The following is a 115343-nucleotide window of genomic DNA, read 5'->3' as shown; positions in this document are numbered from 1 at the left end:
TGCTATTGTTTTTATTAATTTTTTATTTACAGGTTAAACTATGAAGGTTGTACTTTAATGGAACTTTCAGGGGAATATGCGTCTAATATATACTCCGATCTAGAAAATGACTGCATTGAATTGTTGTTTGTATGTCTTCATTTTTATTGGTTCTTATTCGCATTATAAAAAATTTATTTATAATGAGGATATTATTTTAAGATCCAAGCATTTTCAATGCTTTATAATTTTTTAGGTGAGATATGAAGTGTATTTTTATTGGTGGGGCAGATCGAAGTGGTACAACCATGTTGGCTTCTTTATTAGCCAACATCAAAGATAGCGTGGTTGCACCAGAATCCTTATTTAAAACAGACATCCCATTTGAATCCCCTATCTCAATTGAAAATTATAGCCAGCAGCTTAATAAAGATAAACGCTTCAAACGCTGGGGCGTAGATACAAGCCGACTCAATAACACTGATTATCAAACCTACGATGATATCTACCAAGACATCTTAAGTTTGTACTCTTCAAACCCTGCACCACAATATTGGATCGATCACTCACCAAATAACTTAATGTATGCAAAGTTACTTAACTCAACATTTAAAGAGAGTTATTTTATACATATTGTTAGAGATGGACGGGCCGTTGCAAATTCACAAATACCACTAGAATGGGGGGAAAATACTTTCTTACAATCATCAAGAGCGTGGTTAAACAAGATTTTATATGGCTTCATGGCGCAAAGCTTATTCCCCGAAAAGACGATTTTAATTAAATATGAAGATTTACTTTTAGACAGCGAAAAAGAGATTGCAAAAATATTAACGCTTCTAGGTAAACCACAGCTGAATGGCGCTTCAATAAACAATGACTTTGTGCCTGACTTTTCAAAAAAACAGCACGCGTTGGTAGGGAAAGCGCCTGAAACAAGCCGTTCACAGGCTTGGAAAGCAAAACTAACTCAACAGAATATTGCAGATTTTCAATACTATGCTGGCGATGCATTAAACATTTTAGGCTACGAGTTAATTGATACGGGCACTCTCAAAGTAACGAAAATACATATCATAAAAGAATTTATAAAAGAGCTGTGGTTTAAAAAAGTAATTAACCCACGGAAATATAAGTTGAAACGAAAATAACCTGTGCTCTCTCCCTCCTTTCTTTCCGTCCTGCTTAATATTTTATATTTTTAACATCTGGTATCAATTAAAGCGTCAGGACAACATAGTGCATTGTTTTTAAATTAAAAGTTTGATTTAGCCTTTCTCTTGTAACAAGTAGAGATTTCTATTTACTTGTAGGTATTTGATTTTTTTAGTTAACTAGCTAAAAGGTGGTAGTTACTAGTGTTTTTGTTCGAAATTAAAACGATATCTTTTTTTATGGAACTAAAGCTGTTATTAATTAACGAAAGTAAGTGACAAAAGAGATCTAAATCACTAAAATTTATTCATTAGTTGTTTTTTTTTGACAAAATTAATTGTAACAAATGGCTTTAAATTGTTGTGAATATCAAAGTTAAGCTGAATTGATAGCTAATATAGTCTTTTATTTAGCAATCGAGTTAGTCATTTTAAAAATAACGAGAACTAGTGGCTTGGAATAAGCGACTAGCTGTGTAATATAAGTTTTAGATAAACGTTTAAACGATCAGCTTTTAACTTTAGAACAAGTACAACGGATTGTATTTTTAGCTTTGTGCAAAACGGCTCAATACGCTAACTCAGATAAACGGAATGTCTAATCAGTAAGTCTTTCCTTTTTGTTTTATCTTTTGATATCCACTTGTTTTATTCGGCGATTGCCATTTTTACATAAAATGTATTTGCTCTTTTTTCTTTTGTAATAAAGTACTTAATTTCTATTATCTAAAAAAGCATAAAGCAATATAAGTAGGGCTTGTTTTACTATTTATATAAAACTTAATTTTTAAAGGCAGTAAAAATATGAAATATTTAGTAACAGGTGCAGCTGGTTTTATTGGAAATTTTGTGTCAGAGCGTTTATGTGATGCTGGGCATGATGTTGTTGGGTTAGATAACTTAAATGATTACTATGATCCTAATCTTAAACTAGCTCGTTTAAAACGCCTTGATAAATTTAATAACTTTACCTTTGTAAAACTTGACTTAGCCGATAGAGAAGGCATGCAAAGTTTATTTGCTGAAGAGAAGTTTGATCGCGTTATTCACCTCGCAGCACAAGCTGGTGTCCGTTATTCTATTGAAAATCCAATGGCTTATATCGATTCTAATTTAGTGGGCATGGCTACTATTTTAGAAGGGTGCCGTCATAATAAAGTGAAACACCTAGTCTACGCTTCATCAAGTTCTGTATACGGTATGAATGAGAAAATGCCATTCTCAACTGAAGATGAAGTCAACCATCCTGTTTCTTTATATGCTGCTACTAAAAAGTCAAATGAGCTAATGGCTCATAGCTATAGCCATTTATACGACTTACCTACTACAGGGTTACGTTTCTTTACAGTATACGGCCCATGGGGACGTCCTGATATGGCACCGTTCTTATTCACTGATGCTATTTTAAATGACCGCGAAATTAAAGTGTTTAACAACGGCAAGATGAAGCGTGATTTTACTTATATTGATGACATTGTTGAGGGCATTATTCGTATTCAAGATGTCGTACCCGTGCGTAACGCCGATAACCCAAACACTTCCCCTTCATCAGGTAAAGCGCCTTATAAAGTATTTAATATCGGTAATAACGAACCAATTGCATTAATGACGTTTATCGAATCAATCGAAAAGGCTGCCGGTAAAGAAGCAAAGAAAAATTTTATGCCAATGCAAGCAGGTGATGTACCTGCGACTTTTGCAGATATTGATAGTTTAAAAGAAGAAGTAGGGTTTAAGCCTGATACAAACATTGAATTTGGGATGCAGCAGTTTGTTGACTGGTTTAAAGATTATTACAAAGTGGACAAGTAAAAATGATTAATGACGTCTGCTCTCCAACCGTATCGATTATTACGCCTGTCTATAACGGAAACGCATACATTGATAAATGTTTTTCCTGTATTCAAAGCCAGTCATATCAAAATATAGAGTGGGTTGTTATTAATGATGGATCTCAAGATGCTAGTTTAAGTAAATTACAAAAAATAGCTTCTGATTATTCAAACCTTACTATTATCGATCAGAAAAATGCTGGTGCTGCTGAAGCTCGTCGTGTAGGTGCTCAACGCGCACGAGGTGATTATATTGCTTATTTAGATATCGACGATGCAATTTCTGAAGATGCTATTCAATTAGCCATGGCTAAATTTAATGAAGAAGTAGATCTTGTTTTATTTAAGCAAATTAAAGTAGGTGGCGATGAGCCAATTCATTTTAATATGTTTACTGATAAATGGCCTCAAAAGGGGATTGATGTTTTTAAATCTTGCATCGATGGTTGGGGGGCTCATAGCTTTGGAGTATATCGCAAAGAAGTGTTTAGTAATGCTTATGTTGACTTAGATAAATTTGAATCACTTTCTAAAACTTATAAAGACGAATTATTGTCTCGAATTATTTTTGCCGAAGCAAATATGGTGGAGTATTGTGAGGGCACGTATTTCTACGATTTAAACGATGACTCGGTTAGTAAAAAGTTTAATGCAGAGTATTTTAAAATCGCTCATAACGCTTTTGCTTTAGAACAGCATATGAAGAGCCAAAATAAAGATATAAGCATAGAACGTATGTATAGCCGTTTATATTTTGATCTGTTAGGCCGCTATCTAAAGTGGCGAAAAGAATTGGTTAACAAAGATGAGTGGCGATTAACACTATCGAATTTAGCAAAACATATATCGATAAAACAAGACATAAATAATTGCATTACGAAATCTCAATATATAAAAATAGTACCTCGTTTATTATGTTTAACTTTTTTTAAAGTGCGTTTTTTTACGAGGGTAATATAAAATGAATCAGCAAAAGTCTGTGATGTCAGGTATAGGTACAATGGCAGCATTGACTATCTCTTCTAAATTAGTACGTTTACTAATTTTAATGATAACTGCACGTTTTCTTACTCCTGAAGATTTTGGGGTGGTTGCTGCTTTTACCATGGTATTTGCTTTTGCTTATTTACTTTCTGAAATGGGTATAGTTAGAACTATTATTCAAAGACCAGAAATCAATATAAAACATATCGGTAGTGCACTCGTTTTATCAGTCTTTTTGAGTTTAATTGTTGCCTCTTCGCTTATATTATTTAATGACTATATTTCTAAAATTTTAACTATTGATGACATAAGCTTACCTTTAGGAATATCTAGTATGATGTTCTTGTTGCTTGGAGTCAGTAATGTTTGTTCCGCTTTATTACAAAGAGACGGAGAAGTTGTTTTTATTGGGAAAGTTCAAGCCTTCGGGACAATTTTTGGTAATGTTTTTGTTACTATTCCGTTGCTTTATTTTGATATTGGATATTGGGCAATTATAATTGGCTTATGGGCTTCTGAGCTTATTTCTGTTGTGTTTATTTTATGTAAGAATTTTAAAAAACTTCATTTTAAGGTTTATAGGAAAGAGGCAATTGAAATTGCACAATATTCTTCTGCGTTCTTCTTAAATAATACATTAACTTTGTTAAGCCAACAAATTGATGTAGCTATTGTTAGCCGATTTATGGGGAGCGTAGCGTTAGGTAATTACTCAAGAGCAATGCAGTTAGTTGAGTTTCCTAATCAAGTGTATTGGTTAGTTGTTGATAGAGTTGTTTTTCCAGTAATGTCTACTATGAAATCAGAAAAAGAAAAGCTAACTTTATTTTTTTTAGAATCTATATCTTTACTATCCCTAGGCTTAACTATAGGAACTGTTGTATTAATTTTCGGGTCCCATGAAATAGTCTCACTAATGATGGGGGAGCAATGGGGAGTTGTAGGAGATATATTGCAGGTATTGGCAGCTTGTATCATCTTTAGAGCTCTTACTGCATTTATGGATTCTTTTTTGGCTGCTTACGGCTTAGTTAAAATATTAACAATAAAGCAAATTTTCTCTTTATTTCTTTTAGTTATTTCTATTTGGTCGGCTCTAGACTATGGAGTAATAGGAATTGCTTACTCTGTTGTTATAGCTAGTGCTCTACGTTTTTTTTTAACATTACTTTTAATCGTTTTAAATACTTATGTTAAAACTAGTTTGTTGATTAAAGCATTTATTCCTTCGCTATTTTCATCATTAATAATTATTTTTATTTACTTCTTACTTTCTCAGTTACCAATATTTATTGGATTGTTTGGGGTCATTGTCGCGGTTATTTTCTTATTGTCGACATATATTCTTTTTCCTATGAAAGTATTAATGTCGGAAAGTGGAGTTAATTTCCTCAGTATTATAAAAAAACGTTACTTTAAATCTTAATTAAAATTTAAGGTCTAAATGATAGTGTTTGATAACTTAATATTATATGAATGTTGTTTGCCATTTATAGCCTTTTAGTAACTAGTATTATTTTTAAGGGGGGGCTGGAAAAAGATATTTAATTTTTTAGATTTTATGTTTTTTGTGATATTTATTCCTCAGTTTTGTTTGATTTAATACTGCTAATTTAGAGGAGGAAGCATTACAACTGACCATTATAATCTTCTTAGTGAATATGTAATGTGCAGTATTAGATTTTTTCTAATATTTATTGGTTAGAGTTTGGTTATTTGGATTTTATTACTCATGAAAAATGGCTATAACATATTTGGTTATTATCTGTTGAATGGCAATTTTATATTTTTTATTCGGTACTTTTGATATTTTAAAATGAAGTACTTTTCTTTATAAACGTTAAAATTTTTTAAAGAAACTTGAAAAAGCAAACATCATAATTCTTAAATGATCGTGTTGGTTTCATCAACATAATTTAAAGCGGCATATATGACTTTAACAAAACAAATTTTAAATGGCTCAATCTGGAGCTTGATAGGTAATTCATCTTATCAAGCTTCAGGTCTGATCATATTTGTAATTTTGTCTCATATTCTAACACCTATTGATTTTGGGACTGCTGCTCTCGCTATTGTTTTTGTTGAGTTAAGTAACGTCATCGTACGATATGGGTTAGTTGAAGTCGTAGTGCGAAATACAAAAACTAATGATGACATAATTGAAAATAGTACTTTTATAGCGACATTATTACTTGGTCTTATTACTTGTTTTTTATTCGTTATTTTATCGTCTTATTTAGAGTTGGTTTTTGATGCTCCTGGCTTGGCTATCTCATTACAAATACTTTCTGTTGTACCTTTAATGCAGGCATTATCCTCAACGCCTGAAGGTATATTAAGAAGAGAGTTTAAGTTCAAAGCTCTGGCTATTCGTTTATTATGCTCAGCAGTTTTTTCGGGAGCCGTAGCCATCTATCTTGCTTATCATGATTTTGGTTTTTATAGTTTAATTATCCAAAAGGTTATCTCAACTGCGATTCTATTATTTTTAGTCTGGAGAAGTGTCAAATGGCGTCCTAGCTTTAATGCTTCTTATTTAAATCTGATTGATATATTAAAGCAAGGGCAGCCAATTCTTTTAAGTTCGTTAATAGGTAAAAGTATTTTTAGGTTTATCGAATTAATTGTTGGCTACTTTCTAGGTGTGGCTGTATTGGGGCATTTAAAGATCGCAAGTAAGTTGTTGGATGCTATTGTGCAATTTACCATTAAACCCATTGTTGATGTCTCCTTTTCAGCTTTTGCTAATTTAAAAGATTCGCCAATCAAACTTGAAGAATGCTATTTAAACTTCATTAATACAGCCGCTCTATTTTCTTTTCCTGCTTTTATCGGGGCACTGGTTATTGGCTCTGATATAGTAAATTTAATTTTCGGAAAGCAATGGGAAATCAGCGGGGTCATATTTTCTATTTTATGTCTAGGTGGAGTGAGTGCATCACTAAACTATTTTTTCTCTCAACTTTGCCACGCTTCACACAACTCACATATCCCATTTAGAATTCGTATTATTGAATTTATTGTGATTATTACGTTAGTTAGTATCTCTTCTCAATTCTCTATTTACTATGTAGCGTATGCAAATGTTGTAGTCGCAACATTAATAAGTTTCATTATGTTATTAATTTTAAATAGAAAATTTTCGTTTTCAGTAGCTCGTATCATTAAGAGTATTACCCCTTCGTTTGTATCAGCTTTGTTTATGGGGGGAGTGGTATATATTTGTTTACAAACATCTTTAAATACTTTTGAACCGCTTATAAAAGTTATTGTGAGTGTTGGAGTTGGGTGTGGTGTATACGCATTGTTTTATCGTTTTGTTTTTCCTAAAAAAACATCAGAAATTATTTTAAATATAAAAAAATTACGAAAATGATTGTTAAGTTTGACAAATTTAGGAATGTATTTTGAAAGACAAATGGATGTAAGGGAACTATGAAACTATTAACATTGCAATTTTTGAGAGGGATAGCTGCAGTTGTTGTAGTAGCTTATCATGTTCATGGTTTAATTATTAAGCGTGCATCAGAGTTAGGCGCTGATCATCCATTTTGGTTAGCTGAAAACCAGTTTGTAAAAATTGGTGCGATAGGTGTAGATGTTTTTTTTGTGTTGTCTGGGTTTATTATTTTTTATACCTCTCGTCATTCAAGTGATTTATGGCTCTATATAAAAAAACGAGCCGTTAGAATTTATCCTATTTGGTTTGTTGCTATTTTCTTTATGGGTGTCATTGCGATTTTACCAGGTACTTCAGCAGTTTTTGAGTGGAAACACGTCTTATACTCTTTGTTATTAATACCCCACTATACAGATGGAAGCCTGGCACCTTTCTTGAAGATAGGGTGGACTTTAAATTACGAAATTCTATTTTATAGCTTATTTGGGATTTGTCTCATCATAACAAAAAATAAAAGGCTAGAGCTAATCACAGGTATTATTGCTTTATTATGGATTATTTCGGGTATTGTAAATTCTAATTTAGCTTTGTTTGCTTTATTGCAAAACCCTATCTTATTCGAATTTGTAGTAGGTGGTTGGTTAGCTAGGTTTTATTTAGCTGGTTTTACTATCACTAAAATGCAGGTGTATGCTTTGCTACTAATCGCATTGATCTGGCTATCATTATTTTTCTATTCTACTTGGTTATGGCATTACACCTCTCTTATTTCACGAGCTCCTATTGCTATCTCTATTTTTGTTATTGCTGTTTTTTACTGCCCAATACGTGATTGTAAAGTTCCTAATTTATTTATTTATTTAGGTGATGCATCTTATTCAATCTACTTGTTCCATATGTTTCCAATCATGGTGTTAAGTGGGGTGTTTAAGAAAATACCTATCGTTGAGTTTATCAATATCCCTATCGTTATTGTTTGGGGAGTTATTACGCTTATTTCAATACTTTTTGGGTGCATTGTGTATTCGTTAGTAGAAAGAAATTTAAATCTATATATGAAAAGGTTTGTGATTAAATGAAAATATTAATGCTTACTTGCCAGTATATGCCTGATGTTTTTGGTGGGGCGGAGAAACAATGTGGTCGTATATCTAAAGGTTTGAGAAATAAAGGCTTAGAGATACAAATCCTAACTTCACGCCAGCAGCACAAAGGCAAGGCAAAAGAGGTGTTAAATGGAGTGCCTGTAAGGCGTTTGTATTCACCTATAGCGCCTGACTTATTGGGGCGTTGGTTGCCTTTCTCTGCTTATTGGTTGTTGAGAGTTCTCGTATGGGGAGTTTTTAACCATAAACAATTTGATGTTATTCATTGTCACCAGGGGAAATTTGGGGCTTTTGTTGGTTGTTGTTTTGCTCGTTTATTTAAGAAAAAAATTTCTATTAAAGTGGGCAACTCCAATCAGTTTATGGATTTTAATGCATTAAAAGCTAAAAAATTTGTTGGACCAATCATGGCTGACTTTGTGTTGAAAACTAACCCTACTGTGGTGGCTATCACCGATGTTATTGCTCAGAACTGTAAAGATTTTGGGTTTAATAACATTATTAATATACCAAATAGCATTGATACTAACTTGATCGATATGCAGCAGTACACTGAACAGCCAATACAAAAAGCTAATGATGTGATTAACCTGTTTTATCATGGACGATTGGAAAACATTAAAAAAGTTGATGTATTAATGGAATCATTTGCATTGTTAGTAGCCGAACATACAAATATACATTTTCATTTGATTGGCAGTGGTAGTGTTTTAGCCTCTGCTAAAGATTATATTAAACAGCAAGGTTTAGGCAGCAAGGTGACGTTCCATGGTGAAGTGAACGACCCCGTTGTATTCATACAGCAATTTGATGTGTTTGTTAATGCTTCTGAGGCTGAAGGGTTTTCAAATTCATTATTAGAGGCTTTATTAGCGGGTAAGGTACTTGTTTCTACGCCAGTGAGTGGGGCCAGTGATGCGATATACCCTGGGAAAAACGGTTATATATCAGATTCTTTTAAAGCAGAAGATATTAAAAATAGCACAATAAAAGGGATTCAATTACATAAGCAAAATACTGAGTCTGTTAAGCATTTTTCTGCTCAGTTAATAGCAGACAACTTTACCGTCGAGGTCATCGCAGAACAATATTTAGCACTTTATAAAAAATTAACAGGGACAAATAAATGAAAGTTTTAATTGGCATGACACGTTCGGATACTATTGTATCTGGTTCATTTAAACATATTTGCCAAATTGGTGAAAAATTTCGCAAGGAAGGTGCAGAGGTCGTTTATGCCATTGGTGGTAACGGTGAAGCAATAGACAAGTTACGTGACTCTGGTTTTAAAGTGCATGCATTGACTGATTTAAAAAGAGAAGTGAGTCCGTTAAGTGATCTTTTTTCTTTATTGAAGTTGGTGCGGTTAATTTTATGTGAAAAGCCACAGGTTTGTTCATGGCACACTGCCAAAATTGGTGCATTAGGGCGTATGGCGGCGATGTTAACCTTTAAACGTTCTTATTATGTGCCGCACGGTGTACCTTTTGTTAACACCCCAGAAAACAAAGGGTATAAAAAGTATCAGCTAATTGAAAAAATGTTGTCTATTTTGCCTTCCAAAATTATTGGTGTGTGTGAATTCGATAAAAATGAATATTTACGTATCGGCGTGCCAGATAAAAAATTATTAGTGATCCGTAACGGGATGTTAGGCAAAGAGAATAATACGTGGCAATTAACCGATAAACCGGTGCATTTTATTACAGCCGCTCGTTTTGAAGATCAAAAAGACTATGTGACTTTATCTGCTGCTTGTCATCAGCTGTTAGCTGCGAATAAAGCTTTTACACTGAGTATTTATGGTGATGGTCAATATGAATCAGAAGTAAAAGCACGCTTTGCTGACTTTCCTGAAGGTATGATCCATTTTTGTGGTGTGGTGGATAACTTTGCTGACAAGTTAGCGGAAGCAGATGTATTTATTTTATCTAGTTTTTGGGAAGGACTGCCACGCAGTATTATTGAAGCAATGGCTTGTAAAAAAGCCGTAGTAACTTCTGATGTTGGAGGGTGTTCTGAATTAATTATCGAACAAAAATCTGGATACTTAGTGCCAATAAGAGATGCTAAAATCATGGCTCAATCAATGATTGAATATGTCGATGATAAACAAAAGGTTGTTGATCATGGATTAGCTGCTTATACGCTATATAAACAAAAGTATTCATTACCTGTCATGCTAACCAGCTATGCTGAAGAATATGGTGTATTAAAGCCAAAGCAGGGTGTTTAAAATGACAGTTAGCGTATCACTGATTTGTCCCGTTTATAAAGTGGCTGCTTATTTGCCTGAGCTAATGAAGAGTCTATTAGACGGTGTTAATAGTGAGCAAGTAGAAGTTGTTTTTGTTGATGATTGTTGCCCTGAACAATCTATCCTGGTTTGTGAGCAGTTCCTCAGCGAACACGCTGAACTGATTAAATTTCAATATAAAATTATTAAGCAGTCTGTTAACCAAGGCCAAGCAGCCGCTCGAAATGTCGCATTAGCTATTGCTCAAGGCGAATATATTGGTTTTATTGATTCTGACGATGCTATTTCTCCCTATTACTGGGAAGCTTTACGCCCTTATGCGCTTGCTGCACAATATGACATTATTGAATTTACCTTTGAAGAGTTTAAGGAAACGTTACCTGAAGTTAGTAAAACTGATATTACCGAGTTACCTTCTTCAAACTTAAATCCTTTTCATTATGGTTTTTTTGTTTGGACAAGGTTATACAAAAAATCCATTGTTGAGGAGTTACGCTTTCCTGAAGGGGTGATTTTTGAAGACATATTTTATAACGTACATGCATTTTCAGAAGCAAAAAGCACCTTACGCTTATCGAGTTGTTTAGTATTTTATAGAAAACGTGAAGGTTCAACAACCAGCGGCAGAACGTCGAGTTACTCTAACCTTTTACTTAACTTAGTTAATTCAACAAATTCTACAATTGAGTGTTTTCAAGATAAAGCTGAAGTAGTTAGTCAGGTTGTTAGATATTCGTTTTTGGTTAGCCTTAAAGGTTTTACAATTAAAGATCGTAGTGATCGTCGCCATTTCTTTAAACAGTGCAAGAAAATCAATTTATCTTTTACTCCGTTATTAAAGCAATTTAATCATTCATTAATGGTTAAATTTAAATTTAAATTTTCACAATTTATTTGCTCGATAGGGAAATTTTTATAATGAAAAACCATAGTCCGATTGCATTTATCCGGAGTGATTTATTTCGCTATGAAGGGGAATGCGATTTAAAAATATTTGTTAAGTTATTAATGAAAAATCCTTATTTTCGCTTTCAAGTTTACTTGAGAATGACACAGGCTAATAATTACTTTATATCGTGTTTTTTTAAATTATTAAAAGCAGGTTTGGGTAGAAAAGTGAATGTTCAACTAAGCCCTAAAGTGTCGATCGGATATGGCTTATACATCCCGCATGGAAATATTGTTGTAAATGCGAAGACAACAATTGGTAATAATTGCAGTTTACTCCAGTTTGTGTCTATTGGAGCTATGAATAACAGCATTGCTGCGACGATTGGCGATAATGTCTACATTGGCCCAAATACAAATATTGTCGGTGATATTGTCATTGGTAACAATGTTGTGTTAGGTGCTGGAACTGTCGCAGTTAAAGATATTGAAGAAAGTGCTGTTGTTGTCGGTTCACCTGCGAAGGTGATCAAGAAGGTCGATGATATTCACCAATATTCAATTCATTTATGCAGTGATGAGTTTATTAATAAGGCTCCAAAATGAAAAAAATAGTACATATCACCAATGACCTTCAACGCCTGGGCGGTGTCCAGCGCTTGTTAGTTGACCTAATGACTTTACAAAAAGACGATTTCCAGTTTGAAGTGATTCTTACTCGAGGTGAGAATGAGTATGTTGACGAGTTAAAGCAATTAGGGATAAGTGTTTACCATAAGCGTGATATCGGTTTACGTGGTGTTATTAAACGTATGAATGCAGCAGATTTAGTGCATGCACATCTTTTTCCGTCATTGTATATCGCATTACTAACGTCGACACCTACAGTTATTACTGAGCATAATCCACATTACCGACGTCGTGATATTCTTTTTATTAAAACGCTGGAAAGTCTACTCTTTCGTAAATTTAAAAAAACTGCTTGTATTTCTAACGGCGTTCAAAATGCTCTATTAAGGGATTTAAATTGGTCTTCTAATAAGACTGAGGTTATATGCAATGGGATAGATTTAAGTCGATTTTCATTAAAACGCAAAGAGCTACCCCTTGAAAACAAGCAATTTAAAATAGGTATGGTCGGTCGTCTTCATCCTCAAAAAGACATTAAAACACTAATAGATTGTATTAAATTGTTAGACAGTCATTGCGAACTCCATTTAGCTGGAGATGGCGAGTTACGTTCACAGCTTGAATCTTACGCTAATGAAATTGGTGTCTCGGATAAGGTTTATTTTTATGGGCAAGTTAATAATATTCCTGAGTTTTTAGAATCCTTAGATCTTTATGTGCAATCATCAAATTGGGAAGGGTTTGGGCTGGCTGCAGTTGAAGCTATGGCCGCAGGTCTTCCATGTTTAGCGACAAATGTTGAAGGACTTAATGATATCGTATCAAAAGAGGCTTTGTTTAATGTTGCTGATGTTGAAAAGCTACTAGCATTAATTACAGATATTAAAGGATCGGGAGAGCTGTACGTTAAAATGTCTTTAGCTTCATTGCAGAAAGCGCAATATTTTTCTGCTGAAAATACTGCATTAATGTATCAGCGTTTTTATAATGGAAATATGAAATGATACCTGAAGTAGCTTTACACAAAATATATTTAGAAACACCAACTATGCTCAAATATAAACGCATGTTAACTATTTTAGCTGCGTCTATCTTGCCTTTATATTTCTCTATGTTTCGTTACCATGTCTTTGGTGCAACGCTAAGAATTGCTGACTTAGTTTGTGCAGTTACTCTTTTTCTGACATTGCTTATTTTTCCTAAATTTTATTTAAAGTTCTTTCAAGTCAAGTTCTTACCAATGTGGTTGTTAGTTGGCTATATTATTGTTCAGGGAATGCTTTTAGAGAACACTGCTAGTTCAGTTAAAGAGTCCATTCAGTTCTTATGGGTATGTTTTTACTTGGGAATTGCTTCAATTTATACTCAGTGGGATAGTAAAGCCTTCTTCAAATGGATGTTAATATTTCTTGCTCTATCCGCTTTATATACCATTTTTTATCACTTTTCTTTAGGGCATTTTACACGTTATAAACTTGCTTCTGATGGTAAGTATGCCTTTGGCTTATTAACAGTACTGTTATTATTAAAAGCTAATAGCTCTAGTGAACGTAGATATTGGATCTATTTTGCGATGAGCTTAATACCACTTAGTTTGTCAATGGAGCGGAAGGGGGTATTGGGAGTTATTTTAGTGATTATATTAGTCGCTTCAATAAGAGTGGTGATTGCTAAACCAAAACTTAAAGGAGCTGTGATATTTTTAACTGGATTTACTATGTTATTTATCCCTTATCTTTTGACTCAAGCGAGTGATTTTATTGATGGTAAGATTTATGAAAGTTACTTTTTAGATGAAAAATTGGCTCTTTTTACATCTAATATGCATAGAGAGAGCTTATTAATTAATGCCTATCAAATCATTAGAGACAATTTCTTTTTTGGTATTGGTGCCGATAGGATAACTGAGTTTATGGGTCAGTTTTATGCTGACCAACGCCTTAATAATGGTGCGCACAATTTTTATATGGACATGTCTGTAAAATATGGAGTTATTGGCCTTTTCTTACACTTATTATGGGCTGCCGTGCTATCTTTTTTTAGTTATTCAAGTAAAAGGTTTTCAATAAATCTCCTACTGTTTAATCTGTATTGTTTGTTTGTAATTACTTTTATGGCTGATGGACAAGCGGTGTTAATAGTTTTTCTGTTTTCTTTTCTAAATCCTTACTTATTTGAGCATCATGATTAATTCTATTCAATATTTACGTGGAATTGCCGCCATTTTAGTTGTTTATTATCATTCAACCATTAAGGCTGTACAAAATAATATAACTGACGCATCAATTTTTAATGTTGGGGAGTCAGGTGTTGATCTGTTTTTTATTATATCTGGGTTTATTATTTGTTTTGTAACGGATAATAAAAATTTCAAGGTTTTGAATTTTTTAAAATCTAGAGTGCTTAGGATTATTCCTTTATATTGGTTTTTTACTTTAATTGCTTTAATTGCCTATTTTTTAGTGCCTACGATGGTTAATAGCAGTGGCGGTAAAACACTTATTTTGGAATCATTTTTTTTAATTCCTACTGAAAGTAAATATTTGATTCAAAATGGTTGGACGTTATCTTATGAGTTTTATTTTTATTTAATCTGTTCTTTTATTCTTGTTTGTAGGTTAAATAAAATATGGCTATTAACTTTATTGTGCTTATTGCCATTGATAAGTTATTTACACCCATCATCTATATACTTCTTTTTTGACCAATTCTTACTAGAGTTTGCGATGGGGACTCTGTCATACATCGCTTATCATAAAAAAGTTAACAGCTACTTACAAATTAGCTGCTTATTAGCTGTTTTAGTACTGTTCCTATTGTTAGTTAATGTCGCAGGGTTGTCTAATCGGTTTATTATCTATGGTTTACCAATGTGGTTGATTTTCCATATAGGTTTATTAATTAATAATAAATTAAATGTTTTTGAGCTAAGTATTTTAGGTAAACTTTTACATAATTTAGGTAATTCCTCATATTCGCTTTATTTATCCCATACTTTTACCTTGGTTGTTTTCAATAAAATATACCTTTACTTTTTTGGGGCGGGAGAGCTTTTTAGTTATCTATTATATCTGGTAGTTAGTTCATTAATAGTTGGGCACTTGGTTTTTATATATATTGAAACTAATTTAAATAAGTATGCTAAAAGCTTATTTAAATAAGCTATAAAGTGACATATTATTTTTAATTTTCATCTAAAGTTTTTGTTTTATTTGATTTTTATTGCTCAATATATTCTTTTGATTTTTTAGTTGTGAGTTTTTATTGAGCACTTGTCTAACACATATGGGGTACTTATTTGTTTTGTTTTTTACTTGTTGTTTTTTAATAAGTTTTTATAAATTTATATGTGATAAAATTAAGTATTTTAATTCTCATTTTTTATTTGAGAATACTTTTTTTCGACGTTTTAAATATTGTTAAACACCGTTTGTTTTGTTATTGTGATCACATTTTTGTGATCCAATGAAGCGATCTATATAGAGTGATGTAAAGGGACTTATGACTGAACAAGATTTCGTCAAGAATAATATAAATCAATTGTCTGCGGTATATCGGATTGTTGATTTTTCCATTGTTCAATTTTTGTTGTTTTTCTGTATTGGCGCTCATTCTATTGAAGTGAGTGATCCTTATATTATTGTAGGTCTTATTGGGTCACTCTCTTTCATTATTTTTGCTGAAAATATTCGTTTATATCGTTCGTGGCGAACCGGATCGTCTTCCCGTCTATCCCTTTATACTTTCCTAAGTTGGTTCTTTGCTGTTTTTATGGTCGTTGTTTATCTGTTTTTCAGTAAAATGAGTGACGATCTTTCTCGATTGGTTATTGGTTCTTGGTTTATTAGTAGTGCGTTGTTGTTAATTGGCTGGCGTATGTCCTTTCGTTTATATCTATACAAACGTCGTCGTAAAGGTTTGAACACTAGACGAGTTGCCATTATCGGCTTAACTAGCTCTGGTTTTCGTTTGGCCACTGAATTTGCTAATCACCCCGAAATCGGCTTTACATTAAGTGCTTTCTTTGATGACAGAACCAATGACCGGTTATCAGCTAACTCTAAGTTTTTCTCAAAGTTACAGGGCGATATAGCAACAGGCATTGAGTTGGCTAAACAGGGGAAATATGATCTTGTTTATATTGCTTTACCCTTAGCCGCACAAAAGCGCATTGAATCTATTTTACGTGAATTAGGTGATACCACGGTTGATGTGCATTTAGTGCCTGACTTCTTTACTTTTAACTTATTAAATGGCCACCTTTCTCATGTTGGCTCTATTCAAACGATCAGCGTATATGAATCACCATTAAGTGGGCTTTCTTCTTTCGCTAAGCGTTTGGAAGATCTTATTGGTGCAACGCTTATATTGTCGATGATTGCGATTCCTATGTTGATTATTTCTATTTTAATTAAGTTGGATTCACGTGGTCCAGTTTTCTTCAAACAGAAACGTTACGGTTTGGATGGAAAAGCGATTAATGTTTGGAAGTTCCGATCTATGACGGTTGCTGATAACGGTAGCGTAGTGAAGCAAGCCACCAAAGGTGATGCCCGTATTACTAAGTTAGGCGCTGTATTAAGACGTACATCTCTTGACGAACTTCCGCAGTTTATTAATGTCTTGCAAGGGCACATGTCAATTGTTGGGCCTCGTCCTCATGCTGTTGCACACAATGAAGAATATAGAAAGTTAGTCGATTTTTATATGTTACGCCATAAAATGAAACCAGGCATTACAGGCTGGGCTCAAATAAATGGTTGGCGTGGCGAAACGGATACCCTTGAAAAAATGGAAAAGCGTATTGAGTTTGATTTGGAGTATATCCGTCAATGGTCGTTGTTGCTCGATATCAGAATCGTATTTTTAACTGTTTTTAAAGGATTCATTAATAAGAACGCTTACTAATTATAGTAAATAGTTGTTGAATGCCTCGGTGTTGAAGAAACAAATTGTTTATTTTAAAAACGCTGTCGTTGAGCGCTTTATTTAAGGATGAAAAAAGTGAAATATTTTACCCTTTTAGCACTTTCTCCTGGACTTGTTGTTAACGCTTTTGCAACAGAGTTTGATCCTGCTCCTATTAAAGTTACAGATGGTTTTTTAGTTGTGCCACAGTTAACAAGCAGCGTGGAGTTCGACGATAATATTTATGAGCAGGAAGATGATACAACTTCTTCTGCTATTTATATTGTTTCTCCCTCTATTCGTTTTGGTGTTGATGACGGGATTAACCGTTATGGCGGTTCTTATCGTTTAACTGCTGCAACTTATGAAAACGGTAGTGAAGATGATTATGTGGATCACCGCTTAAGTTTATTAGCACACTCTGAATTTACAGATAGACACCGTACAGACCTTACTTTTTCATTTGCCAATTTACATGAAGACAGGGGTAGTGGCCTCAGTGAAGGTAATGCCTCTTTTTATAATGAACCTATTAAATACAATGAACTAACTGCTAGAGGTTACTATCAATTTGGTAGCCTCAATGCGTTAATGCGAATTGGTGGTGGGGTTAATTTTATTGATAAAGATTATAGGAATTTTAGAGTCACGACTCAGTTTGATGACGTGAGTAAGCTTACCTTTTTTGCTGATGCAGATTATCAAGCGGGTAATGTAACTTATTTAACTTTTGATATATCAACAACTGATGTTAAGTATGAAGAATTAGAAGCTGGTGAAGATAGCAGTGATAACAAGGACTCTAGTGCCTTGCTTGGTTTTAGATGGCTAGGATTAGGTAAAACAACGGTCACTGCTAAAGCCGGTTATCAATATAAAACTTTTGAGTCAGATAGTCGTGTTAATTTCTCTGGTAACACAGTGGAGCTTGGCGCAACTTGGCAGCCGCAAGAATATTCTACTTTTAATGTGAGTTTTAGTCGCGCAGCGAAAGACTCAAGCACAGTTGGAGATTACATCCTTGAAATTGATAGTGCATTAGCTTGGAAGCAGTCTTGGACTGAAGATTTTGACTCTACTTTTAAATTCACTTATACCGATGAAGATTATGTTGGTTTTGCTCGTAACGATAAAACCAAAAACTTGGCATTAAATTTAAATTACACTGTAACTCGCTGGATAAAATTGAACGCGGGATACCAATTTACTGATAAAAACTCAACAGAAACCGACATTAGTTACGATAAAAACTCGGTTAATATAGGGATTGTGGTTGCTTTATGATGAATTACTTTTTTGTTTTACTAATGTTTTTCTCCTCTTTTAATTTGTTTGCTGCAGAGCTAACAAACTATCGCTTAGATGCAGGGGATGAAATTAAAATTTTGGTATATGACGAGCCAGACTTAACCATTGAAACCGTCATCAATGATGACGGAAATATTAACTTCCCATTTATTGGGCTTGTTTCTGTGACGGGTAAGACCTTACCTGAAGTACAAAAAGTGATACATGATGGGTTACTGGGGGATTATCTATTAAACCCTTCTGTACAAGTCGATATTATCACTTATCGCTCTTTTTATATCCATGGAGAAGTCAACCAACCCGGTGGTTATCCATATAAACCAGGGTTAAATATTGACCAAGCTATTGCATTAGCAGGTGGGTTAACCGCTCGTGCTTCAGTTTCAAAGATATACCTTAAAAAGTCACAAACACAAGGGGAGCAGAAGGTTGAGTTAACCTATGCGGTTTCACCTGGTGATATTATTACTATTAAACAGAGCTTTTTCTAACAAGCAATTGGATCATAAATATTATGCAATCAGTTAATAAACCTTTAAATTCACAAGAACAAGTCATTGATCTGAAAGCTTATTGGTCTGTGATGATGAATGCAAAATGGAAAATTTTAGGTTTTTCGTTGTTCATTACTATTTTAGTTGCGGTCTTTGTCACGAGTTTAACGCCTATTTACCGTGCAACGGGCTCGTTATTGATAAAAACCAGTACCGATAATACGATTTCAATTGACTCAGTGTTACCTTTGGACACTAGCCGTCAAGATTACTTTTTGACTCAGTTTGAAATTTTAAAATCACGTTCTGTATCTGAGCAAGTGATTGATAAGCTTGATTTAGGCGCAAATAAAGAGTTTATGCCTGATGATGAAGTGAGCTTAAAAAAAGAACTAACTGATTACATTAAGTCTTTATTACCTGCGGAGTTAGATAGTAAGGAAGAGAAAACATCACTGAGCCCACGTAGTGAAAAAGTAATGTTAATTGATGCTTTTCAATCAAAATTAACGATTACTCCTGTTCGTAATACTCAACTTGTTAATATCTCTTTTGATGCCAAAGATCCTGAATTAGCGGCACTTGTAGCAAATACGGTTGCGCGTGTTTATATAAATCAAGAAGTATTAGGTCAATCTACTTCAACGCAAAAAGCCGCTGATTGGTTGGAGATAAGATTAGAAGAGTTACGTGTTAATCTTGAAGAGTCAATTAATGCATTAGAAGCGTACCGTATTAAAGAAAACCTAATTGATTTAAACGCAACAGGTGTACGTAGTATCGCCAGTGATGAGCTAGAGAGCTTAACGGACAGTTATTTAAAAGCAAAACAAACTCGCTTTGAAGCAGAAACGCTTTATTTGTTTGTTAGTAATGCCAGCGGTAATGATATAAATTATTTGATGAGTTTGCCTGAAATTAGCCAACATCCACTGATCACTAATATTAAAAATATTGAAAACCAAACACAGCAAAAGGTGTCTGAGTTAAGTTTTCGTTATGGTGATAAGCATCCTAAATTGGTCGCAGCGAAAGCACAATTAGCATCGATTCAAGAGGAATTGAAACAGCAAGCTAATAAGTTAGTAAGAGGCTTTGCTAAAGAGTTACAAGCAGCGAAAAATAATGAACAACGTCTGATTAATGAATTAGAACAAGAAAAGCGTAAATATCAAGATATCACTAGTACTGAACAAGGTTATTTAAAACTGCAGCGTGAAGTTGAAGCGAACCAAAGTCTTTATGATACATTTTTAACACGTTATAAAGAAACTGAAGTCACTACTGACCTTGATGTGCAACAAGCTAAAATCTTAGATAAAGCAGAAGTGCCGCTATCACCTATTAAACCCAATAAAAAATTACTGGTTATTTTAGCCTTTATTGCTTCGTTTGCTTTTGCGGTTGTCTATGCATTTGTGATTGATGCGTTAAATGACACTTTCAGAACGGCTGCCGAGATTGAATCTAAACTTGGTTTACGTTTGCTAGGCTTATTACCGTTAATTAAATTAAAGCGTAATCAATCTTTATCGCCTCATGTATTTTTTGATGATAAGAATAAAGCATTTTCTGAAGCGGTTAGAACCTTGCGCACAGGCTTTGTTTTGTCACATATTGATGATCAACATAAAGTCGTACTCGTTACCTCATCTATTCCTGGTGAAGGTAAGACGACTACCTCAATTAATATTGCGTTTGCGATATCTCAAGTTGAAAAAACGTTATTGATTGAGGCGGATATGCGCCGTCCAAGTTTCCTTGGTGTATTTAAATTAGGGGCTGAACAAGCTGGTCTATCTAACTTAATTTCAGGATCTGAAAAACTTGAGAATGTAATTGTGCATGATGAAGCATCTGGACTTGATATTTTACCTTCTGGTTTTATACCGAGTAATCCGCTTGAATTATTATCAAGCGCGAAATTTGATGCGGCGATGGTGATTCTAAAACAGAAATACGATCGTATCGTAATTGACTCTCCACCTGCTTTAGCTGTGAGTGATGCGTTAGTGTTATCTAAACGTGCAGACTCTGTTATTTATGTCGTTCAATCTGATTCTACGAAGCAAGCTGCTGTTAAAAAAGGTGTGTCTCGTTTAATGCAAGTTAACGCTCACATAGATGGTATTGTCTTAAATAGAGTAGATATCAAAAAAGCAGATAAAGAAGATTACGAAGGCTATTATGGCTACGGTCAATAATATTCCTGAGGGCATACAAGTGGAACAATGATTGATCTACACAGTCATATATTAGCAGGAATTGATGATGGGGCTCGCTCCTTAGTTGATTCTCTGCAATTAATTGAAGGTTCTACAAACAGCGGTGTGCAAAAGATATTAGCGACACCGCATATTCATTTAGGCACCTTTGATAATGATTTAACTACGATCAAGCACGCTTTTAACAAGCTTGTTTCTTCTGTTAGTGAAAGTTCCTCCTCTCAAAAACTCTCTCTTGCTTATGCCGCGGAAGTACGAATTTGTCCTGAAATTATGATGTTGGCTAGCACTCAACAATTACCTTTTATGGGGAAATGGCAAGGTTACAGCTTATTATTATTAGAGTTCCCGCACAGCCATATCCCACCCGGTAGTGAAAAGTTAGTTGATTGGTTATTGGCACATAACATTATGCCGATGATTGCACACCCTGAGCGTAACAGAGGCGTTTGGGAGTCTCCTGAATTGTTAGCTCCGTTTAAAGAGCGTGGTTGTTTATTTCAAGTCACTGCAGCTTCGATAGTGGGGGATTTTGGTGAAAGATCTAAGGAACTAGTTTGGGATTTACTACAAAAAGACGAAGTTACTATAGTTGCCTCAGATATGCATAATGTTAATCGTCGGCCTTCTAAAATGAAAGAAGCTTTTTCAGCCGTGGCGAATCAACTTGGCGATGAATGTGCTAAACAATTATTTGTAAAAACACCGAATTTGATATTTGAATCTAATCCAACTATTTGGACCAATCAATAGAGAGTTTGAGGTTTCTGAACTAATAGCTTTGGGTTATTTGTCTTTTGGTTTCTCTCTTTACTTTTATCTCTCCGCAGAAAATGTGATCTTAAGCATTTTTCTTGTATTTTTTAAAATCCTTATTATGATGAGCAATGACTTAATCACTGTTATTGATATAACAAGTTAAGTCATTCGACTTCAGGGCGGGGTGTAATTCCCCACCGGTGGTATTTTTACGATATGTATACCAATCACGCTAATTAATTGATTTGTTTTGCTTGTTAAAAATAATTTATTGCTTCGTTGTAAGTCTGGTAAAGGGAATAACCATTTACCTCAACTTATCTCTTGGACTAAATCATTTATTCTACACAAAATTTAGATCTCTCATTTAATATAATTGGTATTAGGTATCAGTAAAAGAGCCCACGAGCGCCTAATTATTACTAGTAATAGCTTTATTAGGGTCAGCAGATTTGGTGAGAGGCCAAATCCGACGGTTATAGTCCGGATGGAAGAAGATCGAGAGTAAATAGCGTGCAAAATATCAACTATTCGACCCTATCGTTTTAATACGATAATTGGGGACATGAACTTGATCCCTTACAGAAATTGTTGATCTTCATTATTCCAATGAGGGCAGGTTATACTGCAAAATTGTCAGTTATTTATTCAGTTCTTTAGTGTTACAACTATTGAATAATACCGTTAGCCTTAATGAAACTATTCCAGAAAATAAATGGAATGGTTAATGATGTGGGCGGTATAACGTTCTTTCCAAGCTCTGTCTTTCTCTCCTTTTTAGTTTAGGAATTGTAATGACAGGTATTACCTTTATATTTTTTGCGTGCTTATTATGGGCCGCAGATACATTGATACGTTATCCTCTTTTATTTGGCGGCTCCAGCGCACAACAAATTGTGTTGTTTGAGCATTTAATATTAGTTGCTGTATTAGCTGGCATCTTTTTATTTAAACGTCGTAAATTTAACTTCATCTCTCGACAAACCTTCATCCCTTTTTTAGTGATTGGTTTTTTTGGCTCTGCTTTAGGTACCTTAGCGTTTACCGAAGCATTCTATTTGTCTAACCCTACTGTGGTTATTTTGCTACAAAAGTTACAGCCACTCGTTGCGGTAACACTCGCCTGTGTTTTATTGAAGGAAAAAATAGATTCTCGGTTTTTCCTTTGGTTAGGATTAGCTATTTTAGGCAGTTTGTTATTGATTTGGCCTGACTTCCAAGTGTTATTAGCCGATTTTAAAGAGGGGGATTTACAGCATGGACAAAAAGCATTATGGGGTTATGGCCTCGCTTTATTTGCTGTTGTGAGCTGGGGAAGTGCAACGGTATTTGGTAAAAAACTGAGTACCCAAGGACTTAGTAGCTTAGATTTAATGGCCGGGCGTTTTAGTTTTGGCCTACTTGGTATGTTGCCTTTTGCTTTTATTACACCGAGTTTGATAACTAGTATTGAGTTAACCGTGCTACAAAAAATTGCCATGTTAGCTGTGCTGTCTGGTGTCTTGGGGATGTATTGTTATTACCAAGGGTTAAAGCGTATACCTGCGCATTGGGCTACCTTAGCTGAAATGTTTTTCCCGGTGGCGGCAATCTTAATAAATTGGCTATTTTTAAATGTGGAAATGACTCAAATTCAACTACTCGGTGCAGTTACGTTAGTTGCAGCGAGTACGATGGTGCAACGAAAGCCTTCATTAACAACCTAGTTTTATTTGATTACGATTAATAAGTGCACTCATCGTTTAAAGAGTGCACTTTAATGTCTTCAATCCCTCTCTGAAAGTTATCCTTCTATCTATTTGTTAAAGTGCACAGTCTTTGCACAATTAATGGTTATGCTATTATTTATTAGTAACTTGGAGGATATAAGCAGAATGTTTGCTTATAAATTTTTTAAAATTTTATTGGTTAGTATGTTGTTAACATTATTAAACGCTTGCTCTGATAAGCATGAATCAGTTTTATTAAAGGTTGAGCCACATCAATCAACGGCTGATGTTTTATGTAACTATCAATATAACCAATACAACAGTTCAAAATCAGTAGAAGCAAACAGTGTTGCTTACTGGTCATGTGATAGCAATTCGAGAGATCTCGATGCTAATGGTATCCCTGACCATCAAGTAGGGAAGTTTCCGAACGCGCATAACCCTTATACTATTTTTCAACAGTCTGTTATCGAAAGCTTTCCTTTGCACCCAGTTGAAACCAAAGTGGCTACTAGGCTTAGTGGGGAGCATGCAATGATTGGCGTGACGCTGAATGGCGTGAAAATTTCAGGCGGTATAGGCGGTAGCTGTGATGATTTAGGTAAAAAGTGTAGTGCGACGGATTACAGAGGCAATTGGAGTATCGAAACTATAGGGCAAAGTGCTTTTAATTTTGGTATTGATAAAAATAATGCGCATGTGCAGCCTAATGGCACTTATCATTACCATGGCATGCCTGAAGGCTTTATCGCTAGCCGAGGCGGTGATAGTGATCGAATGACTCTGATTGGTTGGGCTGCTGATGGCTTTCCTATTTATGCGCGCTATGGGTATTCAAATCCTGCTGATTCCAGTTCTGCAATCAAGTTGATGAGAGGCAGTTATCAATTGGTCAGTGATATTAGTGACAAACGACCGCCGTTGGACATTTACCCTCTAGGGACTTTTAAGCAAGACTGGGAATATGTGCCAGGATCTGGAGATCTAGATGAATGTAATGGTCAAATTGGTGTCACACCTGAGTTCCCTGAAGGAATTTATCATTATTACGCAACGGATAGTTACCCCTACTTTCAACGTTGTGTGAAAGGGAGAATTTAAATTGATGTGCAACAGGTAATTAAATAATGAAAAAGAATATGAAATTAATGAAAAAAGGACTGTTAAGTTTAACTTGTGCGTTATGTTTAACAACACCAAATACCAGCTTTGCTCACTTAATGGCTGCACAGCATGGTACGTTGAGCTTTATTGGTAGTAATGTTTATATCGCGTTATCTTTGCCTATGTCTGCCTTTAAAGGTGTTGATGATAATGGTGATAAACACGTTACTATCCAAGAATTTAATAATCATCGTGATTTGATAAGCGAAAAAATAAAAGAAAATATCTATTTAACGGAAGATAAACGTAAGTTTGTTGTTGATGGCTTGTTATTGGAGCCGACTACTGGCCATGAAGAAGCTGGTAATTATAGGCATACTGCAGGTGAAAGCATTAAGCATGTTACTATTATGGGGCGCTATGCATTAACATCAAGCAATGCTAAAGTTGCTTTAAATGTTGCTCTTTTTAGTGATGATATGACCACTCAACAGTATGATTTTGTGGCTACAGATAAAAACAAAAAATTGACTCACGAATTTGAAGTGATCCCTAGTCAACCTTCGATTTCAGTATTTAATTAAGCAGTCTATTTGCTTAGCTAGCGCTAGGGTTAATTAGCTCATTCTAATAACACTTGTATGAGAATGAGCTTTATATAAAAATGAATATTTACCAATTAATAATGATCTTAATAACTTGAGCAACGTAATAACCTACTTACTCGCCAACAAATGAGTGTCCCATTGAAGAAACTATTACTCCTTATCGCACTGATTCCTATCGCTATTCTCATTTTCTCATTCTTAAAAGACAGTGCTGCCACTGAGCTAAAAATACTTAATACTGCGATATCCTTATCATCAAACTTGAAAGTGCAAAAAGATATTGTTTTTGATGCCAATAAAGACCTAAAGCTTGATATATACAGTAAAAAGGGCTGGAAAGCTGACACTAAGCGCCCAGTGCTTGTATTTTTTTATGGAGGTGGTTGGCGTTGGGGAGATAAGGATTATTTTACCTTTGTTGCAGATAGTTTTGTAGACAAAGGTTATCTCGTTGTTATTCCTAATTACACGCTTTATCCAACAGCTAAATACCCTGAGTTTGTAAAAGATGGCGCTAAAGCCGTAGCCTGGGTCAACCAACATATCGCTAAATACGGTGGTGATACTGAACAGCTGTTTATCGCTGGGCACTCTGCTGGCGCTTACATTGCGGCGATGGTTGCTTTTAATGATCAATATTTAGCTGCTGAACACCAACCTACATCTATTATTAAAGCGGTGGCGGGTATTGCTGGCCCCTATAACTTCACTCCTAAAGAACAGCAGTATATTGATATTTTTGGTGAAGAAAATTTCAATGATATGAGAATAGAAAATCACCTTAATGGTAATGAACCACCTGCACTGCTTATTCATTCTGAAGGTGATACAACGGTAGGTTTATTCAATCAACAGATAATGGCAGAGGCATTAACAAACAATGCAGATAAGGTTGAGACTTTAATTTATGGGCAGAAAGTTACGCATGTAAAAATCTTAATGAAATTACATCCTTGGTTTGCAAAAGAGGTAAACGTTGCAGAAGACATTGATAACTTTTTTAAGCGAATGAGTGAATGATAAATAGCGGAGATGCTATTAGCTTACATTAGTTGTTAAAATTAGCCTCTCATTAACCTGTATTAGCTGGGTGTTTATTGAATCTGCAAACCTGCAAGTCAGCTTCATGATGCATAAATATATAGTTGTTTTCTTCACTTTTTTAAAAAACAACATTAAAAAAATCAATTTCCCTCTTGAAATCCAATCAACTGTCTCCATCTATTAATTAACTTATTAGTAGTAACCCTTAATTAAGAGAGAAATAGAAATATGGAAAAGCAACAAAACCATGCTTTCAGTGCTGACACTGGTAAACTTCTTAAATTAATGATTCACTCTTTATACTCAAATAAAGAGATTTTCCTACGCGAGCTTGTTTCAAATGCTGCAGATGCTGCAGACAAATTACGCTTCAAAGCATTATCTGATGGTAGTCTTTTTGAAGACGATGCAGACTTACGCGTGCGTTTAAGCTTTGATGAAGAAGCAAAAACAATCACTATTAGCGATAACGGTATCGGTATGACTCAAGACGAAGTCATTGAGCACTTAGGTACTATTGCTAAATCTGGTACAAGCGATTTCTTCGAACAATTATCTGGTGATCAAGTTAAAGATTCACAGTTAATCGGTCAGTTTGGTGTTGGTTTTTATTCTGCATTTATTGTTGCCGATAAAGTGACGGTTAATACACGTAAAGCAGGTGATGACGCTAGCCAAGGTACTATGTGGGAATCAACGGGTGAAGCTGACTACACTGTAGCGAACATCGAAAAAGCGGATCGCGGTACTGAAATCATTCTTCATTTACGTGACGATGAAACTGAATTCCTAAACGATTACAAATTACGTAGCGTTGTTTCTAAATACTCAGATCACATCAGTATCCCTGTACAAATGTTTAAAGACGCGGTACCTGAGTCTGAAGGTCCTGATGGCGAGAAAGTACCTGCTGTTGAAGCAACTTGGGAATCGATCAACAAAGCAACAGCTCTATGGAACTGTGCTAAGAGTGATTTAAAAGACGAAGAATACAAAGAGTTCTACAAGCACATCGCAAATGACTTTGAAGATCCACTAACTTGGTCTCATAACAAAGTAGAAGGTGAGCAAGAGTACACTAGCTTATTATACATTCCAAAACGCGCGCCATATGATCTATGGAACCGTGAAAAAGCACATGGTCTAAAACTATACGTTCAACGTGTATTTATCATGGACGATGCTGAACAGTTTATGCCAACTTACCTACGTTTTGTTAAAGGTGTGTTGGATTCAAATGACTTACCACTAAACGTATCACGCGAAATCCTACAAGATACACGTGTAACCACTAAGCTACGTAGTGCTTGTACGAAACGTGCATTAACCATGTTAACTAAGTTTGCTAAGAAAAATGAAACTGAGTACAACGCTTTCTGGAAAGAGTTTGGCCAAGTATTAAAAGAAGGTCCTGCTGAAGATCCAAGCAACAAAGAGCAGATTGCTAAATTATTCCGTTTCGCTTCAACTGAAACTGATAAAGCAGACCAAACTGTTTCTTTAGACGCTTACATCTCTCGTATGAACGAAGAGCAGGATAAAATTTACTACATCACTGCAGATAGCTTTAATGCGGCTAAAAATAGCCCTCACTTAGAGATCCTACGTAAAAAGGGTATCGAAGTATTATTACTATCAGACCGAGTTGATGAATGGTTATTAAGCCATTTACCAGAGTATGACGGTAAAGCCTTCATCAGTGTGACACAGGGCGATTTAGACCTAGGTAAATTAGATACTGAAGAAGAGAAGAAAGAGCAAGAAAAACAAGAAACTGAATTTGCTAGCTTCATCGAACGTACTAAGAAAGTGCTAGGTGATAAAGTAAAAGATGTACGTTTAACGCAACGTCTAACGTCAACGCCTTCATGTATTGTTGCTGATAGCGATGATATGAGCACTCAAATGGCTAAATTGATGGCGCAAATGGGGCAACCAGTACCAGATAGCAAGCCTATCTTTGAACTTAACCCTGAGCACGAAATGATTACTAAATTAGCAGATATGGCTGATGAAGAGTTATTTGCAGAATGGACAGAGTTATTATTAGCACAAGCAATCCTATCTGAAAAAGGTAGCTTGGATGATCCATCTGAATTTGTTGCTCGCATTAACAAGTTATTAATCGCTTAATGAAGCGCTTTATCTACTCATAAATGTGTTAAAGGCCTGCTTATGCAGGCCTTTTTAGTGGATAATCTTGTGAATTCACTCACAACGGTGTAAATTTCGCTGTAGAATTTATTAATTATATAGGAAGCTAGAATGCGCATTATCTTATTAGGTGCCCCAGGTGCCGGTAAAGGGACACAAGCTCAATTCATGATGGATAAATATGGAATCCCACAAATCTCTACGGGTGACATGTTACGTGCCGCTGCTAAAGCAGGTACAGAGCTTGGATTAAAAGCAAAAGAATTAATGGATGCAGGCCAATTAGTCTCTGATGACTTAATTATTGGTTTGGTTAAAGAACGTATCGCACAAGAAGACTGTGCAAAAGGTTTCTTACTAGATGGTTTCCCTCGTACTATTCCACAAGCTGATGCGATGAAAGCCGCTGGCGTGATTGTTGATTTTGTATTGGAATTTGATGTGCCTGACGAAGAGATTGTTAAGCGTATGGCGGGTCGTCGTGTTCACTCTGGATCAGGTCGTACTTACCACATCGTTTACAACCCACCAAAAGTGGAAGGTAAAGACGATGTAACAGGTGAAGACCTTTCTATTCGTCCTGATGACGAAGAAGCAACAGTACGCAAACGTTTAGATATTTATCATACACAAACAGCACCTTTAATCGCTTACTACAAAAATGAAGCGGCGCAAGGTAACGGCGCTCATCATAAATTTGATGGTACACAAGCTGTTGATGTTATTAGTAAAGAGTTAGCCACTATTTTAGGCTAAGCTTTATTACATAAATCATTAATATTAGGGGCGTTAGCCCCTTTTTTACAGGGATAAGGAGAGCAAATGCAGTTGAGACTATGGAAAAGTTATTCACGACATTTTAGTTTATTATCCCTGCTCTATTTTATCGCCGCTTGTAGTTCTACTCCTGATAAGCAAACAGATCAGCAAAGTCTGTCTGGTCAACCAGCAAGTATTAAAGTACCCACTCAATCTTCTTCAAAACAACAATCTAATATGCAGCCTGATGATTTACTGTATGCCATTCTCCGCAGCGAATATACGTATTGGGCAGGTAGCCCTTATCGACTAGGCGGCAATACTTTACGTGGCATTGATTGTTCTAGTCTAGTGCAACAGGTGTTTAAGAATAGCTTCAATATCCCTTTACCTCGCACTACCGAATACCAAGTTAAGAAAGGTTTTGCTATTAAGAAGAGCGAGTTAAAAGTCGGTGATTTAGTCTTCTTTAAAACCAGCCGAACAACTCGCCATGTTGGCATCTATATGGGAAACAATGAGTTTTTTCATGTTTCTACCAGCAAGGGCACAAAAATATCTTCGCTTTCTAACCCTTACTGGCGTAAACATTACTGGCAGTCACGCCGTATAATCTAACTATTTTAAATCTGAACGTCAGTTAATCTGGTCTATTGAGTTTAAATGGTGCTGTGATTGATGCGTATTCACCGCCGCCTAAACGTGCTAGTGGATTGACTTTCTCTGCTGCAATATCAATACGTTCAGTCTGTTCTTTATTAATCACACTATCGCTAACGTAAAGGTGTTTAACTTCTACAAAGATCAATGTTTGCGGTACATCGCCAATCTCTTTTATCTCATATAGTTCACAAGCATAAGCTATATCACACTGGCTAATACGTGGCAGTGAAAAGTCTGCAAATTCTGTTGTGCTTAAAGAGGTGTTGGTTAGCTCTGATTCACCATGTGCTAGCGTTGCGGCAGTTTGAGTAACCAGGTCTGCTTGTTGTTCGGAAGCAATATGAATGACCATCTTTTTGTTTTTCAAAACATTAACTAGCGTATCTTTATCATCGCCATTAGGCTTTTTACCTACTGAAAGCATCAATAAAGCAGGGGCGCTTGATACGGCTGTAAAGTAAGAGAATGGCGCTAGATTGAAGCTGCTTGGTGTGCCTTCTGATTCCGTCAATACCCAAGCGATTGGACGAGGGATAACAGTTTGAGTCATTAAATGATAACGCTCTGAAGCACTGTATTTTGAAAAATTAAGCTGCATATAATCCTCTGATGATAATGTCTAATTGAGTGTTTTTTTGATGGTTTAATTATATAAAGTGTTAATATAACGCTATGTTCGATTTCTATAATTTACATATAGCATATTTATAAGGTGAGGCGTTGGCTAATTTAAAAAAGAATATTAAAGATGAGCAAACGATTGTTAACTTATTAAGTAAAATGCCTAAGCCTGTTGCTGACAGTTTTAATGAAGAGCAACTGACTCATTTATTTACTATTTTAAGCTCGCGCAGCTGGGCTAAACATAGTATTGATTTGCGCGGCACTTTTAAGATCCCCCTTTATCGCCGACGTTTTTATTATGTATTTTTGGCGGGTAAAAACTTTCGAAAGCTATCAAGGCAAGAGCAGAATTTATCATTAATTAGTAAAGCGATTATGCTAACGATACTATTGATATTTTGCACTTTAGTGGGGTTGTTAGTGGTTTATTTAATCAAGTCTGCGTTAGGTATTAACCTGATTCCAAACTTCTCATTTGGTATCTGGGGATGGTTTAAAGGGTTGTGGGTTTAGCGCTGATTGGTGGGTATTTTAAACACCTCTCAAGGTTATACCAATCACAATAATTAATTGATCTATTTTACTTGTTAAAATAACTTATTCCTTCGTTGTAATTTTCGCAAATAGAATAACTATTAAAGAATTAACTTCTTTTGGTTAATTCTCCGATAGACTTTTAACGAAGTTAATCTTCGAAAGGCTCAAATTACGCCTTGAACTCAGTCATTTTTCCTGCGCAAAATTTAGATCACTTATTTAATGTAATTGGTATTAGAGGTGTTTAGCATTTACGCTATTTTTTACTCGGCATACCAATAACCTAGATTCACTAATTTAGTGAACAAAGTGAGTGCCGCCTCTTCATCTTTAAAGATTGTAAGTAACTCGCTCGCGGCTTCATCTTGATCACATAAGCAATGTGCTAATTCTGTAAACCCTGAGAAGTCGTATTCTTCACCATTGATAAACACTAACTTTGGCGTTTGTTGAAAATAAACGGCACGTAATCCGCCTAGGCGAGTAAATTGAGCGCCGTCTTCTAAAAACTCTAGGATCTCTTTATTTTCTAGCGGGTACTCTGGTGCTGCGATGTCTAAGTCATGTTTTGCTTCGCTGATCATTCGCCCGAACCAAGGAATAAGTTGTTCTGGTGTTTTACAGTTAGCAAGCATTACGTGATGTAGCTTATTTAATTCAGAGTCTTCAATACACCCCGGTTTTTCGCGTACTTGCATTGGAATGTCAGTGTAACGCAAAGCGTTGTCATGGTTGTCGATGTTGTAATCTGTAAAGCTACTCAGTAAATCATTTTGGTCTGGTGCTCGGAAGCCAACACTGTAATTTAAAGATGGTTCAATCGCATAACCTTCATGCGGACAGCCACTTGGGATGTATAGGATGTCACCTGGTTCCATTTCTACATCAATAGCGGCATTAAATTCACCACAGTGTTTTAGTGCACCATGTGCAGCAAATTCAGGTAATGTTTGACGAGCACCAACACGCCAGTGACGCTTACCTTCACCTTGAATTATAAATACATCATAGTTATCAATATGTGGGCCAACACCACCTTTAGGTGTTGAGTAACTGATCATCAGATCATCGATGCGCCAGTTAGGTAGAAAGCGAAAAGGGCGTACTAGTTGTTGTGCATCTGGATGCCAATGGTCCACGGCTTGAACCAGTAAAGTCGCGCCATCTTTTTCTAAACGTTCAAAGCTTTTAAATGGGCCACACTCTGCATGCCATTGGTCATCTTGTTGATAAACTAATCGGCTTTCCAAGTCTTCTTCCATGGCCAGTCCTGCAAGTTCATCGGGTGCAATTGGATCTTGAAAGTCGATAAAACCTTGTTTGAGTAAAGCGGGTTTCTTTTGCCAGTAAGTATCTAAAAACTGGTTAATTTCAAAATTAAGTTCAAACATGTTGTCGCGCCTTTCTGTATAAAATAATTTGGAGTGTAACAGGTCGTTTATAAGCAGGGTAGCGATACCGCTATGCCACTAGATATTCATCATTAAAAGCCGATTTTTGTGATAATGTTGATGAAGTTATCCTCATATTAGTTCATTTTCAAGGAAGTATAATGGAAAGGTCGATCAAGTTTGATAAGGTCACGGGTTTACTCGCCGGGTTAGTGGTGGTGATGATTTGGTCAGGTTGGATCATTATTTCTAAATGGGGGTTATCACGTTCTTTAACGGTGTGGGATGTAACTGGCGTGCGATTTTTAACAGCGGCAGCGATCATTGCCCTGTATGCTTTATTAAGTAAAACTTCACTTAAGTCTATTTTCACCTTACCTATTATTATTTGTAGTCTATGTTGCGGTGCTTTATATGTCTGCGCTAGTTTGATTGGTTTATTAATTTCAGATGCTGCGAATACTGGCGTGATCATTAATGGGACTATGCCGATTATGTGTGCGCTGATTTTGTATGTGTGGAAAAAAGGGCGTTTAGGCCGTACTCAATATTTGGGTATTACTCTGATTTTGGTGGCTAATAGTTTACTGTTTACGAGTAGTGGTGGGGCGAGTCTAATTGCTTTGTTATGGTTACTACTGGCGGCTTTCTTCATCGCTTTTTATTCTGTTTCAATGAAAATATGGCAGATCAATATTAAGACGATTATGATCTCTGTTCCGATTGTGAATGCGTTATTTTTTACGCCGATTTGGTTTTTTCTACCTACCCACCTCAGCATTGCACCAGTATCTGAGATTATTCTACAAGGTGTATATCAAGGGATAGTTGTTAGTATTTTAGCCTTGTTTTGTATGAGTTACTGTATCAATAAGTTAGGGGCGGTATCTGCGTCGGCGATTATGGCCTTAGTGCCTGTGGTTTCTGTATTGTTAGCTATATGGATTTTGGATCAAACATTAACTTTACAGATGGCGGTTGCTATTTTGATCTGTTCTGTGGGTATTGCTTGTTACAGTAGTCTACAACCATTTTTAGATTGGTTATTTAGCTGTAAGAGAAGTGATACTAAGGTACTCACTGAGAAATAATATATTTAGCGCAATAAAAAAGGCAACCCTAAGGTTGCCTCTTATCGATTAGCTTAATGAGCGGATTAAGCCATTTTCTCTACAAGCTCAACTGCTTGACCAATGTATGAAGCTGGTGTCATTGCTTTTAGCTCAACTTTTACTGCTTCTGGTAGTTCAAGTGTATCGATAAACTCACTCATACCTGGGCCATCTACACGTTTACCACGCGTTAGCTCTTTTAATTTCTCGTATGGTTTTTCGATTGCGTAGCGACGCATTACCGTTTGAATTGGCTCTGCTAATACTTCCCAGTTTGCATCTAAGTCTTTCAGCATGTTTTCTTCATTTGCTTCAAGCTTGCTGATACCTTTTAGACTTGCTTCGTATGCGATCACTGAGTAACCGATAGCAACACCTAGGTTACGTAATACCGTTGAGTCTGTTAGGTCACGTTGCCAGCGAGAAACTGGTAGTTTCGCTGCTAAGTGATCAAAGATAGCATTTGCTAAACCTAAGTTACCTTCAGAGTTTTCGAAGTCAATTGGGTTAACTTTATGTGGCATAGTTGAAGAACCAATCTCACCAGCAATGGTTTTTTGTTTGAAGTGACCAAGGCAAATGTAACCCCATACGTCACGGTCAAAGTCTAATAGAATAGTATTGAAGCGTGCAATCGCATCAAATAACTCAGCGATGTAATCGTGTGGTTCGATTTGCGTGGTGAATGGGTTAAATGTAACGCCTAAACTTGTTACAAATTCTTCAGCAAAACCCTGCCAGTTAACTTCTGGGTAAGCACTTAGGTGAGCATTGTAGTTACCTACAGCGCCGTTTGTTTTACCTAGTTGTTCAGTTGCTTCGATTTGCTTAACTTGACGTTGTAGACGTGCTACTACGTTCGCCATCTCTTTACCTAATGTAGTAGGTGAAGCTGGTTGACCATGTGTACGAGACATCATTGGCATTGCTTTGTATTCGATTGCTTTTTCTTTAATCGCATCAACAACACGATTACAGTAAGGCAAGATAACGTCATTTTTAGCTGTTGATAACATCAGAGCGTGTGATAAGTTATTGATATCTTCTGATGTACAAGCAAAATGGATAAATTCAGATACAGCGTTAAGTTCAGCAACGTCAGCCACTTTTTCTTTTAAGAAGTATTCAACCGCTTTTACATCGTGGTTAGTTGTTGCTTCAATATCTTTGACACGTTGTGCATCAGCTTCACCGAAGTTAGCGACAATTGCATCAAGGTGTGCGTTTGCTTCAGCAGAGAAAGCAGGAACTTCTGCGATACCGTCTGTTTGTGCTAGTTTTTGTAACCAACGTACTTCTACTTGTACGCGGAATTTGATTAGACCAAACTCACTAAAAATATCGCGCAAAATTGCAGTTTTGCTACCGTAACGGCCGTCAACTGGTGATACAGCTGTTAGTCCTGAAAGTTCCATTTGTTGCTCCTAATGATATGTAGGTTGTTTAAATAGTTTCTTTATTCCCTTACTGGGAAAGAGTAATACGAATATTATGTTCTTAGTAAATTTTGTTTGGTTTGTTGCACTATCGCTTTGCGAGATAATAATAATTGACGACGTTTACCGCCAATTTGACGCCATAGTACAGCGGCACGCACACCGGCTAATAATAATGCGCGGATTTTATGTTGTGTTTGTGATTGTTGCAAGTAGCTAGGGTTACCATTAACTTGAATTTTAGGGCCTAAGTTACTAATTAGATCTTTATAGATAGAATCTAAGTTACTTAACACACTACTGTCATCAATTTCAAAATGTGCTAATTGACGATTCACTTGGTTAATACGTTCACCAAGTAGATTTAATGTGCCTGAATTAGCTGATAATTTGCGCTCCAAGGCCATCAAACCTGCTACATATTTAGTGATTTGCATATTACGGCTGCTGTCGACATTATCCAGTTGTGCAATCACGGTTTTGTAACCAAGTTTTAGTGATTCATGCCCACCTAAAATATCCAACGGAGCAGCACTATCAGTGCGTACTATTGAACGTAATGAGGCATTAAAGGCAACTGCATCGGGACAAATACCCTTAGTCGCAATCTTATCGACTAAGTAAGCTGCTTGGCACATTGCCGCAAAAGCAATGCTACGAGATTCTAAGGTATGGAATGACATGATCAGTACACTTCTTATTATAAATGAATGTGGAGGTAGACATTTATCTACCTCTAAGCCTTATTGCTTTATACAGCTTATATTTGGGCTACCAGCTACTTTTGCAAGTGCTGGTCAATAATCGCACCACCAAGACAAACTTCATCGAGGTAAAATACAGCTGATTGTCCAGGTGTTACTGCCGCTTGTGGCTGATCGAAGATAACTTCTAACGTATCATCGTCAATTGGGTTTACAGTACAAGGAATATCCGTTTGGCGGTAACGTGTTTTAACGGTACATTTAAAGCTTTCTTTCTTCGCTGTTCTATCTACCCAATCACATTTTTTAGCAATTAACCCATAAGAAAATAGCGCTGGGTGGTCTGCACCTTGAGCGACTAATAAACGGTTGTTTTCCATGTCTTTACCCACTACGTACCATGGGTTCTCATTTGAGTTTTGTAAACCACCTATGCCTAAACCTTTACGTTGGCCTAGCGTGTGGTACATCAAACCTTGGTGTTGACCAATGACTTCATTTTCAGGCGTAACAATGTCGCCGGGTTGAGCTGGTAGATAAGTCTGTAGGAAATCAGTGAACTTACGCTCACCAATAAAGCAGATACCTGTGCTGTCTTTTTTATTGTGTGTCACTAGATCTTGCTCTTCCGCAATACGGCGCACTTCTGGTTTTTCTAGTTCACCAACAGGGAATAAGGTTTTGGCAATTTGTTCGCCGCCCACCGCATATAAAAAGTAGCTTTGGTCTTTGTTAGTATCTAATCCACGTAGTAATTGTGCTTTACCATCAACTTCGCGGCGGCGACAGTAATGGCCAGTCGCGATGTAATCTGCACCTAAATCTTCAGCTGCAAATTCTAAAAAGGCTTTAAACTTAATCTCTTTATTACACATGATATCTGGATTAGGTGTGCGGCCCGCTTTGTATTCTTCTAAAAAATGTTCGAATACATTATCCCAATATTCTGCTGCGAAATTGATGGTATGTAGTTTGATACCTAATTTATCACAAACAGCTTTAGCATCTTGAAGGTCTTCAGCAGCAGAACAATATTCATCAGTATCATCCTCCTCCCAGTTTTTCATGAATAAGCCTTCAACTTGATAGCCTTGCTGCTGCAACAAGTACGCAGATACTGAGGAATCAACACCACCGGAAATTCCGACGATCACTTTAGTTTGGCTATTGTCTTTCATAAAATACTCTCCAACGAATTCAGGCGCAGATTTTAGCAGAATTTACAGTCAATTGAACTAATAATGTGAGCAAGATCTATCGAGCCGATTTACTCTGGTTTTGTGGTGTTTTTAAACAGGAAATGTCATTTCTTGATGGAGTTAAAACTTTTTAAAAATCATTTGTATTACTAATGGGGTAATAGTCATACTTTTAACATTCTCTTAAAAACTCATGGGCAGTAGTCGTTAGACTGTTGGAATAGTGTCAGAAACTAACAGAGCGCAAGGTCAACTCATTATTGGTTTCACGTTTCAACAAGGAAAATTCATGAATAAGCTTGGTTTTAAAAATATTTTAATTGTAGTGATTACCAGTTTGCTGATTTTAGCACTAGGTATCACTTCTTTTATCTCTATTGATAAGTTATCAGAAACGACGAAGAGTACGTTGATTAATAAGATCAGCAGTGCATCTCAATATGAAGCAAATAATATTAAGCAATATATCGCTTCATATTCCCAACCTGTCAGTAATTTAGCTGCATTATATAAAGCGAACAATTACCAAACAGACCATGAGAAGCATATGTTATTTGCTAAAGAGGCCACTGGGGTTGCTAAGTTGACGCTAGGGTTTGATGATGGGCGATCTTATACATCAAGAGCATCGGAATCTTTCCCTAATGGTATTGGTATTCCATCTAAATATGATCCTCGTACGCGTTCTTGGTATCAACTTGGTAAAAAAAGCGAAAAATTGACGTTAAGTGAAGTATTTGCCACTAAAGAGGGCGTCTTATTATTACTTGCAGTACAAGCTGTTCAGGATGGAGTGATTGCGTCCGATGTACGTTTAACTCGTTTACAAACATTAGTGGAAGGTGTGGATGTCGCCAAGGATTCAGTGGCGATTCTAGTAGACCAAAAGGGGATGGTATTAGCTTCAACTAGTGAAGTAGTAAAACCACAGGAGCAAATACAAGAAATAGATGAACTCAGTGATTTTTCAGCCAATATGTTAAAAAATGAACGTGTTATTGCTGATACTACATTAGCTGGAAAGCCAAGTTTATTGGTTTCCACCCGTGTTGAGTTGGAAGGTAGCGCGCCATGGTATTTGATGATTGCAGTTAAAGATGAAATAGCTTTTGCTGCAGTCTCTAAGGCAACTTGGGCATTGTTATTGTGGGTATTAATGATCACGTTATTATTTATTGTAGTGTTTATTTTTGTACTTAATCGCATCTATCAACCCGTAATAGCACTGAAAACGCTGGTGGGTAATTTATCCAATGGTGATGGTGATTTAACGCAACGTTTAGCGGTTAACTCGAATGATGATTTGGGGCAAATTGCCAGTAGTGTAAATCGCTTTATCGAAACATTACAGTTGATGATGTTGGATGTAAAAAAGGTGAGTGGGCGTTTATCTGAAGGCGTGGAAACACTGAAAAATCATTCTGATAATAGTGCAGGCATCTTAGCGCAACATCAGCAGGAAACGGATCAAGTTGTCACCGCGGTTGAAGAGTTGAGTGTGACTGCTGAAATGGTAGCTGCTAACGCACAGGATACTGCACAGTTTACGCAGGAAGCTAATCATTCTGGTGAAACGTCTAAAGATATTATTACTAATGCTCAGGTGAGCTTGCAACGCTTATCTAAAGAGGTTGAAAGTGCAACGGTTAATGTGGCTAATATGAGTCAGGAAACACAAGATATAGGATCTATTTTAAGTGTGATTGGTGCCATTGCAGACCAAACCAACTTGTTAGCGTTAAATGCAGCGATTGAAGCTGCCCGTGCAGGAGAGCAAGGGAGAGGCTTTGCAGTAGTAGCTGATGAGGTGAGAGCCCTAGCTGCACGTACTCAAACCAGTACGGGTGAAGTGGAAAATGCGTTAGAAAAACTACGCCATGAATCTACAGCAGTAGTGAGCTCAATTGATAGTACAAGAGCCACTAGCCAGCAAACCGTTTCAGAGGCTGCAAGTGTGGCTGAGAGCTTAGAAGTAATGAATAGTTTTGTTTCAAAAATTAATGATTTAAGTAATCAGATCGCCTCTTCGGCGCAGGAACAAAATGCAGTTATTAGAGAGGTGAGTCAAAACATGGCGCGTATTCACTCAATTGTACAAGAGTTAACGGTAACGGGGGCAAATGTGAATCAAGAAACCCATCATATTCATGAAGTTAATGAGCAGCTTAATAATATTGTAGGACGCTTTAAATTAGATAAATAACACTGCACCTGTATCAACAACCATCAGCATTTCTGGTCACCCTCTGTAATGCTTATGGTTGTATTTTACTATTTTATTTAGTCGAAACAGAAATAGGAGTCTTTAATCTAAAAGACTTATTTCATAATGACTAAGACTATTCTTCAGTAAGCGGAGCAACTCGTAGGCCTGCTTCTTCTTCATCAAAGTACTCTTTATCCAATAGTAATTGTTGCAATTCTTGTACTGTTATTTGCTCATTATTGAGCTGTTTTAATAACCGCTCTTCACATTGTTTTTTATAGTGTCTGATGTTAGAGATTGATATTCACGGCAGAAATAAAGTGGAGGTAGGCCAAAACTAAAAGCAGTTAATTGTGCTAAATGCATTGCGTTTAATGGAGTAATTAGTTGTGTTAATTGTAGTGCATTATCATTTTTACTTTCTGACATTCTGTTTTGCTCTCTTTAATATTTTGCAAGAAACTCTACATTAAAAAGCTACTTATGTCTTTGATATTAAAAATATGATGGGTGTTATTAAACAGTGTTTATTAAAAACCTAGGGGGGATCAATAATGCTATCGATAGAATACCAGCAAGATCACATTTAAACGGTTAACTTCATTCTACTATGTTCGCTGCTTTTCTGAAATGTTAGTTAAGGAGTAGTGATGTTGGCAAGTAATGTGAAACAATTTGAGCAGCTTGAAGAAACCTTATTAGCTTGTATTGATAAAGCGCGTATCTTTACTGAGCCAGCTCAGTTACTTGCCTATGGGACTGATGCTAGTTTTTATCGCTTAGTGCCTAAGGTAGTAGTGCGTTTGCATAATGCGAATGAAGTTATTTATACACTTCGAAGTTGTGCTGCCTTAAACATCTCTTGCACATTTAGAGCAGCGGGAACCAGTTTGTCTGGCCAAGCGGTATCTGATTCAGTATTAATTACATTAAGTGATCAATGGCGTGGGCATGAAATACTTGAACAAGGTCATAAGATTACATTACAACCGGGTGTTATAGGTGCTGATGCGAATAAATATCTATTACCTTATGGTCGTAAAATAGGTCCTGATCCTGCTTCTATCAATACCTGCAAAATAGGTGGGATAGCTGCTAATAATGCCAGTGGTATGTGTTGTGGTGTCGCACAAAACTCATATCGAACAGTCGATAGTATGCAGCTTATTTTTGCTGATGGAACGCAATTAAATACTGCCGATAATAACAGTGTGAGTCGCTTTAAAATGTCTCATCCTTCTTTAATTAATGACCTTAAAGATCTGTGTGAACAAGTAAAAAATGACAGCGCTTTAAGTAAGTTAATTAAACATAAGTATCGCCTTAAAAATACCACTGGCTATTCCCTAAATGCCTTAGTGGACTACCAAGATCCGATTGATGTAATTCAACATTTAATGATTGGTTCAGAAGGCACTTTAGGCTTTATCAAGGAAATTACCTATAACACGGTGATTGAGCATCGATATAAAGCCTCTGCATTAATTGTATTCAATGATATTGAAACGGCTTGCCAAGTGGTTTCTGTATTAGCGAAACTACCTGTGTCAGCGGTGGAAATGATGGATGGGCGAGCTATGCATTCGATTGCAGATAAACCTGGTATGGCTGCTTTTATTAAGCAGTTAGACTTAGAGGTCGGCACCTTATTAATAGAATCTAGAGCCAGTGACTTAGAGAGTCTTAATCAGCAGTGTGCGGCCGTGATGGAGGCTATTTCTAATTATACCGTTAAAGAATCCATCGAGTTTACGCGCGACCCAAGTGTGGTAGAAAGCTTGTGGGCAATACGCAAAGGTTTGTTTCCTGCTGTTGGGGCTGTTCGAGAAGTTGGTACAACAGTAATCATAGAAGATGTCGCTTTTCCTGTACAGCATTTAGCGGCAGGGGTTAGAGATTTACAGGCGCTGTTTGATCAGTTTGATTACCATGAAGCAATTATTTTTGGTCATGCATTAGATGGTAACTTACACTTTGTATTCACACAAAGCTTTGAAACAGAATCTGAAATAGTTCGTTACAGTGATTTTATGGATGCATTAACTCAGTTAGTGGCGATTAAACATAAAGGCTCACTAAAAGCAGAGCATGGTACAGGCAGAAACATGGCTCCATACGTCGAATTAGAGTGGGGCAAAGCAGGCTATGCATTAATGCAGAAGATTAAAGCGATTTTTGATCCCAACGGATTATTGAACCCTGGTGTGATTATTAATGAAAGTAGCCAAGCACATATTGAAAATCTAAAACCAATGCCTGCCGCGGATGATCTAATTGACCGTTGTATTGAGTGTGGTTTTTGTGAACCCGTTTGTCCGTCACGTACGCTGACATTATCACCGCGTCAGCGTATTGTGTTGTACCGAGAGATGAAACGTAGTGAACAAAGCGGTGATAGTGCATACAGTAAATCTTTAGCAGATACTTTTCAGTATCAAGGTATTGATACCTGTGCAGCGACTGGGCTATGTGCAGACCGTTGCCCGGTGGGAATTAATACTGGTGATCTCGTAAAAAAATTACGTTCTCTAAAATATCAACAGTTTGCACCTATTGCTCGTTGGACTGCGAATCATTTTAGTACTACGAATAAATTATTAAATGTAGGCTTGAAGGTTAACCAAGTCGCTCAAAAAACCTTTGGCTCTGCTCGGCTTAATAAAGCCAGTAAAGGCATTGCAAATCTATCTAATAACGGAGTACAACGTTGGTCGGCAGAAGTGCCTGGCGCAAATACTTTTAAGTTAAAAAGTACTTTCAATAAGCTTCATGGTCAACAAAACGATAAAAAAGTTGTGTATTTAGCATCCTGTTCAAGTCGAAGCATGGGGCAGCAAGCTGATAATAAAGATCAACGTTCTTTGACTGAAGTGACTAGCTCTCTGTTAGCTAAAGCAGGTTTTGATGTAATCATTCCAGATAATATTAATGACCTTTGTTGTGGTCAGCCACATGATAGCAAAGGCTTTTTTGATATAGCAAAACAGAAATCAGCGCAACTGGAAACTGCGTTATGGGAAGCTAGTGAGCATGGCAAGTGGCCTGTGTTAATGGATACTAGCCCTTGTGCAAAACGCAGTATTGAGGCTTTTTCAGAAGAAACTGTACAGCAGATGCAGGTAGTAGAGCCGAGTTTGTTTGTACTTAATTATTTGGTTGAATACTTGAATATTACGCCGCTACAAGAGCCGATTATGTTACACATTACTTGTAGTACACGAAAAATGGCATTAGATAAACAGATGCTACAGTTAGCACAGCAGTGTGCTTCTGAAGTGATTGTCCCTGAGCACATTGAATGTTGTGGTTGGGCTGGTGATAAAGGTTTTACAACACCTGAATTAAATAGTGCTGCATTATCACCTTTAAGGTCGCAAATACCCAATGGATGTACTCGAGGTTATAGTAATAGCCGTACTTGTGAGATAGGTTTATCACACCATAGTGGCATTGCTTACCAGTCTATTTTGTACTTGGTTGATGAAGTCAGTAGCTAAATCAAAAGTTACAGTCGTCTTTTAATGAGTGTCCTTGACAAGTATTGCATATTATTAATGCTTGTTAAGGGCACGGATATTGTTGACTAAACTCGTTAAATTTTTGCAGTAAAAAGTCGATTACCATGCGTAACTTCTTTCTTGGATATTCAGTTTGTAAGTAGACTAGCTGCACTGGTACATCTTCGCTGCGGTACTCTTTTAATAAAATGATCAATCTGCCTTGTTCAACATCTTTAGCAATATCTATCCAGTTTTTATAGGCGATCCCATGGCCGGCAATCGCCCATTCCCTTAACAGTGCGCCATCATTGGTGGTTTTAGCTGGCTCAATACGAAGATCTAATGCTTGGTTATCTTTTTGAAATTTCCATATATGTTGTTTGTTTTTGCCTAAATTCCAGTTTAATAAACGATGCTGTTGTAACTCGGCAGGACTGTTTGGTTGACCATGCTGTTTAATATAATCTGGCGAGGCAACCACATAACGTGGTGATGAAGCTAGGTATCTACGCTTTAATGGCGAGTCTGCTAAATGCCCATAACGTAATGCTATTTGTAAGTTTTGCTCTATTAAATCACTGTTGTGATCACTTAAATGCAGCGTCATGGTGACTGAAGGTGTTGCGGATAAAAATTCTTCTAGCCAGTGACTAACTATATTGCGACCTAAGTCAGATGGCACACTTAACCCTATATCACCGCTCACTTGGTCATTATTGTTGTTTAACGTATTACTGGCGACTTCCAATATTTGAATGGCGTCTTTACTGCTTTCAATGAACAATTTTCCCTCTTCGGTTAATTGCATATTTCGCGTGGAACGAATAAATATTTGGCAGTTTAGCCTTTTCTCCAAGCGTTTAAGTGCAGCGCTTGCTGCCGCTGGCGTTAAGTTTAATTCTCGGCTAGCAGCAGAAATACTGTTCAGATCGGCAATTCGAATCGCCAATTTCAGGTCGTTTAAATGATACATATTCAAAAATAATTTTAAAGTTATTCAAATTTATTCGTTATTATCAAATAAAATAATCAAGCGTACAATGTATTTATAAACTAGCAGTGGGTCTATGAATCCAGCTTATTTTTATATCGGTAACATCGCTGGTGTTATGAATATTAAATTCTTTGATTTAAGTACGACGAAAGGTATGTCTATGAAGCAAACAACAAATGAGACGCACGAGCAAATTATTAGTGATTTAGCGACACGTTATACAACCAAAAAATACGATCCTAGCAAGAAAGTGTCACAACAGGATTTAGCGGTGTTGTATGAAAGTTTGCGTCTTTCTCCTTCTTCAATTAATTCTCAGCCGTGGAAGTTTATTGTGATTGAAAGTGATGCTGCAAAACAGAGAATGCATGACTCTTTTGCCAATAAACATCAGTTTAATCAGCACCTAATATTTGATAGTTCGCATATTATTTTATTTGCACACAATCCAACTTATACCCGTGCTGATTATGCAAAAGTCGTTGATAAAGGTATACAGGATAAACGCACTGCATTAGAAAATAGAGAAAAAGCCTTTGGTGGATTCCATTTTGCTGAGAGCAATACTGACCAGCAAGGCAATAACAGTGCATGGACTAAAGCACAGCTTTATATTGCATTAGGTAATGCAATGCATACATTGGCGCGTTTGAAAGTTGACTCAACGCCTATGGAAGGCATTGACCATGAACTCGTTGGTGAGATATTCGCTGAAGAGCTAAATGGTTTCGAATGTCACGTTGCATTGGTTATTGGTTACCATCATGCTTCTGAAGATTACAATTTTAGTTTACCTAAAACACGCCTAGCATTATCAGATGTATTAACGGTTCTTTAATCAACTAAGTTTCTGAACAGTTAGGTCTTTTATAAAAATAATGACTTGAAGTGATATCATTTCAAGTCATTATTGACACTTTTGAATCAATTTGTAACCCGTTCTTTAGTGCTAATACTAATTATATTCAATCAGTTTTTTATCAAGCAAACTAGAACAGTTAGCTCGCTTGATTGATATCAAATTAAGCTTTGCAACTACCTCTTAATATTTACCTCCCTTGTTTTGCGTAACGTTTGTTACAATTTCTCCATATTTTCTTCACAATCTTTTCCGGTTTTTACTTTATGATGAATGCAATACCATTGATGACAATTAAGATCATTCGCTTAATTTTATTGGTGTTAGCTGTTATAAACACTACCTATACGCTTTTACCTCACTTTAAATAGAAGAAATAAAATGAAAAAATTCAACCCAGTTTTTATCTTAATAAGTTTTTTACTGAGTCTATTTAGCAGTTTTGCTATGGCACTCACGCCTTCTCCAGCAGTGCCTATTTATAGCGAGGTAGTCGGTGCTTATGAAGTATCAGAATCCTTATCTTTAATTGGAAAGTTACAAGCTAAGGAGTATGTGAGCATCGAGTCTGAGGTTGCGGCCAAAGTAACCCAAATTGCAGTGCAAGCTAATCAAAAAGTTAAAAAGGGTCAGCTGCTTATAAAGTTGAATAGTGCTGGTGCCAATGCATTATTAGCTGAAGCAAAAGCTTATTTAGCCAATGAGCAACGTACCTTAAAAGATTATCAGCGTCTTATCGGTAAACAAGCGATCACGCAAACAGAGTTAGATAGCCAAGCTTCAGTCGTTGCAATCGGTAAAGCTCGATTATTAGCCGCACAGGTGTTTATTGATAATCACAATATTACTGCACCTTTTGATGGCACCATAGGGTTATTAGATTTTAGCGAAGGTAAGATGGTTGCAATTAGCGAGTCGCTTTTGACACTAGATAACCTTTCCGAAATGACCTTAGATTTACCTGTTCCAGAACGTTACCTTTCTAAAATACAAGTAGGCATGGAAGTATCAGCTAAAACACGTGCTTGGGGGGATCAACCTTTTGTAGGTAGAGTGGTTGCGATTGATTCTCGTATTAATCCAGATACATTAAATTTACGTGTTCGGTTACTTTTTGATAATAAAGATGAGTTTTTAAAACCGGGTATGTTGATGTCTGCGAACTTAGTGTTTAATGCCGTTAATGAGCCTATTATAGCTGTGCAATCTTTAGAGTATTCAGGCACTAAACGTTTTGTTTATGTCGTTGGTGACGATAATAAAGTATCTCGTCGAGAAGTAGTATTAGGTCCCCGTATTAGAGACCAGGCTGTGATTGCATCAGGTTTAGAGATTGGTGAGCGAATTGTTGTGCAAGGTCTGGTTAATATGCGTGACGGACTAACTATTAAAGATTTAAGTACAGTAGAGCAAGCCGGTGAAACCACCGTGAATGTTAATGCGTTACAGAAGGATAACAAATAATGTGGTTATCCGATGTATCAGTAAAACGACCGGTAATGGCCATTGTAATGAGCCTATTACTTTGTGTTTTTGGGATTGTCTCCTTTGAAAAGCTAGCTGTTAGAGAGATGCCTGATGTAGAAAGTCCAGTGGTATCGATTACTACTCGTTATGAAGGTGCTAGTGCTACCATCATGGAAAGTCAGGTGACGTCAGTGATCGAGGATCAAGTGACAGGTATCAGTGGCATTGACGAAGTAGAATCGGTCACTCGTAATGGTATGTCGCGTATTACTGTCACCTTTGATATCGGTTGGGATCTTACCGAAGGGGTGAGTGATATACGAGATGCCGTTGCTAAAGCGGAAGGAGCCTTACCAGATGAAGCTGATGAGCCAATTGTGTCAAAAGATGACGGTTCTGGGGAGCCTTCTTTATACATTAATCTCAGGTCCTCAACCATGGACCGAACTCAACTAACCGATTACGCCGAGCGTGCTCTAACGGATCGATTCAGCTTAATCAGTGGAGTGAGTTCAGTCAATGTGACTGGTGGTTTATACAAAGTCATGTACGTTAAGTTATTGCCGGATTTAATGGCAGGGAGATCTGTCACTGTCAATGATATTCTTTCTGCATTAGAAGCTGAAAATGTAGAAAGCCCCGGCGGCGAAGTACGCAATGATACAACAGTTATGTCAGTACGAACTGCGCGCTTGTATGCACAGCCTGAGGACTTTGATTATTTAGTGGTACGTCGTGCTAACGACGGTACTCCTATCTACTTAAAAGATGTGGCAGAAGTAAATGTTGGGGCTGAAAATGAGAACTCTGCGTTTAAAAATAATGGCATTGTTAATATCAGTTTAGGGGTTGTTACACAAACCGATGCAAACCCTTTAGATGTTGCCGCTGCAGTGCGATCTGAAGTTGATAAAATCCAACAATTCTTACCTGAAAATACTGAGTTAGAATTAAATTATGATTCTACGGTATTCATTGAGCGTTCCATTGATGAAGTATATAACACGCTATTAATCACCGGAGGGTTAGTGGTCTTGGTGTTATATATCTTTATTGGTCAAGCTCGAGCAACCATTATTCCTGCGATCACTGTACCTGTTTCTCTGATTTCTGCTTTCATTGCCGCTTATTACTTTGGTTTTTCGATCAATCTTATTACCTTAATGGCGCTTATTTTATCGATAGGCTTAGTGGTGGATGATGCGATTGTAGTGGTGGAGAATATATTTCACCATATTGAGCAAGGTGAAAAACCGTTAATGGCTGCTTATAAAGGCACCAGAGAGGTTGGCTTTGCAGTAATAGCAACAACGTTAGTTTTGGTGATGGTCTTCCTACCTATTTCATTTATGGATGGCATGGTTGGATTATTGTTCACTGAATTTTCTGTGTTATTAGCAATGTCGGTGATTTTCTCCTCGTTTATCGCATTGACGTTAACTCCGGTTTTAGCCAGTAAAATGCTCAAGGAGCATCAGCAACAAAATCGCTTTAATCGTTGGGTGGATAAACAATTCTCACGTTTAGAGGGCGTTTATCGTGGGGGTTTAGGTTATGCCATTAAATTACGTTTAGCGGCACCTTTGGTTATTCTTGCTTGTATCGCGGGCAGTTACTTCTTGATGAAACAAGTGCCATCGCAACTTGCACCGAAAGAGGATAGGGGGGTTATCTTTGCCTTTGTAAAAGCCGCAGAAGGCACCAGCTTTAATCGTATGTCTGCGAATATGGATTTAATCCAAGAACGTCTATTACCTTTATTGGGACAAGGCGTGATTAGATCCTTTAGTACACAAGCACCTGCTTTTGGCGGCAATGCCGGAGATCAAACGGGCTTTGTTATCATGGTGCTAGAGGATTGGAATGAACGTACCGTTTCGGCTAATCAGGCATTAGGGTTAGTGAAGAGAACGTTAGATGATTTACCTGATATTCGGGTTCGACCTTTATTACCTGGTTTCCGTGGCGGATCTAGCGATCAAGTAGAGTTTGTTTTAGGCGGTTCTGATTATAGTGAGTTAGGTAAATACGCTGAGCTATTAAGACAACAAGCAGAAGCTGATGGGATGGTTGTTGGTAGTGATTTAGATTATTCAGAAAAAACACCTGAATTGTTAGTTTCTTTGGATAAAGAGCGTGCTGCAGAATTAGGCGTTAGCTTAGATGAAATCTCTGAAACTTTAGAAGTGATGCTCGGGGGGAAGAGTGATACTACTTATGTAGAGCGTGGTGAAGAGTATGATGTTTACCTACGTGGCGATGAAAATAGCTTTAATAATGTGAGTGATTTAAGCCAAATTTACATGCGCACTAAAGATGGTGAATTGATTACATTAGATACATTAGCAGATATTGAAGAAGTCGCGTCTGCTAGTCGCCTATCGCATTTTAATAAGCAGAAATCTATTACGCTTGGTGGTAGTGCAGCGGAAGGTAAATCATTAGGTGAAGTGTTAGATTATTTGGATGCCAAAGCTATCGAACTATTTCCAAGCGATATTACCGTTTCATACACTGGTGAATCACAGGAGTACCGTGAAAATAGTAGCAGTGTGTTAATTGTTTTTGGGTTGGCATTGCTGGTGGCTTACCTAGTATTAGCAGCTCAGTTTGAAAGCTTTATTAATCCACTCGTCGTTATGTTTACCGTACCGATGGGGGTTTTAGGTGGTTTCATTGGTATGGTGTTAATGAATCAAGGCCTGAACATCTACAGTCAAATTGGCATGATCATGCTGATTGGCATGGTGACCAAAAACGGCATTTTAATTGTAGAATTTGCCAATCAGTTACGTGACCGTGGTAAGAGCTTAGATACTGCTATTATTGATGCTGCTGCGCGTCGACTTCGTCCGATCTTAATGACGGCATTTACTACCTTAGCTGGCTCCATTCCATTGATTTTATCTGTCGGAGCAGGCTCTGAAAGTCGTATATCAGTGGGGACGGTGGTGTTCTTCGGAATGGCCTTTGCTACAATCGTAACATTATTTGTTATTCCGGCCATGTATCGATTGATTTCCGGGAGTACGCATTCACCGGGCCATGTTGAAGCATTGTTAAATGAAGAACTGCGTTTGAGTGAAGCAATGTCAAAGCAAGATAAATCAGTATAAGTTAATGATAAAGTGATGCTAAAAAGCGAGGAGAGTAACAACTTCTCGCTTTTTTTATATTCGCAGAGAAATTGTTCTTAAACTCCTTTCTAAAATTTAGTACCCTCTGGGCTTTAATTAATAAAACAGGGTTTATCATGCTTAAGTTTATTTTAATTGTGGCGATTGTAATCGTGGCATTTTTTGTTTTTCAATCGATGACTTCAGGGAGAGATGCACCTGTAAACATCCAAAAAGGGCAAGGCTTCCTAGCTGAAAATGCAACGAAAGAAGGCGTTGTTAGTACTGATTCAGGTTTACAGTACTTAGTGTTAGAAAAAGGTGAAGGAACAGAGCACCCAACAGCAAAGAGTAAAGTTAAAGTACATTACCATGGTACATTAATTGATGGCACTGTATTTGACAGTTCTGTGGAACGTGGTGAGCCAATCTCTTTTGGTTTAAACCAAGTGATTCCGGGCTGGACTGAAGGTGTACAATTAATGGTAGAAGGTGATAAATTCCGTTTCTTTATCCCAAGTCGACTTGCTTATGGTAATCGTAGTGCAGGTAAAATTCCTGCTGGTTCATTATTGATTTTTGATGTTGAATTACTAAAAATTAATCCATAATGATTTGATAACAATACACCTTTAATCATGAGAGGTGTATTGTTGTGCCTATTCACAAGGCGGTGCCATGTGAATAACCGCTAAACCTCCCTGTGATGTCTCACGATATTTTTTATTCATATCTTTCCCTGTTTGGTACATAGTCGCGATCACCTTATCTAGAGATATAAGGGATTTACTGTTACGTTTCAAAGCCATTCTTGATGCATTAATCGCTTTCATTGCGCCCATGGCATTACGTTCAATACAAGGTATTTGTACTAAACCTCCTATTGGATCACAGGTCATACCTAAAGAGTGCTCCATGGCTATTTCAGCAGCGATACATACTTGTTCATTACTGCCCCCTTGGATTGCGGTTAAGCCAGCAGCTGCCATTGAAGAGGAAACACCTATTTCTCCTTGGCAACCTACTTCGGCACCAGAAATAGACGCATTGCGCTTATATAACATACCAATCGCAGCGGATACTGCTAAAAAGTCTTTAAGCTGCGTAGTATCAATTTTGCGTAGGTATTTATGGTAATACATCAATACGGCTGGAATTACTCCTGCTGCACCATTAGTTGGTGAGGTCACCACCTGCCCTCCTGCTGCATTTTCTTCACTCACTGCAAAAGCATATAAGTTAACCCAATCTAAAGCACTCATTGGATCATTATCTATACCTTCGTTTGCTTGTAAGGTTTTTAATAATGCAGGTGCTCGCCTTACCACTTGTAATCCACCCTCTAAAATACCTTCACTGGTTAATCCTCGCTCTAAACAGAGGCTAATTACTTTCCAGATCTTTTCAGCCGTTGCGTCTAGGGTTTGTTGATTGGTAAAGGTTAGTTCGTTTTGCAATACTAAACCGCCAATACTTAATCCATTTTTATCTGCTTGCGCTAGTAAATCATTCGCTGAATTAAAGGGAAAGGGGACTTGACGCTCAGTGTTCTCAGTCGGGGTTAATAATTGTTGTTCAGTGCTAATAAACCCACCACCTGTGGAGTAATAGGTTTCTGAGTCAAGTAGTGTTTCTCCCTGGTAAGCAAGAAAACGAAGCGCATTTTCATGCAGAGGTAAGCTGGTTTTATGAAATTCAATATGAATCGCAGGATCGAATGCAATAGGTGTGTGATTAAGAAATGTTAATGTTTTTTGTTCAGAGGTTTTCTGCAAAAGTGCCTTTGCAGTTGCTGCTTTAATGGTGTCTGGTTTATAGCCACTTAATCCCAATATAATTGCTCTGTCTGTATGATGTCCTTTACCTGTAAGAGATAAAGAGCCATATAGTTGAACAGTGATAGAGGTGATTAGTTTTGCTTGTGCTTTATTTTCAGTTGCAAATAAATAAGCTGCTAGCATTGGGCCACTGGTATGCGAGCTGGAAGGACCTATACCAATTTTATAGATATCGAAAATGGATAGCATTAAATACTCCTTAACATTATCAACAGCTCGCCTTAGATAGTTGACATCCAAGGCACTTGTTTGAGGTTATTGTGGTTAATTTATAATGCTGATATTTTTTATTGGCAATTGAGTTTATATTGCTGTGAAAAGTATCTTCCCAAGGTATTATCAGGTGTTACATCTGCAGCCAGTGCTAATGTATAAGCTCTCTGTGCGTCTGACACTTTAGGCTCTACTATTTCACCGTTACAAGCAGAGATAAGTTGCTCGGATAGCTGTACATCACCTTTATTTAACCAAGACATATCAACAAAATAGGTTTCATCGTAAATATAAAGTCTGAAGTTTTTTCCTGCAAAAGCAATAGGTGAAGATAACGGAAGTTCAAAACTGAGCACTATCTTATCTTTATCTTTCACCATTTGTGGGTGGATCGCACTTTTATATTTTACTGGCGTATTACCGTCGTATAAATAAGTAAAATAGTGTTCGTTATACAGGTTAGCGATAACAGCCTTTGTTAGTTTTTGTAGTGTAGCTTCAAGGTTATCTGGGCTTACATCTTCACCTTGTAGCATATAAGCCGAAGTATCTGCATCAAATGACCAAGTCATATGGAGCGACCTAATATGTGCCTCGTGAGTTTCAAAATAAGTGTTGGTATTAACCCATGCGTGTGGATGGGCCGATAAAAGCGTTGGTAATAGCAGCGCTATAATAAAGAGTATTTTACGGCACCAGAGGCTTTTATTTTTTGTGATAAAAAAGTACATACTAAGGTTTTATTAATAGCGTTTTTGTTTTGAGTTAGGCGTAAGTTCTTGCTCAAACTCTTCAGGGAACAAAATAATGCCATTTAATTGGTTATCAGGGAAAATCACGATAGATAATTCGTCTTCTGTTAAGCCGGGTGTCCAGCGTGAAAACCAAGTTGTTAAATCAATGGCTTGTGCTGTACAGTGTGACCACTCATCTGTCGCCCAGTCTTCAGCAAATACTTTATTAGGCCATACAGGCACACAATCTTCATCTTCCGTATTAAGCATTACACAGCCATGCTCATCAACTAATAACCATACTTCTTGTTGTTTTTGAATTTCTTTACATAAGTATTGAAACCGTTGTTGAGCATCAAATTTTAAAATTTCTTTAATACGTTGTGGCGTTAAATCGCTCATATATTGTCCTATTCGCTCTGTTAATAAAGTACATTGCTAGCTTAAAGTAAATGGAAGATTTTGCTAGCTGAGATTGATTAAAGTTATTGTATTTTGATAGGTTACTTAGATGGTTAATGATTAAATAGTAAGAGTAATATACTTTCTTTTATAAGCTGTAACTGAAAAAAAACAATGTCTAAGGTGTAGGCAAATGTTAAAATTATCAAGATTAAGTGCTGAATATCACTTTTAATCTATAAAACATGAAACTTTACATAAATAAAAGTGGTTCTTAATAACCATAATTGTATGTTTTATGTAATATCTACCATAGATAATTTAAATCACGTCAAACCTGTTATTTGAAGTTAAGTATTTTTTTATTTGGTCGATAATTAATAAATATATCTTCATTTTAAATCTGATGCTAAGTATCTGCCTACTAATTAAATTTTAAGGTCATTATGTTTCATAGTATTAAAGCCCAGATCATTACTATTTATTCTATTGTTATTGTTGCATTTGCATCATTACTTTTATTAACAGTATACATTAATGAAAAAGATAGAATGTTAGAGTTGGAGTTAACAACTTCTACTGAAATATCACAAATGCATGCCACTAAATTAAGCCAAGAGTTTGCCCAATATGTTGCAATGCTAAAAGTGTTGAGTGGTGATTTTGAACCTGTACATAATGATCAAGAAACTATTCACCGATTATTGCAAAGGTTAATAAAGGCCGGCGGAGATAACTTTATTAATGCTATTTACATTGACCAAGCATTAAACCTTACCGATGCAAATTACAATAGAATGAAAGCGGTTCATCCATCATTGTTAAAAGGTAAGGATTGGGATAATAAAGAGTTTAATATAAGTAATCCTGTCAATACTAGCTTTGAAACTAAGCCGGTAATTATGGTTTCAGTGCCAATTCGTAATGAGAAAAATGAATGGAGTGGAACAATAGCTGCTGCAGTACCTATTGATATTCTGCCTAAAAAATTAGCCTCTATTAAATTGGGTTTAGGCAGTTATGCTTGGTTAGTTGATACGGAAGGATTACTCGTTTCTCATCCCAACCCTGAATTTATTATGAAAAATAGGGCAACTACTGAAGAAAATCCGAACTACCCTGGTTTTAATGAAATAGTGAAAGAAGCTAAATTAAAGAATAATGGCTACGGTCGCTATATGGATTTGGTACTAGATGAGTCTAAAATAGTCACTTATGCGCATATCAAATACCTTCCTAACTGGGTGCTATACGTAACAACTAAAGAATCTGAAATTTTTCAAGGTATTTATGAAATTCTATATAATGTAATCATTATCGCTGTACTGTTAATGGTTGTATTTTTAGTGTTCATTAGTCAATTAGCGAATAAAGTGACAAAACCTATTGTTAAATTAACTCGAGAAGTAAAATGCGTTGTAAATAGTAATAGTGAATATTTTCATGGTATTGATTCAAAAGATGAAATAGGGCAGTTGTCTAAAGCATTTGATAGTAGTTTCAGAAAAATACGTACTCATACTATGCATTTAGAAAAAATGGTGAATCAACGTACACAAGAGATCGCCACGAAAAACTCTTTATTGAGTGAGCAGAATGATCAACTTGAAGAGTTAGTTTCTAAGGATCCATTAACTCATTTATATAACCGTCGAGCATTTAGTCGTTTACTTGATAAAGAGCTTGCTCGTGCAAGAAGACATAAGTCGCCGGTGACACTTGCGATACTAGATATTGACCACTTTAAACGAATTAATGATACTTATGGGCATAATGTTGGCGATGAAGTGTTATGTCGCTTTGCCAATGAGTTAACCATTAACATGCGTGTTGAAGATCTGATCTGTCGCTGGGGTGGTGAAGAGTTCGTTATTTTATTATGGGGAGCTACGGCGAGAGGCGCTTTTAAACATATGGATGAAATGCGTGAAAATATCGCTAATATGAAATTTGATACCGTCGATAAAGTTACATTTAGTATTGGTATGGCCACCATAAGGCATGATGAAGAGTTTAAAGACTGGTTACATAGAGCAGATGATGCACTTTATAAAGCTAAAGAGATGGGGCGAAATCGTACGGTTATCGATGACAGTCAGATCAAGGATAGCTGACTAAATACTTTAATTAAATTTGAATTAGTTACTTGAGAGTTCATCTCTTTTGACTAATTCAAAACGCTTTTCATTAAATTCGGTTAAACAACTAATCAGTAGCAAGGTTGTTACGCTTGATTAGTGTTATACCAAGCATACGAATTAACACCTTCGTTCCATCGCCCATAAAGATTAACGCGATTAGCCTTGCTCAACTTCTGCCTTACACAATGCCATTTTAACTAAGCTAAATTGAGAGTATTTATTTAATAGAATGTATACGACTCATATTATTCATTTAGCGTTAAAGCTATATTCAATCTGTATTGTAGTGGGTGATATGAAGAATACATAGAGGTTATAAAGCAGGGTAAATGTAGCATAGGTGTAGCACCAATAAAAAAGGTTAGTAAGCAATACGCCTACTAACCTTTCTATATATGGTGGCCCTTCCCCGACTCGAACGGGGGACCTGACGATTATGAGTCGTATGCTCTAACCAACTGAGCTAAAGGGCCTTAATTTGTGCGCTGATTATATAAGCTACTTATTTCGCTGTCTAGTTTATTCAGTTTGATTGCTTATTAAATCATCGCTATTGGCTTAGCATTCTTAAATATTTATTTTATATGGTTTTTATCATTGAATAACTGATGCTTATTTTCGTTTTAGATATAAAAAATCCTACCGAAGTAGGATTTCTATTAGCCTATAAATCAAGTCTCGATTACTCGTCCAAGAAGCTGCGTAGCTGTTCACTGCGGCTTGGGTGACGTAGTTTACGAAGTGCTTTAGCTTCGATTTGACGAATACGCTCACGTGTAACATCAAACTGCTTACCTACTTCTTCTAAAGTATGGTCAGTATTCATATCAATACCAAAACGCATACGTAGTACTTTCGCTTCACGAGCTGTTAAACCTTCTAATACATCATTTGTTGCATTTTTAAGGCTTTCGCTTGTTGCACTATCAACCGGTAGAGCAATCGTTGTATCTTCAATGAAGTCACCTAAGTGAGAATCTTCATCATCACCAATAGGCGTTTCCATTGAGATTGGCTCTTTAGCGATTTTTAATACCTTACGAATTTTATCTTCAGGCATCATCATGCGTTCTGCTAGCTCTTCAGGCTGTGGCTCACGCCCCATCTCTTGTAACATTTGACGAGAGATACGGTTAAGTTTATTAATCGTTTCAATCATGTGTACAGGAATACGGATAGTACGTGCTTGGTCAGCAATTGAACGAGTGATTGCTTGACGGATCCACCATGTTGCGTAAGTTGAGAATTTGTAACCTCGACGGTATTCAAATTTATCAACGGCTTTCATTAGGCCGATGTTACCTTCTTGGATTAAATCTAAGAATTGTAAACCACGGTTGGTGTATTTCTTAGCAATCGAGATAACAAGACGTAAGTTCGCTTCTACCATCTCTTTCTTCGCACGACGCGCTTTAGTCTCACCGATGCTCATTGCACGAGAGATTTCTTTTAAGTTGGTAATGCTTAATGTGCTTTCAACTTCAATCGCTAACATCTTACGAATACAACGTTCTAGGTCTTCTTCAGCTTCTTTAATGCCTGCTACGTAAGCTTGATCACCGCTTAAGACTTTCTCTAACCATGCATTGCTAGTTTCATTACCTTTAAACAGTTTAATGAATTCTGCTTTTGGCATTTTGCACTGTTCAACACAGATTTTTAAGATTAAACGTTCTTGAACACGAGCTGCATTCATATTACCGCGAATCAATTTCACCATACGGTCAAATTGTTTAGGAATTAGTTTAAATTGTTGGAAATATTCAGCTTGTTCGTTGATCGCAGCTAATGTATCAGCATGTTTACGACCATTTTTAGTGATAGATTTTTCAACAATATTATTTAAACGGCGTAACTCTGCAAATTTTTCTGCCGCTTCTTCAGGACATGGACCTTTAGGGCCTTCCTCTTCTTCTTCGTCGTCATCTACATCATCTACGTCGTCATCAGCTAAATCAGATTCAGATAATTCAGAACCGATGTTAGTTGCACTTACCGCTTGAGTCATATCATCATTAGGGTCAATAAAACCACTGATTAAATCAGTGAGTTTCATTTCTTCAGCTTCGTAGCTGTCGTAGTTATCTAATAAGTTACGAATAGTGGCAGGATACTCAGAAACAGAGTTTTGTACTTCTTTGATGCCTTCTTCGATACGCTTAGCGATAACAATTTCGCCTTCACGTGTTAGTAGTTCAACAGTACCCATTTCACGCATGTACATACGAACTGGGTCAGTGGTACGGCCAATTTCTGATTCTACTGTTGCTAATACTTGCGCAGCAGCTTCTACAGCATCTTCATCTGGCTCATCGTTATCTGTACCAGATAGAATTAGATCATCAGCATCAGGAGCAGTCTCAACAACGCGAATACCCATGTCGTTGATCATTTGAATGATATCTTCAATTTGCTCTGACTCAACGATATCTTGCGGCAGGTGATCATTCACTTCTGCGAAGGTTAAGAAACCATTTTCTTTACCTTTAATGATCAGCTCTTTAAGCTGCGATTGAGGTGTTTGGGCCATAGGTACCATCCAAAAAATTAGTCGTAAAATGTGGTGTAAATGGGAAAAAATCTAAGCGCTCGATTATACGCCTAAATTGAATTTTATGCCAATCCCATTAATGTTGTTTTTGTTCTTTGAGAAGTTGTGCTAATTGCACTGTCTCCTCTGTTGTTAAAACTTCGCCCTGTCTTGATTTTTGCTTCAAAAATTCAATACGTTGCGTAAGGTGTAAAGATAAAAAGTTATCTAATATATCGAAGAATACTTCTTCGTATGTATGTTCATCAACTTGGTTTTTCCAAGTTGCTAAGGCAATTAATTGTTTTTCTTCGGGTTGACCACGCCAATGTTCTAATAACAGTCCTGTAGAGAGATGGGGTGTGTCTCTACAAATTTCAAGTAGTGTATTTAAAAGAGTTAACCCCGGTATTTGTATCTCTTTAAATTCAGGTATTTCAGCCAACTGATAAGCCATTTGAGGATGCTGAAGCAATAATGAAATCGCCAGTCTCATTGGTGTTATTTTTTGCGAAGTTGGTTTCTTTTCTACTTTTTGTGCCGCGGGTAATAATTTTTGTAAACCTTCTTTTTCAATACCTAATAAGCTAATTAAACGCGTTTCCATCATCTGTCTAAATACTGAGTCAGGTAACTTAGTTAATAACGGAATAGCTAATTGTGCAAGTTTTGATTTGCTATCGGCACTCGTCATATCCACTTGTGTTAACAATTGTTGAAACAAAAAGTCAGAAAGAGGCATCGCTTGGTCGACGAGTTTTTCGAAGAACGCTTTACCTTCTTTTTGTACTAAGCTATCTGGATCCTCTCCATCTGGTAGGAACATAAAGCGTACTGTTCGACCATCTTGGATTGAGGGAAGGGCATTCTCAAGAGCCCTCCACGCAGCTGTTCGCCCAGCTTTGTCTCCATCAAAACAGCAAATAATTTCACTGGTTTGTCTGAATAGAAGTTGTATATGGTCCGGTGTGGTTGCGGTGCCTAAAGAGGCGACGGCATAATGAATATCAAATTGCCCTAAGGCAACTACATCCATATAGCCTTCGACTACTAAAATACGCTGTATCTCTTTACTATGTTGTTTAGCTTGATATAAGCCGTATAGCTCTTTCCCTTTATGGAAAATAGGTGTTTCAGGTGAGTTTAAATATTTTGGTGTTGTATCATCAAATACCCGACCGCCAAAGCCAATGACACGTCCTCGCCTATCTAAAATAGGGAACATTAAGCGGTCTCTGAAGCGGTCGTAACTGCCGCCATTGTCTTTGCTGATTAACATGCCTGCATCAATAAGTTGTTGTTCTGTTTGTTTATTGATAGCAAATTTTTTACGTACTTCATCCCAACCGTCTGGTGCATAGCCGATTTGGAAGTGTTTCGCTGTTGCGCCAGATAAGCCTCTACTTTTTAAGTAGTTAATGACTTTTTCACTGTTTTTATGTGTACGTAATTGTTGTTGATAAAAGCGCGTAATGTCTGCCATTAATTGATATAAGTCTTTTCTATCGACATAGGTCGTTGCAGGTTGATTACTGCCAGACTCTTCGCGCGGGACTTCAATGGATAATTGCTCTGCTAAAACTTCTACCGCATCAACAAACTCGATACCATCATATTCCATCAAGAAGGAGACAACATTACCGCTTACACCACAGTTGAAGCAGTGGTAAAACTGTTGGTCTGGACTTACTGAGAAAGTGGAATCGTTATTACCATTATGGAAAGGGCAGCGTGCGCGGTAGCTTTTGCCTTTTTTCTTCAATTTAAGACGGCTATCAATTATATCAACGATATCGGTACGTGAGATTAAGTCGTCAATGAAATTCTTTGGAATGCGGCCAGCCATTTAAGAGTCCTATGGAGAAAAGGGAGTAGTATACTCACAGTATTTAATACGACACAATTATTGTATTTTTAATTCAGATTAGATGAGATTTATTTTCAAAGTACTATTGGTGTTTGGTTTATTTTTAAAAGTGCGTTAAGCGGTGCATTAGTTAACATCCAATTTACTGTTTTATATTATTGCTTAATTATAAAATTCTTTACTATAAAGTTAATGATTAATTAACAAAGTAGCTTTCATTAAAACAAAAAAACCTCAGACTTATAAATAAGCTGAGGTTTTTTTAATCAAGAAGACGAGACGACTATTTTAAGCTAGCTCTTACAAGCCCACTTACTGCAGCCATATCAGCTCTTCCTTGTATCTCTTTTTGGAGTATTCCCATCACTTTACCCATATCTTGCATGCCTTGTGCATCAACAGATGCAATAGCTTGTTTAATATGAGCATCTACTTCTTCAGCAGTTAGTGCTTGAGGTAAAAACTCCTCTAAAATAGCAAGTTCCGTTTTTTCTATATCAACAAGATCAGCTCGGTCTGCTTTTTCAAATTGTGTAATTGATTCTTTACGTTGTTTAACCGATTTCACAACAACTGTCGTGACAGCGTCATCATCAAGTTCAATTTTATTATCAATTTCAATTTGCTTAACAGCTGCAATTAATGAACGGATAGTCTTTACACGGACTTTATCCTTTGCACGCATTGCAAGCTTTTGCTCTTCTTGTAATCTTGTTTTTATAGACATCGGAGACCTTTATCTATTCTAGTATAAACGTACGCGACGAGCGTTATCACGAGAAAGTTTTTTCAGGTGACGTTTAACAGCTGCTGCTTTAGCACGTTTACGAACTGTAGTAGGTTTCTCGAAAAATTCGCGTTTACGAGTTTCTGCTAAGATACCTGCTTTTTCACAAGAACGTTTAAAACGACGTAATGCTACGTCAAATGGTTCGTTTTCACGAAGTTTAATTACTGGCATATGCCTCTTACCTTTATGGTTACGGTCGTAAATTGACCAGTGCATTTAAATTGGTGCCGAATTTTAATCCTATTTGGGGGATGATGTAAAGAAATTCCGCATTAATTTTCATTAAAAAAGCAGAAAGATCTTAATGATCTTTAGATCCGTGCTTATAATCACGCTTGATAAAAAAATCCACCTTGGCTGTATTTTCCGTTAGAATGCGTTACATTTTTTATTTTGTTCTCTATTTTACTTAATTAGCGTTAATGAAAAGCTAATTATTTTAGTTATAAGGTTGTTTAGTATGCGAATTTTAGGCATTGAAACGTCATGTGATGAAACAGGTATTGCTGTTTATGACGACCAACAAGGTTTGTTATCGCACCAGTTATATAGTCAGGTGAAATTACATGCGGATTACGGTGGTGTTGTTCCTGAGCTTGCATCTCGTGACCATGTACGAAAAACTATTCCACTTATTAAAGAAGCGTTAGCCTTAGCTAATTGCACTAAAGAGGATATTGATGCAATTGCTTATACTGCTGGCCCTGGTTTAGTGGGGGCATTATTAGTGGGGTCGTGTATTGGTCGTAGTATTGCGTTTGCATGGGATAAACCAGCGATTGCTGTTCACCACATGGAGGGGCACCTTTTAGCACCTATGTTAGAAGATGATAAACCTGATTTTCCTTTTGTAGCTTTATTAGTGTCTGGTGGACATACGTTATTAGTACAAGTGGATGATATTGGTGAATATACTTTATTAGGTGAGAGTATTGATGATGCAGCTGGTGAAGCTTTTGATAAAACCGCTAAATTGTTAGGTTTAGATTACCCAGGTGGACCTCGTTTAGCTAAAATGGCTGAAAATGGTGTAGCTGGGCGTTTTAAATTTCCTCGTCCAATGACAGATAGACCTGGTTTAGACTTCAGTTTTAGCGGGTTAAAAACCTCTGCAGCTGTAACGATTGCTCGTGAAGGTAATGATTTACAGACACAGTCTGATATTGCTTATGCTTTCCAAGAAGCTGTGATTGATACCATTGCGATAAAATGTAAGCGAGCTTTAAAACAAACTGGCTTGAAGCGTTTAGTCGTTGCTGGCGGTGTGAGTGCGAATACGGCATTACGTGAGCAGTTAGCTGAAACAATGCAAAAGCTAGGTGGCAAAGCATTTTATCCACGCGGTGAGTTTTGTACCGATAATGGTGCGATGATTGCTTATGCAGGTATGCAACGTTTAAAAGCTGGGCACATACAAGGATTAGAAATTAAAGCTAAACCACGTTGGCCATTAGATCAATTAGAAAGTGTGAAGAGTTAATCTTTAACCCTTTATCTTGCATTTTAAAAGCCGTTGAGCATTAAATTGTTTAACGGCTTTTTTATTACTTTATCTACACTTTGGTTAATAATTATTATTATAACGCAGAAATCCGCGGGAATAGTGTTGTATCATTTTGCTTATCCTTAATTGAGATTATTTATTTTTAAGCATCTCTAGGTAAGCCTTTTTTTACGGCTTTAATTAAGCGTTGGTTTAATCTGTCTATATTGATTGGCAATTTTTGTTGTTGCTCGGTAAGTGCCCATTCAATATGCTCATTGACTAGTTCATCTTCGCTTTCGGTTAGTTTATTTTGCAAACTAGTAATTACATCAATACTACTTGGTGCATTACCTAGCGCAACGGCGATATTTCTTAGCCACCGCTGATAACCAATACGTCGTATCGGGGAACCTTCAGTATTTTTTAAAAAGGTTGTTTCAGACCAAGCAAATAAACTGAGTAGTGACTGGTTTTGTAAAAAGTCTTTGGCTTGGTAATCTGACTCTTGAGTGGTTTCTGCAAAACGATTCCACGGACAAATTAATTGGCAATCATCACAGCCATAAATACGATTACCGATTGCTTTACGAAATTCGCTAGGAATTGCACCTTGTAGCTCAATGGTTAAATAAGAGATACAACGTCGTCCATCCACGACATAAGGTGCAACTATTGCTTGTGTGGGACAGATCTTGATACAGGCAACACATTGACCACACTGATTTTGTTGTGCTTGATCAACGGGCAAAGCAAGATCAATTAATAGTTCGCCAAGAAAAAACCAAGATCCTGAGTCTTTATCTAATAATAATGAATGCTTACCTACCCAGCCTAAACCTGCTTTTTCAGCAAGCGGGCGCTCTAAAATAGGTGCACTATCAACAAAAGGACGAAAGCCTAACTCGCCAACTTCATTTTTTATTTTATCACCCAACTGCTTCAAGCGTTTGCGCAGTACTTTATGGTAATCCCTGCCTAATGCATAACGACTTATATACGCGAGATCTTTGTCTTCTAAATTAGCAGCAAATTGTGCATCGTCAGGTAAATAATCCATTCTGACGGAAATAACGCGCAAGGTGCCAGGTAAAAGTTCATCTGGACGAGCGCGCATCATTCCGTGCTTTTCCATGTAATCCATTTCACCATGGTATTGGTTATCTAACCAAGCTTGTAAATTTGCTTCTTGATCTTTTAAATCAACATCACTGATACCAACAGCTTGAAACCCTAATGCTTTTCCCCAGGCTTTTATATTTTCAGCTAACGCACTTAACGCAGTCGATGACAGTGGAGTTTTGGGATCTGTTTGTAATACTTCTGATTTTTGATTTTTTGTCATTTGTTATGCATTTCGTTGTGAGAAGTCTATTTTTAGCTGTTTTCTAGGCCATTAGTTTAGCATAACTTACTAAACATGAGTGTTTCTCTTAGCTCGGCTAGAGGTAATTAATTTACTTTCTGGAGTGATTGTTTATGCTGTGCACTAGGCTAGCACTAGTGTGAAGTATCTGCTTTCTGTTATTATCTTCATTAATAGCGCAATTTCAGATTGTTTTTCATGCTATTTAAAGAATTTAGCTGTCAATATACTCAACTCAAGACCGGAATGAATAAATCTCAATGTCGAATCTATTAAAAGAAAAGTTACTGTATGCTGAACAAACTGTTCAATTTGGTAACCGTTTAAGTAAAGCTTGTGAAACTGCTACGTGTATTTATCTACACGGTGACCTTGGTGCAGGTAAAACCACCTTAACACGTGGTTTTATTCAGGGGTTAGGGCATGTTGGTAATGTAAAAAGTCCGACTTATACGTTAGTTGAACCTTATGAATTAGCTGACTGGCAGGTTTATCATTTTGACCTTTATCGTTTATCAGACCCTGAAGAGTTAGAGTTTATGGGGATCCGAGATTATTTTGGTGAAACTAGTCATTGTTTAGTGGAATGGCCTGAGCGTGGTGTTGGTTTTTTACCTAACCCAGATATAGATTTAACCATCGTTTATGTTGGTGAGCAGCGTGAAATTACGTTACAAGCAAATACCGATAATGGCTTAAGAGTATTAAAGAATTTATGATGAATAAGTACAATCCAGTGATGTTATTAAAGCCTCTGTTATCTAGTAAGGTTAGTTTGCTTTGCGCTTTCCTGATGATGCAATGCATTAGTTTAAGTGTAGCTGCGGCTCAAAATGAACTAAAAGGTGTACGTACCTGGCCTTCTCCTGACAATACTCGGGTTGTACTTGATCTCGCCAATAAACCTCAATACGAAACCCATTATCTGACTAAACCGGATCGTTTAGTGATTGATTTAACTGGAACGCGTAATAAAGCGGACTTAAATGCGATTACTAATAAAGGTAAGTTGATCACTCGCATTCGCGAAAGTAAAACAGCAAAAGCGAATACTTTTCGATTGGTGATTGATTTAACCACTGCGAGTAAAGCAAGAATTTTCAGCTTACCGCCAGCAAAGCCCTATGGGCACCGTTTAGTCATTGATTTACCAACAATTGCTACCAAGGTTCCCACTAAAATAGCGGCAACGCCTAATGGCCGTAACATTATCGTCGCGATAGATGCTGGTCATGGTGGTGATGATCCGGGGGCTTTGGGTAAATATAGTTACGAGAAAAAAGTCACACTACAAATTGCTAAACGCTTAAAAAACACTATTGATGCACAACGTGGTATGCAATCATTTTTGATCAGAACTGGTGATTATTTTGTTAACTTAAACAAACGTTCTGAAATTGCACGTAAAGGTAAAGCAGACTTTTTAGTGTCTATCCATGCCGATGGTTTTACTTCTAGTCGCCCTAAAGGTGCTTCTGTTTGGGTATTATCTAATCGTCGAGCGACCACTGAGTTAGGTCGTTGGATGGAAAAAAATGAAGCGCAATCTCAGTTATTAGGTGGTGCGGGAGATTTAATCCAAGACTCAGACAGTGTGCCATTCTTGAATAAAATGCTCTTGGATATGTCTATGGGGAATACCATGGGGGTGGGTTATAACATTGGTAGCTTAGTGACAAGTGAGCTATCTAAAGTTACTACCATGCATAAAAAAGAGCCTGTGCATGCCAGTCTTGCAGTATTAAAATCACCTGATATTCCTTCTATCTTGGTGGAGGCTGGGTTTATTACTAATCCAACTGAAGAACGTTTACTTAACCAAGCTGAGTTTCAAGCTAAAATAGCGAATGCAGTGTTTAAAGGGATTTACAAACACTTTAGTTTAAAACCACCTCAAGGGACTTTGTTTGCTCAGAAAAAACATGCGACTAAACATACGGTGCGAAGTGGTGAGTCGCTATCAATTCTTTCTAAGCGCTACAGTGTGAGTGCGGCAAAACTCAAAAGCTTTAATCATTTAACATCTAGTTCGTTAAAAATTGGACAAGTATTAAGTATTCCAGAGAATTATCAGGTTGTAGTTGAACCTGAACCTCGTGTTACTTCAGTGCAAAAAGCGACAACCCATATAGTTAAACGAGGTGAGTCTTTATCAGTAATTGCTAGTAGATACGGTAAAACTACTGCGCAATTAGTGGCTTATAATAACTTATCAAATACCACACTATCGGTGGGACAAAAAATTGCTATTCCTGGTGCGGGTAATGCAGCATCGAATACACAAACAGTAGTGGTTAAAACACCTGTCGTTCATACCGTTGTTCGTGGCGAGTATCTATCAGCCATTGCTAAAAAATATAATAAAAGTATTAAACAGTTAACCTCATATAACAAGCTAACCTCAACTACATTACGCGTCGGGCAACGTCTTAAAATACCTGGTGCTTACACCGAAACAACAAAGACACGTGTTGTGGAGAAAAAAGTGGCTCCGAAAGCACCAGCACCGGAAATAAAACCGCAAATAAAAAGTCAGATTTATACGGTGAAATCAGGTGACTCTTTATCGGTTATTGCTGAAAAGTATGCGACGAATATTACCCACCTTAAACAAGCGAATAATTTAAAATCTAGTGGTGTCTTTGTTGGGCAAAAATTGAAAGTACCAGGCGGGCAAGTACAAGCTGAACCTGAACGCCTTCATGTGGTTAAAAAAGGTGAGTTTTTATCCGTCATTGCTAAAAAGTATGGCACCAGTACATCGACTTTAAAAAGTTATAATAATCTTAAATCGACCTCTTTACGTGTTGGTCAAAAGATTAAAATACCTGGGGCGGGGAGTTCAAACTATCAAGCACCTGTAGTGAAAGTAGAGGTGCCAACAGAGCATAAAGTAGAGCGTGGTGAGTCATTGTCTGTAATTGCGCAACGCTATGATAGAAGCGCTCAACAGTTTCAAGCTTATAACCAGTTAAGTTCGACACGTTTGTCTGTAGGCCAAGTACTGAAAATTCCAAGTGAAAATTACAGCGCACCGGTTCGACCATCAACACATACCGTGGAAAAAGGCCAATCTTTGTCAGTGATTGCAAGCCGATACGGCGTGTCTACACAACAGTTAAAACAGTTTAATGGCTTACGTTCAAATTCATTAAATATTGGTCAACGTTTAAAAATACCAACGGCTAGCGCGCAAAAAACACAACATAAAGTGCGCAGTGGAGAGTCATTGTCGGTAATTGCACAGCGTTATGGTACAACTACCAGTGCAATTATTTCGACTAATAATTTACGTAGTAAATCATTGGCTGTTGGCCAAGTGTTAACAATTCCTGTGAGCTAGTTTAACGAGTCTATTATCATGTCAATTCAGATATTACCTGCACGTTTAGCTAACCAAATTGCGGCTGGTGAAGTGGTAGAGCGTCCTGCTTCTGTGGTTAAAGAGTTAGTGGAAAACAGTTTAGATGCTGGCGCCACCCGTATTGAAATAGAAATAGAGCAGGGTGGTGCTAAGTGCATCCGCATTAAAGATAACGGTAAAGGTGTCAGTAAAGATCAATTGACACTTGCATTAAGCCGCCATGCTACCAGTAAAATAAGCCATCTTGATGACTTAGAGGCGATTGTCAGTTTAGGTTTTAGAGGTGAGGCATTAGCCAGTGTAAGCTCTGTTTCTCGATTGACTTTTACCTCTAAACCTGCGGACCAAGAGCAAGCATGGCAAGCCGTTGCTGAAGGCAGAGATATGCAAGTTAATGTACAGCCTGCCGCTCATCCGCAAGGGACAACTGTTGAGGTGTTGGATCTGTTCTTTAATACACCTGCTCGACGTCGCTTTTTAAAAACAGAAAAAACTGAATTTCAACATATAGACGAGTTAATCAAGCGTATTGCATTGAGTCGCTTTGATATTGCGCTCACTCTCAAACATAATAGAAAAATCGTAAGGCAGTACAGAGCTGCGCCAGAACAGGTACAGCAGGAAAAACGTATTGCAGCTATTTGCAGCGAGCAGTTTATTCAACATGCGGTGTTTTTTGAACATGCAGACCAAGCTTTGAAGATATCCGGTTGGGTATCGGATCGTTTATCTCCTCGTCCATTAGCTGATGTGCAATATTGTTATATCAATGGACGCATGATTCGAGACAAATTAGTGAATCATGCGATTAAACAAGTGTTTGCACACTTTATTCCACAGGGCATGTTTCCTGGTTATATTATTTACATTGAATGTGATGCTAAAGAGGTGGATGTCAATGTGCATCCTGCTAAACATGAAGTACGATTCCATCAAGCTCGCTGGGTGCATGACTTTATTAGTAGCACGCTAAACTCAACTTTGAGTGATAGCTCATTATTAAGTCATGATGTTGAAGCGCAGCAAGCTACTGAGCAACCCCGCGTAGCAGAGCATGCTTACCAACCGCCAAGCCAGTTATCCGGCGGGCAGTCCGGTGATTACAATCAAGCTTCGAACAGCGAAGCTAGCCCTCGTCGTGGTGAGTATTCTGGTACTTCTGGTGGTTATTCTGCGATGCCAGCCCGCCCACAATTAGACCATCAACAAGTTGGTGCTTATTGTGATTTTGTGGCGGAAGCGTTCCAGCAGGATATTGCGTTACCCAGTAATACAACGAGTACACAAAGTTCTTCCGCAATGGCTAAATTAGTCAGTGTGATTGATCAAGAGCATTTGCTGATTCAACCTATTGCTGCTTCATTAAGTGCATTAACATCGAATGGCTTATTGATCATGTCACTGTCTAAAGTGCATAAAAATAGCGTGTCTGCTCAGCTATTCAATGCTTGGCAAGATGGTGAAGTGATTTCACAACCTTTATTGTTGCCAGTACGCTTTAAATTGAATGCTGAGATGTTAACTGTAGCAGAGCAAGCTAGCACATTATTAGCTCGCTTAGGTTTCACTTATAAATTTCAATCGCAGTTTGTGATTGTTAGTCAAGTGCCTGCCGCTTTTAGACATGCTCCGATTGCGACTATTTTACCGCAGCTATTCGATTCATCCAACCAGGTAGATAGCCAAGTAGAAAACCAAAATAGCGAGCAACAAGTGAAGCAATTATGTGATCAACTCAGCCACTTATTAGTAGCTCAAGAGTCTGAAAAAGCGTTTTCTGCAACAGAGATAAATCCTTTACTTGAAGCATTAAGCAGTTTGTCAGATGAAGCACTACAAAGCTGCTTTAAACAACCTAATTTGTCATTATTATTACAGGGTATTCAATAGAATGACCGACACCATTACCAGCGCCTTCCCAAAAGCGATTTTTTTAATGGGGCCAACTGCCTCAGGTAAAACAGATTTAGCGATCAAACTGGCTCAACAATGTCGCTGTGAAATCATTAGTGTGGATTCTGCACTTATTTATAAACAGATGGATATTGGTACAGCCAAACCAAGTGCAGAAGAGCAAGCTTTAGCTCCTCATATGTTAGTTGATATTATTGACCCCACAGAGAGTTATTCCGCGGGCAATTTTCGTGATGATGCATTGCGTTTAATGAATGAGATTGTTGCTAGAGGTAATACGCCTTTATTAGTAGGCGGTACCATGTTGTATTATAAGGCCTTAGTAGAAGGTTTATCACCTTTACCGAGCGCAGATCCAATAGTACGGGCAGCAATAGAAAAGCAAGTTAATGAAAGCAGTTGGCAAGCACTACACGAAGAGCTTCAACAGATAGATCCCGTTTCTGCGAAGCGTATTCATGTTAACGACCCACAACGATTGGCTCGTGCCATTGAAGTGTACCGTATTACAGGTAAAAGCATGACGGAGCTGACCGAAGTAAAAAGTGATCCAATCCCGTTTGATGTACAACAATTTGCGATAGCGCCATCTGAAAAAGCAGTGTTACATGAACGTATAGAGCGTCGTTTTGATCTGATGTTAGCTGGTGGTTTTGAGGAAGAGGTCAGAGCCTTGTATGAACGTGGCGACCTACATTTAGATTTACCTTCCATGCGCTGTGTTGGCTATCGTCAAATGTGGGAATATATAGAAGGAAAAATGGATTATGAAGAGATGCGTTTCCGAGGTGTCGTTGCGACTCGCCAACTAGCTAAACGACAAATGACCTGGTTAAGAGGTTGGAAACAAAATATCCATTGGTTAGAAAGTGCCGATCTAGATAACTTTGAAAAAATTAAAGGTGTTTTATAAGCGTCCAAATCTAGTGCAAATCGTTAGTTATTTAAATTACAAGAGGATAGAAGGAGGTACGGATCAAAATTTTACGTTTTCAGTCGGTTTTTTTCTATTCCTTAGTTATACTTATATTTGATTATAATAATAAAGAACACTTAAGGAATCGCTAATGGCAAAAGGACAATCACTTCAGGATCCTTTCCTAAATACCTTGCGTAAAGAACGAATCCCTGTCGCAATTTATTTAGTAAATGGAATAAAGCTACAAGGGCAAATAGAGTCCTTTGATCAATTTGTCATTTTATTAAAAAATACTGTTAGTCAAATGGTATATAAACATGCAATTTCTACTGTAGTACCTAGTAGAGCATTACCAAGTATCACTCACGAAGAATAGTGTACTTATTTAATGAAATGGGAATTATCCTATTATAAATAAAATGGCTTGCTTAATGCAGGCCATTTTTTTATTTAATAGTGGTCTCTTTTCTAATCTATACAGTATATTCATATGACAGCTGTGATAGGATTAAATTTGATGTTTAGTCTTGAAATCTCGTCATTAAGCACCACCTATTATCTTTACTTATTATATTGGAGAATTATTTGTTTGATCGTTATGAAGCCGGTGAACAGGCTGTTTTAGTTCATGTCTCTTTTACAGATGAAAATAATAAAGAAGATATTGATGAACTAAAGTTGTTAGTTAGCTCTGCCGGTGTTACACCTGTTGCCACAGTAACAGGTCCTCGTAAGTCACCTCACGCACGTTTTTTTGTTGGTACAGGTAAAGCGCAAGAAATTGCAGATACCGTTCATACCATGGGCGCTGATATTGTTATCTTCAATCATGCATTATCACCTGCACAATTGCGTAATATGGAGCAAAAGTGTGAGTGTTTAGTGTTAGATAGAACTGCATTAATTCTGGATATTTTTGCACAACGCGCACGCACCTATGAAGGTAAATTACAAGTTGAGCTTGCACAACTTCATTATATGTCGAGCCGGTTAGTACGTGGTTGGAGTCACCTTGATAAACAAAAAGGTGGTGTTGGTATGCGTGGTCCTGGTGAAACTCAGTTAGAAACTGATAGACGTTTATTAAGCGCTCGTATCACAACGATTAAATCAAGGTTAAGCAAGGTATCGAAACAACGTGAGCAGGGCCGTAGAGCTCGTCTTCGTAATGAAGTGCCTACGGTTTCGCTGGTGGGTTACACCAATGCCGGAAAATCGACTTTGTTTAATCAAATTACCGAAGCAAAAGTGTATGCTGCTGACCAACTATTTGCGACCTTAGACCCAACATTACGCAAAATTTCAGTAGATGATGTAGGTACTTGTATTTTAGCTGATACAGTAGGCTTTATCCGTCACTTACCACATGATTTAGTGGCAGCTTTTAAGGCGACCTTACAAGAAACACGTGAAGCAACTCTGTTGTTACATGTAGTGGATTGCTCTGATGAAAACTACTTGGCCAATGTTGAAGCTGTAGAAGAAGTGTTAGCAGAAATTGATGCTAGTGAAGTGCCTCATTTAATGGTGATGAATAAAATTGATGCGCTAGAAGAAGCGGAACCAAGAATAGACTATGATGATTTAGGTGTGCCAACTCGCGTTTGGTTATCAGCACAGCAAAATATTGGTGTAGATCTATTGTTTAATGCTTTAAGCAGTTTATTATCGGGTAAGATTCGTTCATTACAATTATCAATACCACCTGCTCAAGGCAAGTTGCGTGCTCTATTTTATCAATTAGAGTGTATTGAAAATGAAAGCTATGCAGAAAATGGTAATTGTGTAATCGATATTCGTTTGAATAACACCGATTGGCAACGTTTAATAAAGCAAGAAGGTGACTACATAGAGCAATTTGTAGTGGATAATAATTATCAAACTGTGGCAGAGTTAGAGAAAGAAGATTGGACCTAATATGTCATTAAGCGCTTTATTATTAGACTGAACATTGTTACATTGCAGTAATAGTTTAAGTGTTTGGTAAATTCTTTTAAATGATTCATTATTAAACAGATTTTATTAATTCAATTTATGAGTAAATCAGGAGCTAACATGGCTTGGAATGAACCGGGTAAAGATGATAAAAAAGATCAAGACCCGTGGAACAAAAACGATAAAAAGAATGAGCAGGGACCTCCTGACTTAGACGTTGTTTTTCAAAAGATATCTGGATTTTTAGGTGGCTTATTTGGAAAGAAATCTACACAAGGTCCTTCTAGTGGCAACAGTGGTAATGGCGGTAAGGTTGTTGCTATTGCCATACTAAGTGTCATCGCTATTGTTTGGTTCGCCAGTGGTTGGTATACCATTAAAGAATCTGACCGTGGTGTTGTGCTGCGTTTTGGTGCTTATCATTCACAGGTTGAACCTGGTTTACATTGGAATCCAAAGTTTGTTGATCAAATTATTCCAATTAACGTTGAAGCCTTCCGTACCTTACCTACATCTGGTTTTATGTTGACCGAAGATGAAAATATTGTACAAGTTTCAATGGAAATTCAATACCGAATCGTTGAGCCTGAAAAATATCTATTCAGCGTAACTAATGCTGATAATAGTTTATTACAGGCGTTAGACAGTTCTTTACGTTTTGTTATTGGTCATTCAACTATGGATGATGCATTAACAACAGGTCGTGAAGTGGTTCGTCAAGAAACGTGGGAGATGCTTAATAAAATTATTGAGAGCTACCACTTAGGTATCCAAATTCTAGACGTGAACTTACAACAAACACGTCCACCTGAACAAGTTAGAGATGCCTTTGATGATGCAATTGCTGCACAAGAAGATGAAGAGCGTTTTGTACGTGAAGCTGAAGCTTATGAGCGAGAGAAAGAACCAATTGCACGTGGTCAAGTTAAACGTATCGAACAACAAGCTCGTTCATATGAAGAAGGTATTATCTTAGAAGCGCAAGGTGCAGTTGCTAAATTTAATCAATTACTACCTGAGTACCAAGCTAACCCTGAAGTCACTCGCCAACGTTTATACATTGAAACGATGGAGAAAGTATTGGGTAATGCATCTAAGGTATTAATCGATAACAAAGCAGGTGGTAACTTAACTTTCCTTCCGCTTGATAAATTGATGGATAAGTCTAACAACACAACACGTTTACCGGTTGAAACTGAGATCGAAACACGTTCACGTGAAGATCAAAAAGCAGACCTAGATGAGCGTGCCGCAATTAATGAGAGAGCTTCGCGTAGCAGCCGTACAACGGGGAGAGACTACTAATGAAAAGATTATTAATACTACCAGCAATTTTGTTTATAGCTTTCATTAGCAGCGCGTTTGTTGTTTCTGAAGGTCAAAACGGTATTGTTTTACAGTTTAGTAAAGTAAAACGTGATAGTGATAATAATCCAGTGGTTTATGCACCTGGTTTACACTTCAAAGTGCCATTTATCGATACTGTTCGTGTTATGGACACACGTATTCAAACGCTAGATGACCAACCAGATCGCTTTGTAACATCAGAGAAAAAAGATTTAATCATTGATTCTTATGTTAAGTGGCAAATTGATGATTTAGCGGTTTATTACTTATCAACTGGTGGTAATAAAATGCAAGCTGAAGCGTTATTGAAGCGTAAAATCAATAATGGTCTGCGTAATGAAATTGGTTCACATACGATTAAAGATATTGTCTCTGGTAAACGTGGTGAAGTGATGGAAACGGCATTGAAACGTATGGCACGTTCATCTGAGTTAGGTATTAAAGTAGTTGATGTGCGCATCAAGAAAATTAATTTACCGGATGGTGTGAGTAATAGTGTTTACAAGCGTATGCGCGCCGAGCGACAAGCTGTTGCAAGAGAGCATCGTTCAGAAGGTCAAGAAAAATCTGAAGTGATACGCGCTAATATCGACCGTAAAGTATCTATTATGCTAGCTCAAGCAAATAAAGAGTCTGCTGAGATACGTGGTCGTGGTGATGCAACATCATCTAAAATTTACTCAGAAGCCTTTGCTAAAGATGCTGAGTTTTATGCCTTCATGCGTAGTATGCAAGCTTATCAAAAAAGCTTTGCAGACAAACAAGACGTAATGGTATTAAGCCCTGACTCAGACTTCTTTAAATATATGAACAATAAGAAATAATATTCACTATTTATAGTTCGAAATTAAATACTAAGTGATTGTAAAAAGGCCGATTTATCGGCCTTTTTTTTATTTTAAATTATATATGTCGCGATAAACTCACAAAGATATTGATCCAACTGTTTAAACTTTGCTAAAATCCCCGCTCAATTCGCTAGAGATATGTGATTCTGATGGGAAAAAATGTAGTAATTCTTGGCACTCAATGGGGTGATGAAGGTAAAGGGAAAGTAGTTGATCTACTTACAGACAAAGCGCAATGGGTTGTACGCTATCAAGGCGGCCACAATGCGGGTCATACACTAGTAATCGATGGAGAGAAAACAGTACTTCATCTGATTCCATCAGGCATACTGCGTGAAAACGTAAAATGTGTCATCGGTAATGGTGTGGTATTAGCACCTGATGCATTGTTCAAAGAAATGAACATGCTTATTGAGCGAGGCATTCCAGCCAAAGAGCGTCTTTCAATTAGTGAAGGTTGTCCTCTAATTCTTCCTTACCATGTAGCATTAGACGTTGCGCGCGAAAAAGCACGTGGCAATAAAGCTATTGGTACAACTGGTCGTGGTATCGGTCCAGCTTATGAAGATAAGGTTGCACGTCGTGGTTTGCGTGTAGATGACTTATTTAATATGGAGAAGTTTGCCGTTAAACTTAAAGAAGTAATGGAGTTCCATAACTTCCAATTAGTTAACTACTATAAAACTGACCCAGTAAGTTACGAAGATGTATTAGCACAAATGATTGAAATGGCTCCGCTATTAATTAGCATGGTTATTGATGTGACAGATGAGCTTGATAAAGCACGTCTACGTGGTGATCTTATCTTGTTTGAAGGTGCACAAGGTACGTTATTGGATATTGACCACGGTACATACCCATACGTAACATCATCAAACACAACCGCTGGTGGCGTTGCTACTGGTAGTGGTTTTGGTCCTACACATCTTGATTACGTACTAGGTATCGTGAAAGCTTACACAACACGTGTTGGTTCGGGTCCTTTCCCGACTGAGCTTTACGACGGGGTTAAACACTTAGACCCTGCTGGTCACCATATGGGCACAGTCGGCCATGAATTTGGTGCTACAACAGGTCGTTTACGTCGTACAGGTTGGTTTGATGCAGTTGCGATTAAACGTGCAGTACAGTTAAACAGTATTACTGGTTTTTGTTTAACTAAGCTTGATGTATTAGATGGGTTAGAAGAAATTAAGATCTGTACTGGTTACACTATGCCTGACGGTAAAGTTGTTGATGTACCACCTATGTGTGCGGATGGTTATGAGCAGGCTGTTCCTGTTTATGAATCAATGCCTGGTTGGTCTGAAGTATCATTTGGTGTTACTACTTATGATGCACTGCCTGCTAATGCAAAAGCTTATATTAAACGTCTAGAAGAGTTGACTGGGATCCCTATGGATCTAATATCAACTGGTCCAGATCGTAACGAAACAATTATCCGCGTTAATCCATTTAGCGAATAGTATTAATCACATTGAATAATTGATTTAAATTTTGCGCCTGAGAAATGACTTAGTTCAAGACGTAATTTAAGTCTTTAGACGATTAACTTGGTTAATTGTCTGTTGGAGAGTTAACGACAAGATGTTAATTCTCTAATAGTTGCTCTATTTACGAAAATTACAACGAAGAAATAAGTTATTTTAACAAGTAAAATAGATCAGTTAATTAGTGTGGTTGGTATAGGTATAATTGTGTTAAAAAAGGCCCGCGTTATTTTTGAAAATAGCGCGGGCCTTTTTGATCTTGCAAGATATTAAATAGTTAGTCAGTTTAACTAGGTAAAAGCCTCGATAAACTCGTCAAAAATAGACATAAAAAAGGGACAATACGTAGATATTGTCCCTTCTATTATTCGTGTTGTCGTTGATTGTGTTACTACTATTAAACCTAATGAGTAGTGCTATTAACTATAATGGTTAGCTGTTTCGGTTAGCTGCAATATGCGCAAGACTGATTAGTGCTTGCTTGTAATCACTGTCAGGTAGTATTGCAATAGCATTAATGGCTTTGTCGGCTTCTTCCATCGCACGTGCTTTTGTATATTCTAGTGCTTTGGTTTCGTTTAAAGCTTGCATGATAGTCTCAAAATTTTCGATCCCATTGCCTTTTTCAATCGCTTCTCGGATCAAGCTAGTTTGTGCTTCGTTACCATGCTGCATTGCATATAGTAGGGGAAGAGTTGGTTTGCCTTCTGCAAGATCATCTCCGGTGTTTTTACCCATTTCTTTAGCGTTAGATGCATAATCCATGACGTCGTCTGTCAGTTGGAATGCAGTACCTAGATATTTACCGTAATCCAATAGAGCATTTTCAATATCTGTCGATTGCTCACCTAGTACTGCAACTAACTGTGTCGCAGCTTCAAATAGTTTGGCTGTTTTGAAGTAGATAACGTCCATATACACTTTTTCAGTCGTATCTGGATTATTACAATTCATTAATTGTAATACTTCACCTTCAGCAATGACGTTGGTCGCACTAGCTAGTACTTTCATTACTTTAAGGTTTTCTAGCTCGGTCATCATTTCAAAAGAACGGCTATAAAGAAAATCACCTACTAATACACTAGCAGCATTACCAAATAGGGCGTTTGCGGTTTTCTCACCGCGGCGCAATTCTGACTCATCAACAACATCATCATGTAATAACGTGGCCGTATGAATAAACTCAATGATAGCAGCCAATTTTGTTGTTTCTGGAGAATGTACTTCTAAGGCTTGTGCAGCTAGTACTGTGATCAAAGGGCGAATGCGTTTACCACCACTATTGATGATGTAAAAACCAAGTTGATTAATTAATGCAACATCAGAGCTCAATTGCTCAGTAATCAATTGATTAACTTGAGTCATGTCTGTAGAAGAAAGCTGCTGAATTTGTTTAATATCCATGCCAAAAAAGTCCCATTGGAAATAGTGGGTGTATTATTCCCGTTTCTTCAGCATATCTCAACTCCATAGGGGTATTTACAGAGCCTTAATCATCATTTAATAATCAACTATGAAGTTAAGCCGATTTTAGTTGATTATTACGATTTTATTTTGCTTCTTTTTAATACTTTTTTTGTTGTTTTTTAGGTAAATTGTGAATTATAAAGTTTATCTATTTAACATTTGAAGTTGTTTTAGTGGTTAACATGACCATTTACTGAGTGAGTGGCGGTAGTTTTCCTGCTTTTAGAGGGGCATTTATTTGTTATAATGAGCCTTGAAGATTTATCGAAATATTAGCAGTGTATTTTATTTGCGTCATATCGAGAATAATTACAGCTGATTTTTAGCTACTTTTACCGTGATTTTTACGGTGAATAAAAAACTACAATATAATTGCAATATTTTACTTAAAAGCCATTGCCAAATTGACAATCTCTCTGTAGAATCCGCGTCCATTGTGATTAATTAGTGCGCTCTCGATGTTCTGTTTGAAATAAAACAACACGAGATGCCTGAACGGAGTAAGAAACATGTACGCTGTTATCCAGAGTGGTGGCAAGCAACACCGTGTTGCTGTTGAACAAACTCTTCGTTTGGAAAAACTTGATGTTGAAGCTGGTGCAACTGTAGAATTTGATAAAGTTCTATTAGTAGCAAGTGCTGAAGACGTTAAAGTTGGTGTTCCATACGTTGAAGGTAGTAAAGTTACTGCAGAAGTAGTAACTCACGGTCGTGGTAAAAAAGTTAAAATCGTTAAGTTCCGCCGTCGTAAACATTCTCGTAAGCAAGCTGGTCACCGCCAGTGGTTTACTGAAATTAAAATTACTGCGATTAACGCTTAATTAGGAGTTATTAAAAATGGCACATAAAAAAGCTGGTGGTAGTACTAATAACGGTCGTGATTCAGAAAGTAAACGCTTAGGTGTTAAACGTTTTGGTGGCGAATCTGTTTTAGCTGGTAACATTTTAGTTCGTCAACGTGGTACTAAATTCCACGCTGGTCTAAATGTTGGCCTAGGTAAAGACCACACACTATTCGCTAAAGCGACTGGTACTGTTAAATTCGAAAAGAAAGGTAAGCCTGTTCGTTCATTCGTGAGCATCGTAGCTGAATAATTTATTTCGAAGCAAATTTTAAAAAGCCTCGCAAATGCGAGGTTTTTTTTTGTCTATCTATTTCTATTGAAAATAAAAAATGTGATCTATGATCAATAGAAATAGGTATAATCGTCGCTCTATAAGTAGCGGCTATGTTTTTTGGAGGTTGTAATGAAGTTTGTTGATGAAGCAAGAATTAAAGTTGACGCTGGAGACGGCGGTAACGGCGTAGTCGGCTTTCGTACTGAAAAATATATTCCTCGTGGTGGCCCTAATGGTGGCGACGGCGGTGATGGTGGCGATGTTTATCTAGAAGCCGACGAAAACTTAAATACACTGATTGATTTCCGTTTTGTTCGTTTTTATAGCGCTGAGCGTGGTGAAAATGGTCAAGTATCAGACTGTACTGGTTCACGTGGTAAAGATAAGATCATTAAAGTACCGGTTGGTACACGTTGTCGTGATGATGATACTGGCGAAATCGTTGGTGATTTGACTAAAAATGGTCAAAAGCTGATGGTCGCAAAGGGCGGTTTCCATGGTTTAGGTAATGCGCGTTTTAAAACGTCTACTAACCGTGCTCCTCGTCAAAAAACGGAAGGTACACCAGGTGAAGTACGTAACTTATTATTAGAGTTATTACTACTTGCCGATGTGGGCATGTTAGGGCTACCTAATGCTGGTAAATCTACGTTTATCCGTAGTGTGTCAGCTGCTAAACCTAAAGTTGCTGATTATCCATTTACTACCTTGATCCCTAATTTAGGTGTGGTAAGTATGGGCCATGGTAATAGCTTTGTTATTGCTGATATTCCTGGTCTAATCGAAGGTGCTTCTGATGGTGCTGGTTTAGGAACTCGTTTCTTACGTCACTTAGAGCGTTGTCGTGTATTACTGCATATGATTGATCTTCTACCTGCGGATGGTAGTGATCCTGCTGAAAACGCATTGGTTATTTTAGATGAATTGAAAAAGCATAGTCCGAAATTAGCTCAAAAACCACGTTGGTTAATCTTTAATAAAACAGATTTGTTATTAGAAGATGAAGCTGAAGAAGTCATGCAACGTGTTAAAGATGCACTAGAGTGGGATGGACCAGTTTATAAAGTAGCGGCTATCTCTAAAACAGGTACTACTGAGCTATGTAAAGAGCTAGTAGCTTACATTGAAGAGTTACCAGTTGAAACAACACCTGAAGAAGAACGTCAGCAGGTTGAATTCCAATGGGATGATTATCATAAATCTGCTATTGATGCAGTTGAAGGTGCCGTTCGTATTGATGATGAAGACGACTGGGACGATGAAGATGAAATGATGGAAGTCATTTACGTCAGAGATTAATTAACTCTCTTCATTGTGAATACTAAAAAGCCGTTTAGAGTAATCTAAGCGGCTTTTTTGTTGTAAATTTTTACAAATAAGAGATCTAAATTTCACATGGGAAAATGTTCCAGGTTAATACCAATTATATTAAATAAGTGATCTAAATTTTACGCAGGAAAAATGACTGAGTTCAAGGCGTAATTTTAGTTAAATAGTTGTTCTATTTGCGAAAATTGAAACGAAGAAATAAGTTATTTTAACAAGTAAAATAGATCCGTTAATTAGTGTGATTGGTATAAGGCTTAACTTGAGGTAAGTGTTTAGTCTATTAACAAAACTTATAACAAGAAATCAGTTATGTTAATAAGTAAATTAGATCTGTTAATTCGTGTGATTGCTATTAATAATAAGCTGGTTTTTATCTTACTATAAAATAGTCCATTTTTTAGTGTTTTCGAAATTAGGAGTAACCATGTCCTCGGTTGATCTTGCTGTGTCAGAAAAAAATAATACAGTAGTAAATATGTTTATGCCATTGGTTGAGTGGATCCAACAACATCAAACACTTATCTGGGAATCTATCATGCAGTTGGTAGTGGGTATATTGATTATTTACGTGGGTGTTTCATTGGCTCGTCTATGCACCCATTTATTAAATAAAACGTTAATAAAGAAAGCCATTGATCAAACTATTCGTGACTTTATCTGTTTAATATTTCGATATACATTCACCACTATTAGTATCATTGCTGGGTTAGCACATATAGGTGTACAAACTGCTTCTTTAATCGCTATTTTAGGGGCGGCCAGTCTAGCCATTGGCTTAGCATTAAAAGGCGCATTATCTAATTTTGCAGCTGGTATCTTATTAATTGTTTTACGCCCTTTTAAATTAGGTGATTTTATTGAAGCGGCTGGTACGTCTGGCAGTGTTGAGTCGATTCAAATCTTTAATTGTATTTTAAAAGCTGGGGATAATAGGTATATCGTCGTGCCTAATCGCAGTATTTTAAAAAGTAATATTGTGAACGTTTCTCGTAAACCGGAACGTCGCATTGATTTGGTAATACGGGTTGGTTATAAAAGTGATTTAAAGCAAGTTAAAGCGTTATTAGAAAGTGTGGTATTAGCTAATGAAAAAGTGTTGGCTAGCCCTAAGCTGCAAATTGCAGTGTCGGAGTTAGCCGCATCTAGCGTTAATTTAGTGGTTCGCCCTTGGGTCAAGTCATCGGATTATTGGTCGGTGCGTTTCGCGCTAACAGAAGCAATTAAAGTCGCTCTAGATGACGCTAATATTAATATTCCCTATGCTCAACTACAGGTGCATTGTAAAACTTAAGGTGAGCTTTTTAAATCTAGGTTGTAATTGGTTAGGTGAATGCAACCAAGTCTTGATTAGCCCTTTTTTGAAACCTAATCCCACTATTTATGTCATTATGGATAATGATTTATAGGGAAGGGGAGTTTTGTAACCTGGTGTATTCATTATGAGTATTCTTATTTATGTGATCATTTATCGATATTGTAAATATATTATTACCAATCACAGGCACTGAGTGAGCGGTATTAAGTCTATTTTTTATTTTGAGGTTTTTTATGCTTGATAAAGTTGAGTTATATATCAGCGATTGGGTGAGCTCATTAAATATTGAGAGTTGGGTTGTCAATTTCTCATTATTACTTTGTGTCACCATTTTAATACAATTAGTGTGGCGCTACTTTGCCAAAAAAATGGAAGAGGCTATTTTAAAAACCTCGAATAACTGGGACGATATTGTCTTTTTCGCCATTAATAAACCTGTTAATTGGTTGATTTTGTTAATGGGAACCTCCACTTCACTACGAGTTGTAGCTGAAAGTGAAGGGCTAGGCATTTCTGATTACCTTCCACTAGGGCAAAAGGTCGCTGCTTTATTTTTAATTGGGTGGGTATTCTGGCGTTTGGTTTATAAAGCCGAGCACACCTTTGTGGCTGATGAAAAAAGAGACACAACGACTGTTACAGCATTAGCTAAGTTAGCTAAACTATCTATTTTAACCTTCGTGACATTGTCTATCGTGCAAACGTTAGGAGTTAGTATCTCTGGGGTATTGGCATTTGGTGGTATGGGGGGACTGATCGTCGGTATGGCGGCTAAAGATTTACTATCTAACCTGTTTGGTGCTGCTATGGTTTATATGGATAAACCTTTCAAAGTAGGGGACTGGATCCGCAGCCCTGATAAATCGATAGAAGGAACGGTTGAAGAAATAGGTTGGCGTGTTACCCGTATTCGTACCTTTGATAAACGTCCTTTATATGTGCCAAATAGTTTATTCACGCATATTGTGGTAGAAAATCCTTCTAGAATGAGCAATAGACGTATTAAAGAGAACTTTGGCTTACGTTATAAAGATATTTCACAGGTCGAGGCGATTATAAAAGCGGTACGTGGGATGCTACAGGAGCATAACGATATCGATCAGTCACAGACGTTAATTGTGAATTTTGATGTGTTTAATAATTCATCGTTAGACTTCTTTATTTACACTTTCACTAAAACAACCAATTGGATTTTATTCCATGAAGTTAAACAGGATGTATTATTGAAAGTGGCTAAGATTGTCACTGAGCACGGCGCTGAGTTTGCCTTCCCGACACGGCAACTACATTTAGATCGTGAAGACCATCAACGTTTATTAGAAAGCGCTGATAGCGTTAAATAAAGGCATAAAAGCTTATAAACGCAGACTAGACTAAGTCTGCGTTATATCTCACTAGCTTAAATAATCTTGTGCAGCTTTCTCTACGTTATCCAGTTCGTCTAACAATTCTAATAACTCAGGCTCTAAGTGATCTGGACTAATATTTCTTTTTAACTCTTTCTCTATTAAGCCTGCAATGCTTTTTAATTGCGGTACGCCACTATAACTACATCCCCCATGGAATTTATGGATTGCTTGTGCAAATGCTTCGTTATCCACTTCATTAACCATCGCACTATTTGCAAGCTTACGAATTGGGGCAAATTCATCTAGTAGCATACTGAGCATCTCTTTCGCTAAATCTTCTTTTCCTGCTGATTGCTGTAAAGCTAAATTCCAGTCAAATGATTTTTTGACGGTAACTGCGCTGGCTGCCATTTGCGGAGTGATATTTTCTATATTAGTTTGTTGGATTGTTTCAATTACCTCAGCATCAGGTACCCATTTATTGATAATTGCTTGCAGTGCAAGTTCATCAATTGGTTTGGCTAGACAGTCATCCATCCCTTTTTGTAAAAACTTCTCTTTTTCACCGGGTAATACGTGTGCGGTAACAGCAATAATTGGACTGTTTTGATTTAACGAGTCTTTTTTGATTTGAGCGCAGGCGCTAATACCATCTAGTACCGGCATTTGTATATCCATAAAGATAATATCAAAAGGTGTGGTCTTAGCATGGTCAACGGCTTCCTGCCCATTTTTACAGGTGGTTACATGCTGAACTCGGTCTCCTAACATGGCAGAGATGAGTTTTAAATTAGCACGATTATCATCCACCGCCATCACATTAATTTTCTTTCGTTCTAAAGGCGTTGTGATTTGTATTCTTGCAGGTACGGTTTCATTAGAGACTAATGCGTTAGCAAAGTTTTTATGGTTAATAGGTTTACCTAAACAGTGAGTTACACCTGTTTTCATAACCGTATCAAAGGTACTTGGATCACTACAGTTAATTAATACAATGATATTGTCTGTATATTGCTTAGCTTGTTCAATCGCTGTTAATAAAGGATTAATATCTAAGTTATTACTGTGACCGATTACTATGCTGTCATAGTTTTTATTGAGCGATTGCTGCCATTGCTCCTGGTTATCAATAATTGTTGCATTGGTTTGCCACTCCTCCAATAGCTCGGAACAAGCACGAACCGCATAAGCATTACTTTCGTACGCCAGTACTGAACGCTCAGCTAATCTTTCTAATGGCAATGATGTTAGTGGAGTTCGACTACTTTTTTCAATCACGACAGTAAACCAGAAGGTTGAACCTGCATTTGGTGTTGACGTTAAATCGATTGCACCTTTCATTTGACGCACTAGTTTTTGAGTAATTACTAAACCTAGACCAGTACCACCATATTGGCGTGTGATGCTGCTATCTGCTTGGCCAAAGGCTTTAAATAGCTGTTCTTGTTGGTCTTTAGAGATACCAATACCGGTATCTGAAATAGTAAATTTCAGTTTAATGCATTTATCGGTGTCATTTTCTGGTTCGGTTCGTTCTATTTTTACTTCTATATTACCTTTCTCAGTAAACTTCACTGCGTTACCGATTAAGTTAGTCAGGATTTGCTGTAAACGCATGGCATCACCGACTAATTCTTGAGGAACATCGGGAGCCACGATCATGCTTAATTCAATATTTTTCTCATGCGCACTTTGAGCCAATAAATGCATGGTTTCATCAATACTGTCTCGGATATCAAAAGGGATGTACTCTAGATCTAATTTACCAGCTTCTAGTTTAGAGAAATCTAAAATATCATTGATAATATTAAGTAAGTTACCTGCTGAGCGCTCGATAGTTTGTAGGTAGTCTACTTGATTATTAGTCATTTTAGTTTTCAGTAGTTGCCTTGCAAAACCGATTACACCATTCAAAGGGGTACGTAATTCATGACTCATGTTAGCTAAGAATTCAGATTTAACTGAAGCGGCTTGCTGTGCTTCTTTACGAGTAATATCGAGCTCAATATTCTGCACTTCCATTTGGTCTAAGGTTTCACGAAGCTCACTTGTCGCTAAGTCGATACTGTCCTGCATCTCTTCATGGTGTTTAGACATCGCCAAGGCCATCTCATTAATACCATGTTGTAATAAGCCTATTTCACCTGTGTATTCACCTTCAACACGTGAATTAAGCCGACCTAAACTGATTTTCTCAACAACCGAGGCCATGTCGGAAATAGGGGCGGTAATACGTTTGGCTTGTTTAAAGGCAAGATACAAGCTCCCTAAGATACCCAGTAATACCACTAATAAAGAGATTGCTGCATCCCGATATAGCAGTAACTCAACTTGATCTTTATTGATCTCCAAAGCTACATAACCAACTACTTTACGCGGTTGATCAAAGGTAAGCTGGTATTCTAAGTAATTGGTTTCATCAATAATTGGACTATGAATAACGATGCTATCACCAGTATTACTAATTTGTGGCAAATCAGGGATAGGTTGATTGTTATCTAACCTTAACTTTTCATAGTCGCGATGGTAGTTACTAATTACAAACAGTTCATTATCGGCAGTGAAAATAGCAATACTCTTGATCATAGGGCTATTTTTTCGATGAGTGGTACCAATCAAACGACGTAAAATAGTACGTGTTTCATCTTGCATACCATATTCACTGGCGATAGATAATGCATCTGCAATATTCAGTGCTCTGTCAATTAAAAACTCATCGGCTTGTTGAAAACGATGGAATGAAAAGTATCCTGCTAATATCCCGCCAATAAGAACGGTTGGTAAAACGGTGTAAGCAATAACTTGTGCGCGTAGGCCATATTTAGTCATAAGGTAAAATCTAATTTAAATGGAGTAATGAATGCTTGTATTTTTTGTGTGACAATAGCGTTCCGATAAACGTAACCGCTATCATGGCATAGCTTACTTCACCTGTGAAATATTTATGGCCCAGTTCTTCAAAGCATCACGCACAAATAAGCAAAATAATAGAATAATTAAACATTGTCAGGTTGATAAACTTGATCATCAAGGAAGAGGCATGCTTTTCCACCAAAATAAACCCATGTTTGTGGAAGGGGGATTAATTGGTGAAATACTTGATGTATGTATTGATGAAGATAAAAAACGCTATAAAAAAGCCAGTATTGTAAAAATACAAAAAGCCAGTGAGTTACGTATTGAACCAAATTGCCAACATTATCAAGAATGTGGTGGCTGTCATTTGCAACATATTGAACAAAGTAGCCAAGTGAGTATTAAACAACAGGGCTTAATAGACCTATTCGAACGTTTCGCAAAATATAAACCAGAACAATTAGCACCGACTATTAGTTCATCACCTTGGGCATATCGTCGTTGTGCTCGATTTGGTGTTATCTACGATAAAAAAAGTAAAAAAGTACAAATGGGCTTTCGTCGCTCAGGGAGTAGTGAGTTAATTAATCAACAAACTTGTCCTGTGTTAAAGCCTACTTTGGCACATTTGATTGTGCCGATTAAAACCCTGTTAAATCAGTTACAGGGGAAAATGTCCCTAGGGCATGTAGAAATGGTAGAAGCGGATAATACGGTGGCAGTGTTACTACGTCATTTAAAGCCGCTTTCAGCGCAAGATAAACAACTGATCGTGGATTTCTCAGCATCTCAAAATATTCAGTTCTACGTGCAAAGTAGCCCAACAGAGATTCAATGTTTAACCAGTGATACGCGTTTAAGCTATTCGTTAACGCAACAAGATTGTCATTACGAATTTAATATTAATGACTTTTTACAAGTAAACGCAGAAGTAAATGAGAAAATGGTAGCACAAGCTATTGATTGGTTAGCGTTAAAACCAAGCGATCGCGTATTAGACTTATTTTGTGGTTTAGGTAACTTTAGCTTACCTATTGCTAAATTAAGTGAGCAAGTGGTAGCGGTTGAAGGCGTGCAAAAAATGGTGGATCGCGGTACAGCCAATGCGTTACAGGCTGAATTAAACAATGTGCAATTTTTTCAAGCAGATTTAAGTGATTTAAATGCGTTGCAAGCGGACTGGGCACAGGGCAGTTATCAAAAGGTGTTATTAGATCCTGCTCGTGCTGGTGCAGCAGAGTGCATGGGTTTTATAATCAATAAACAGCCGACGCATATTGTCTATGTTTCCTGTGACCCTGTGACGTTGGCAAGAGATAGTGAGCAATTGTTGAGTGGTGGGTATAAGCTGAGCAAACTTAGTTTAATTGATATGTTCCCACAAACTGCTCATATGGAATCGATGGCACTGTTTACTAAAGCATAGTGTTGAACGTATAGGCTTTGTTAAGAATAAGCAGACTATCACTTTATAACTTGGTAATTTTAAGTATTATTAGTTTTTAATCAGGTGATTTAAAATTCACAATAAGAATAGTGAGAGGGTAGTTTCCCAAGCTAAAAGGATAAGGTGACAGTTAAATCTACACTATGACTCAGTACAGCAATGTATAGTGTAAATGGTCTCTTTTTAACTTTTATATTTAGCTCATTTTTGGAGTGTTAGATGGTTTCAGTTCGTGATACACATTTTTACCAAAGTGCATTAAATGACCCAGATAAGTGGGTGACAACATTTGGTTTAAGTAAACAAGATCAAAATAATCTATTTGAGAATTACAACAAAGTAAGTGGTTTATGTGATTCTGAGCAACAAGTGGCCGCTTTGCAGTTAGGCTGTGAAATGGTAGAGATCCTAGTGACATTAAATATGGATATGGACACTCTCAATGCTGCATTAATTTTTCCATTATTAGCGCAAGAAGTACTAAGCACAGAAAAAGTTGACGAGTTATGGCCAAAGCGTATTGCTAAATTAGCAAAAGGCGCAATGGAGATGGAGGGTATTCGTGCTCTGCAAAGCCAAGGTAGTAAAAAGGGGGCTGAGTCACAGGTTGATAACTTACGTCATATGTTATTGGCTATGGTGGAAGATGTACGAGCGGTTGTAATTAAGCTTGCTGAAAGAATATGTTATTTACGTCAGGTTAAAATTGCCGACGAAGAAACTAAAGTAAAACTAGCACATGAAATTTCAACTATTTATGCCCCATTAGCTAACCGTTTAGGCATTGGCCAATTAAAGTGGGAGCTAGAAGATCTCTCTTTCCGTTATCTGCAAGCAGACACCTATAAGAATATTGCAAAGCAATTAGATGAAAAACGTATCGATCGTGAAAATTACATCCAAGACTTTGTTGATACCGTAAAGACCTCACTTAAAGAGATGAATATTGAAGGTACGGCTTATGGTCGACCTAAGCATATCTATAGCATCTACCGTAAGATGCAAAATAAAGACCTTAAATTTGATGAACTGTATGATGTGCGTGCGGTGCGCGTGGTCGTTGAAAAATTACAAGACTGTTATGCCGCGTTAGGTGCTATTCATACTAAATGGCACCATATCCCACGTGAATTTGATGATTATATCGCTAACCCTAAACCTAATGGCTACCAATCAATCCATACCGTGGTATTAGGAGATAGTGGCAAGCCGGTAGAAGTACAAATCCGCACCCAACAAATGCATGAAGATTCTGAGTTGGGTGTTGCCGCGCATTGGAAGTACAAAGAGGGGAGTGCTGGCGGTAAGGCTGCAAGTAACTATGAAGAGAAAATTGCTTGGTTACGTAAACTATTAGCTTGGCAAGAAGACATGAGTGAAGGCGATGACTTAGTGGAAGAGATCCGCAGTCAGGTTTTTGATGATCGTGTCTATGTATTTACCCCTAAAGGCGAGGTGATTGATTTACCCGCAGGTTCAACACCACTTGATTTTGCTTATTATATCCATAGTCAAATTGGACATCGTTGTATTGGAGCAAAAGTAGCGAATCATATCGTTCCTTTTACTTACCAATTAAAAACCGGCGATCAAATTGAAATTTTGACTCAAAAGGAGCCTAATCCAAGTCGAGATTGGTTAAACCCACAAATGGGGTATATCAATGCACCACGTGCAAGACATAAAGTCGCTACTTGGTTTAGAAAGCAAGATCGTGATAAGAATATTATTGCTGGACGTGAATTATTGGAAGTTGAGTTAGCTAAAGTTGAATTAAAATTAGCTGATGTGACACCAGCGATTACTCGCTTTAATGTTGGGACGGCTGATGATATTTACGCAGGTATTGGCAATGGTGATTTACGTATTAACCAGCTAGTGCACTTTTTGGATGGTTTTTATCACAAACAAACGCTCGAGCAACAAGACGCAGCTGCACTATTAGAGCTACAAAATCGCAAAGTACAAGCGGCTCCTAAAAATACCGGTAAAGATATTATCATTGACGGTGTTGGTAATTTAATGCACCACATTGCTCGTTGTTGTCAACCAGTACCTGGCGAGAATATCGTTGGTTATATTACACAAGGGCGTGGTATTTCTATTCACCGTAAAAATTGTGAACAGTTGGCGGACTTAGAAGATGCACATCCAGAGCGTATTATTACTGCAAATTGGGGGGACTCTCAATCATCAGGTTATTCGCTTACTTTACGTTTAATTGCCGATGACCGAAATGGCTTGTTAAAAGATATTACTACTTTGTTATCCAATGAGAAGGTTAATTTGTTGGGGGTGAACAGCCAAACAAATACTAAAACCTTAACGGCAACTATTGATCTGTCTTTGGAAGTGGATAGTAATAAAGAGATTAAAAAGTTATTAGCTAAATTAAAACAGCTAAAAGATGTATCAGACGCACATCGTCTTTAACTTTTTCCCCTAACCTGAATCATTTATTCAGGTTAGGGGTGTTTGATAAATAGTGTTTAAAAAACCTTTTTGGATCAAACCTTGTTAGATCTAGTTTCCTAAATAAAGTCGATAGGGTCGACGTCAATCGACCAGCGCACTTTTCTACCTTCTGGCATCTTATCAAAGTGTGCTAAAGCAGTATTCAACATTTTAGTTACTAGTACTCTTTGCTCACTTTGTATTAAAAGTTGGAAGCGATACTTACCGGCTCTTCGTTCCATAGATGCGGGAATAGGGCCTAATAGCAGTACACGTTCGCTGACTTTATTGTTATCTGCTATCTGTTGTAATGTCTGTTTACATAATCTGAGAAAGTTTTCCGCTTGTGTTGCATTTAATGCCTCCGCTCTGATTAGGGCTTGATAAGAGAAAGGCGGTAGTTGAGCTAGACGTCTTTCCGTTAATGCGCTTCGAGAAAAGTCTGCGTAACCATTATTTACCAACTCCTGTAATAAATTGTGCTCTGGATGGAAGGTTTGTAAAACAACCTGTCCTTTTTTCTCAGCTCGTCCCGCTCTCCCTGCAACCTGAGTAAATAGCTGTCCTAAACGTTCACTGGCTCTAAAGTCATTACTAAACAATGCGCCATCCACATCAACTAAAGCCACGAGGGTTACGTCTGGGAAATGATGGCCTTTTGCTAACATTTGTGTGCCCAGTAAGATTTTATATTTTCCGCTATTAATGTCGTTTAAATAGGTATTAAAGCTGTCTTTCTTTCTTGTGTTGTCGCGGTCAATTCTCACGGTTGGGTGATCTGGGAAAAGCTGTTGAAGTGTCTCTTCAAGTTGTTCTGTACCAACACCTGTAGAGTGTAAGTTAGTTGAACCACAATCATGGCATTGCTCTGGCACTGGGTGAGTGGCAGTACAATGATGGCAATGTAGGTAGTTGGCACTTTTATGATAAGTGTAAAAAGCATCACAACGTTGGCACTTAGCTAACCACCCACACTCATGACACATTAATACTGGAGCGTAACCTCGACGATTAAGGAATAAAATCACTTGATTATTTTTCGCCAAATGCTGCTGCATTAAGGTAATAAGTTGCGGCGATAACCCCGATTTAAGCGGTAAACCTGTTAAATTGATCAAGTCATTTTTAGGAGGTCGGGCATTCCCTGGGCGGTGGGTTAGCTGTAGGTGGTGATAGCGACCTGTTAACGCGTTATTCAATGATTCGAAAGCAGGTGTTGCAGAACCTAATAAAATCGGAATATTTAATTGCGAAGCACGTTTAATGGCAAAATCTCTCGCGTGGTAGCGGAAACTGTCCTGCTGTTTAAAGGAAGCATCATGCTCTTCATCTAAAATAATCACGCCTAAGTTTTTAAAGTCACTAAAAATAGCACTGCGTGTACCGATTATGATGGCTGCCGAACCTTGTTGTGCATGTAACCATGTTTCTAATTGTTGTTGATCGTTCAATGCTGAATGTTTTAAATAAACAGGCACATTAAAGCGCGCTTGAAAACGTTTTATTGTTTGTGGTGTTAAGCCTATTTCAGGCACTATAACTAATGCTTGTTGTCCTGCATTTAACACGGCTTTAAGTATATTTAAATACACTTCTGTTTTGCCACTACCAGTGATCCCTTCTAACAGATAACATTTAAAGTGGTTTAATTGTTGTGTCACACTGGTCACGGCTAATGCTTGTTCCGTACTGAGTTGCGGAGTTTCTTCTATTGTCTGTGTTGACTCTGCCCAAGATAGATTACTGTCAGGCAATTGTTGATAACTACTAATGAAATGCTTTTCTTGTAAGCTATTAAGTGTGGCACGACTCACGCCTTGCTGCTTTAGTGCTTCGTAAGATAAATCTTCTTGTATTAACAAGTTGAATGCAGCGAGCTGCTTTTTAGCTCTGCTCAAAGGTGTAGCATCCATCTCTTTATCAACACATCGCCAATATTCTTTACTGTTAAAGGCAGCTGGTTTGCCTTTGCGTAATAACGTTGGAATTGCTTGCTGGAATACATCACCAAAAGGATGTTGATAATAGACACTTGCCCAGTTTAGTAACTGGTAGAGTGAATCACTTAATAATGGCTGGTGGTCGAGTAGTTCGGTTATCCCTTTTAACTTATCTATCGCATAATCCGATGTTTCTGGTAAGTCTGTTATTACACCAACCTGCTTACGATAACCGCCACCAAAAGGCACGACTACTCGTCGTCCAATTAATGTGCGTGGGTCATCAGCCACTAAATCATTGTTTAACAGGTAATCAAATTGTTTATGTAGTGGAATTGCCAGTGCAATTCTACAAATTAATGCGTTAGCCATAAGTGAAATTGATGCTTGAAAATGAAAAAAGGTATTGTATCTTGTTTATTGAACAACTGCTTTGTTCTCATTTATTATTTTTAAAATGTGCGTTAGTAATTGTTTTATATAGGGAGTTGTAGATTAGGTTAAGCCCTTTTATAGTGTGGTTGTAAGAGGGATATTAGGTTTAAAAGTAACGCTCAACATTTTAATGATTTTCAGTTGTACTTTTATTGAACCTTACTATACAATTCGCAACCTGAAATTTAATGATAAATACGTGTGGTACTTTGTTGAGTGAAATAATTCATTCAAGCTGAGCAGCGACACGGCCTAAAAGAGGTTTTCCTAATGAAAAACGAAATTCATCCAGAATACAAATTAGTTACTGCTACTTGTTCATGTGGTAACGTAATCAAAGTTGGTTCTACTCTTGGTAAAGAAGAGCTAAGCTTAGATATCTGTTCATCTTGTCACCCGTTCTATACTGGTACTCAACGTGTTGTTGATACTGGCGGTCGTATCGACAAGTTCAAAAAACGTTTCGGTGCTTTATCTTCTAAATAAGATAAAATTACCCCGTTTTTACAAAGCACCTTCGGGTGCTTTTTTTGTTTTGAAGGTTAAATTTATCAGTAATAGTAAAACTATTTTATGGCATAATAAGTCAAGTGTGATCGTCATAGGTACAGATAGTTTATTTAATGAACATTATTTATATAAAAAGCATTAAATAAATATTGTAGAAATCGATTTACGATAGTGAGCTGTATTGAGCCATTAAAATAATTTATTTGCATACTAAACTTATCAAGTTTCCCTTAGTCTTAGAGACTTGTTAAATTTTTAAAGCAAAGCGTTAAATACTATTTACATTGGGTTGACTTCACAACTTAGTGTAACTGTTGCTATTTTGTTGTTTTTTTAATCTTAATAGATCAGAATAGTTGTATATTTGGGCTATTATTGGCCCCAAGCCAAAGAATATACAATTTATTAACAAATGATTCATGTTGAATAGAGCTGAATACTGGAATCATCTGCTAATAAGTTGTAAATTACGGCATTTATTTTTTCCATCACTTTCTTGCAAGGGTAATTATATGACAGGAAAACCTTCATCTTCTCAGTTTGAAGTGAATAATATTGCAGATCCGCTATTTATTCATGCTGAGCATATCGCAAAAGATTTTTCTTTATTTCCAGACAATTCATTACCATCGAAAACAGATGGTGTAGAAGGTCTTATTGAAAGTAAGCGAATTAAGTCAAATTTAGCGACAATTAAAAAGCTAGATGTGGATGCTTATATTGCGCGAACAGTCACTCCGGCTGAAAGTAACAAACGTCCCGGTGCCAAAAGCATTGTAGAAGGCTTCAATGGTAAGATTGTTACTGAACAAGTTAATGGCGCTTTTTACTCTGCAGAAATGGAACTAGATTTCGGCGGATACAGCCGACGTGTTGGTTTTATTGCTCAAGAGCGCAGCTCAAATAATGGCGCGTGGATGCCTGAGCATCACTTAGCCGCAAGTAAAGCTATTCGTAAATTTGCTGACCTATCATTACCTATTGTGTACTTAATTGACACTCCTGGGGCTGATGCTGGTGAAGAAGCGAATAGCCAAAACCAAGCACATACTATTTCACAAATGATCACTGAAAGTGCGAACGTTGATGTCCCTACTATCGGTATCGTTGTAGGTGTTGGTTACTCTGGTGGTGCAATCCCATTAGCAACAGCTAACATTTTACTGTCTGTTCGTGATGGTATATTTAATACAATCCAGCCTAAAGGTTTACAAAGCATTGCGCGTAAGTACAACTTATCATGGCAGGAATGTGCTCAATCAGTAGGTGTGTCTCCAGAAGAGCTGCTTACAATGGGCTGTATCGATGGTATTGTTGATTATTCTCCAGTTGACCAAGACGAACGCCAGCATAACCTACAAAAAGCGATTGTGTCAGGTATCTTATCTATTGAAGCTAAGTCAGTAGACTTCGTTCGTCAATATCCAGAGTTATTAGAGCATTACAACCGTAGTTTATCTCGTTACCTTGAGCCATCAAGTAAGCTTGCTGCGATTGAAAATGCAACTGAAGCACGCTTGTTAGCTAAAAACCCAACATCACATAATAATGCATTCGGTACGACTTACCGTTACATGCGTTATTTAACACTACGTTCTCGTATCAAAGCGATTCAGAAGAACGAATACGGTCGTTTATCAAAACTGACTGTACCAGAAGGTGATTTAAAAGCACGTATCGAAGCTGATCGTAAACAAATATTCTTAAACTGGTTAGAAAATCCAGATAAGTTAATTTACGACGATACGCTAAACAAGAACTGGAAATCATTCTTACAAAAACGTGAAGATAAAAGCGTTGAGCGTAATGTATTGACCAAACTTATTTTAGGTGAACCAAAAGCTAACTACGATAATGCACGTAGTACGTTAATGATTAACTTAACTTGGTCTTTATACAACCGTTGGAAAACCAGTGCTGAAAATAACTTCCATTCACTGATTAAGCATTTAGAGAATGAAGAGAAAGCACCGTTAACGGAATCATGGCCTGATCTTGCTGACTTAAACATTATTGATGCTGTTTCTCATGTTGAAACACGTGAAAGCTTCATCTTACATTGTCGTCATATGTTAGTGTTTAACGCGTTATACGACAATACAATGGGTAACTTAGCGTCTATTGCTAAAGAAGCGATGGCTACAAAAGAGCTATCTCGTGAATCTGTCTCTTCTTTAGTTCGTAGTTCATTAAAAGCTGCGCTAAGTAAAGTAAGTGATGATGATTACGAGCAATTGAAAGTGACTTTCAATGCATGGCTACAATACTTTACAGAGCAATCTGAGCGTGGTGAAATTCTAGCTAAAGTTGAAGAGTGGAAGAGTATCGGTGCACCGCAAATGAACTCAAGTTTATTTGTTATCCTGACTTATTTATTCGAAAAACTGTTGCCTGAATACTACAACAGCCGTGAAGATGAAAGCTCATACAATGGTGCGATTAACCCAGTACGAATCGGTCGTCGTAAAGATTTCTGGAACCGTTTAACTATGGGTTACCAAGATCTATTGATTCAAGCTGTATTACGTTCTGAGAAAAACAAAAAGAACAATTCACATCAAGCAATCATTGAAAAGTTCTTTGCTAACTTTAAAGAGTCTCGTGCAGACTTGATGACAGCTAACTTACTAGAGTTCCCTGGTTTCCGTTTATCTGTTGAAGATGCATTAGATAAAAACATCAAACCTTGTGGTTTAATCACTGGTACCGGTGACTTTACTTTACAAAGTGGTGAAGTTCAGCGAGTGGGTGTTGCTGTCTCTAACTTGTCTTTCCAAGCTGGTGCCTTCGATATGGCAAGTGCTGAGAAATTCTGTGCGTTATTAGTTAAATGTGCAAAACAACATTTGCCGGTTATTGCTTTCATCAGTTCTGGTGGTATGCAAACTAAAGAGGGTGCTGCTGCACTATTCTCTATGTCGGTAGTGAACGACCGTATCACTCGTTTTATCCGTGATAATGACTTACCCGTTGTTATGTTTGGTTACGGTGACTGTACCGGTGGTGCTCAAGCAAGCTTTGTAACACACCCAATGGCACAAACGTACTACCTATCTGGTACAAATATGCCGTTTGCTGGTCAAATGGTTGTACCTGCTTACTTACCGTCGACTTCAACGTTATCTAACTACTTATCTCGTGTACCGGGTGCAATGGATGGTTTAGTTATCAACCCGTTCTCTGATGATTTAAATAGTAAGTTACGTGAAATAGATGAAAACATGCCAATGCCTGTTGCAACCGTTGAAGAGACGATTCAACGTGCACTATCTGGTTTTGTTCCTGTTTGTAACCTAGCTGAAGAAGATAACTTCACTAAGTCAGATCCTCGTCAATTAATGCATCCAGTTAAGAAAGTATTAATTCACGCACGTGGTTGTACTGCGGTTAAATTAATCCGTATCGCTAAGCAAAATAACATCAACGTCGTATTAGTTGCGTCTGACCCAGATATGACATCTGTACCAGCAGATATGCTAGGCGAAGGTGATAAGCTAGTTTGTTTAGGTGGTAACACATCTGATGAAAGTTACTTGAATGCAAGTTCAGTATTAAAAGTTGCTGAATATGAGCAAGTAGATGCATTACACCCAGGTATCGGTTTCTTATCTGAAAGCCCACAATTTGCTGATTTATGTATTAGCCACAACGTTAACTTTGTTGGGCCAAGCATGAACAGTATGTTAACAATGGGTAATAAATCTAATGCGATTAAAACTGCTCAAGCCAATGGCGTACCAGTAGTACCTGGTTCTCACGGTATTTTAAGCGGTGCAGAGCAAGCGTTAGATATCGCAAACGAAATGGGTTACCCAGTACTGCTTAAAGCGGTAAATGGTGGTGGCGGTAAAGGTATCTTAGTCATCAATAAAGCTGAAGATATGTTCGCTGGTTTCAACCAAGTATCTGCAGAAGCTCGTAGTGCATTTGGTAACGGTGATTTATACCTAGAGAAATACATTACATCTCTTCGTCACATCGAAGTTCAGTTATTACGTGATAAATTCGGTAATACAAAAGTATTAGGTATTCGTGACTGTTCTGTACAACGTAACAACCAGAAAGTAGTTGAAGAATCTGCTTCTACAATGTTGCCTGAAAAACTAGAGCAAGAAGCACTGAAACATACCGCTGCTTTAGCTAACGCGGTTGATTACATGGGCGCAGGTACGGTTGAATTTATTTACGACCTAGATGCAGATGATATCTACTTCATGGAAATGAACACGCGTCTTCAAGTAGAGCATCCAGTAACTGAAGCGACTTCTTGTATTGATATCGTTAAAGCACAATACGATATTGCATCGGGTGCAGATATTTCTGAGCTAACACCTAAGAAAGAAGGTTACGCAATCGAAGTACGTGTGACTGCTGAGAAAGCAGGTATTGACTCTGATGGCGTTATGCAACTATTACCACATCCTGGTAAAGTAGTTGAATGCATCATCCCTGAGCAAGATGACGTTGAAGTAATGTCTATGATAGCAACAGGTAAAGAAGTATCACCTTACTATGATAGCTTAGTGGCACAGTTCATTTGTCATGGTAAAGATCGTAACGATACAGTTAAGAAACTATTAGCTTTCTTAGATAAAGTAAGTATTAAAGGGATCGCAACAAACATTCCATTATTACAACGTATCCTGAAAGATGAAACGTTCTTAAACGGTAACTACGATACAACTTACTTACCTAAGTTCATGGCGAAACTTGATCAGCAAGTTATGATTGATGAGATGGAAGCTTCTGCTGCATCTGGTCTTGAAGGTGCTGCTGAGTCAATTCAAGTTGATGGTAGTAACGAGCTGAAAGTAATTGCACAAAGTGCTGGTATCTTCTACCGTGCTTCATCTCCAGCTGAACCTGATTTTGTATTAGAAGGTGATATTGTTGGTATTGAACAAACATTAGGTTTAATGGAAGCAATGAAGATGTTCTCACCAGTAACACTAGGCAGCTTTAACCGTAAAGATGCTGTGTTATATGATGCAAACACTAAGTTCCGTATTGAGCGTATTATCAATACAAACGGACAACAAGTGTCAAGTGGCGACTTGTTATACATCATAACTCCTCTATAAGCGTTATTGCCTTAGAGAAACGAAAGCCAGTCTATTGACTGGCTTTTTTTTGCTTTGAATAAAGTATATGATAGTTCGATTAGCATTTGTTTTTATATGGAAATTACCTTGTCTACGTTTTTAAAGTTTACCCTCCGAAAGACTATAGTTAAATGCTATATATTGTTGTCATGTTTTATCTCTCTCCAGGTTTTATCTGCTGAAGTTTTAGTACTTCATTCTGAATATCAAGGCGATCTAGAAACTCGTGAAATACAGAAGGGGATCGAGCAAAAATTTACCGATAGTAACATCTCTTTATATGTTTCCTATTTAGACAGTAATCAACTAATGTCTGATCAAGCCTTAATTCGCCAAGTAGATTTTTTATCAAGAAAGTTTGATATCAAGAGTTTTGATGCAGTTATTGTAAGTGGTGAAAATGCATTAAAATTGGTAAGACAATATGGGCAAAGGTTATTTGCCAATATTCCTGTTATTTTCACTGGCACCAAGTTAAAACAGAATCGCTTAACTGAGTTTACTCATGCAATATCAGCTGTCATAGAGCCAGAAAATATTGTTGAAACCGTTGCTCTCGGATTAAAGCTATTTCCGAATACCATTGATGTTTATATTGTCACGGGTAGTGCAGAGAATAGCCAATTAAATGAAAGTGAGCGTGAGCTATTATCAGACTTTAACCAACAAAGTATTTTCATTTTAAACAATGAGACTCCCTCTTCTTTGAAGAAAACTATTAGTCAAGCACCTAGTAACTCCTTGTTAGTCTTTAGTGACTTCTCAAAAGATAGTGGCGGGTTAAGTTTAAACCGTACAGATGTCCTCAAATCTCTGACCGCTATTGCTAGAATTCCTTTATTTGTTATTCATCAGCATGACTTAATGGAAGGAGTATTAGGCGGCGTAGTAACCAGTGGCTTTTCTCAAGGTGAAGCAGCTGCAGATAAAGTATTAACTTTACTTCAGGGGGTTGCAGTAGAAGATTTACCAACGGAAGTCAGTTTAAGTAATAAGCATCTAATACAATATGCTGAGTTATTAAGGTGGGGGCTAAAAGGTAACGATTTACCAAGTGGTTATGAAATCATTAATGAGCCTATACAACAAAATGAAACTGATTTTAGCATCATTATCTTATCTGCCATTTTGTTTATTTTAGGTTTAATCACCATTTGGATATGGCGCAAATATACGAACTTAGTCAGCACCACAACCTCGCTTAAAGCACAACATGAGCGAGTGAATAATATCTTTAATGTCTCCTATGATTTTATTTTTATTCTAGATCTGGTTGGCGAAATAAAAATAGCTAACCAAACAGCATTAGACTTCATTAACATGGATGAAAATGACATCAATGGAGAGATCCTATGGGAAACTCCGTGGTGGCAACATGACGCGGCGAGCAAGAAAAAACTAAAGTCTGCAATGGGGCAAGCAAGAGTTGGTAAAACCGCGCGTTTTGAATGTCGTTTAATCGATAAAAATCATCATAGTAATGCCTTTGATGTTTTCATACAGCCGGTAAAAAATGAGCGTAGTGTCAATAACCCTCGTCACGAAATTACCTCTATCATTGTTGAAGCAAGGGACATAAGTTCCATTAAAGCCGTTGAAGAAGAGATTCAAAAAGCCAATAAACGTTCTAACCTATTGTTGGATGAAAGTCCTTCCATGCTATTAATGTTAAACGTTCAGGGCTTGATTCTTTCATGTAATAAATTTGGTTGTAACTTATTAGGTTACGGTGACGGAGAGTTAGTCGGGCGTAATTTAGTCACCCTTTATTCTCAGTTAATTAATATCGATGATTTAAAAAATTATTTAGCAGAATGTGCCGATCAAGAAGATATGTTACGTACTCGCGAAATATCTTACTCTACTAAAAATGGTAGAAAAGTATGGATTAACGAAAGAGTGCGTAAAATAGAAGGCCACGATCAATACTTTTTAGTTTGTGAAAATATCACCGAGCGTTATGAGCTATCGAAAGAGTTAAATTATCGTGCTTCTCATGATTATTTAACCGGGTTAAAAAATAGATTATTTTTTGAAAGCCAGTTAGAGAAAAACTTAGATGAAGTAAAACAGCACCACACACCATGTTGTTTAATGTATCTTGATATGGATAAATTTAAAATCATCAATGATACCTGTGGGCATCATGCTGGTGATGAAGTCTTACGTCAAATTTCTACCATCTTGACGGAGAGTGTTTCTGCAAGAGCAATGGTGGCAAGGTTAGGTGGAGATGAGTTTGCTATTATTTTACCTAATGCAGAGCTTGACGAGGCACAAAAAACAGCTGAGAGCATTATTTCAGCCATTGCTAAGCATTATTTCCTATGGGAAGGGCATCACTTCTCCTTAGGGGTTAGTATTGGTTTAACTGAGTTATCACACTTCTATCGTGATGGGGTTCATGCCTTAAATTGTGTAGACAGTGCTTGCTACACAGCAAAGCAATCAGGCCGTAATCGTATTCATATTTATGAAGAGGATATCCAAGAAGAACTGCGCCGTGAAGAGGTGGTGTGGGTCAATAAAGTACAAGATGCTTTACGTGATGAAACGCGTTTTTGCTTATATGCACAAGTAATTAAGCCAGTTAATGGTGATGAAAACTACCTGCATTATGAAATATTAACACGCATGATTGATGAGAACGGTGAGCTTGCGCCGCCTGCTAAGTTTATTCCTATCGCTGAAAGCTATAACTTAGCGGACAAGATAGACATGATCATCATTACTAAAACATTAAACTGGCTGAAAAATCATCCAGAGCATGTTTTACAGTTAAATATGTGTTCCATTAATTTATCTGGACAATCCTTAGGTGACCCACAATTTATTGATGATTTAGTAGAGCTACTCATGCACTCTTCTCTGCCTTTAGAAAAATTATGTTTTGAGATCACTGAAACCGTCGCCATTGGTAATTTTACTAATGCCTCTAAACTGATTAACTCTTTAAAACAACTGGGTTGCCAATTAGCTTTAGATGACTTTGGAACTGGGTTATCGTCATTCGGTTATTTAAAGCGTCTTAATGTCGATTACTTAAAAATTGATGGTGTCTTTGTTAAAGACATGGCCACTGACGAGCAAGACTTTGGTATCGTTAAAACGATCCATGAATTAAGCCATCTGTTTGGTAAAAAAACCATCGCAGAGTATGTAGAAAACGAAGCGATAATTGAAAAGTTAAATGAAATTGGTGTCGATTTTGCGCAAGGGTATCACTTAGGCAAACCCATGCCGATCGATATGATGGCATTATTATCTACTTCATTAACCGAGGATGATATGTAATGGATATCGCATTAATTTGTAATGAAAATATTTTAGCGCCTAAAGCAAAAAAATTACGTGAAAAATGGGGCTTTGTTGCACAAAAAAGTGAACAGTTTCAATTACGCCTGTTACCAGAATATTTAGCCTTAGAGCAATTAGATGATAAACAACAAGGGCTGGTTTTTGTTGATTTCGCTTCTGGTGCTGTAGCCCATCGTCGAAAGTTTGGTGGTGGCAAAGGGCAGTCAATTGCTAAAGCGGTTGGTATGAAAGCAGGTGTTCAATTACATGTGATTGATGCAACAGCAGGGTTAGGAAGAGATGCCTTTGTATTAGCCTCACTAGGCTGTAACGTGGATATGGTTGAACGTTCACCCGTTGCCGCTGCATTATTAGAAGATGGCCTTGAGCGTGCCTATTTGGATGCAGAGATAGGCGATTGGATGCAACAACGTATGCGTTTAACGCATGCCAGTGGTTACGATTATTTACAACACCACCAAGCAGACGTGGTTTATTTAGATCCGATGTTCCCGCATAAAAAGAAATCCGCATTAGTAAAAAAAGAGATGCGTGTATTCCAAGGCGTTGTGGGCGCAGATCTCGATGCAGATGACTTGTTAGAGGTTGCTTTAAATGCTGCTAAATACAGAGTTGTAGTGAAGCGCCCTGATTACGCGCCATTCCTAAACGATAAAAAACCTTCTATGAGCATTAAAACAAAGAAAAACAGGTTTGACGTATACGTCAAACAGGCAATTGGCACTTAGCCTAAAGTTTTGAGTTTGTTAATTTTTAGGGGGGCGCTACAACCATACTTTGACAAATTTAAACCATACATTGACATAAAAAATAGTAATCTAATTAAAAAAATGGTTTTATAAATCAATAGATTATTGTTAATTATAATCATAGTCTGACAAATTGTTTTATTTTTAAACTAGTATATACTTAATTGTACAAAAAACGATCAGGTTTGTTTTGTGTATATACAAAATTTACGAAAAACATCTCTGAATAAAAAATGTATTCAAATTTGCTAGTACAAAAATTAGTGATGTGGTTATGTGTGAAAGTACACTGGAGTTCGATGCCTGTTTTCATCATGAATATAATGATGCAATTAAAAGTTATGGAAGCCAACCTCAAGGCTTTAAATACCAATTTAGAGGGAAAACACTTCCCTACACTCGAGATACACTAATTGAATATTTTGATGATGTAGAAATATTTCATGAATACAAACCATACAGTAAAATTTCATCTCCTTTATTCAGAGAAAAATTTGTAGCTAGAAGAGAAGCTTCATTGGCATTGGGGTGTAATCTTATTTTAGTTACAGATAAACAAGTCCGTGTTAATCCTGTTTGAATAACTTAAAACTTTTACATCGTTATTCTGGTATTTATGGGATAAGTGCCATCCAAAAAGAGTTGCTTAAAACAATAAAAAATTCAGGTGTGGTAAAGCTTAACGACATATCTTCGGAATTTAACTTATCAACAGGTGAGGCCCGATCTTTCCTTTATGCTTTGCTTCATAAAGGGTTTTTAAAAGCAGATTTAAACAATGATGATTTAACTAATAATCCTAAGTTATGGTTTTCAGTATGAGTGATTTTTTTGATGAATTTTCGGAAGAGTTAATACCTATCAAGCCCGATACCCCACCTCAGTATATTAAATTAGAAGATGCAAACCTAGTTAAAAGAGATTTAGATACCTTTTCTAATTTCTTGAAAGATAAAGCGTTTGATAAATATAAGCTTATAACCATTATAGACAAACAAAAACTGGCGGATGGACTCAAAAAAATATAGATCCAATATTGGATAAGTTATTTGTTAAAGACAATTCAATAAGGCCTGATTGGCGGAAGGTTGTTCGCTGGCGTAAAAAATATATAGAAAGTGATGGCGATGTTGCTTCATTGGCCGCTGGGAATCATAAAATGGGCAACAGAACAAATGCTAAAGCTCGTTTTTTAATAAAGCGTTAGAGCGCTTTCTAGATGCCATAAGACCTAAAATATCTATAGCTTACCAATATTATAAAGATCTTATTATTATTGCGAATGAAAATATTGTTGATGGAAAAATTCCAACTGTTTCTTATAACGCGTTTAATAAACGAATTAAATCACTTCCCCCTTATCCGACAGCCATTGCTCGACATGGTAAATTCAAAGCTGATCAATGGTTTGCTTATTGCTCATCTCATATACCGCCTAGACGTATATTAGAGCGGGTAGAAATAGATCATACTCCACTTGATTTGATTTTACTGGATGATGAGTTAATGATTCCGATTGGGCGACCTTACTTAACATTAGTCGTTGATGTGTTTAGTAGCTGTGTTTTAGGGGTTCACCTAAGCTACAAAGCGCCATCTTATGTGTCTGCAGCAAAGGCTATTTCACATGCAATCAAACCAAAAAAATTAGACCACTTAAATATTAAGCTGCAAAATGAATGGCCCTGCTATGGAAAATTTGAGAGCTTAGTTGTAGATAACGGAGCAGAGTTTTGGTCAAAAAGCCTAGAGCATGCATGTCAAGCTACAGGCATCAATATTCAATACAACCCTGTGCGTAAACCCTGGTTAAAACCTTTTGTTGAAAGGTTTTTTGGAATGATTAATCAATACTTTTTATCTGAGTTACCCGGTAAGACCTTTTCAAATATTCTTGAAAAAGAAGAATATAATCCAAAGAAAGATGCAATTATGAGGTTTTCAACGTTTGTTGAAGAGTTTCATCGTTTATATTTCTTAGCCTCTTCGATTAAGGTGTTTAAGTCTATTTCATAGGTTAGAAGTTCTTGTTGTAACTCAGTTTGATAACTTAGTTTTTTTAATTCTTGTTGGCATTGTTTACGTTGAATTAGCTTTTTAGCTTTATTTACCCTTTTTTTGGTACAAAAGTAGAGTTAAAAAATAACTCTGTTTTGGAGTAAATAACTTTTCTAATTTTTTTATTTGGGGTGTCGCTACGTTTAATTAATCCTTTTTCAATACCTCAGGTTAACTGGCGGTATATAAACTTTCTTGCTTCAACAGGATCTGTAAATTCAACGAGATGAGCTATTAGAGCCTCTTTAGCTTCAGATATAGTGAAATTATCCATTTGCTTAGTTACTAAAAGCGAATGTAAAAATACATTCATATCTACTTTATTGCTCATTGCACTGCCTCGGAAATAACCATAAACTTAGAATTCCTAAGTATACAGGGCAAGGTAAAAACTAGACAATCAGTTTTATATAAAACTCATAGAGATGATGTACTAGTGCAGGTTAAATCCTTTTTTACAGAGCGCCTTAAACAGGCTCGTAAAAACATGAAAATAAGTCAAAAAGATTTAGGTATTAAAATAGGAATAGACCCAAGCTCAGCAAGTGGTCGAATGAACCACTATGAAACTGGTCGCCACATGCCTGATATCGATACATTGAAAAAGATGGCTAAAGAATTAAATGTACCCGTTAATTATTTTTTGTGAGTCTGAAGAGAGTGCTACTTTGGCTTGATTGATAAACTAGATGAGTCAAGTAAACTAATTAAATTATTAGATGAAACTAATAAATAGTTTTTTAATTAAAAGTGTATTCGGAGCCTATTATTAAGTTAAATATAACTCATACTTTAGGTTCCAAATCTCGTTCAACCGAATTCTTTTATATGTTTTCCTTTATAAAACGTTGGGCCAAATGCATTACGATCACAACCGTGTTTATAATCTAACGGTAGCATTCTGATAGTACCTCTGCTTTTAAACTTGCCTACTTCAATTGATTTAATCAGCTGTTCTTCTGTCAGACCTTGAAATTTATTGGTGTCGTTGGTGAAATTAACAGAAAACAGACCTTTTTTAGCACCACGTTCACCTTTATAGGGGGGTAGTTTTTTGCCGTTATCATCAAATGCCCATACATCTAGTAGAAAGTCTTCTTTGTTTAAAGCCATTTTGTTGTCCCGTTATCAAATAATTTTATAAAAATATTTACTTTGTGTTTTGTTCATTCTCAACAGTTGATCCATATTCTAAATGAAGCAGCCAATTTGAAGGTTTTGAATCTATGGCAAAAGCATCATTATTTTCTTTTGGAATAGTCCTTAGGATACTGGCTTCTTCATTGACCAAATAAGCAAACACCTCAGATCCTGCTGATAAGTTTTTATTTTCAGTGAATAGCCGATTTTGTTTATCAGTCATTTGGTCTTTCATTAAAATAGTCTTGAACAACAGACCTTGACTATTCGGCAACCTTAAAGCCACAAACACGCAGTCTTCGCACACAAAGTAGGCATCTTCAGGAATATGTTTCATTGGGATGTTATTTTGTATCAACCACTCTATTATCGGATAAATTTTTTTACCAACATCGCCTATATTTAATGCATTAATTCTTTGAATACAGCGAATAAAAAAATGCTCATGACAGAAAATGTTCACTATAGTATGGACATGACCTTGTTCCATTTTCTTAATATTGATGAGTTTTCTTGTATCAAAAGAATACATTATTATCGAATTATATGAGCCATATCCAGGTATGTTACTTGGCGTGTCTTGAAAATGAATAAGTTGATATTTATAGTGCCACGATGACCTTTTAATATGATGCTTTTCTTTAATAATTGAATTAGCTGCCATATCAGTAAATGCTTTTATATATTTATTGATACCTTTTTTGTTACTGAGCAGTGGTTTAGGCAAATGTTGATTTTGCATATGATCCAAAATCTCTTTTGACTGAGATTGTGCAAGTCTAACTTGACCTTTTAATTGCGCTTTAGCGATAGATTCATGCATCTATATTTCAAACCTAATTTATTAAATTTTATTGTCGCTTCTAATAACTATCAGCATCCCAGCATCGTATTTATTAGCAGTATTGTTATGATTCAGTACCTAGTACTTCTTCTGTTGTTCTTAGCTCCCAACGCATCGCCGAAACAATTGTCCAGTTACCTGATGTGTTCTTCCTGCGCCAGTAAGCTTTAGGCTTCATTAACCTGAGTTCAGATAACGCGGTTGTGACGTCATCAATAATAAACTCTGAGCCTTTAAGGCCTATCCGAAAACCTTTGCGGTTTCGACACTGATAATTAAAAAACTCATTGTTAGACGTCACAGGGACTAATATCATGCCTTCTGTTTCTGGCTCTTCTGTCGCGGTAAACCCTCGTCGTTCCATGGATAACGATAATGCAAGTCCAACAGGTACAAGTACCAAACGCTCTTTCTTCTGAAGCTCCGAACGAATTTTGGTGGTGTTAAGCACTTCATTTCTAATCGTGTTTGGATGCATTTCCCAGAGCAGGCTTAACTCATAAATTGTTAAATAATCCTCTTGAACGCCTGTCATTAAGTCTATTAGCGGAAAACAGGCTTCAAGCATCGGCGGTAATTCAACTCCTCTCTCTATTTCTAGCTTAAGTCGTGCAAAAAAAAGTGTCAGTGCGTCTTTGAGTTGTATAAGGGGCTTTTTGTCTAACCCTCTTATATCTGCAACTATTTCACCTGTTAATACAGTACATGAAAGATCATCCAGAAGGTCGACATCCAAACCTTCCTCAAATTTACCTGTTTTGCCATATTTCATTAGTAGCTGTAGCTTTTCAGGCATCTCTTTTTCTGTCGCCTTAATGTAATGAGTAAACTCGCTGTTTAAGTCTTGCCAAAATAATTCAAAGTCATTCATCTTAGTTTTCCTTTTTAAAGTGTCATTGTTTTGTTAATTGCTAATTTAGCTAACTTTTGTTTGTTTCCACCTTCTATCCAAGCATTAAAATGCCCATTAGCAGGAGAAGGGTGGGTCAAATGAACAAACATTTTGTTATTCACTTTATAGCTAACGGCGTTTATTTCTTCTATGTCACCTATTTTAGATAACAGATGGCGACAATTTTTAATATAAGCCTCGCCTACTCCTAGCATAATAATCAGCTTGGTTTCTTCTGGTAATACAGCAATATGTTGAGAAACACAGTTGTTTAATATTTCTGGAATTTCCTTGAATGATTTATTTATTAATGCGCCAGAGCATGCATGTTTACCATTTTTGTCTTCTCGGCTTAAGCTACAGCGTACTAGTGAGCCAAAAGCCATTTTACTATTGTTGTTCGATATCATATCGGTTACATGCTCGCTAGGTTGAAGTAGACCAACGCATTTCAATGCTTGGTCAAGTCGACTACGAGAGGGGCCGCCAAATGCAATATCATTAAAATTACCGTTCTCATAAATATTTGCCTGAGTACTGCCTTTTGAAAAGCCTAATATAAGAACTTCAGGTTTACTTGAGCCCCACGCACCAGGATCATTTTTCATTTTCCAAAGCGGGTTTAAATTGGTAACTCGGTCCATATTGTTATAACACTTATTACAATCAATTTTTCCGTGACAAGGTAACATACCATCAACTCCTTAATCTAAATGTATTTTATTGTTGATATTGTTTTGATTCGATTTAAGGAGTGTAAGTGATTATTTTTATTTAATCAATATCTGTTTTTAAATTAATATTGTTTTGATTGAGTTTAGCTTTGATTGAATTTGATTTGTTCATGGAGTCTATATTTGACAATTGAAATAATAGGCACAGTAACAAAACTAATTAGGCTCCATGCTAAATTGGTATTACTTGCACAATATTTACAATATTCAGTGATCTATTTGATTTAAAAGTAAAATTTTTATGAATAGTTCGGTATGATTATAGTTATTAAAGGGTAAGCTCTTTCAAACAACGTTTTAGGTATAAAATCATGGCAAAATCTCCCGCAAAAAAGACCCCAAAAAAAATACAAGTTGGTTTTGAAGAATCACTTTGGGATGCCGCCAACAAACTACGTGGTAGTGTTGAATCGGCTGAATACAAGCACATCGTATTAAGTCTCATCTTCCTTAAATTCATCAGTGACAAGTTTGAAGTGCGTAAAAACGCCATTGCCGCAGAGCATGGCAATGAATATATCGATATGGTGGAGTTTTACACCATGGAAAATATCTTCTACTTACCTGAAGACGCACGTTGGTCGTTTATTCAAATGAACTAGCCATTCGTTATGACTTTGATTACCCAGAAGACAAGCTCATTGAACTGGCTAAAGCGGTAAAAGTGATTGTCGATAATAAAGCGAAGTTCACAGACTGGAATCACCGTGATGAAGTATACAAAGAAATTTTTGAGCAAGCAGAGGCGGTTAAGGCGAATATTAAGACATAGTTTATACAGTATATTTTTAAAGTTAGTAATTATTGAAAGAATCTTATTTTAAATTAATCAAAAAGGGTATTTAAAGTCAAATGAACAGTAAAGATGAACCGAACAAAGCAAGTGAAAGCGCACAAGACACGAAGTCTGATACATCTGAGGCTGTTTTATCTCAGCTTGAATTAATACAGCAGTGGCGAACCACTTTAATGTGTTTAAAAAAGGATGTTGAGTTCGAGATAACGGATATAAAAGATAAAGAAAATGAGCAGTTAACAAAAGTGTTTGAAGCCGTCGAATATTTAGATAAGAAAAATACTTTGTTAGATGAAAATGCAGACTTTCAGTTCTCTGATGCTGGTTTTTTAACATATAAAACAAATCATCAGTTGGTGTTTAATTACTTATCAACGCTCAATAAAGCCGCTCAAGTGCAATCTAAATCAAGATTTTATTTTGTTTCTAGAGAGAAACATATTGCCCAAAAATTACTACCGACTCATTGGGGGCACTCTCTTATACACTTTATTTTTATGCTCATTGTTATAGGAATAATAGGTTTTGTAAGTCTTTTAATGTTTTTTAAAACACAAGAAAACCTGTTTGTTCAACTACTATTAATTTGGTTTTGTGTTGCAAACTTTAAAGCAATTAAGCAATTAATTAGTAAATATAGAAAAGCAGCTAAAACCCCGTTTCGATTTAATATCAGTTTATTGGGGATTCATTGTGTCAATATATTCTTGAAAGTGTGTTTCCTATGTTTTATTCCTATTCTGATTACCATTAAATTTAATCCGTATTGGGTTGATGATATCGTTATTATCAGTTTGTTTCTTGTTTGTCTTATTAATTTTAAACTTGTTGATAAGCCGATTGAAAATGATGTGTCAAAGGATTTAAAAGAAGTAGAGGCTGCGAATGTATAAGTGGTTTTTATTATTTACTAGCTTGCTTTTTAGCTCAAATAGTTTCGCTGACGTTAATATAAAACTAGCTTGCGAAGAAAAAGAAGAGCAAAAGCAGTCACTGTTAACAAGGTTATCTACCTCTGTTACTGAAGCTCATTTAGCGGGACAATGCACAGGTTATTATTCTCACTCTAGAATAAGCTTTAGAGAATCTTGTTCTGAGTTTATAGAGCAAAAAAAATCATTACTTTCTTTTAGTACTTCGCTTAAAGAAGCATATTTAGCTGGTACTTGTATTGGGGCCATATATAAAACTGCGCAAGACTGTGATGTTGATACGTATAGCATAAATTACCAGGCTATTGCTGATGGCGCTTCTTCACTGAGTATGGTTGAGCAAAGGCTCGGCTGCTATGGAAATCGATATGGCTGGTAAGAATACAAGTATTGCAGCTGTTGCCTGTCAAGCTTTAGGCATTGAACGTTACTTGTTGCCTGAGCGGTTGAGAGCTCGCTTAAATTATTACGTTAAAGATAAAAAGCTAAAAGCTAAGCTGCTTGATGAGCCAGACGTAAAGTCAGAGTCAGTTGATTATGTACCTAAGCCCATTAAAGCTGGTAATCATGTTTTTATTCGCAATCTAGTGATTTTAGATACTTTATTTGAAGATAAAAAATTAGTGATTAATTGGCTTAATGGTGAAAAAATTGAAGCCGACAATTTTGAAAAATTTGCCAATGAATGGAAAGCAAAAAAGGTATTGTTTCAAGCGCTGGATAAACATGTTGGCGACCTTCGACTTTTTTTATTAAATGAAGAGGTAGATTGGGCTCAAGATGAGATCCCTTATCCTTTTAGTGATGGGAAATACAGTTCAATGGAGATGATTGCTAATTCTATTGCCCTGGATATGGATTCTAGCCCCTACGATCTAGCATTAAAGGCCGTTATTGAGGGAGAGTTTGGCAAGCTTGGCGTATTGATTCTAGATCATCCTGAGGCTTTTACTAGTGAGCATGGTGAATGGTTAGTACAGCTTTACTACAGTAAAAAAGCGGAATATGAGGAGTATGCACAGTTACTAAATAAATATTAAATAATTTCATTTCCCCCTTTTTTGTGAATTTCACAGTTTGATACTTGCTCCTGAAGTCACCGCATAGTGCGGTGATATTAGGAGTAAATTATGTATCATTTAGTTCTTCTTTCTCTAATTAATGAGACCAATCAATTATCTTTAGCGGATCAACTCATTAAAGAAATACTTATGAACCTTGTATTAGGAGTTTCTTATGAGTAATTCATTTAATGAACTAGTCATTAATTATCATGTTACAGAAGTTTGTAATTACTCTTGCAAATTTTGTTATGCGAAATGGGACCGCCCAAATGAAATACATGCCCAAGGGAAAGATGCAGAGTTAATGCTTGAAAAATTAGCCGCTTATTTTTTTGATGAAAATACTCATCAAGTCAAAGCTACTTTTCCCTATAAAAGTGTTCGTATTAATTTTGCAGGTGGTGAACCTTTAATTCTGAAAGAACGTTTTTCACAACTCATTTTAAAAGCTAAGGAGCTTGGTTTTAACTTATCGCTTATTACTAATGGGCATTACTTAACCAATGAATTTATAAACCATTATGGTTCTTTATTCTCGATGATTGGTATTAGCTTTGATAGTCAATCTGTTGATGGTAGAAAAAATATTGGTCGAATAGATCGAAAAGGTGGCTCATTTGATGAAGTTGATTTAATTAATACTGTTAATCGTCTACGTAAGGTTAATCCAACTATTTCGATAAAAGTAAATACAGTGGTCAATAGCTTGAATTATCAAGAGTCATTTGTAGAGCTGATTGCTCAGATCTGCCCTGATAAATGGAAAGTATTTCAAGTACTTCCTGTATTAAATAAACAGCTCTTAGTAACTGATAAGCAGTTTTCTGATTTTGTCGATAATCATCAAGAGTTAAGCGAAGTGATGGTTGTTGAAGATAATGATGCAATGACCAATTCATATTTAATGATTAATCCTGAAGGTCGTTTTTATCAAAATAGTACCACACAAAGCGGTTACCAATATGGTGAGTTAATTTTAGATGTTAGCGTTGATCAAGCATTAAAGATCTGTGAGATTGATTGGGAAATATTTAGCAGCCGTTATAAAAAATCAACCGTAATGAATGTACTTGAACTGATTAGTGATCGTGAATACCAGTTTAAGCAAAACCAATCATTGTCTCTTTTAAGTCAAGGAGAATTAGCATGAGTATTGATAATGACAAGCAATTTGTAGCTTTATTCGGTGAGCCTATAGCCACTGAATATAGCAATGCATTAATGTTAATGGACGTATATGCCGATGTTAGTTTAATGATGTTTAGAAAGGGGCTCGAGAGTTTATGCTTAAAAGTGGCGAAAAATTATGATTACGAATTTGATAATACTGATTTATGCGAGCAAATTAATGAATTAGCTAAAGAAACGTTTATCAACGTTATTACAAAAGAGTTGTTACACAAAGCTAGACAACAAACAAATGCGGGCGTGCACCTACCTGAGAACTTGATTGGAAAAAAAGAGATAAGAAACATTGATATTACGGCACATACTAAGAAGCTTATAAGTAATGCAATAAAAGTGCGTAAAGACATATTAGAAATATTGGAGTTAGTAGCTATTGATCTTAAGGTAGTAAAACGTATACCTAAATACGCTCTATCTGCAGCTGGTGGACAAGGAGTTAAAGAGCTTTTCTACACTTGCTTAGGTTCAACAGATCATCAAAAACATTTTACCCTAGGGATTGTGTATCAAAGCTTAGCGAAAGAACGCGAAAATTTTGTCTTGTGTAATGATGGTCGTTCTAAAGTGCCAAACCCTTATTATCGCTTTGCTAATGAATGCTTTAAAAGTGCATTTTATTTTAGTACAGGTTTATCTATTTCAGATATCTCTATCAAGAATAAGCAAGGTATCAAAATTAGCCCTAATGGTTATGAGTCACTATTTCATTATGTAATGCTCTCTATAACTGAAAAAATCGCTGAAATTAATCCAGATGAAGAACAATTAATTTTACGTGCATTGGTTAAAAGGAAATATAGCGCAGCGTATCCACAATTAGGGTGGAAAAAATACTTAGCTGGCCACTATAAAGAGGGAGCCAAATTAATCACTCATGACAAAGCAATAAAAGACAATTTCAGTCTGCATAAGAAAGGGATTATTTATCTTGAAGGCAAGGCTTGTGCAAGAGATATCAATCTATCCATTGAATACTTTAGGCAAGCAAGTGAATTTGGTTGTGCTGATTCAATGTTTGAGTTAGCTAAGATATTTCATCGAGGAGAGTATGTTAAAGCTGATATTGAACTAGCTGAAGAATGTTTAAATAAAGCGATTAAATTAGGTAATGCGAGCGCGTTAAAGTACATGAAAAATGATTTTATAAATCCTCTTGGAATGATGACTGCGTTTGCAGACTATCTTTTGAAAGTATCTGATTTTGAAATAGCAAAGAATAGATTAAAGATTCAGTGGGCACAAGTTGAGAAGAAAATGAATAACCCATAAATTACTCTGATTCTAAAAAATCAAAAATACAGTTGTACGTTATAGCGCTAAAAAGTGCCAACGTAAAAGTGAAGTTTATATTGGTGGTCGTTATAAGGGCCTCCATTTTACTGACAAATTATAAATTAGAATAGGTGTGAAAAGTGAATAAATTTATCGTTTTTGAAGGATTAGACGCGTGTGGAAAAACAACACTAAGTTCACTCTATGCAAAAGAGAGAAACTCCATGGTTCATTCAGCAGTTGTAGATGAGTCATTAGAACTAAGAAAGGTCATTGATTCTTATGAATCAATGGAGAGTGCTTTGTTATTTTTTTTGATGAATAACTTTTTGAAGAGTCATGAGGTCTCGGAGGGAGTAGAGTCAGGGGATGTCATACTAGACAGATATATATTTTCAACATTAGCATACCAGACCATTATGCTTGGAGAAAATACAGTCAAGTGTATCTTTGATACGCTTAACATTGCCGAAAAACTTCTTCTTCCAGAAGTGGTTGTCTTTGTTAAAGCTGATGCAGACACTATAGAAAGTAGGATAAAAGCTAGAGGTGGTGAGCTTCAGTGGTACGGCGATGAAATAACGCAAAATAATTGTGTAGAAACAGCCTATAAAAAATCTTTAAGTGGTTTGATATCCCCATTGTAGAAATTGATACATCAGAAAAACATGGTCGTTCTATAGAGGAAAACTATCAACTAATGAAAGAACAAATTAATCTTGTTTTTGCGAAGGTAAGTCGCTAAAACTAAGTTTTATTTAGGTGGTTCGTTCAGCTTTGAACTGACATTGCTAGTTTTTGTCGCGTTTTTGGTTTAACCACCTAGTTTAGTTCACATTTTTAAACGGCCTTCGAGTTCAACCATAAAAAGACTCAGGCTGTTTTTAACTTATAAAGGTTATTTATAAAACTTTAGCTAAATTTATATTATCAATTAAATGCTTAACCTAATGGCTAAATGGTACTCTCACTTTGCATTTAAAAAAGGTGTAATAAGCAGTACTTTTTCACCTTAAGCAGTATTATATATTTTGCTAACTCATCGGAGTATAATTTTATTTATATTAACGTTTCTGAATCTATCTAAATGAGATGATAGAAAGTATTAATTTATTGCACTCGATAATTAATACTAAGAATAACTACTAATATTCTATGTAGAATAATATCTTAACGCTTAATACTTCTAATGTAAGAATAGTAAGATTAAAAATAGTTATTTTAGATAAGCGTTTATACTTAAAATTACTTGCAGAATCAGGTATTCTTCAAGTAATTAACTAATAACCCCCAAATTAATTTACTAACATATGTGGAAACAACGATGATCGTATTAGGACACCAAAACCCGGACTGTGATAGCCTTTGTAGTGCTATTGGCCTTGCCAGCTTATTTAATAAAATGGGTAAAACAGCAACACCTGCTCTACAAGGTGAGCCAAATCCAGAAGCGTTATTCTTGTTAGAGCAATCAGGTTTGCCACAACCAGAAATCCGTACAGAAGTTGCGGGTGAAGAAATTTTTATTGTTGACTACTCTGACTGGGGTCAAGGTACTGCAGACATGAAGAAAGCAACAATTCTAGGTATTGTGGACCACCATAAATTAGGTGATATCACAACGTCTACTCCATTAGAGTGTTGGATTTGGCCAGTAGGTTGTAGTGCAACTATCGTATACAACATGTATAAATTTAATAACCAAGTTCCAGATGCGCCTGTAGCTAAAATGATGATGGGTGCAATCATCTCTGATACGGTTAACTTCCAAGGCCCAACAACGACTGATATCGATAAAGTTGCTGCGAATGAATTAGCTGCAATCGCTGGCGTTGATGATATTGAAGCATTTGCTGCTGCGCAGTTTGAAGCTAAATCAGATATCGCATCGGTACCTGCTGCTGAATTAATTTTGCGTGATCAAAAAGTATTTGAAATGGCGGGTGATAAATTAGCAATCGGCCAACTTGAATTAACTTCTTTAGATACAGCATTATCTAAAAAATCAGACATGTTAGCTGAGATGGGCGTTTTGCAAGCTGAAAAAGGTTATCACTCAACCATCGTTTTATTAACAGATATCAATAAACTTGATACCGTAGCAATTATAATCTCAGAAGATGAAGATAAAGTCGCTAAGGCATTGAACAGCACCGTTGTAGATCATACATTTGATTTACCCGGCGTAGTAAGCCGTAAGAAGCAAATTATTCCATTCTTACAAGCTGCATTTGAAGCAGAATAAAAAACAACTAATAAGCTAAGTCAGTTAGTTTATTAGTTACTGTTTTATGGCTAAGGCGGATTTCCTGAGGGAATTCGCCTTTTTTATTATCTAAGATAAAGTTAATGTACGTTTAATTCCTGCTATTTGTTATTACTCCCTCTTATTTTTTGTTAGATATGTTGTTAACATCTTTTCTCATCTCTATTTTATTCGGCATATCGAGGTTTCATGCATATTCATATACTTGGCATTTGTGGCACATTCATGGGTGGCGTTGCTATCTTAGCTAAATCATTAGGTTATAAAGTGACTGGTTCAGATAAAAATGTCTATCCGCCAATGAGTACTCAACTAGAAAAACAGGGGATCGAATTAATTCAGGGCTTTGATCCAAGCCAGTTAGATAACAAACCTGACTTAGTGGTCATTGGTAATGCCATGAGTCGTGGTAACCCATGTGTAGAAGCTGTATTAGATAAACAAATCCCTTATATCTCTGGTCCACAATGGTTATTAGAGCATGTATTAAAAGATCGTTGGGTATTAGCGGTGGCTGGTACGCATGGTAAGACCTCAACATCTAGTATGTTGGCATGGATCTTAGAATACGCCAATATGCAACCAGGCTTTTTGATTGGTGGCGTACCTGAGAACTTTGGATTATCTGCTCGTTTAGGAGAAACGCCTTTCTTTGTTATTGAAGCTGATGAATACGATAGTGCCTTCTTTGATAAACGTTCTAAATTCGTTCATTACCGTCCAAGAACCTTAGTATTAAATAACCTAGAGTTCGATCATGCAGATATTTTTGAAGATTTAAATGCGATTAAAAAACAATTTCATCACTTGATGCGTAGTATACCGAGTACTGGCCGCGTATTTATCCCCAATAAAGATGAAGCTCTTATGTCGGTTAAACATATGGGGTGCTGGAGTGAAGTGGAATACCTAGGTAAAAACTGGTCAGCTATCAAAGTAAAAGAAGATGGCACACAGTTCCAAGTGCAATTAGACCAACAAAATCAAGGTCTGGTTAACTGGGAATTGATGGGAGACCATAATATTGATAACGCATTAGCCGCGATTGCAGCAGCTCGCCATGTTGGCGTAACACCAGAAATATCAATTGCTGCATTGGCTGAGTTTAAAAGTATCAAGCGTCGTATGGAAGTAAAGGGGACGGTAAATAATATTACTGTTTATGATGATTTTGCACATCACCCAACAGCGATTAAAACAACGTTAGCCGGATTACGAGCAAAAGTAGGGGATGAAAATATCATCGCTGTATTAGAGCCACGATCTAATACGATGAAATTAGGTATTCATAAAGAAGCTTTAGTAAATTCTTTAAATGTTGCAGACCACGTATATTGTTTCGAAGATAAAAACATTCAGTGGTCAATGCAAGAATTATTTGATGAACAAGGTAAACGTGTACAGATAGAAACAGATATAGATACATTAGTTGAACAAGTGGTGAAAAAGGCAAAACCAAATGATCATATCTTAGTAATGAGTAATGGTGGCTTTGGCAATATTCATCAAAAATTATTAGATAGATTATAGAGTGAGCAAAAAGATGACAATGCAATATAACGATACCGTGACTTTAGGTGTAACAGGCGCATCTGGAAGTGGATACTTTTTACGTTTGTTACAAACCATGGTGGACGCAAACGTAAAAGTATATCTATTGTTGTCAGAAGCGGCGCAGATCGTACTAAACACAGAAGCTGATGAAGAATGGCCTCGTGATATTGATACGTTAAATACATTTTTAGTTTCTCGTTTTAATAGTCAAGAAGGGCAGATTGTTGCATTAACAGCGAAAGATTGGTTTTCACCGGTAGCATCTGGCTCTTCGGCACCTAAAAAAATGGTTGTTTGCCCTTGTAGTTGTGGAACACTCGCTTCTATTGCACAAGGTTTATCTAATAATCTTATTGAAAGAGCTGCTGATGTTGTATTTAAAGAAAGAGGGCAGCTGATTGTCATGCCAAGAGAAGCGCCATTTTCTACATTACATTTGAAAAATATGCTTACATTATCTGAGTTAGGCGCAACAGTAATGCCATTAGCACCAGGTTTTTATCATAAACCAACCACTATTCTAGAATTACAAGATTTTATGGTAGCCAGAGTGATGGACCATTTAAAGATCGAACACCAAACTAGTAAACGTTGGTGCGAGTAAAAATTCAGCAAAAATAGTGTTATTTGATGGTTATTTAAACGAATTAAAATAAATAGTAAAAATAACCATTTAATTACAATAAAACGCTTGCCAATGTGATCTTAATCCCTATAATGCGCACCCACAGACACGGGATGTAGCGCAAGTTACTAACGCAGTCTGAACCATTAAACTCAACGAGTTTGAGTCAATAAAAACTTTTAAAGTTTATTGTTGACAAGGTTGAAGGTTAGCGTAATATACGCCGCCTAGCCGAAAGGCATGCTCTTTAACAATTTAATCAAACAATCTGTGTGAGCACTTATTGTTGATGTGATT

General features: G+C 36.9%; 92 protein-coding genes, 1 tRNA gene and 2 pseudogenes. 71 read left to right on the top strand and 24 right to left on the bottom strand.

The genetic code is table 11. From position 1 onward, the window contains the following. The first annotated feature begins 242 nt into the window (after positions 1-242). The 25 genes from OW492_RS12675 to OW492_RS12555 all read left to right on the top strand — a co-directional run bounded on the left by OW492_RS12675 (position 243) and on the right by OW492_RS12555 (position 29920). Positions 243-1130, top strand: a complete 888-nt coding sequence (locus tag OW492_RS12675) for a sulfotransferase (protein WP_290040446.1) — start codon at positions 243-245, stop codon at positions 1128-1130. Positions 1131-1937: 807 nt separating this feature from the next. Then, positions 1938-2945 (top strand): NAD-dependent epimerase, encoded by a 1008-nt coding sequence (locus tag OW492_RS12670; RefSeq protein ID WP_290040443.1) that lies wholly within the window; start codon positions 1938-1940, stop codon positions 2943-2945. 2 nt (positions 2946-2947) lie between these two features. Next, positions 2948-3925: a glycosyltransferase gene (locus OW492_RS12665; RefSeq protein WP_290040441.1), complete on the top strand. Its 978-nt coding sequence runs from the start codon at positions 2948-2950 to the stop codon at positions 3923-3925. Position 3926: 1 nt separating this feature from the next. Further along, positions 3927-5375: an oligosaccharide flippase family protein gene (locus OW492_RS12660; RefSeq protein ID WP_290040439.1), complete on the top strand. Its 1449-nt coding sequence runs from the start codon at positions 3927-3929 to the stop codon at positions 5373-5375. A gap of 504 nt (positions 5376-5879) precedes the next feature. Continuing rightward, entirely contained in the window at positions 5880-7325 is a 1446-nt protein-coding gene (locus tag OW492_RS12655; protein WP_290040437.1) for an oligosaccharide flippase family protein, read from the top strand. 59 nt (positions 7326-7384) lie between these two features. After that, a complete protein-coding gene (locus OW492_RS12650) occupies positions 7385-8428 on the top strand; it encodes an acyltransferase (protein WP_290040434.1) in 1044 nt (347 codons plus the stop codon). Then, a complete protein-coding gene (locus tag OW492_RS12645) occupies positions 8425-9585 on the top strand; it encodes a glycosyltransferase family 4 protein (RefSeq protein WP_290040432.1) in 1161 nt (386 codons plus the stop codon). Before OW492_RS12650 ends, OW492_RS12645 begins: the two co-directional genes overlap by 4 nt. Then, entirely contained in the window at positions 9582-10691 is a 1110-nt protein-coding gene (locus OW492_RS12640) for a glycosyltransferase (protein WP_290040430.1), read from the top strand. The genes OW492_RS12645 and OW492_RS12640 overlap by 4 nt, the downstream gene beginning before the upstream one ends. A 1-nt stretch (position 10692) precedes the next feature. Then, the gene (locus OW492_RS12635; protein WP_290040428.1) at positions 10693-11631 is read left to right on the top strand and encodes a glycosyltransferase family 2 protein; all 939 of its coding nucleotides are present in this window, start codon (positions 10693-10695) and stop codon (positions 11629-11631) included. Beyond that, positions 11631-12206 carry a hypothetical protein gene (locus OW492_RS12630; RefSeq protein ID WP_290040427.1) on the top strand — a complete coding sequence of 192 codons (576 nt, stop codon included), beginning with the start codon at positions 11631-11633 and terminating at the stop codon, positions 12204-12206. The genes OW492_RS12635 and OW492_RS12630 overlap by 1 nt, the downstream gene beginning before the upstream one ends. Further along, positions 12203-13234, top strand: coding sequence for a glycosyltransferase (locus tag OW492_RS12625; RefSeq protein ID WP_290040425.1), 1032 nt, complete (start codon positions 12203-12205; stop codon positions 13232-13234). Before OW492_RS12630 ends, OW492_RS12625 begins: the two co-directional genes overlap by 4 nt. After that, positions 13231-14421 carry an O-antigen ligase family protein gene (locus tag OW492_RS12620; RefSeq protein WP_290040423.1) on the top strand — a complete coding sequence of 397 codons (1191 nt, stop codon included), beginning with the start codon at positions 13231-13233 and terminating at the stop codon, positions 14419-14421. The genes OW492_RS12625 and OW492_RS12620 overlap by 4 nt, the downstream gene beginning before the upstream one ends. Beyond that, a complete protein-coding gene (locus OW492_RS12615) occupies positions 14414-15391 on the top strand; it encodes an acyltransferase (protein WP_290040421.1) in 978 nt (325 codons plus the stop codon). The genes OW492_RS12620 and OW492_RS12615 overlap by 8 nt, the downstream gene beginning before the upstream one ends. A 340-nt stretch (positions 15392-15731) precedes the next feature. Continuing rightward, positions 15732-17138: an undecaprenyl-phosphate glucose phosphotransferase gene (locus OW492_RS12610; protein ID WP_290040419.1), complete on the top strand. Its 1407-nt coding sequence runs from the start codon at positions 15732-15734 to the stop codon at positions 17136-17138. 96 nt (positions 17139-17234) lie between these two features. Beyond that, on the top strand, positions 17235-18422 hold the full coding sequence (locus tag OW492_RS12605) for an outer membrane beta-barrel protein (RefSeq protein ID WP_290040417.1): 1188 nt from the start codon (positions 17235-17237) through the stop codon (positions 18420-18422). Then, complete coding sequence (locus tag OW492_RS12600) at positions 18419-18937, top strand: polysaccharide biosynthesis/export family protein (protein WP_290040414.1); 519 nt, start codon at positions 18419-18421, stop codon at positions 18935-18937. Before OW492_RS12605 ends, OW492_RS12600 begins: the two co-directional genes overlap by 4 nt. A gap of 23 nt (positions 18938-18960) precedes the next feature. Beyond that, positions 18961-21144, top strand: a complete 2184-nt coding sequence (locus OW492_RS12595) for a polysaccharide biosynthesis tyrosine autokinase (RefSeq protein ID WP_290040412.1) — start codon at positions 18961-18963, stop codon at positions 21142-21144. A gap of 27 nt (positions 21145-21171) precedes the next feature. Then, positions 21172-21918 (top strand): CpsB/CapC family capsule biosynthesis tyrosine phosphatase, encoded by a 747-nt coding sequence (locus OW492_RS12590; protein WP_290040410.1) that lies wholly within the window; start codon positions 21172-21174, stop codon positions 21916-21918. 800 nt (positions 21919-22718) lie between these two features. Next, on the top strand, positions 22719-23630 hold the full coding sequence (locus tag OW492_RS12585) for a DMT family transporter (protein WP_290040408.1): 912 nt from the start codon (positions 22719-22721) through the stop codon (positions 23628-23630). A gap of 168 nt (positions 23631-23798) precedes the next feature. After that, complete coding sequence (locus tag OW492_RS12580; protein ID WP_290040406.1) at positions 23799-24734, top strand: YHYH protein; 936 nt, start codon at positions 23799-23801, stop codon at positions 24732-24734. 26 nt (positions 24735-24760) lie between these two features. Next, positions 24761-25321 (top strand): hypothetical protein, encoded by a 561-nt coding sequence (locus tag OW492_RS12575; RefSeq protein WP_290040404.1) that lies wholly within the window; start codon positions 24761-24763, stop codon positions 25319-25321. Between the two features lie 162 nt (positions 25322-25483). Next, complete coding sequence (locus tag OW492_RS12570) at positions 25484-26365, top strand: alpha/beta hydrolase (protein WP_290040402.1); 882 nt, start codon at positions 25484-25486, stop codon at positions 26363-26365. A 252-nt stretch (positions 26366-26617) separates the two neighbouring features. Further along, on the top strand, positions 26618-28522 hold the full coding sequence (gene htpG / locus OW492_RS12565) for a molecular chaperone HtpG (protein WP_290040400.1): 1905 nt from the start codon (positions 26618-26620) through the stop codon (positions 28520-28522). A 132-nt stretch (positions 28523-28654) separates the two neighbouring features. Continuing rightward, positions 28655-29299, top strand: a complete 645-nt coding sequence (gene adk, locus OW492_RS12560; RefSeq protein ID WP_290040398.1) for an adenylate kinase — start codon at positions 28655-28657, stop codon at positions 29297-29299. Positions 29300-29365: 66 nt separating this feature from the next. Then, entirely contained in the window at positions 29366-29920 is a 555-nt protein-coding gene (locus OW492_RS12555) for an NlpC/P60 family protein (protein ID WP_290040396.1), read from the top strand. 22 nt (positions 29921-29942) lie between these two features. On the opposite strand, the gene OW492_RS12550 is transcribed toward OW492_RS12555, so the two are convergent. After that, a complete protein-coding gene (locus tag OW492_RS12550; RefSeq protein WP_290040395.1) occupies positions 29943-30563 on the bottom strand; it encodes a flavin reductase family protein in 621 nt (206 codons plus the stop codon). A 122-nt stretch (positions 30564-30685) separates the two neighbouring features. Here OW492_RS12550 and OW492_RS12545 point away from each other — a divergent pair, with 122 nt between their 5' ends. Then, complete coding sequence (locus OW492_RS12545; protein WP_290040394.1) at positions 30686-31102, top strand: 3-phosphoshikimate 1-carboxyvinyltransferase; 417 nt, start codon at positions 30686-30688, stop codon at positions 31100-31102. Between the two features lie 287 nt (positions 31103-31389). Here the strand turns inward: OW492_RS12545 and OW492_RS12540 are convergent, their stop codons facing one another. Beyond that, positions 31390-32517 (bottom strand): cupin domain-containing protein, encoded by a 1128-nt coding sequence (locus OW492_RS12540; protein ID WP_290040392.1) that lies wholly within the window; start codon positions 32515-32517, stop codon positions 31390-31392. Positions 32518-32678: 161 nt separating this feature from the next. Here OW492_RS12540 and OW492_RS12535 point away from each other — a divergent pair, with 161 nt between their 5' ends. Next, entirely contained in the window at positions 32679-33608 is a 930-nt protein-coding gene (locus OW492_RS12535; protein WP_290040390.1) for a DMT family transporter, read from the top strand. A gap of 65 nt (positions 33609-33673) precedes the next feature. Here OW492_RS12535 and purB read toward each other — a convergent pair whose 3' ends face one another. The 3 genes from purB to mnmA form a co-directional block, all read right to left on the bottom strand. Further along, the gene (gene purB / locus OW492_RS12530; protein ID WP_290040389.1) at positions 33674-35044 is read right to left on the bottom strand and encodes an adenylosuccinate lyase; all 1371 of its coding nucleotides are present in this window, start codon (positions 35042-35044) and stop codon (positions 33674-33676) included. 74 nt (positions 35045-35118) lie between these two features. Beyond that, entirely contained in the window at positions 35119-35748 is a 630-nt protein-coding gene (gene hflD / locus OW492_RS12525) for a high frequency lysogenization protein HflD (RefSeq protein ID WP_290040387.1), read from the bottom strand. Between the two features lie 95 nt (positions 35749-35843). Next, complete coding sequence (mnmA, locus tag OW492_RS12520; protein ID WP_290040539.1) at positions 35844-36986, bottom strand: tRNA 2-thiouridine(34) synthase MnmA; 1143 nt, start codon at positions 36984-36986, stop codon at positions 35844-35846. A gap of 271 nt (positions 36987-37257) precedes the next feature. Here mnmA and OW492_RS12515 point away from each other — a divergent pair, with 271 nt between their 5' ends. Further along, positions 37258-39171: a methyl-accepting chemotaxis protein gene (locus OW492_RS12515; protein WP_290040385.1), complete on the top strand. Its 1914-nt coding sequence runs from the start codon at positions 37258-37260 to the stop codon at positions 39169-39171. Positions 39172-39423: 252 nt separating this feature from the next. Here OW492_RS12515 and OW492_RS12510 read toward each other — a convergent pair whose 3' ends face one another. Then, positions 39424-39603 carry a hypothetical protein gene (locus OW492_RS12510; protein WP_290040383.1) on the bottom strand — a complete coding sequence of 60 codons (180 nt, stop codon included), beginning with the start codon at positions 39601-39603 and terminating at the stop codon, positions 39424-39426. 221 nt (positions 39604-39824) lie between these two features. Here OW492_RS12510 and OW492_RS12505 point away from each other — a divergent pair, with 221 nt between their 5' ends. After that, a complete protein-coding gene (locus OW492_RS12505) occupies positions 39825-42671 on the top strand; it encodes an FAD-binding and (Fe-S)-binding domain-containing protein (RefSeq protein WP_290040381.1) in 2847 nt (948 codons plus the stop codon). 64 nt (positions 42672-42735) lie between these two features. On the opposite strand, the gene OW492_RS12500 is transcribed toward OW492_RS12505, so the two are convergent. Next, positions 42736-43647: a LysR family transcriptional regulator gene (locus tag OW492_RS12500; protein WP_290040379.1), complete on the bottom strand. Its 912-nt coding sequence runs from the start codon at positions 43645-43647 to the stop codon at positions 42736-42738. A 181-nt stretch (positions 43648-43828) separates the two neighbouring features. Between OW492_RS12500 and OW492_RS12495 the strand changes: the two genes are divergently transcribed. The 4 genes from OW492_RS12495 to OW492_RS12480 all read left to right on the top strand — a co-directional run bounded on the left by OW492_RS12495 (position 43829) and on the right by OW492_RS12480 (position 49721). Next, positions 43829-44506, top strand: coding sequence for an NAD(P)H-dependent oxidoreductase (locus tag OW492_RS12495; protein WP_290040538.1), 678 nt, complete (start codon positions 43829-43831; stop codon positions 44504-44506). Positions 44507-44908: 402 nt separating this feature from the next. Continuing rightward, entirely contained in the window at positions 44909-45991 is a 1083-nt protein-coding gene (locus OW492_RS12490) for an efflux RND transporter periplasmic adaptor subunit (RefSeq protein WP_290040378.1), read from the top strand. After that, positions 45991-49110: a multidrug efflux RND transporter permease subunit gene (locus OW492_RS12485; RefSeq protein WP_290040377.1), complete on the top strand. Its 3120-nt coding sequence runs from the start codon at positions 45991-45993 to the stop codon at positions 49108-49110. Before OW492_RS12490 ends, OW492_RS12485 begins: the two co-directional genes overlap by 1 nt. Before the next feature lie 137 nt (positions 49111-49247). Next, positions 49248-49721, top strand: coding sequence for an FKBP-type peptidyl-prolyl cis-trans isomerase (locus tag OW492_RS12480; protein ID WP_290040376.1), 474 nt, complete (start codon positions 49248-49250; stop codon positions 49719-49721). 48 nt (positions 49722-49769) lie between these two features. Here OW492_RS12480 and OW492_RS12475 read toward each other — a convergent pair whose 3' ends face one another. The 3 genes from OW492_RS12475 to OW492_RS12465 form a co-directional block, all read right to left on the bottom strand. Continuing rightward, a complete protein-coding gene (locus OW492_RS12475) occupies positions 49770-51137 on the bottom strand; it encodes an L-serine ammonia-lyase (protein ID WP_290040375.1) in 1368 nt (455 codons plus the stop codon). 98 nt (positions 51138-51235) lie between these two features. After that, on the bottom strand, positions 51236-51892 hold the full coding sequence (locus tag OW492_RS12470) for a DUF1007 family protein (protein ID WP_290040373.1): 657 nt from the start codon (positions 51890-51892) through the stop codon (positions 51236-51238). A gap of 12 nt (positions 51893-51904) precedes the next feature. Beyond that, positions 51905-52297, bottom strand: a complete 393-nt coding sequence (locus OW492_RS12465) for a DUF2750 domain-containing protein (protein ID WP_290040372.1) — start codon at positions 52295-52297, stop codon at positions 51905-51907. 446 nt (positions 52298-52743) lie between these two features. Between OW492_RS12465 and OW492_RS12460 the strand changes: the two genes are divergently transcribed. After that, entirely contained in the window at positions 52744-54411 is a 1668-nt protein-coding gene (locus OW492_RS12460) for a sensor domain-containing diguanylate cyclase (protein ID WP_290040370.1), read from the top strand. A gap of 423 nt (positions 54412-54834) precedes the next feature. Here the strand turns inward: OW492_RS12460 and OW492_RS12455 are convergent. The 5 genes from OW492_RS12455 to rpsU form a co-directional block, all read right to left on the bottom strand. Further along, positions 54835-54911, bottom strand: a tRNA-Ile gene (locus tag OW492_RS12455). A 209-nt stretch (positions 54912-55120) separates the two neighbouring features. Further along, positions 55121-56968: an RNA polymerase sigma factor RpoD gene (gene rpoD / locus OW492_RS12450; protein WP_290040367.1), complete on the bottom strand. Its 1848-nt coding sequence runs from the start codon at positions 56966-56968 to the stop codon at positions 55121-55123. A gap of 97 nt (positions 56969-57065) precedes the next feature. Next, positions 57066-58814, bottom strand: a complete 1749-nt coding sequence (gene dnaG / locus OW492_RS12445) for a DNA primase (protein WP_290040365.1) — start codon at positions 58812-58814, stop codon at positions 57066-57068. Between the two features lie 304 nt (positions 58815-59118). Next, positions 59119-59562 (bottom strand): GatB/YqeY domain-containing protein, encoded by a 444-nt coding sequence (locus OW492_RS12440; protein ID WP_290040364.1) that lies wholly within the window; start codon positions 59560-59562, stop codon positions 59119-59121. An 18-nt stretch (positions 59563-59580) separates the two neighbouring features. Next, on the bottom strand, positions 59581-59796 hold the full coding sequence (rpsU, locus tag OW492_RS12435) for a 30S ribosomal protein S21 (RefSeq protein WP_025563760.1): 216 nt from the start codon (positions 59794-59796) through the stop codon (positions 59581-59583). A gap of 289 nt (positions 59797-60085) precedes the next feature. On the opposite strand from rpsU, the gene tsaD reads away from it, so the two are divergent. Then, the gene (gene tsaD / locus OW492_RS12430; protein WP_290040361.1) at positions 60086-61105 is read left to right on the top strand and encodes a tRNA (adenosine(37)-N6)-threonylcarbamoyltransferase complex transferase subunit TsaD; all 1020 of its coding nucleotides are present in this window, start codon (positions 60086-60088) and stop codon (positions 61103-61105) included. A 166-nt stretch (positions 61106-61271) separates the two neighbouring features. Here the strand turns inward: tsaD and queG are convergent, their stop codons facing one another. Next, positions 61272-62453 carry a tRNA epoxyqueuosine(34) reductase QueG gene (gene queG / locus OW492_RS12425; RefSeq protein WP_290040359.1) on the bottom strand — a complete coding sequence of 394 codons (1182 nt, stop codon included), beginning with the start codon at positions 62451-62453 and terminating at the stop codon, positions 61272-61274. Between the two features lie 281 nt (positions 62454-62734). On the opposite strand from queG, the gene tsaE reads away from it, so the two are divergent. The 10 genes and pseudogenes from tsaE to OW492_RS12375 all read left to right on the top strand — a co-directional run bounded on the left by tsaE (position 62735) and on the right by OW492_RS12375 (position 74267). After that, positions 62735-63193 carry a tRNA (adenosine(37)-N6)-threonylcarbamoyltransferase complex ATPase subunit type 1 TsaE gene (gene tsaE, locus OW492_RS12420; protein WP_290040357.1) on the top strand — a complete coding sequence of 153 codons (459 nt, stop codon included), beginning with the start codon at positions 62735-62737 and terminating at the stop codon, positions 63191-63193. Between the two features lie 74 nt (positions 63194-63267). Then, positions 63268-64542, top strand: a pseudogene (locus OW492_RS12415) (N-acetylmuramoyl-L-alanine amidase); the annotation flags it as partial. 39 nt (positions 64543-64581) lie between these two features. Beyond that, on the top strand, positions 64582-65817 hold the full coding sequence (locus tag OW492_RS12410; RefSeq protein WP_290040537.1) for a LysM peptidoglycan-binding domain-containing protein: 1236 nt from the start codon (positions 64582-64584) through the stop codon (positions 65815-65817). A gap of 18 nt (positions 65818-65835) precedes the next feature. Further along, complete coding sequence (gene mutL / locus OW492_RS12405; protein ID WP_290040354.1) at positions 65836-67728, top strand: DNA mismatch repair endonuclease MutL; 1893 nt, start codon at positions 65836-65838, stop codon at positions 67726-67728. 1 nt (position 67729) lies between these two features. Continuing rightward, positions 67730-68665, top strand: coding sequence for a tRNA (adenosine(37)-N6)-dimethylallyltransferase MiaA (miaA, locus tag OW492_RS12400; protein WP_290040352.1), 936 nt, complete (start codon positions 67730-67732; stop codon positions 68663-68665). Positions 68666-68819: 154 nt separating this feature from the next. Further along, positions 68820-69047, top strand: a complete 228-nt coding sequence (hfq, locus tag OW492_RS12395) for an RNA chaperone Hfq (protein WP_113818168.1) — start codon at positions 68820-68822, stop codon at positions 69045-69047. A 209-nt stretch (positions 69048-69256) separates the two neighbouring features. Next, positions 69257-70588, top strand: coding sequence for a ribosome rescue GTPase HflX (gene hflX / locus OW492_RS12390; protein WP_290040350.1), 1332 nt, complete (start codon positions 69257-69259; stop codon positions 70586-70588). Positions 70589-70726: 138 nt separating this feature from the next. Continuing rightward, entirely contained in the window at positions 70727-71911 is a 1185-nt protein-coding gene (hflK, locus tag OW492_RS12385; protein WP_290040348.1) for an FtsH protease activity modulator HflK, read from the top strand. Further along, positions 71911-72777, top strand: coding sequence for a protease modulator HflC (gene hflC / locus OW492_RS12380; RefSeq protein ID WP_290040347.1), 867 nt, complete (start codon positions 71911-71913; stop codon positions 72775-72777). Before hflK ends, hflC begins: the two co-directional genes overlap by 1 nt. A 173-nt stretch (positions 72778-72950) precedes the next feature. Continuing rightward, a complete protein-coding gene (locus OW492_RS12375; RefSeq protein WP_290040346.1) occupies positions 72951-74267 on the top strand; it encodes an adenylosuccinate synthase in 1317 nt (438 codons plus the stop codon). A gap of 456 nt (positions 74268-74723) precedes the next feature. Here the strand turns inward: OW492_RS12375 and ispB are convergent, their stop codons facing one another. Continuing rightward, entirely contained in the window at positions 74724-75695 is a 972-nt protein-coding gene (gene ispB / locus OW492_RS12370) for an octaprenyl diphosphate synthase (RefSeq protein ID WP_290040344.1), read from the bottom strand. 572 nt (positions 75696-76267) lie between these two features. Between ispB and rplU the strand changes: the two genes are divergently transcribed. The 5 genes from rplU to OW492_RS12345 all read left to right on the top strand — a co-directional run bounded on the left by rplU (position 76268) and on the right by OW492_RS12345 (position 80864). Continuing rightward, complete coding sequence (rplU, locus tag OW492_RS12365; RefSeq protein WP_113818175.1) at positions 76268-76579, top strand: 50S ribosomal protein L21; 312 nt, start codon at positions 76268-76270, stop codon at positions 76577-76579. A 16-nt stretch (positions 76580-76595) separates the two neighbouring features. Continuing rightward, positions 76596-76853: a 50S ribosomal protein L27 gene (gene rpmA / locus OW492_RS12360; RefSeq protein ID WP_113818176.1), complete on the top strand. Its 258-nt coding sequence runs from the start codon at positions 76596-76598 to the stop codon at positions 76851-76853. 153 nt (positions 76854-77006) lie between these two features. Beyond that, complete coding sequence (gene cgtA / locus OW492_RS12355; RefSeq protein ID WP_290040341.1) at positions 77007-78176, top strand: Obg family GTPase CgtA; 1170 nt, start codon at positions 77007-77009, stop codon at positions 78174-78176. Positions 78177-78630: 454 nt separating this feature from the next. Then, a complete protein-coding gene (locus OW492_RS12350; protein ID WP_290040339.1) occupies positions 78631-79497 on the top strand; it encodes a mechanosensitive ion channel domain-containing protein in 867 nt (288 codons plus the stop codon). 257 nt (positions 79498-79754) lie between these two features. Beyond that, positions 79755-80864 carry a mechanosensitive ion channel family protein gene (locus OW492_RS12345; RefSeq protein WP_290040338.1) on the top strand — a complete coding sequence of 370 codons (1110 nt, stop codon included), beginning with the start codon at positions 79755-79757 and terminating at the stop codon, positions 80862-80864. 51 nt (positions 80865-80915) lie between these two features. Here the strand turns inward: OW492_RS12345 and barA are convergent, their stop codons facing one another. Beyond that, positions 80916-83699 (bottom strand): two-component sensor histidine kinase BarA, encoded by a 2784-nt coding sequence (gene barA, locus OW492_RS12340; RefSeq protein ID WP_290040336.1) that lies wholly within the window; start codon positions 83697-83699, stop codon positions 80916-80918. A 115-nt stretch (positions 83700-83814) separates the two neighbouring features. On the opposite strand from barA, the gene rlmD reads away from it, so the two are divergent. Then, positions 83815-85152, top strand: coding sequence for a 23S rRNA (uracil(1939)-C(5))-methyltransferase RlmD (gene rlmD / locus OW492_RS12335; RefSeq protein ID WP_290040333.1), 1338 nt, complete (start codon positions 83815-83817; stop codon positions 85150-85152). 240 nt (positions 85153-85392) lie between these two features. Then, entirely contained in the window at positions 85393-87606 is a 2214-nt protein-coding gene (relA, locus tag OW492_RS12330; protein ID WP_290040331.1) for a GTP diphosphokinase, read from the top strand. A 98-nt stretch (positions 87607-87704) separates the two neighbouring features. Here the strand turns inward: relA and priA are convergent, their stop codons facing one another. Further along, positions 87705-89939: a primosomal protein N' gene (gene priA / locus OW492_RS12325; RefSeq protein WP_290040329.1), complete on the bottom strand. Its 2235-nt coding sequence runs from the start codon at positions 89937-89939 to the stop codon at positions 87705-87707. 333 nt (positions 89940-90272) lie between these two features. Between priA and rpmE the strand changes: the two genes are divergently transcribed. From rpmE to OW492_RS12290, 7 genes are all read left to right on the top strand, one after another. Next, entirely contained in the window at positions 90273-90488 is a 216-nt protein-coding gene (gene rpmE / locus OW492_RS12320) for a 50S ribosomal protein L31 (RefSeq protein WP_290040327.1), read from the top strand. Positions 90489-91024: 536 nt separating this feature from the next. Then, positions 91025-95593: a biotin carboxylase N-terminal domain-containing protein gene (locus OW492_RS12315; RefSeq protein WP_290040324.1), complete on the top strand. Its 4569-nt coding sequence runs from the start codon at positions 91025-91027 to the stop codon at positions 95591-95593. Positions 95594-95758: 165 nt separating this feature from the next. Beyond that, a complete protein-coding gene (locus OW492_RS12310) occupies positions 95759-98908 on the top strand; it encodes an ABC transporter substrate binding protein (RefSeq protein WP_290040322.1) in 3150 nt (1049 codons plus the stop codon). Next, complete coding sequence (locus OW492_RS12305; RefSeq protein ID WP_290040319.1) at positions 98908-99660, top strand: class I SAM-dependent methyltransferase; 753 nt, start codon at positions 98908-98910, stop codon at positions 99658-99660. Before OW492_RS12310 ends, OW492_RS12305 begins: the two co-directional genes overlap by 1 nt. 295 nt (positions 99661-99955) lie before the next feature. Continuing rightward, positions 99956-100261, top strand: a complete 306-nt coding sequence (locus OW492_RS12300) for a TnsA endonuclease N-terminal domain-containing protein (protein WP_290040318.1) — start codon at positions 99956-99958, stop codon at positions 100259-100261. A gap of 238 nt (positions 100262-100499) precedes the next feature. After that, positions 100500-100709: a hypothetical protein gene (locus tag OW492_RS12295; RefSeq protein WP_290040316.1), complete on the top strand. Its 210-nt coding sequence runs from the start codon at positions 100500-100502 to the stop codon at positions 100707-100709. Positions 100710-101187: 478 nt separating this feature from the next. Continuing rightward, on the top strand, positions 101188-101697 hold the full coding sequence (locus OW492_RS12290; RefSeq protein ID WP_290040314.1) for a DDE-type integrase/transposase/recombinase: 510 nt from the start codon (positions 101188-101190) through the stop codon (positions 101695-101697). Positions 101698-101905: 208 nt separating this feature from the next. On the opposite strand, the gene OW492_RS12285 is transcribed toward OW492_RS12290, so the two are convergent. Further along, the gene (locus tag OW492_RS12285) at positions 101906-102070 is read right to left on the bottom strand and encodes a hypothetical protein (protein WP_290040312.1); all 165 of its coding nucleotides are present in this window, start codon (positions 102068-102070) and stop codon (positions 101906-101908) included. A gap of 156 nt (positions 102071-102226) precedes the next feature. On the opposite strand from OW492_RS12285, the gene OW492_RS12280 reads away from it, so the two are divergent. Beyond that, positions 102227-102388: a helix-turn-helix transcriptional regulator gene (locus tag OW492_RS12280; protein WP_290040311.1), complete on the top strand. Its 162-nt coding sequence runs from the start codon at positions 102227-102229 to the stop codon at positions 102386-102388. Positions 102389-102549: 161 nt separating this feature from the next. Here OW492_RS12280 and OW492_RS12275 read toward each other — a convergent pair whose 3' ends face one another. The 4 genes from OW492_RS12275 to OW492_RS12260 all read right to left on the bottom strand — a co-directional run bounded on the left by OW492_RS12275 (position 102550) and on the right by OW492_RS12260 (position 105307). Further along, positions 102550-102852: a hypothetical protein gene (locus OW492_RS12275; RefSeq protein WP_290040310.1), complete on the bottom strand. Its 303-nt coding sequence runs from the start codon at positions 102850-102852 to the stop codon at positions 102550-102552. 37 nt (positions 102853-102889) lie between these two features. Next, a complete protein-coding gene (locus OW492_RS12270) occupies positions 102890-103702 on the bottom strand; it encodes a hypothetical protein (protein WP_290040308.1) in 813 nt (270 codons plus the stop codon). Between the two features lie 85 nt (positions 103703-103787). Further along, positions 103788-104594, bottom strand: a complete 807-nt coding sequence (locus OW492_RS12265) for a hypothetical protein (RefSeq protein ID WP_290040306.1) — start codon at positions 104592-104594, stop codon at positions 103788-103790. Positions 104595-104608: 14 nt separating this feature from the next. Continuing rightward, positions 104609-105307 (bottom strand): hypothetical protein, encoded by a 699-nt coding sequence (locus OW492_RS12260; protein ID WP_290040304.1) that lies wholly within the window; start codon positions 105305-105307, stop codon positions 104609-104611. A 353-nt stretch (positions 105308-105660) separates the two neighbouring features. Here OW492_RS12260 and OW492_RS12255 point away from each other — a divergent pair. The 11 genes and pseudogenes from OW492_RS12255 to OW492_RS12205 all read left to right on the top strand — a co-directional run. After that, a pseudogene (locus OW492_RS12255) lies at positions 105661-105942 on the top strand (type I restriction-modification system subunit M N-terminal domain-containing protein); the annotation flags it as partial. Further along, positions 105927-106121 carry a hypothetical protein gene (locus OW492_RS12250; protein WP_290040303.1) on the top strand — a complete coding sequence of 65 codons (195 nt, stop codon included), beginning with the start codon at positions 105927-105929 and terminating at the stop codon, positions 106119-106121. The pseudogene OW492_RS12255 and the gene OW492_RS12250, both read left to right, overlap by 16 nt. An 80-nt stretch (positions 106122-106201) precedes the next feature. After that, positions 106202-107038 (top strand): hypothetical protein, encoded by an 837-nt coding sequence (locus tag OW492_RS12245; RefSeq protein WP_290040301.1) that lies wholly within the window; start codon positions 106202-106204, stop codon positions 107036-107038. After that, positions 107031-107456: a hypothetical protein gene (locus OW492_RS12240; protein WP_290040299.1), complete on the top strand. Its 426-nt coding sequence runs from the start codon at positions 107031-107033 to the stop codon at positions 107454-107456. Before OW492_RS12245 ends, OW492_RS12240 begins: the two co-directional genes overlap by 8 nt. Then, the gene (locus OW492_RS12235) at positions 107434-108117 is read left to right on the top strand and encodes a hypothetical protein (protein WP_290040297.1); all 684 of its coding nucleotides are present in this window, start codon (positions 107434-107436) and stop codon (positions 108115-108117) included. Before OW492_RS12240 ends, OW492_RS12235 begins: the two co-directional genes overlap by 23 nt. A 196-nt stretch (positions 108118-108313) precedes the next feature. Beyond that, positions 108314-109291, top strand: coding sequence for a viperin family antiviral radical SAM protein (locus OW492_RS12230; protein ID WP_290040295.1), 978 nt, complete (start codon positions 108314-108316; stop codon positions 109289-109291). Further along, positions 109288-110598, top strand: coding sequence for a DUF4145 domain-containing protein (locus OW492_RS12225; protein WP_290040293.1), 1311 nt, complete (start codon positions 109288-109290; stop codon positions 110596-110598). The genes OW492_RS12230 and OW492_RS12225 overlap by 4 nt, the downstream gene beginning before the upstream one ends. A gap of 143 nt (positions 110599-110741) precedes the next feature. After that, a complete protein-coding gene (locus tag OW492_RS12220) occupies positions 110742-111248 on the top strand; it encodes a deoxynucleoside kinase (RefSeq protein WP_290040291.1) in 507 nt (168 codons plus the stop codon). 677 nt (positions 111249-111925) lie between these two features. Next, positions 111926-112846 carry a manganese-dependent inorganic pyrophosphatase gene (locus OW492_RS12215; protein ID WP_290040289.1) on the top strand — a complete coding sequence of 307 codons (921 nt, stop codon included), beginning with the start codon at positions 111926-111928 and terminating at the stop codon, positions 112844-112846. A 210-nt stretch (positions 112847-113056) separates the two neighbouring features. Further along, positions 113057-114397 (top strand): UDP-N-acetylmuramate:L-alanyl-gamma-D-glutamyl-meso-diaminopimelate ligase, encoded by a 1341-nt coding sequence (gene mpl, locus OW492_RS12210; RefSeq protein ID WP_290040288.1) that lies wholly within the window; start codon positions 113057-113059, stop codon positions 114395-114397. Positions 114398-114410: 13 nt separating this feature from the next. Continuing rightward, complete coding sequence (locus OW492_RS12205; protein ID WP_290040287.1) at positions 114411-115025, top strand: flavin prenyltransferase UbiX; 615 nt, start codon at positions 114411-114413, stop codon at positions 115023-115025. Positions 115026-115343 lie beyond the last annotated feature (318 nt).

Origin of the sequence: Psychromonas sp. 14N.309.X.WAT.B.A12 (assembly GCF_030397575.1) — a bacterium.
Taxonomy (GTDB): Bacteria; Pseudomonadota; Gammaproteobacteria; order Enterobacterales; family Psychromonadaceae; genus Psychromonas.
Note: the sequence above shows the minus strand (reverse complement) of the source record. Positions and strands in the feature narration are given on the sequence as shown.

Bases quoted from the DNA above. Each gene is read 5' to 3' on its own strand.
- OW492_RS12675 (WP_290040446.1), top strand. From the start codon at position 243: ATGAAGTGTATTTTTATTGGTGGGGCAGATCGAAGTGGTACAACCATG.
- OW492_RS12670 (WP_290040443.1), top strand. From the start codon at position 1,938: ATGAAATATTTAGTAACAGGTGCAGCTGGTTTTATTGGAAATTTTGTG.
- OW492_RS12665 (WP_290040441.1), top strand. From the start codon at position 2,948: ATGATTAATGACGTCTGCTCTCCAACCGTATCGATTATTACGCCTGTC.
- OW492_RS12660 (WP_290040439.1), top strand. From the start codon at position 3,927: ATGAATCAGCAAAAGTCTGTGATGTCAGGTATAGGTACAATGGCAGCA.
- OW492_RS12655 (WP_290040437.1), top strand. From the start codon at position 5,880: ATGACTTTAACAAAACAAATTTTAAATGGCTCAATCTGGAGCTTGATA.
- OW492_RS12650 (WP_290040434.1), top strand. From the start codon at position 7,385: ATGAAACTATTAACATTGCAATTTTTGAGAGGGATAGCTGCAGTTGTT.
- OW492_RS12645 (WP_290040432.1), top strand. From the start codon at position 8,425: ATGAAAATATTAATGCTTACTTGCCAGTATATGCCTGATGTTTTTGGT.
- OW492_RS12640 (WP_290040430.1), top strand. From the start codon at position 9,582: ATGAAAGTTTTAATTGGCATGACACGTTCGGATACTATTGTATCTGGT.
- OW492_RS12635 (WP_290040428.1), top strand. From the start codon at position 10,693: ATGACAGTTAGCGTATCACTGATTTGTCCCGTTTATAAAGTGGCTGCT.
- OW492_RS12630 (WP_290040427.1), top strand. From the start codon at position 11,631: ATGAAAAACCATAGTCCGATTGCATTTATCCGGAGTGATTTATTTCGC.
- OW492_RS12625 (WP_290040425.1), top strand. From the start codon at position 12,203: ATGAAAAAAATAGTACATATCACCAATGACCTTCAACGCCTGGGCGGT.
- OW492_RS12620 (WP_290040423.1), top strand. From the start codon at position 13,231: ATGATACCTGAAGTAGCTTTACACAAAATATATTTAGAAACACCAACT.
- OW492_RS12615 (WP_290040421.1), top strand. From the start codon at position 14,414: ATGATTAATTCTATTCAATATTTACGTGGAATTGCCGCCATTTTAGTT.
- OW492_RS12610 (WP_290040419.1), top strand. From the start codon at position 15,732: ATGACTGAACAAGATTTCGTCAAGAATAATATAAATCAATTGTCTGCG.
- OW492_RS12600 (WP_290040414.1), top strand. From the start codon at position 18,419: ATGATGAATTACTTTTTTGTTTTACTAATGTTTTTCTCCTCTTTTAAT.
- OW492_RS12595 (WP_290040412.1), top strand. From the start codon at position 18,961: ATGCAATCAGTTAATAAACCTTTAAATTCACAAGAACAAGTCATTGAT.
- OW492_RS12590 (WP_290040410.1), top strand. From the start codon at position 21,172: ATGATTGATCTACACAGTCATATATTAGCAGGAATTGATGATGGGGCT.
- OW492_RS12585 (WP_290040408.1), top strand. From the start codon at position 22,719: ATGACAGGTATTACCTTTATATTTTTTGCGTGCTTATTATGGGCCGCA.
- OW492_RS12580 (WP_290040406.1), top strand. From the start codon at position 23,799: ATGTTTGCTTATAAATTTTTTAAAATTTTATTGGTTAGTATGTTGTTA.
- OW492_RS12575 (WP_290040404.1), top strand. From the start codon at position 24,761: ATGAAAAAGAATATGAAATTAATGAAAAAAGGACTGTTAAGTTTAACT.
- htpG (WP_290040400.1), top strand. From the start codon at position 26,618: ATGGAAAAGCAACAAAACCATGCTTTCAGTGCTGACACTGGTAAACTT.
- adk (WP_290040398.1), top strand. From the start codon at position 28,655: ATGCGCATTATCTTATTAGGTGCCCCAGGTGCCGGTAAAGGGACACAA.
- OW492_RS12555 (WP_290040396.1), top strand. From the start codon at position 29,366: ATGCAGTTGAGACTATGGAAAAGTTATTCACGACATTTTAGTTTATTA.
- OW492_RS12550 (WP_290040395.1), bottom strand. From the start codon at position 30,563: ATGCAGCTTAATTTTTCAAAATACAGTGCTTCAGAGCGTTATCATTTA.
- OW492_RS12540 (WP_290040392.1), bottom strand. From the start codon at position 32,517: ATGTTTGAACTTAATTTTGAAATTAACCAGTTTTTAGATACTTACTGG.
- OW492_RS12535 (WP_290040390.1), top strand. From the start codon at position 32,679: ATGGAAAGGTCGATCAAGTTTGATAAGGTCACGGGTTTACTCGCCGGG.
- purB (WP_290040389.1), bottom strand. From the start codon at position 35,044: ATGGAACTTTCAGGACTAACAGCTGTATCACCAGTTGACGGCCGTTAC.
- hflD (WP_290040387.1), bottom strand. From the start codon at position 35,748: ATGTCATTCCATACCTTAGAATCTCGTAGCATTGCTTTTGCGGCAATG.
- OW492_RS12515 (WP_290040385.1), top strand. From the start codon at position 37,258: ATGAATAAGCTTGGTTTTAAAAATATTTTAATTGTAGTGATTACCAGT.
- OW492_RS12510 (WP_290040383.1), bottom strand. From the start codon at position 39,603: ATGTCAGAAAGTAAAAATGATAATGCACTACAATTAACACAACTAATT.
- OW492_RS12505 (WP_290040381.1), top strand. From the start codon at position 39,825: ATGTTGGCAAGTAATGTGAAACAATTTGAGCAGCTTGAAGAAACCTTA.
- OW492_RS12500 (WP_290040379.1), bottom strand. From the start codon at position 43,647: ATGTATCATTTAAACGACCTGAAATTGGCGATTCGAATTGCCGATCTG.
- OW492_RS12495 (WP_290040538.1), top strand. From the start codon at position 43,829: ATGAAGCAAACAACAAATGAGACGCACGAGCAAATTATTAGTGATTTA.
- OW492_RS12490 (WP_290040378.1), top strand. From the start codon at position 44,909: ATGAAAAAATTCAACCCAGTTTTTATCTTAATAAGTTTTTTACTGAGT.
- OW492_RS12485 (WP_290040377.1), top strand. From the start codon at position 45,991: ATGTGGTTATCCGATGTATCAGTAAAACGACCGGTAATGGCCATTGTA.
- OW492_RS12480 (WP_290040376.1), top strand. From the start codon at position 49,248: ATGCTTAAGTTTATTTTAATTGTGGCGATTGTAATCGTGGCATTTTTT.
- OW492_RS12475 (WP_290040375.1), bottom strand. From the start codon at position 51,137: ATGCTATCCATTTTCGATATCTATAAAATTGGTATAGGTCCTTCCAGC.
- OW492_RS12470 (WP_290040373.1), bottom strand. From the start codon at position 51,892: ATGTACTTTTTTATCACAAAAAATAAAAGCCTCTGGTGCCGTAAAATA.
- OW492_RS12465 (WP_290040372.1), bottom strand. From the start codon at position 52,297: ATGAGCGATTTAACGCCACAACGTATTAAAGAAATTTTAAAATTTGAT.
- OW492_RS12460 (WP_290040370.1), top strand. From the start codon at position 52,744: ATGTTTCATAGTATTAAAGCCCAGATCATTACTATTTATTCTATTGTT.
- rpoD (WP_290040367.1), bottom strand. From the start codon at position 56,968: ATGGCCCAAACACCTCAATCGCAGCTTAAAGAGCTGATCATTAAAGGT.
- dnaG (WP_290040365.1), bottom strand. From the start codon at position 58,814: ATGGCTGGCCGCATTCCAAAGAATTTCATTGACGACTTAATCTCACGT.
- OW492_RS12440 (WP_290040364.1), bottom strand. From the start codon at position 59,562: ATGTCTATAAAAACAAGATTACAAGAAGAGCAAAAGCTTGCAATGCGT.
- rpsU (WP_025563760.1), bottom strand. From the start codon at position 59,796: ATGCCAGTAATTAAACTTCGTGAAAACGAACCATTTGACGTAGCATTA.
- tsaD (WP_290040361.1), top strand. From the start codon at position 60,086: ATGCGAATTTTAGGCATTGAAACGTCATGTGATGAAACAGGTATTGCT.
- queG (WP_290040359.1), bottom strand. From the start codon at position 62,453: ATGACAAAAAATCAAAAATCAGAAGTATTACAAACAGATCCCAAAACT.
- tsaE (WP_290040357.1), top strand. From the start codon at position 62,735: ATGTCGAATCTATTAAAAGAAAAGTTACTGTATGCTGAACAAACTGTT.
- mutL (WP_290040354.1), top strand. From the start codon at position 65,836: ATGTCAATTCAGATATTACCTGCACGTTTAGCTAACCAAATTGCGGCT.
- miaA (WP_290040352.1), top strand. From the start codon at position 67,730: ATGACCGACACCATTACCAGCGCCTTCCCAAAAGCGATTTTTTTAATG.
- hfq (WP_113818168.1), top strand. From the start codon at position 68,820: ATGGCAAAAGGACAATCACTTCAGGATCCTTTCCTAAATACCTTGCGT.
- hflK (WP_290040348.1), top strand. From the start codon at position 70,727: ATGGCTTGGAATGAACCGGGTAAAGATGATAAAAAAGATCAAGACCCG.
- hflC (WP_290040347.1), top strand. From the start codon at position 71,911: ATGAAAAGATTATTAATACTACCAGCAATTTTGTTTATAGCTTTCATT.
- OW492_RS12375 (WP_290040346.1), top strand. From the start codon at position 72,951: ATGGGAAAAAATGTAGTAATTCTTGGCACTCAATGGGGTGATGAAGGT.
- ispB (WP_290040344.1), bottom strand. From the start codon at position 75,695: ATGGATATTAAACAAATTCAGCAGCTTTCTTCTACAGACATGACTCAA.
- rplU (WP_113818175.1), top strand. From the start codon at position 76,268: ATGTACGCTGTTATCCAGAGTGGTGGCAAGCAACACCGTGTTGCTGTT.
- rpmA (WP_113818176.1), top strand. From the start codon at position 76,596: ATGGCACATAAAAAAGCTGGTGGTAGTACTAATAACGGTCGTGATTCA.
- cgtA (WP_290040341.1), top strand. From the start codon at position 77,007: ATGAAGTTTGTTGATGAAGCAAGAATTAAAGTTGACGCTGGAGACGGC.
- OW492_RS12350 (WP_290040339.1), top strand. From the start codon at position 78,631: ATGTCCTCGGTTGATCTTGCTGTGTCAGAAAAAAATAATACAGTAGTA.
- OW492_RS12345 (WP_290040338.1), top strand. From the start codon at position 79,755: ATGCTTGATAAAGTTGAGTTATATATCAGCGATTGGGTGAGCTCATTA.
- barA (WP_290040336.1), bottom strand. From the start codon at position 83,699: ATGACTAAATATGGCCTACGCGCACAAGTTATTGCTTACACCGTTTTA.
- rlmD (WP_290040333.1), top strand. From the start codon at position 83,815: ATGGCCCAGTTCTTCAAAGCATCACGCACAAATAAGCAAAATAATAGA.
- relA (WP_290040331.1), top strand. From the start codon at position 85,393: ATGGTTTCAGTTCGTGATACACATTTTTACCAAAGTGCATTAAATGAC.
- priA (WP_290040329.1), bottom strand. From the start codon at position 89,939: ATGGCTAACGCATTAATTTGTAGAATTGCACTGGCAATTCCACTACAT.
- rpmE (WP_290040327.1), top strand. From the start codon at position 90,273: ATGAAAAACGAAATTCATCCAGAATACAAATTAGTTACTGCTACTTGT.
- OW492_RS12315 (WP_290040324.1), top strand. From the start codon at position 91,025: ATGACAGGAAAACCTTCATCTTCTCAGTTTGAAGTGAATAATATTGCA.
- OW492_RS12305 (WP_290040319.1), top strand. From the start codon at position 98,908: ATGGATATCGCATTAATTTGTAATGAAAATATTTTAGCGCCTAAAGCA.
- OW492_RS12300 (WP_290040318.1), top strand. From the start codon at position 99,956: ATGTGTGAAAGTACACTGGAGTTCGATGCCTGTTTTCATCATGAATAT.
- OW492_RS12295 (WP_290040316.1), top strand. From the start codon at position 100,500: ATGAGTGATTTTTTTGATGAATTTTCGGAAGAGTTAATACCTATCAAG.
- OW492_RS12290 (WP_290040314.1), top strand. From the start codon at position 101,188: ATGATTCCGATTGGGCGACCTTACTTAACATTAGTCGTTGATGTGTTT.
- OW492_RS12285 (WP_290040312.1), bottom strand. From the start codon at position 102,070: ATGAGCAATAAAGTAGATATGAATGTATTTTTACATTCGCTTTTAGTA.
- OW492_RS12280 (WP_290040311.1), top strand. From the start codon at position 102,227: ATGAAAATAAGTCAAAAAGATTTAGGTATTAAAATAGGAATAGACCCA.
- OW492_RS12275 (WP_290040310.1), bottom strand. From the start codon at position 102,852: ATGGCTTTAAACAAAGAAGACTTTCTACTAGATGTATGGGCATTTGAT.
- OW492_RS12270 (WP_290040308.1), bottom strand. From the start codon at position 103,702: ATGCATGAATCTATCGCTAAAGCGCAATTAAAAGGTCAAGTTAGACTT.
- OW492_RS12265 (WP_290040306.1), bottom strand. From the start codon at position 104,594: ATGAATGACTTTGAATTATTTTGGCAAGACTTAAACAGCGAGTTTACT.
- OW492_RS12260 (WP_290040304.1), bottom strand. From the start codon at position 105,307: ATGTTACCTTGTCACGGAAAAATTGATTGTAATAAGTGTTATAACAAT.
- OW492_RS12245 (WP_290040301.1), top strand. From the start codon at position 106,202: ATGAACAGTAAAGATGAACCGAACAAAGCAAGTGAAAGCGCACAAGAC.
- OW492_RS12240 (WP_290040299.1), top strand. From the start codon at position 107,031: ATGTATAAGTGGTTTTTATTATTTACTAGCTTGCTTTTTAGCTCAAAT.
- OW492_RS12235 (WP_290040297.1), top strand. From the start codon at position 107,434: ATGGAAATCGATATGGCTGGTAAGAATACAAGTATTGCAGCTGTTGCC.
- OW492_RS12230 (WP_290040295.1), top strand. From the start codon at position 108,314: ATGAGTAATTCATTTAATGAACTAGTCATTAATTATCATGTTACAGAA.
- OW492_RS12225 (WP_290040293.1), top strand. From the start codon at position 109,288: ATGAGTATTGATAATGACAAGCAATTTGTAGCTTTATTCGGTGAGCCT.
- OW492_RS12215 (WP_290040289.1), top strand. From the start codon at position 111,926: ATGATCGTATTAGGACACCAAAACCCGGACTGTGATAGCCTTTGTAGT.
- mpl (WP_290040288.1), top strand. From the start codon at position 113,057: ATGCATATTCATATACTTGGCATTTGTGGCACATTCATGGGTGGCGTT.
- OW492_RS12205 (WP_290040287.1), top strand. From the start codon at position 114,411: ATGACAATGCAATATAACGATACCGTGACTTTAGGTGTAACAGGCGCA.